Raw genomic sequence first — 115,343 nt, forward strand, 5'->3', positions numbered from 1 at the left:
GCCCTGTATACCAAGCTGCAGGCGGACAGCACGTCCACCTGGAGTAAGATTCAGAGTGACTCGACCTACCTCGACGATCGCATCGCCACCAACATCTCAGACATTGCAGCCATCAACACCGAGTCCGATGCGGATTCTACTGCCATCTGGAACAAGGTGCAGGCGGACTCTGTGTATTTAGAAGGCAGAATTGAAAGTCAGGTTGATAGTGACTCAACCTATTTGAAAGGTCTGATCGATGCAAACACCTCTAACATATCTGGATTGGGTGCACTAGCCAACCTAGATGAAGTAAACTCCTCTCAAATAACGAATGACGCTATCGTCAACGATGATATAAATTCTGGAGCCGCTATAGCCGGCACAAAAATTTCTCCAAATTTTGGAAGCCAGACTATTACTACAACCGGGGCGTTAAATGCTGATGGGGTAGTAGATTTAGGAACATCAGGCAATACAACGACGGCTCACGGAGCTTTAACGGTAACTGAGGCAACAACTCTAAATGGATCTACAACTATTGGTGATAATGTTGCACTGGATAATCTAATAATCAATTCGGAGATTCAAGGAGATTTGGTTTTCGAGGGAAGTGTAGTCGATGGAAACACTATGACTCTTTCTCCTGGTGCTGCGAATGGCTCAAACTTTACAGTAACGTTACCTCAAGCAAACACAACACTGATTGGAGACAATGTTGCACAAACATTGACTAATAAGACACTGACTAGTCCAACAATCAACACTGCCACTATTGAGGGAGGAACCATTGGTAACACCACAGCGGCAACAATAGCAAACGTAGATTTCCTTAGACTTGATGGAAACACGCTCTCATCAACATCTGGCAATCTTGCAGTAAATGCAACCGCTATAACGGACATTGATGGAACAGGAGTTACAATTGATGCTTCTTCGAGTACTGTCGCGATCAATGCGGCAGCTGGAGCTATTAACATTGGTAACGCCGCGAATGCACAGCCAATAAACATTGGCACAGGTGCAGCTGCAAGAACAATAACACTGGGAAATAATACTGTTAATTCGGGTACAACCATGAGAGGTAGTGCAACGAGTACAACATCCACTTCGGCGACAGTTGATGGTGCATTAGCAATCGGTAATTTTAGTTCCACGGTATCAACAAGCGGTTCTACCGTAACCATTGCCAACAGATCTTTTATGACGATTAATGATACGCATTCGGGTGCTACAACATTTTCCATCGGAAACGGAAATACTCCAGGTCAAATGCTTGTGTTGGTAATTGGGACATACACTGGGGGTATTACACTAAATGATTCTGGAAATGTAAATATTGCAGGGAACTGGACACCAGATTCCACTGGAGATACCATTTCATTGATTTGGACTGGATCGAATTGGGTTCAATTACATAGATCCAATAACTAAGATGAAGAAAATATATATTATATCGATCCTTCTTCTTACTTGGAATCTCTCACAAGCTCAGCAACTTTATGTGCCTTCCAATGGACTCATCCATATATCTGAAGGTGCTAACCTTGAAGTTGGTGGTGATCTTGATAATAATGGAGTTATTCAAAATAGAGGAACGCTTTCCCTTTATGGAGATTGGTTGACCAATGCTAACTTCAATGGGCTGACAGGGCGGCTACAATTTTTAGGAGGTTCCAGTCAAATGGTTAGTCCTCCACAACTAACAGTAAGTGAATTAGTTATTAATCAAGGTGGGGTAGTGAATTTTCCTGGCAATCAATACATTATTCTTGACAGGCTAGAATTTCAGCTCGGGAATATAAAACCTGGAGATGACACCCGCTTTGTGCTTGAACCAAACGCACGAGTAGAAGGTGGGTCTAATTTTTCCTACTTTGATGGTACACTGATTGCAAAAGGTAGTGGTGAAAAAACCTTTCCAATAGGATCAGATGGATTATACGCTCCGGTAACTTTGCTTAGCGTATTTGGATTGAACACCGAAATCGCAGCAAGTTTTCAAAAAGGAAATTCACTTGACCCAATTCCTGGAGATAGCTTACTAGGAGTTTCGCATCGTGGATTATGGGAGTTGGAATTATTAAACGGAGCAACTGACCCAACACAAATTGAATTAGAATTCACTGAAGAAGATTTAAGTGACTTTAGAATAAGAAACAACATTCGTCATCGTGTTAATTCTCCGGTAATTGCCTATGCAACCAACCCTGAGGGCATTTATCATTCGCTTGGTGTTAAAACTATTAATGACTCTGATTCACTTACCTATGGAACGATTGTTAGTGAAATCCCTTTGCAGCCAAGTCTCGGTCAGAAGATTTACTTAGCGATGGGATTAGCTCCGAGAATACCTAATGAAGGGCTTTACTTTATCCCTGAAGCTTTTTCACCTCAAGCAAGCGATCTTAAAAATCAATCTTTTAAAATATTTGGACAACATATTTCAGAGGAAGGATTTGACCTACAGATCTATAATCGGTACGGTGTGGTGGTTTATACAGCAACTACGTTTGCAGAAGCTAATCAAAATGGCTGGAATGGTGTCAACCAACGAACTGGAGCAGATGAACCAGCAGGAGTTTATTATTATACAATTAGATTTCAATTTAATACTGGGCTGCCTGTGCAGCAGAAAGGAGCTTTCTATCTAGTAAAATGAAAAAAACAATCGTCATATTGCTTCTTATTATTTGCTCCAGAACGATGGGGCAGGATGCGCAGTTTTCTCAATACTATGCTGCTTCACTCTATCTCAACCCTGCATTTAGTGGGATTTATAATGATCCATCAATCCACATGAATCACAAGCGTCAACTGCAAAGTGTGGATATAGTGAATGAGTTGACACAGGTCTCATTTATTTTCCCAATTAAGCCAAAAGGAAGCTTAGAGCAATCTTTAGGAGGGGTCGGGATTATGGCATTCAATGAAAAAAGTGGATTTCAGGGGGTTTATCAGCGAAACTCAGTTTTTCTGAACTACGCTCATAATCTTAAGTTTGGATTACTTACATCATATCTAATTTCTATTGGAGTACAGGCAGGATATGAGATGCGTAAGTTAAACTTTAGCAATCTTACATGGGGATCACAGTACAATGCCTTTTATGGTTTCGATGATTCTTTGCCCATTCCTGTTACAGAATTTGATGAACAACAGCAAAACGCTGTAGTCAATGCGGGAATTATGTACTACTATAATCCTGAGAGGAATTATTTGCTCCATAAGTACAGTGCTTTTGTTGGCGTGTCTGCCACCAACTTAAATAGGCCAAATACTTCCTTTACTATTAATTCTGAAAATAATCCTCCAATACTTTTCAAGTATAATGGTGGGATTGAATTCAAATTCAAAAAGCTTTTTGTAACACCAAGTCTTTTGTATTTATACATTCGCCAAAACCAACAATTTAATGCCGGATTAAACATGGCTTATGTTCCTAATGCAGATCGCTACCGTGCCAGAGGCTCTCAGCTTTTATTTGGTGCCTGGTACAGACTTAGGGATTCGTTCATATTTATGGGTGGAGTAAAAGTGAATTCACTCACCGTCCGTGTCAGTTACGATATGAATAGCACCTTATTTGTTCCTCAGAAGGGTGTGGATCTGGCCCAAAATTCTTTCGAGATATCCATTCAATACTCTTTATCAAAAAATCTTGGATCCAGAAAAATTTCTAACCCACTCTTCTAATTCTTCGGATAAATAATCAACCTTGTTCCAGGCTCAAGTGTTGTACTAGATAATCCATTTTGTTCCATAATTAGCTCTTCCGGAACATTGAATTTCTTGGATACAATTTGAAGATTATCTCCAGCCTGAACTGTATAAATAAAATCACTTCCACTTTTAATATCAGCAGGCACAACCAAATTATAGTCAGGTTCTATGACTCCCTCTTTTTTAAGTCTGATTGGTTGGTAGGTCGAAAGATCGCTACTCCCTAAACCGTTCAAGCTCCTGATTCGATCAGATGCCACACCCATGCTCGCTGAAAGCTTCGAAACAGTAGCTCCGGGTCTTATTAAATAGAAATTACCGAATGATTCTTTTCGCTTTCCGATTAACCTTACATCAATCCTTCTATTTAGCTGTCTTCCATATGGATTATTGTTATCTGCAATCGGCTTTTCTGATCCATGCCAGATTACAGATATTTTGGATTGATCAATTCCATTTTTTATCAAATAATCTCTTGCTGAATAGCCTCGATCTTTACTCAAGACTAAGTTGAATTCAGCGGCACCTGTATCATCCGTATGTGATTCAATTTCTATCTTCTCGCCACTCTTTCTAAATGCAACTATTACCTCATCCAGCAGAATTTTAACCTCTGGCCTTAATTCCGAAGAGCTTACATCAAAAAATGCTCGCGTAGCATTGGTGAATATACCAGCTGCTTTTTCCCTTCTTCCGTCTACATTAAAATTCTCTAAAACTACAGATTCTGCATCAGTGCCTTTCTTGAATGTTAAGTCATACTTTGCCGGTGAAACTTTAAATTCAAACTCTCCGACCGAGTTGGTATATCCTTCTATTACGGTTTTGGTATTGTCGAATTCAATAAGTGTGATTGAATAGGATGAAAGTGGTGTGCCAGAGCTAGCTCCTACAAGCTTTCCTGTGATAGTAATTTCATCATATCCATCAATTTTGCTTATTGGCAAAGCAATCTTGATTTCATCTAATTCCTCAGAAGCTAATATGTCTTCGGCACCTAAAAGTTTTCTACTGCCTGTATCTTCGTCCATATTTATACCTGATGCGAGTGCTATAATATCTACAGGAGCTTCATCAACATCTTTCGAATCAATTGCGATATTTTCGGTTAGAATTCTGTCGTTATTGAATCTGAATTTCTTAATCCTTTCAAGTAATTGATTTTCGCTAGCTGTCAACGACCCTCTGGCTCTTGCATCGTTTTCGGGAAGAACATATCTGTCGTTGCGCTTAGCTAGGCCTTTATCTAGAATAATTCGATTTATAAACGCCTTTCGATCTTGGGATAAATTATTATAGTAAGTAAATGCATTGTTTATAAAGGATTGCTCACTCGGCTTAATCTGTTCACTAGAGACCATTTTTGCTAAGGCCGCTATATGTACTTTTTCCTTGCCTGTAACTTCATTTAACTTCTGTTGGTCACTTAATTTTACAGATCTATCAGAGTACTCATTGACCAGATAATCAAGTGCGATTACATTGTCAATCACTCGTTTCTTACTTTCACTTAGGGCCTCATATTGACTGATATCACTGTTTGTCAGTCGCGCACTTGGGTCTGCCCCTTCAACTGATTGACCTGAAGCAGTTACAATCGTTGGAGTTGTGTCAAAGAAGATAGGTTTTGCTTCACTCAAATAAGAGTCATAGGCTGTCTTTACAAATCTCTGAACCGCTCCCTTTTGTAACTCGCTAAGCTCCGGCTTCAATTGAAGAAGTTTGTTAACTGTTTCTTCTGGTGTGTCACTTAAAGCAGCCTGAAGTTCAGATTGTGAGAATGTAGTTTCAGTTAAGTATATGCTTGAGTTGGCTAGATTAGATATTTGCTTCAACAGCAGCTTATCTAGTCTGCTTTGATCCTTCGAATTTTTATTTTTGAATACCTCTAAATCTGAGTTGCTAACGTTCTGGTCAAAGTTTGTGAGGTCAGATAGCATGAATGTTTCAGCTATGGATTTAAGTTTTGCCTTATCCTCCTCATTTAAAGTTTCATAGAAATCTCGATCTTCTTTTAACAAGCGATATTTTTCCTCATTACTTAAGCCAATCAATCGTTCTCTGATTGCCGTACTCACGTCTTCAGTAGCATCTTGATTGTCTCGCATAAATACTTTTTCATTCATATCCAGTGATATGCTTCCAAGATTTCTTTTTTCCTTTAAATATTTAATCGCTATACCATCCAGACTCTTTTGCTCCTTGGCATCAAAGGAATTGTAGGTTGGAGTTGCAGGCTTAAATGTCTGTGCATTTTTAAGTCGATCTGAAATAAGGATATCAATCTTTTCACGCTCGTCGGTACTCACTCCGCTATAAAAATTGAAAACATCATCCTCAAGATTCACACTATTGCCCATGCCTTGCTGCTCCAGATAGGTTGATACGATGTTATCAACTTTTCTTCTTTTGTCGGAGCTTAGCTGCTGATAGTAATAATCATCCTCTGTACGGATGGATCGAATCATATTACTAGTCATTTTTCGAACTCTTGCGTTTACAATTTTATCTATCCGCTCTTTATCATCTTCACTGAGCGAATTATAAACTGCTAATTGTCTTTCTGTGAGAATTAAATCAACTTCTGAAACAGAAGATGACAACATTCTTGATATAATCTGATTGATGATTTCGGTTTCGCTACTGTCAAAATTATAATCATCGGTAAACAGTGAGTTTCTTCCAGCAATTGTGCCTTCGTTAGAAACTTCTGAAATGATGTCACTTTTGGAGCGTACATTAAAACCGTAAATATCAAATTTACCCGGTCCTTCTTCTCGGTTTGACGATAGGAAGCCCTTTGTTTTTCCCATAAAGAAGAAGATGTCATCTTTATATGAATTGAATGGAATACCCGCGTTATATATTTCTGCGGTTTCAAACTTAGTGCCACGTGCAATGTAGATATCAAAGCCTCCAAATCCTCGATGACCATTTGACGCAAAGAACAGCACTCGTTCGTTTTGATCATAGAACGGTGATACTTCGTTGAAAGGTGTGTTGATTTGATCTCCAAGATGGATTGGAGGGCCCCAATTTTCATTGCCGGCATTTATACTCATATACAAGTCCAGTTGACCAAGTCCTCCATCTCGATTTGAGGCATAAAATAAAGTATCACCTCCTGGAGTTAGATTTGGATGCTTCGAATTGAAGCCATATTCATTAATGTTGAAGTTTAAAGCTTTTGGTTCGCTCCATCTTCCTCCTATTAGCTCAGACAAATAAATATGGCATACATCTCCCAGGTCTTCATCACAATTGGTATAGTAAAATTTGTCTCGTTCTCGATTAAATGAACCGGAACCATCTCCATACTTTGTATTGATAACTTTCTCAAATCTATCCCCTTGTTCTAATTCTTTCCAGACGCCGTTCTCCTGCGTAAACCTGAAAAGATCGGCAAATGACTCCCCAAATTGGTTATCTACTAAACTTCCCTTTCCACTACTTCTTGCGCTAGTGAGACATACAATGTCATCCGTTCCAACACTAAATGCTGCATAGTCATTGTATTCTGAATTTAAAGGCGCTGCCAACGGTCCAAATTTGTGATCTGGATGAACTAGTGTTATTTGATTTAAAGCCAACTGGCAACCGTCAATCTCAATTTTTGCTTGCTTATAATAGTATCTGTAAGTTTCAGACTCATGTAATTCATTCGCTACCAAAAACTTTCTGAAATCCTTGAAATTGGAGAGAGCTTGATCATATCGCCCCTTCAATTTTTGCATCATGGCGTAATAAAAGCCCGCAAGCGGAAACCTAATATCTTGCTTAGATCCGATGGCTTCATAATGATACTCAGCACTTTCATAGTCTTGAATCAACCGATAACACTCTGCCAATTGATACTGTGCTTTAATATTTGTCGGGTTTTCCGTCAATGCTTCCTTATAGTATCTAATCGCATTGATGTATTGGTCATTTTTAAAGTGCTCATCACCCATGGTTATAAGCCCACGCACCATATTATTGTTGACCTGTGCTGACGCAACCAGCGTTAAAAGAAATCCGAGCAGTATTAATGACTTCCTCATAACTTCAAAATTTTTATTATCCATTTCCTGTTAAAATAAATGCACCCCAAACACCTGGATCGCTATATTTTTCTCTCAATTTTAGTTGAGCATGTTTAAGCGATTCCATCACTCTGTTAGTTTCATTAAGCTTTTGATAAAACAAGATCATCAATTCGCTTGATATTTTATCATCAATCTTTGATAGACTTGTTATTATATTTCTTGCTCCAGCTACAATAAATGCACGCTGAAGGCCATAGATTCCATCACTGTTTTCAACATCTTCAGACCCAAACTCGCACGAAGGCAAAACAACCAATTGAGTTTTACTCAAGTCCAGATTTAATGCTTCATAGGTTGTTAATATTCCATCATTTTCCGGTATGGTTTGAATGCCCTTCATATACCGTGAAAATGTCTCAGAAGCACCCGCTAAGTAAATTCCTGCCCTAAAAAGTGGATTATCGATTGGCGTGTGATTTGCTATAAAATTATATTGATCATTAAAAAAAGCATGAGAATCAATGTGAAGAACGGTTGGGTTGTATGCAGACCTGATTTTAAACTCGTTAGCGTCCTCTCTTAAGTGAGATCTTACATGCCAATCTTCACTTAGCACACCTTCAATACCCTTTATTTCATTCTCAGATTCTGGCATACTTACCAAATTCAATCTATTATCACTTTCCTCTTGATTGTACAAAGGATTACCAAATAGGTAGGATTTTCTATTGAAAATTTCCACTTCAGGTCTAAATAAGTCTTTAGATGCGGTCAAATATGAAACGTAATATTTGTCAATGAGATTACCTCCATTGGGTGTATTCAATGCATTAGGATTGATTTTGTAAAATATTCCATCGGGAATAACTCTTACTGTATTAACGTTATTCAATTTTTGATCGATTGGCCTCCAGAATAAATCATAAGTTTCAGTTTGATCCTTACTTTCAAAAATTGAATTGACAAGTCGTGCTGAATGTTGAACTTCAGTTTCAGAATCTGCTCCTAGAAATACATAACTTGGTTCATTTTGTCCATATTGAAAAATAATGGCCAAATAGCGTGTATAGTCTGTGAACCCAAAAAGTGTTTCAATTGATTGTGTCAATGATTTAAACTCTCTAATGCGAATCAATTTTATAACGGCCTCTCCAGGTTTAACATAATCCTGAACATTCCTCCAATCCTTATCAACTTTATGTAGTGACTCTGAGAAGTTTGCTAGCTTTTCTTCCAGCTCCTTTTCTAGTCGGATTACTTTGGATTCTTCATACTCCAAATTGACATTTTGTTGCGCTAGTTCCTGAGCACCCATCTGATAATAACTTGCCAATAGGCGTTTATCTGATTGCCATTTTTTAAACTTTGCTTTTAGGTCAAGGTCGTCGCTTTCGTTTACATGTCCCTGAATATTCTCTGACGGATTAAAAAGAAAGCCTTTCGTTTTTATTTGGAAATCAAAAATCTTTTTAAGCAATTCAGGTTGTTTCTCCAATAGTTGGGAGGCCACATAATTATACCGATCGATATTGGCTTTTATTTTTTCATAGAATATTTCACGCTCCCGCTCACTCATGATTGGAAAAAGAGTTCCGATTTGCCCTATTTGAATCTCTATTGACTTTCTAAAGAAACTCTCTGCCTCTCCATTATTTCCAACAGCCAGGCTATGCATTCCCATATACTCTAAAGCACCAGCATATCCGGGATGATTAACCCCTAAAACTCTTTCTCTTATATCGACTGCCTCTCTATAATAGCGCTCGGCTTCTTGTTCTCTACCTATTGAGCTGAATAGAACACCAACGTTTATTAGTGTCGTTGCATAGTTTGGGTGATTTTTTCCATAAATCTTTTCATCAATCCCCAAAACTTCCATGTAATACTTTTCAGCTTGCTCATTATTACCGAGTTGCCTTTCCACACGAGCGAGGTTGTTTAGCGTATTGGCATAATATGGATGAGCAACTCCAAATTTTGCTTTATAGGTTGCTAGTGCATCCACAAATAAGTCCCGAGCTCCTTCAATATCTCCTGAAGCAAGTGCTAAGGTTCCCAGATTGTTTTTAGCAGTTGCGTAAAAAGGATGATCAGTTCCAACATTTTCTTCGCTTTCACTAATAACCTCTTGAAACATTTGGCTTGCCTTCCTTACCTGACCCAACCTATGATACATGATACCCAGGTCATTGAGTGTTTCTATTATAAGGATATCAGCTTCATCTGGAATACTTCGCTTCAACCGAAGGACTTCTAGTAATGTCTTTTCAGCTTCACCAAAGCGCCCCATTCTTTCATAAAAGATGGCCAGGTGCTCCAATGACTCAGCTCTTTCAACTGCGTATTGCGCACCCAACGATTCATAAATAGTGGAGCTTAGATTAATGAATTTCTCACCTTCAACCGGATCCCCAGTCAGAATCAAAATTCTTCCTTTATGCATACATATTTCTGCAAAGTCGGGTGAAAGATCATTTCCGCTGGCTACTAATTGATCGTAGCAATTATTATAAATACTCAAGGCTAGCGTGTAAGATCCAGCTTCTTCGTATAGTAGCGCCAGCTTAGCTCTTGCTATCCAATAGTCAGTTTTTGACCCAGGTAGTTCGCTTAGAATATTTAATGATTTCTGAATGTAGTTTCTAGCTAAATCAAACTCTACTTGCTCTATATACAGGATGCCCATGTTAAGAAGTGCCATGGCATAATCCTTCTGATTGGGAATCCCAGCTTCCTCATGATATAAAATAGATAAGTTCAGATTTCTCTCAGCTTCAAATGCATCGAGCAGATTTAGATTCAGATATCCGAGATTATTGTAAATTTTAGCTCGCTGATGATAGGTAAGATCATCCTCATAATTTTTAATAATGCTATTAAAATTATTAGCGGCTTGTTCCCAATGATTTTGTTCTAAATTTTCTTCAGCTTGGGCAATAAGATTATTAATGTTCTGCGCAACGCAAACATTAATAACCAATGAAAAAATAATACAGGCGGGTACGATTCTCATGGTGGCGATTAATCTCATTGCTAACCTAATCATTTAATCAGCAAATGATAAAAACGGAATTGAAGTAAAGAAAGATTTTTTTGCAGTTAAAAAGGATTCAGCAACCAGCGCATTAAATTTTCGATAAATACCTTTCTTTGCGACACATAAAACATGCACATGATCGGAAAACTCAAGGTTTTTAATTCCCTCACTCGACAGAAAGAAGAATTCGTTCCACTAAACCCTAAGCACGTGGGCATGTATGTGTGCGGTCCAACGGTTTATAGCAACGTTCATCTTGGAAATGTGCGAACTTTCTTGAGCTTCGATGTGGTGAATAGATACCTAAGATTTCTTGGGTATAAAGTGCGATATGTGCGGAACATCACTGATGTTGGTCATCTATCGGATACAGGTGAAGACAAGATTTCTAAAAAAGCCAAGCTTGACAAACTTGAGCCAATGGAAATTGTGCAGATGTATGCTAATGATTTCCATGATGTGATGCACCTTTTCAATGCGATCCCGCCAGACATTGAGCCATCAGCTATTGGTCACTTGATGGAGCAAATTGATATGACTAAGAAGCTTATTGAAAATGGCTTTGCTTATGTATCTAACGGATCTGTCTATTTCGATGTAGAGAAGTACCATCAGGAAAACGACAACTCCTATGGTATTCTAAGTGGAAGAAAAATAGAGGACCTGCTGAGCGAAACACGCGATCTTGATGGTGGAAGTGATAAAAGGAGTCCGCTCGATTTTGCCTTGTGGAAAAAAGCTTCGCCTGAACATATTATGCGGTGGAAAACTGAATGGAGTGATGGATTCCCAGGATGGCATCTGGAATGCTCCGTTATGAGCACAAAATATTTAGGTGAAGAATTCGATATTCACGGAGGTGGCATGGACTTGAAATTCCCGCACCATGAATGTGAGATTGCACAAAATGCCGGTACACATGGACATAGAGGTGCTAAGTATTGGTTACATACCAATATGCTCACTGTGAATGGCCAGAAAATGAGTAAGTCACTTGGCAATTCTTTTCTGCCCAGAGAGCTCATGACCGGAGACCATGAATTATTGTATCGTGGTTATAGCCCGATGACGATCCGCTTCTTCATGATGCAATCACATTATGCAAGCACATTGGACTTTTCCAATGATGCACTTGAGGCTGCTCGAAAAGGATACGTCCGATTGGCAAATGGCATGCGGCTGTTGCATGAAATGGAGTGGACCAATGACAATGGGGAGTTAAATGAAAAGCAGGTAGAGCAAATCAGCAAGATGCTGGATAACCTCTACTATGCCATGAATGACGACTTCAATACAGCTTTGACTATAGGTCATCTATTCAATTTGGTTAAGAAGATCAACTCATTGCACACAGGACAATTGAAGTTTGATGAGATTGGCGAGAAACTATTCAAACGAATGAAAGAGACTTTCCTTGGATTTGCTGAAGATGTTCTTGGGCTGAAGGTCGAGACTGATGTAGATTATAAAAGTCTGATCAACACAATTTTGACAGAATACAAAGATGCGAAGTACAACAAAGACTTTGAGCGAGTAGATAAGCTACGAGCTGAGCTGAAAGCCGAAGGTATTGTGGTGAAAGATATGAAAGAGAAGATCGAGTGGGCATTTGAGGAGTGAGTTGATTTGATTCATTCAAATTGGAGATTGATTAGTCATCATCAATTGGCCCTTCTCTACTAGAAAACAATTATATAAAGAATTGAAGCGAACAAAACTATAATTAAGACTGCAAGAGTAGCTTGTCTCTTTTGTACTCTTTTCTGTCTTTTATGAAATTTCTCCAAGAACGCTTTCTTCTTTTCAGGATTGTATTCTCTTGTCTTTTCTTCAACTCTTTTTCTTATATAGAGTAAATTATTGTCTTCATAAATTTTTTTCAATGACTTTTTACTGCCTTTGAGGAGAAACCTGTTATGCCTGTAAGACTTGACCATAAAGTCCATTACACCAAATCCACCCATACTACCTATTTATTAAAATTTAATCTTTGAATCACTACACTTTCAATTCAAAAAGATCACTGAATCTTCAGATACCCTTCGCCCGCTCCCAATATCCATCCATTTCTTCCAATGTCATTTCGCCTAAACTCTTCCCGTCCTTCTTAGATTCTGACTCCAGGTACTGAAACCGCTTGATGAACTTCTTGTTGGTGCGTTCTAAAGCTTCCTCTGGGTTGATATCGACGAAGCGTGCATAGTTGATCAATGAGAACAATAAATCACCAAACTCTTCAGCTTGTTTTTCTTTTTCACTTTCAGCCTCAAACTCCTCCATCTCTTCCTGCACCTTTTCCCACACCTGATCCTGATTATCCCAATCAAAGCCGACGCCTCGTGCTTTCTCCTGTATACGCATAGCCTTCACCAGCGCCGGCAAAGACTTTGGCACGCCTCCCAACACCGATTGATTACCTTTTTCTTTTAGCTTAATTTTTTCCCAATTGGCTTTAACCGTTTCTTCATCTTCTGCATTCACATCTCCATAGATATGTGGGTGGCGTCTAATCAGTTTTTCACAGACTGAATTCAGTACATCAGCTATGTCAAATGATTTCTTCTCATCACCTATCCTCGCATAAAAAACCATGTGAAGCATCAGATCACCTAGCTCTTTTTTCACCTCCTCCAGATCATTTTCAATGATTGCATCTGAAAGCTCATAGGTTTCTTCAATGGTCAGGTGCCTGAGTGTTTCCATCGTCTGCTTTTTGTCCCAGGGACAGTTTTCGCGAAGCTCATCCATGATGGTGAGCAATCGATCAAAAGCTTCCAGTTTAGATTTACGATTTGGATCTTGGGCTGCGAGTGGTTTTTTTGACATACAAATGGAATTGAAAACAGGTCTTCTTTGTTGACCATCTACAGTCGCAAATTGGCTAATTTTGCACCAAAATCTGAATGAATGCAGGTAGTATTATTAGGAATCGGAATATTCGCATTGTTTTTTGTGGGCTTATCTATCCGCATTTTACTAAAAAAAGATGGAGAATTTAAGGGGACATGTGCCTCTCAGAACCCTTACCTCAATAAAGAAGGTGCGTCTTGTGGATTTTGTGGAAAAACCGTGAAGCCGGGAGAAGACTGTGGAAATCCGGATTCTGAAGTAAACAAGGTACTTGCGAAATTCTGATCGACTCACTTTACGCTAATACTTTTTACTTATATCTACATCTCTATATTTGCGCACCGCTTAAAACACTAGAACGCTTTGACACTAATAAAATCAATATCCGGCCTGCGTGGAACGATAGGAGGTAAAGCCGGAGATAATCTATCGCCCCTGGATGTCGTCAAATTTGCTGCAGGCTATGGTGCCTGGCTTAAGGACGCACACAAGAAACCCAAAGTAATCATTGGAAGAGATGCCCGACCATCAGGTGTATCCTTCACACAGCTGGTTGCCAACACGCTAGTAAATCAAGGAATTGATGTGGTCGACTTGGGACTGAGTACAACACCTACCGTGGAAATGGCTGTACTGGCTGAGAAGGCCCAGGGAGGAATCATCCTAACTGCCAGTCACAATCCTGCTGGCTGGAATGCGCTAAAGCTTCTCAACAATAAAGGAGAATTTATTTCGGCAGAGGAAGGCAAAAAAGTCCTTGATTACTCCGAATCAAAAGATATAGAATTTGCTCAAACACAAAAATTTGGTAAGCTAACGACTAATGATTTTTACATAGATCATCACATTGAGCAAATTTTAAAACACCCCTTAGTCGATGTGGAAGCTATAAGAGATGCCGGATTCAAAGTGGTAGTGGATGCAGTTAATAGTACTGGTGGAGTTTCCATCGTGCCATTGCTAAGACAAATGGGTGTTGAAGTAAAAGAACTTTTTTGTGAGCCTACAGGGAATTTCCCGCATAATCCTGAACCACTTCCAGAGAATCTTCAACAGATCAGCAGCGAACTGGAGAATGGGAATTATGACTTAGGAGTAGTCGTAGATCCCGACGTGGATCGACTGGCGCTAATTTGTGAAAATGGTGAGCCCTTTGGTGAAGAATACACCCTTGTGGCTGTTGCTGACTATGTGCTTTCAAAGAAAAAGGGTAATACTGTTTCTAACTTGTCTTCTACCCGAGCACTTCGAGATATTACCGAAAAGCATGGTTGCGAATACAGCGCCTCTGCTGTAGGTGAAGTACATGTTGTAGCAAAAATGAAGGAAACCAACGCCGTAATTGGAGGTGAAGGTAATGGAGGTGTAATTGTTCCTGACTTGCATTACGGACGTGATGCTCTGGCTGGGGTAGCGCTGTTTCTTACACATCTAGCCAAATTTGGGAAAAGTACTTCTATGCTTCGGGCGACCTATCCAAACTATCACATTTCGAAGAATAAAATTGAGCTCACTCCGGATATTAATGTCGACGGAGTGCTTGAAGCAATCAAGGAAAAATATAAGGGACAGCCCATCAATGTGGTTGACGGAGTGAAAATTGAATTTGATAAAGAGTGGGTGCAATTGCGAAAGTCGAATACTGAGCCGATAATTCGTATTTTTGCAGAGTCTGAAAGTCAGAGTACAGCTGAGCATTTGGCTAAAAAACTGATGATGGACATCAAGGAAGTGATTTCCGGCTAAACCTCTAGTTATGAAAGTGTATTTTGATAATGCTGCTACTACAGCAATTGACATGGATGTGTTTGAGGCAATGAAGCCTTATATGCTCGAACATTTTGGCAATCCATCAAGCATCCATTCACATGGAAGACAAGTGCGAACTGCCATTGAACGATCTCGGAAAAAAGTTGCGGATTTATTGAATGCAGCACCTGCAGAAATATTCTTCACATCCGGTGGGACAGAAGCTGACAATACCGCCATTAGGTGCACAGTCAGCGAGAAAGGGATCAAGCACATTATCTCCAGCAAAATTGAGCACCATGCAGTGCTACATACCGTAGAGGCTCTTGAAAAAAAAGGAATCAAGGTTAGCTATGTGAATCTCAATGAGAATGGTCAGGTCGATTACGATCATTTAGAAAACCTCCTAAAAAATACTCCAAACACACTCGTCACACTGATGCACGCCAACAACGAAATTGGCAACCTGTTAAATATTGACCGAGTAGGTGAAATGTGCAAAGAACATGATGCATGTTTTCATTCGGATACAGTTCAGAGCATGGCTCATTATACACATAACATGCAAAACCTAAACCTTGATTTTGCTGTTGGTTCTGCTCATAAATTCCACGGCCCAAAAGGAATCGGTTTCCTATATATCAATCACGAAAACAAAATCCATCCATTCATACATGGTGGAGCGCAAGAGCGAAACATGCGCGGTGGAACGGAGAATGTGTATGGAATTGTAGGTTTGGCAAAAGCCATGGAGATCGCCTATGGCAACATGGAAGGTCACAGAAAGCACATAGAGGCATTAAAAACAAGAATGATTGAAAAATTAAAAGCTACAATCGACGGTGTAGCTTTCAATGGTGTCTCAGATGAGCTGGATAAGAGTCTATACACTGTACTCAATGTTTGTCTTCCGCCCAATGATGACAATGACATGCTTCTTTTCAATCTTGATATTGAAGGAGTATCCGCTTCTGGTGGAAGTGCTTGCAGCAGTGGATCAAGCATTGGCTCACATGTCTTGGCCGAGCTAAATAGAGATCAAAATCGTGGTGCAATTCGCTTTTCTTTTAGTAAATACAATACATTAGAGGAAGTGGATTATGCGGTTGAGAAGCTATCAAAGCTTTATCAGCCTGAGACTGCATGAAATTAAGACCAATATTCCATTCGTTTCAAACTTCGGATTTGATTCATATCATTCCGAGATTAATTGTGGCTATTATTTTGGCACAGACATTACCATTCAAATTCAGTGGTGCTGAAGAAAGTGTTTGGATTTTCGAACAAATAGGATGGGAACCATGGGGACGTTATCTCATTGCAAGTATTGAGACCGTTTCCACACTTTTATTATTGACCAACTTTTACATCTTTGGAGCAATCATATCTCTGAGCTTAATCAGTGCAGCTAATTTTCTTCACTTTACCAAGCTTGGTTTTATTGTTAATAATGATGGAGGCACACTTTTCGTGCTTAGTATCATTGTAATCTTTTGCTCTCTCTGGATTGTGCTATATTGGAACATGCAGCGTGTAGAGCAGAAAGTCTCCAACTTTGATTTTGAGTGGGATCAAGACGATGAAGATGAGTTTCTTTCCGATTAAATCAAGGCCATAAACGAATAAACCAACAATGTTATTACGGATATGGTAATAGCAATTGAAAGCAATGCTATTTTCAGATTTTTAATTTGTTGCTCTTTGTAATACTCAAGATATTTTCTGCTCAGTTCAAGTTTCTCTCCTTTTGATAAATACGTTTTGGTATCAATTTTAGAGTTTTTGCCAATTGGCATTTTAAGAAGTTCATTGTCTTTTAGCCTCTTCCTTTTGATCAAACTTCTAAGAAATTTGATCCTTTGATTCATATCAGCAATATGGCCGGCACCTCCCATCATAATGAATCCATGATGTTTAATTCTCAACCATCTCTTTCAAGCACTCCACCCACTTATCTTCCGCATTTAAGCTTGGTACCAAATCCCATTGCTCCCCACCAGCTTTAATAAAATCTTCCTGGTAAGTCTCTCCTACCTCTACGGTCGTTTCCAGACAATCAGCAATAAAAGAAGGAGAGAATGCAAGCACCTTCTTGTGCTCTTTCTCTGCCAACTCTTCTAGAACTACATCAGTGTATGGTTTGATCCAGGGTGTTTTACCTAAGCGTGATTGGAAACTCACTGAGTATTGGTCTTGCTTAAGCCCGAGCTTTTCAGCAAGTAGCCGAGTAGTGGCATAGCATTGTGCTCGATAGCAATAGCGATTTTTATCTGTCAATGTATCACAGCAGCTTCCAAACTGACAAGTGTCTTCGATCGCCCCTTTGGTAATCTGACGTTCAGGAATGCCATGATAGCTAAACAGAAAATGATCATACTCCACGACTGACATCAACTTCTTGGCGTTGTCTACAATGGTGTCTAAAAACAACTCCTCCTCAAAAAACTGTGAGGTGAATTTAATATCAGGGATGACTTGCCAGTCCTTTACGATCTCCATTACCTTATCCTGCACAGACCCTGTACTTGCAGAGGCATATTGAGGAAATAGAGGAATTACATGAATAGATGTACAATTCTTCAATGCACTCAAGCCCTCCTCAAGCGACGGATTTTGATAGCGCATAGAGAGTTCTATTTGATACCTATCAGCTATTATCTCACGAAGTTTATCTCGTACTTCAAATCCATAATACTTTAGCGGCGAGCCTTTGTCATCAAACAATCGTTCATATTCTTTGGCTGACTTAGGTGCCCTTAAAGGTGCTATGATGAAATTGATAAGCATCCAGCGATTTAAATATGGTATGTCAATAACCCGCTTATCCATCAAAAACTCCCGTAAGTATTTCCTTACATCAGATACTGCTGTAGAGTCTGGAGTACCCAGATTTACTAATAAGACTCCCTTCTTTTTTGTCATTTGATTAGAAGATATTAGCCTCCCATATAACAATACCATACGCAAAAAAGCGTAGGAATCTGAAGAGGGAAAACCAAAGATATTTTTTAAATGAGTAATGCACCGATCCTACGAGCATTGCAATACCTGAAAATGGTAAAGGTGTCAAAGCAGCCACTACGACCAAAAAACCTCCATAGTTGTTAAGATGCTTTTCAAATTTGCCAAACACCCGATATTTCATAACACGGTAAAACCGCGTATTTTTTAGATATGCTCCTATGCCAAAACCAATAATCCCGGCTACATATGATATCGCGGAGAGAGCTGTCACATTGTTGATATATGCCATCAGTAATTCATTTCTGAGTGACCATATCATGAAAAACTCTGGTGGTATTATCCCGAAAATCACTTCAGATGCCAGGAAGATGAAATAGACTACAGTTGGTTGATCATACACAGGTCCAAGTACAGTTTCGAGGCTAAAATCGTAGTTTTTTCTGAGGTAAATGAACCCTATGACAATAACAGCCAGCCACAAAAATCCCCGTAAGAGGTTTTTAATCAGAAACCTCCGACGATCAGGCAGTTCATTTTGGTTTTTGTTTGGCATTGTTCAGGCTAAACTGGAATTGCAAAGCTATTGTTCCGCTTGCTTAGGTTCTGGTTCTTTTTTTTGTTTCGATTTTGAAAAAGATACGCGCCAATAGGGATCTTCCAATTCTGTATATCTGCCATAAAACTGGGTAAGCATAATCTTAACGGCATAATTGAGTCGATTCTGTGCATCCTGAAAGTAATCGATCCGATTTTTTGGGTGGTAAATAAAAAATTTGATCACTGGAAATGCACAGGTTCTAAAATCTCCTAAAATTTTCTTTACATCGGCTTTTTCCTTTTCCAAGGCTTTCATGGCCTTACCACAGCAGTCCCCAACACCTTTGATAAGTGGAACATAGATTGAATTGACTTCATCTTTCTTCTCTTCCAATTCGGCACATGCCTCTTCGCAGAACGCCCGCAATATTCGAAGCGAAGGAATACTCATACTGGCATCAGTAAAAACATCTGGCTGCCACAGAATTTCCCGGAAAGTGAAAATGGAGGGAAGCAATTCTGTATCGTAAGAATCGTCTTCCTTAAGAGCCAACATCGTTTCCGTGTTTATGGAAACTACTTTCACGTCGCCAGCACATAGGGCGTATGACCAACCTGCCTCTTTGGTATTGACCATTTTTAAAAAATTCCATATTTCGTTCAGTGCTATCTTCATCACGATCTCTTAGGGATCACAAAATAATCATTCGACATCATATACTGCAATATCCCTCATTTTGCCACTCAATTTTATATCTTCATCCCGTGGAAAAAAGATGGGTATATAAAGACGAACCAGACCAGAAAATTGTTGAAAAACTGAGCAAAGAAATCAACATAAACGAATATCTATCCAAAATATTAGTCCAGCGTGGAATTAACTCATTTGATAGGGCCAAGGACTTTTTCAGACCTTCACTTTCTCGCCTCCATGATCCGTTTTTGATGCTGAATATGGATCGTGCAGTCAATCGCTTGACTGATGCCGTATTTAATAAAGAAAAAATTCTGATCTATGGTGATTACGATGTAGATGGAACAACCTCAGTAAGTCTGATCTATTTGTTTTTGAAACAGTTCTCTGATCAACTTGAATTCTATATTCCGGATCGTTATACGGAAGGGTATGGAATTTCAAAGAAAGGAGTAAATCATGCGATAGAAAACAAGTTTGGTTTGATCATAGCTCTTGACTGTGGAATTAGAGCTATTGACAGAGCTAAACAAGCCAAAGATGCCGATATTGACTTGATCATCTGTGATCACCACCTCCCTGGAGAGATACTCCCCGATGCATTTGCATTATTAGATCCAAAACAAAAAGATTGTAATTATCCTTTCAAGGAGCTTTCAGGTTGTGGTGTTGGATTCAAACTTTTAGAGGGTTTTTGCCAGCAGAATACGATAGAAAAAGAGAAACTATATGAACTGCTAGATTTGGTTGCTGTAAGCATTGGATGTGATATTGTCCCAATTGTTGATGAAAATAGGATTCTGGCGCACTACGGATTAAAAAAACTAAATCAAGCGCCCTCTGCAGGTTTAAGATCCTTGATCGAGATCAGCGGGAAGAAATATCAATTTTCAATCACGGATGTAGTTTTCTCTATTGGCCCACGAATCAATGCTGCAGGAAGGCTTACTCACGCCAAAGAATCCGTTCATCTCTTGATTGGAGATTCAACACAGACCGACGCATTTGCAGACAATCTAAACGATCGCAACAAAGAGCGGCGTGAGTTCGACCAGACGATTACAGCTGAAGCCCTTGAGATGATAGCAGCTATGGAACCTGATCGTAAATCAACTGTGCTTTTTAAGAACAGTTGGCACAAAGGTGTCATTGGAATTGTAGCTTCCAGATGTATCGAACATTACCATAGGCCTACCATTATTCTTACTGAATCAAAAGGCATGGCAACAGGGTCTGCACGATCTGTAGATGGTTTTGACGTTCATGAAGCCATTTCCGAATGCGCTGATTTACTACAACAATTTGGTGGACATACACATGCTGCGGGTCTTACGCTTCCATTAGACAATGTTGAGGCGTTCATTAAAAAATTCGAGGAGGTAGTTGGTTCTCGTATCATGCCAGATCAATTGATTCCAAAGGTGGAAATTGATACTGAATTACCTCTTTTGGCGATCAATTTCAAGACATACAATGTCATGAATCAGATGGCGCCTTTCGGACCTCAAAATATGTCGCCCGTCTTTGGCACAAAAAATGTAATTGTGGACACTTTACCAAAGGTGATCAAAGACAAACATCTAAAAGGATTTGTACATGCTGAAAACAGTACCCGGCTTTTTGAGTTTATTGGATTTGGATTTGGAGATAAATTGGATCAAATCAAAATAGGAGAACCTTTTCACATTGCCTATCACCTGGAAGAAAATAATTATTTAGGAAATAAGTCACTCATTCTTAATCTTAAGGATGTAAAATTTGATGCATAACTTGCACTTCTTTTATGGAATTACGCGCAGAACATCTCATTAAAAAATACAAAAAAAGGAAAGTTGTAAACGACATTTCTGTCACTGTTAAGACGGGAGAAATTGTCGGTTTGCTTGGTCCAAATGGCGCAGGTAAAACCACCTCTTTTTATATGATTGTAGGCCTTATAAAGCCCAATGAAGGCCATATTTATCTTGATAAGGAAGACATCACTGAGCTACCAATGTATCAGCGCGCCAAGCGAGGCATTGGCTATCTGGCTCAGGAAGCATCCGTATTTAGAAAGCTAAGTGTTGAGGACAATATTTTGGCAGTTCTGGAAATGACCAAACTCAGCAAGCAAGAGCAAAAAGAAAAATGTGAAAGCCTTTTGGAAGAATTCAGCCTGACACATGTGCGAAAGAACCTTGGCCAGGTTTTGTCTGGAGGTGAAAGGAGAAGAACAGAAATAGCACGAGCACTCGCGGTAGATCCAAACTTTGTGTTACTGGATGAGCCATTTGCAGGTGTTGATCCGATTGCGGTAGAAGAAATTCAAACCATCGTAGCTCAGTTAAAAAATAAAAATATCGGTATTCTCATTACCGATCACAATGTAAATGAGACACTCTCTATTACAGACAGGGCATACTTGATGTTCGAAGGAAGATTACTGAAAGCAGGTACAGCTGAAGAACTTGCCAATGATGAACAAGTAAGAAAAGTATATCTTGGTAAACACTTCGAGCTAAAACGGAAAATATAGTCAATGGAAATCCTCAATTCCATATTGTCTTGGGTGATGAAGAAGCGAATTCATCAGATTGAATTATTCATGAAGTATCCTCATGAGGTTCAAAATGAATTGCTCGAAGAAATGGTGAAAAAGGCTTCAAAGACCCACTATGGTAAGCAATATGGATTTGGCACCATCGAAAACTATGAGCACTTCAAGAACAAAGTGCCCATTGTCAACTATGAAGATCTGTTTCCCTATATCGAACGCTTGATGAAAGGTGAGCAGAATGTGCTTTGGCACTCAGAAGTAAGATGGTTTGCAAAGTCTTCTGGCACAACTAACTCAAGAAGCAAATTCATTCCTGTCTCTCAAGAAGCTTTAGACGATTGCCATTACAAGGGTGGCAAAGATTTGCTGAGCATTTATTTCAACAATTACCCTGAGGCAAAGATGTTTACGGGAAAGGGTCTTGTAATTGGGGGAAGTCATCAAATCAATCAGTTTGACGAGAATTCAAATTCATACTATGGCGATGTATCAGCAGTATTGCTGAAAAACCTTCCATGGTGGGCTCAGATGGTACGAACTCCAAGTTTGGATATTGCACTTATGGATGAGTGGGAGGAGAAGATAGATAAAATGGTGGAGATCACTTCTGGTGAAAATGTCACGAATATTTCAGGTGTACCAACCTGGATGATTATTCTCATAGAGAAGATGTTGGAACGAAATAATGCTAATAACATCCTGGAAATATGGCCAAACCTAGAAGTGTTTTTTCACGGGGCAGTTTCATTCACACCTTATGAAGAATTGTTCAAAAAACTAATTCCATCTTCCTCTATGCGCTATATGGAGACATATAATGCATCTGAGGGATTTTTTGGAATCACAGATAAGACCGATAGCAAGGAAATGCTGCTCATGCTGGATTATGGGATCTTCTATGAATTTATTCCTTTTAATGAGCTGGACAGCGACAATCCTAAAGTACTGACACTTGACGAAGTGGAAGTAGGTAAAAATTACGCAATTGTAATAACGACCAATGCAGGACTTTGGCGTTATAAAATAGGTGACACGGTCACGTTTACAAGCATTAACCCTTATCGAATCAAAATTTCTGGACGAACAAAACATTTCATTAACGCATTTGGGGAGGAGTTAATTATTGATAATGCGGAGGTTGCAATTGCCGAAGCATGCAAAAAGACGAGCGCCGCAATCGACAATTTTACAGCTGGGCCGATGTATCTTGGCGATGGTAATAAAGGAGGACACGAGTGGATCATTGAATTTACTGATGAGCCTAATGATCTTGAGAGATTTACTAAGCTTCTGGATGAAAAACTCCGAGAAATTAATTCTGATTATGACGCGAAACGATATAAGGATATTGCCCTGCAACAGCCGATCATTCATGTGGTTCCACAAAACACATTTTACAATTGGATGAAGTCACGAGGCAAACTAGGTGGCCAGCATAAGGTTCCGAGACTTTCGAATAATAGAGAGTACTTAGATCAATTACTAGATTTCAAGAGAAATTAATGATAATGTTCTTAGCGGCGTTCATTACCAAAACCTCATTTAGTACCTTTACGTAAGTCATTCTCGGTTTGAACAATTTGAAAAAATAAATAGTTAAACCCTTTTTATGCGAAACCTATTTCTCATTCGATTTCTAGCCCTTGTCCTTTGTTCTGCAATGGTCTGCGAAGTTGCGTCAATTGTTGAAGGTGCAGACGTAATTTCAGCGGAAGCGGACTCGGAAATGGAGCATGAAGAGAGCAAAGAGAAGGAAAAAGAAAAAACTACAAGCGCTCATGAATCCATCTTGCTAGCCGAAAATTCTATTATCAATCAAAGCTCTTTAGCCGTACATCGAGATAGATCCTGGAATAACCCATTCATTGATTTTCAAACACCTCCTCCAAAGTTGTCCTGAGTATTTCTTTTGTTTTTAATTTTTTACTCAACTCAACTTTTTTTAATTCATGGACTCAAATAAAATTGGTCTGTTTAGCAATTTCAAATCAGACCTGTCTGCCAGTTTGGTAGTATTTTTAGTAGCTGTACCCCTTTGCTTAGGCATTGCCCTGGCTTCTGGTGCACCTCTTTTTGCTGGAATTATTTCCGGTATTATCGGTGGTATTCTAGTAGGATTAATAAGTGGTTCTACGGTAGGTGTAAGTGGCCCAGCCGCTGGATTAGCCGTTATTGTACTTGCCGGGATCCAGAGCTTAGAATCATTCCCAGTTTTTCTGGCCGCTGTAGTAGTGAGCGGAATTATTCAAATTATTCTGGGCTTTGCTCGCGCCGGAATCATCGGCTATTATTTTCCTTCTTCAGTGATCAAAGGCATGCTGTCTGCGATTGGTATTATCATTTTTCTAAAGCAAATACCACACGCTGTTGGGTATGATGCAGATCCTGAGGGTGATTTGGAGTTTTTTCAACCAGACGGTGAAAATACCTTCTCCGAACTATTTACTATGCTTGATTATATTCAGGAAGGGGCACTCATCATTTTTGTTGTCTCAATGATAATTCTCATTTTGTGGGAAGCTCCATTCATGAAAAGAATCAAGTTATTCCAGGTAGTACAAGGCCCATTAATTGTGGTTGCTGCTGGGATAATTATTAATGTGCTATTCAAAGGATCGTCTTTATATATTGATCAAACTCACATGGTAAATCTTCCAGTAGCCGCAACCTTCGGTGAGTTCATCAATCAGTTTACCTTCTTCGATCCTTCAGCCATGCTTAGAAAGGATGTGTTGATTCTTGGGGGAACAATTGCTGTTGTAGGATCTTTGGAGACACTTTTATGTGTAGAGGCAACGGACAAACTTGATCCTCATAAAAGGATTACACCAACCAATAGAGAACTTATTGCTCAAGGTACAGGTAACATTTTTTCTGGAATGATTGGTGGTTTACCAATTACCCAGGTAATTGTACGAAGTTCAGCTAATATTCAATCTGGTGGGCGCACTAAGTTATCTGCCGTCTTCCACGGTGTATTGTTACTCATTTCTGCCATTCTTATTCCGAATGTGCTAAATATGATCCCACTCTCAAGTTTGGCAGCTATTCTTATTGTGGTAGGATATAAGCTTGCCAAACCATCTTTATTCAAAAAGATGTTTGCCGCTGGCAAGTCTGAGTTTATCCCATATATGGTCACTATTCTTGGCATCATATTTACAGACTTGCTGATCGGTATACTTCTTGGCCTTACTGTGGGGATCTTCCAAATCCTTTATAACAACTTTAGGAAGCCATATGTAGTGGAGACACGCAATGAAAATGGTACAACCAAACTAAAATTGGAGCTCTCTGAGAATTTGACTTTCCTTAATAAAGCCAGCATCATAGAAACTATTTCTCATATTCCGGACGATACAGATATTACAATTGATGCAACACGTTCACATTTTATTCATCCTGATATTATTGAAATTTTAGAGGACTTTAAACAAAATGCGGAGTACCGACAAATCAAATTAGAGATCATTGGGCTGGATAAGGAACATGATAATCCAATGAAAGAGCTTAAAAAAGTTGCTAAAGAAATTTAATCTAAAGGCCTTCATTTTGAAGGCCTTTTTTTTAATCTGTATGATCGATATAGTGCTTCCACTTCTCTAAAACAGAAGTGAAATCTGCCGGTAGGTCTGAATCAACAAATACTTTCTTTTTGGTAATGGGATGAACAAACCCCAACGTTTTTGCATGTAATGCTTGTCGAGGAATTAGTTTAAAACAGTTTTGAACAAATTGCTTGTATTTAGTAAAAACAGTCCCTTTAACAATTTCACTTCCTCCATACGTTACATCATTAAATAGTGGATGTCCTACAAACCGCATGTGCGCACGTATTTGATGTGTTCTTCCTGTTTCCAGATTACACTTAACCAAAGACACATATCTTAAGTCTTCCAATACCTCGTAATGTGTTATGGCATGTTTTCCAAAATCTCCATCAGGAAATGCCATTGTTATTCTTCTGTCCTTGAGACTTCTGCCCACATTGACATTGATTGTGCCGTTTTCCTCTTCTGGTACTCCCCACACTAAAGCATAATAGGTACGCTCAATTGAGTGATCGAAAAACTGTTTAGCCAGCCCTTTCATCGCTTGTTCTGTTTTAGCTATGACCAGCAAACCAGAAGTATCCTTATCTATTCTGTGCACAAGGCCGGGGCGTCCATCGTTACCCTTCATTTCTGGTAAATTTTGAAAGTGAAAAGCAAGTGCATTAACCAAGGTACCAGACCAATTTTGATACGCCGGATGCACGACCATTCCCGCAGGTTTATTCACTACCAAAAGGTGTTCATCTTCCAGCACTATGTTCAACGGAATATCTTCAGGTACCAGCTCCTCATCTTTGGGCGGTTCTGGCAGCATGACTGAAATCTCGTCTTCTGGATGTACCTTATAGTTTGGCTTCACGTCGTTTCCATTCACCTTTACGAATCCATCTTTGATCCCCGCCTGCACCTTATTCCGAGTTACATTGGGAAGGCGATCCATCAAAAACTTATCTATACGCAGCAATTCCTGACCAGCATCTACAATAATGTGATGATGTTCGTATAAGTCCTCCTCATTTTCATTAGGTTCATCGCTCATGGCTGTAAATTTAAGCGATGACAAGCCTTCCAACACCACTCCAGGAAATATCACACCCCTTACTAGAGGAAAAAAAAATAAAACTCTTTATCAAAAGAGATGATTTGATCCATCAAGAAATCATGGGGAATAAATGGAGAAAGCTCAAATACAATTTGTTGGCTCTGAAAGAAAAGAATTACACTGCTTTGATTACGATGGGTGGTGCATATAGTAATCACATTGCAGCAACAGCTGCTGCTGCAAAAGAAAATAATCTAGAGGCCATCGGAATTATTCGTGGCGAAGAACTTAACATTTCAAGCAATCATACTTTACAAATAGCCCATGCGAAAGGCATGAAACTCGAATTCGTGGACAGATCCACTTTCAGAACCTGGCGCGACCATCCGGAGGAATTAATAGCAAAATATCCCCATCACTATTTTTTGCCAGAAGGTGGTACAAATGAATTGGCTATTAGAGGCTGTGAAGAAATTATTGAGGAAATTGATCAAGAATTTGATGTCTTTATAACACCAATTGGTACTGGTGGTACATTCGCAGGCTTGCTAAAAGCAACTCAAAACCATCAAAAGATTATAGGAATAAGTAGTTTGAAAGGGGAATTTATCCACCAGGAAGTTCAAACTCTTCTTATAAAACATCAAATAAATAAGACGAATTATCAGCTAATTGATAATTATCATTTTGGCGGATATGGAAAAACAGATACTGTATTGATCGATTTTATCAATTGGTTTAAAGAAAAATTCGACGTATCGCTAGACCCGATTTATACGGGAAAGGCATTTTTCGCCGTTTGGGATATGATTAAAAGCAATAAATTCGAAAATAATCTTAAAATAGTGATATTACATACCGGTGGACTGCAGGGTATTGAAGGCTTTAATCGAAAAAATGAAAATATTATTCAATAAGACTTAATTTTAAAACAATTTGTCAGCGGTGAAAAAATTTGTGTTCATAGTAATCTCCGCATCTTTATTTGCATCCTGCAACATAGGTGAGTTGGAGTTTGATAATCTAGAGGTGACGCCTATATCGGGCGTGTTTAGTTTTCCATTGGGAGAAGCTACATATGTTATGCGTGATCTGGTGGGAAATCAAACAGGTGACTCGTTGAGCTTTCAGGAAGACAGTACATCATTATTCACACTGCTTTACTACGACACCATTAGTTATAGTGCTCCTAATGATATCGTTCAAATTGATGATATTAACTACAGTGGCTCCGTCAGTAACATTCCGATAGCTGTTGGCCCCGGAACTGTCAATCTCATAGAATCCTTTCAAACTAATTATGATCCCCAGAAAAGCGAGGAGTTGGATTCCATCTTTTATGAATCTGGTGATTTATCTATTACCACCACCTCAACAATAGCGGGAGATTTGAGCTATACGTTTACTCTAACAAATACAACAAATATTAATACCGGAATACCCATTTCACTTACGGGCAATATTTCTGGAGGTGGGACTGATATGCAGACAAGATCACTCATTGGCCACAAAACGGTTCTTGTCGACCCAAGTGGAAGCAATGTGTTTTCAATTGATCTTAACGCAGTGGTTACATTAAATGCCGCACAATCATTGACTGGCACTGAGACATTATCTTTTGACCTCACCTATGGCAACCAAACTTTTGGATTGATCTACGGTAAGTTTGGAAGAGACACTATCCAAGTAGGTAATCAATCCATTGAAATTGACTTCTTCACACAATCTGAAAGGTCTGGAATTACATTTGGCAATCCGAGTATCTCGTTTGATTTCAGAAATACATTTGGAGTGCCTATTGGTGTCGATTTTGCTGGATTATATGGGGATGACGGTGCTGGTGGGAACCAGGTCTTCCTAACTGGGAGCATTATTAATGATGATCCAGTCATTGAAGGATCAGGCCTTGATACTCCAACTCCTACCACACCAGGTGAAACCGCCCAAACCATTATAGAAATAAACAGGGGGAATTCTAATTTGGTAAATCTGCTCTCCCAGTCGCCAGAGCGATTGGTTTTTGACGTATCCGGAATATCCAATCCTGAAAGTCTTACAGAAGCCAATTATCTGCAACCAACCAGCTCCATTACAGCATTTGTTACTCTAGAGGTACCTATGGAGGTTCAGCTTGAAGATTATGAAGAATCTGGTTCTTTTGGATTAGGAGATGGTCTTGACTTGAGTAATGTTGATTCGGCATTTATTCGTCTGGTGACCAATAACGAGCTACCATTTAACGGTACAATAAATCTGGAAGTGCAAGACGCTGATAGTGTTGCACTTTTTCCAATATCAGATACTAGTGACCCTCAGTTTGATCAAGAACAGTTGGATAGATTTACCAATATCCCTGTCATCAAAGCTCCTTTAATTAATGTGAATGGAGAAGTTACCGATCCAAGCGGCGCAACAGAAGATATTTCGCTGACTCAAGCAGAAGTAGACCTTCTGGCTGGTGCATCACATGTAATTATTACTATGGTATTGAATACCCCTGTCAGTCAAACTTCAAGAGATATCTACGTTAAGATACTTGCGGACTATACATTAAGTTTAAAGGTGGGTATTGGTGGTAAGTTCAATTTGGAACTATAGATGAGGAAAATCACTACCACCATATTAATCCTAACCTCCTTAGCCTGTTTCTCCCAAACAAGCTTATCATTTCAACATTTAGGAAATGCTACTTTCCAAAACAACCTTATCAATCCTTCTTTGATTCCGAAGGGTAGATTTTTTCTAGGACTACCGGTATTATCAGGAGTTCACTTTAATGTGAACAACAAGTTCAATTACAATGAAGGGTTCACCGTAGAAAGCACTAGAACATTGATTGATGTTCCTAAAATAATTGGAAATCTGCAACGTCAGAACATGCTGACTACTAAAGTTGAAGTAAACCTTCTTCATCTTGGTTACAAGTTAAAATCTGGTGCGTTATTAAGCTTTGTTGCAAATGAGCGTGTTGAAGCAGACTTTCTTTATCCTAAGGAAATGGTGGAGTATGTTTTCACTAAAGGGAATAGTCAGTTCTTGAACAAGGATGTAAAGATTTCGAAGATTGGCTTGCGTGCCACACACTTTAGAGAGTTTGGACTTGGAATAGCAGCTCCGATCAACGATCAACTCACTGTCGGCCTGAGGGGTAAATTTCTTGTTGGTTTTGCAAACGCAAGCTTACCTGGAGGTACCAGTGCTGTGCTTAAAACAAATGGTGAGGCATTTCAAATAGACGCTGAGTGGAAAAAGGCTATTCTTAGAACTTCAGGCTTTGATATCTATGATGATACCGAAGGAGACTTAGGCTCTCACTTGGTCATGAATGGAAACACTGGGTTTGCAATCGATATTGGCGGAACTTATAAGCTCAATAGGTATTATACCATAACAGGCTCGGTGGTAGATTTAGGGTTTATCAACTGGAAAGAAAATATTAAAAATTATTCATTAGCAGACACTAGCTTTAACTACAGCGGAGTGAATCTAGAAGACTTGGATGATATCGAGCAAACCTTAGAAGATTCGTTATTCAGCAAATTTGAAACTACAGATACTTTTGATCCTTACAAAAGTTGGTTGCCAGTAACCGCCTATGGAAGCTGGATTTATCATTACAGCCCGAAAACGGATTTTTATGTGTCGGCTGGTACTCGACTGGTACAACGTCACATTAAAATGATGTACGGTGCTGGGATAACACAAAAGTTTGGTAAAGCCTTCACTGGTTCAATCAGTGTCACAAAGCTGCCTCAGCAATTTTTCAATGTAGGTGCTGCATTTGTGGTAAAGGGAGGTCCGGTACAAATGTATATGGCAGCAGATCAAGTCATTAATTTTTCTGTGCCTGATGCTAAGGCAATTGATTTTAGATTTGGGATGAGTTTTGCTTTTGGAAACCGACCAGAAAAAGAAGTAGAAAGCGGACTTTCAAGAGCACCAATTAATGGTGCGAGAGGAATTGATACGAATGTTTTCTTAGGTAAGAAAGTAAAAACTAAAAAGCGTGATGGTATCTACTCCATCATCAAGCGTCAAAAACGTAGAGAGCTTAAAAATAAGCGTACAAAAAGAGACGGAGATGTCGATAAGAAAAGCCTTAATGGCAGAAGCGGCAAGAAAAATACTGGAGCCGAATAGCCGGTGCTAAAATAACTGCCTGAACGTATCGCCGAGCTTGGAAAACGAGTGAACCTTAATCTTAAATTGATTCAAATCTTTTGCTTTTAAATTATGTTTTGAGATATATATTTCTTTGAATCCTAGTTTTTCTGCTTCATTGATCCGGGTCTCAATTCGATTTATGGGACGTATCTCTCCGCCCAATCCAACTTCCGCAGCAAAGCATACGTCTTCTCCAATTGGAGCATCTTCGAAAGATGAGAAGATTGCAGAGCAGATGGCCAGATCTAAAGCAGTATCCTGCACTTTTAATCCTCCAGCTATATTTAGAAAGACATCCTGAGTGCTTAGGCGAATCCCTAATCTTTTTTCCATTACTGCTAAAAGCATCGTCAGCCTCTTATAGTCATAGCCCGTAGTACTTCGTTGAGGGTTGCCATAGCTTGTTGGGCTTACAAGCGCTTGAGATTCCAGAATTAATGGTCTGTTTCCTTCGAGGGTTGCCCCTAGGGCTATACCACTTAATCCAGGATCTCTGGGAGAAATAAGGATTTCCGACGGATTAGTTACCTCTCTTAGACCATCAGCATTCATTTCAAACATGCCAAGTTCGGAAGTCGAACCAAATCGATTTTTGATGGTTCTTAAAATTCGATAGGAAAGATGTCTGTCTCCCTCAAATTGCAAAACTGTGTCCACCATGTGTTCAAGTACCTTAGGTCCGGCTATCGCTCCATCCTTATTCACATGACCAATAAGGAATACAGGGATTCCTTTTTGCTTCGCAAACTTCATGAGCTGTCCCGTGCACTCTTTGACCTGTGAAATTGAGCCGATTGCAGCTTCAATTCTATCTGAGTGAAGCGTCTGAATGGAATCGATAATTAGGATGTCTGGAGCTAGGCTCTCAGCTTGCTTTATGACTTGCGATAGACTGGTTTCTGCGTATAGAAAACAATGCTCGGCGGTAGTGCCAATTCGTTCGGCTCGCATTTTAATTTGTTCAGCACTTTCTTCTCCAGAAACATAAAGTGTTTTTTGAGGAAGCCGGATGGCCATCTGAAGCATGATCGTAGACTTTCCAATACCTGGCTCTCCACCCACAAGCACCAATGAACCATCAACAATCCCCCCACCCAAAACTCGATCTAATTCCTGAATTCCGGTCCTCAATCGTTCCTTGGTTGCTATGCCTCCAGCATCATTAATATTGATTGGTTTCGTTTTTTCCACTGTAAAATCAACTGCCGATACTGTTGATTTTGATACGACTTCTTCAACATAAGTATTCCACTCGTCACATGAAGGGCATTTACCAACCCACTTGGCTGATTCCGAACCACAAGATTGACAATAGAATACGCTTTTTGTTTTCGCCATATTTAGATGAGGATAAAGGCTAAGATATAAACTGTCTCATATATTTTTACGGCATGCAAAAAGATCAGAAAGTTTTCGACCTAATAAAGGCTGAAGAAAAGAGACAGATAGAAGGAATAGAGCTGATAGCCTCAGAAAATATTGTGTCACCGCAAGTTCTAGAAGCAGCCGGTAGTGTCCTTACAAATAAGTATGCTGAAGGTCTTCCAGGCAAGAGATATTATGGCGGTTGCGAAGTGGTGGATGAAATAGAAGATTTAGCTCGTGAAAGAGCAAAGGAACTATTTGGTGCTACTTGGGCCAACGTTCAACCTCACTCAGGAGCGCAAGCAAATGCAGCGGTAATGCTGGCTTGCTTAAATGCTGGTGACGAAATTTTGGGTTTTGACTTATCTCACGGAGGCCACCTTACACATGGATCAGGTGTCAACTTTTCAGGAAAACTTTATAAGCCTAACTTTTACGGTGTAGAAAAGGAAACGGGTCTTATTGACTATGATCAACTTGAAAAAGTTGCCAGGGAAAAAAATCCAAAAATGATTATTTGTGGTGCTTCAGCTTACAGTCGGGACTGGGACTATGAGCGGTTCAGAGCCATATCAGACGAGGTTGGAGCTTTACTTCTTGCTGATGTATCTCATCCATCCGGACTTATTGCACGCGGCTTTTTGAATGATCCCCTTGAGTATTGTCACATAGTCACCACAACTACACACAAGACTTTAAGAGGCCCGCGAGGAGGAATGATTCTCGTGAGAGATGATATAGATAATCCTTGGGGATTAACTACACCTAAAGGAGTCATCAAAAAGCTGAGTTCATTGCTTGATTCCGGAGTGTTTCCAGGAACACAGGGTGGTCCATTAGAACATATTATTGCTGCAAAGGCTATTGCTTTTGGTGAAGCCCTCACCGATGATTACATGAACTACATGGTTCAGGTAAAAAAGAATGCGGCTGTCATGGCTGAAGCATTTGTTAATAAGGGATACCATGTAATTTCAGGTGGGACTGATAATCACTTGATGTTAATTGACCTTAGGACAAAGGACATTACAGGGAAGGAGGCTGAAAATTCTTTGATCAAAGCTGACATTACGGTAAACAAAAACATGGTTCCTTTCGATGACAAGAGTCCATTTGTCACATCAGGAATGAGAATAGGTACTCCTGCTATTACAACACGAGGAATGGTTGAAGCAGATATGATCAAGATTGTAGATTTAATTGATGCTGTTATCACCAATAAGGATGACGAAGGTAAAATAGCAGAGGTGAAGTCCGAGGTAAATAACTGGATGTCAGAGTTCCCATTATTTAAGGGGTAATTAAATGCCATTAGATCAGATATCAGATGAAAAAGAGATGTCCTTCTTGGATCATCTGGAAGAGTTAAGATGGCACATCATCCGCTCTCTGATCGCTATTATTGTGTTGGCTATCGCAGCGTTTGTAGCTAAAGATTTTGTAATTGGCACAGTCATTCTTGGTCCATCACGAACAGATTTCTGGACCTATCAAAAGCTATGTGAACTTGCTGATTTAATTGGCACGCCAGCACTTTGCATAGATACCTTGTCGTTTGAATTGGTAAGTAGAAAAATGAGCAGCCAATTCATGACACACGTTTCTGTTTCATTTTTCGCAGGCCTTATTGTTGGGTTCCCGTATCTTTTCTGGGAGATTTGGCGCTTTATTAAACCTGGTTTACGCCCACAGGAAAGAAGAGCATCAAGAGGTGCTACTTTTTCAGTAACCGTCCTCTTTGCTATGGGTGTTCTTTTTGGCTATTTCCTGATAGCTCCTATTTCCGTGCGATTTTTTTCAACGTACCAGGTTGACCCATCACTGCAAAATTTATTTGACCTTTCATCCTACATCAACACTGTCACAATGATAGTTTTTGGATGTGGTGTGTTGTTTCAGCTGCCTGTTATTGTTTACTTCCTTACAAAAGCTGGCATTGTGAGTTCATCATTGATGAAGGCCTATAGAAAACATGCAATCATAGTAATTTTGGTGTTAGGTGCAGTATTTACTCCACCTGATCCATTCAGTCAGATATTAATTGCTTTGCCATTAATGATTCTTTATCAAATGAGTATCTTAATAGCCAAACGAATAGAACGAAGAGAAGCCAAACAAAATAAATAACTCCATGAAAATAGCAATAGGTGGCGATCACGCCGGTTTTCAGTACAAGGAACGACTTGTCAGACACCTTGAAGATCAAGGCCATACTATCGAAGATTTTGGTCCTAGTACAGATGGTTCTGTAGATTATCCTGATCATGTTCACCCACTTGCCTCCTCCATTGCTTCAGAGGACTGTGATTTAGGAATTCTTATATGTGGCAGCGGAAATGGAGTGGCAATGACTGCCAACAAACATGAAAACGTAAGAGCTGCTCTCTGTTGGAATGCGGAGTTGGCATCACTTGCAAGGCAACACAATAATGCTAATGTAATATGTCTTGCTGCCAGATTTTTAGCTTACGAATATGCTGAAACTCTTGTCGATACTTTCGTGGAAACTACATTTGAAGGAGGTAGACATGAAAGAAGAGTCAATAAAATCAATTGCTAATCTTCTCATAACGATTGCTTCCGATTTTCCGATATCCTGATTCGATTTTAGGAAATCGCTCAATTATTTTCGGCATCATACCAATGTCATCTATTATAAGTGTCGGGTCTGAATTTTGAAAGAGTTTGAACAGATCTCCGGCAGGTCCATAATAATCCAATCCTTTAAAGGCGCGCCTTGTTAAATGATCATTGAAACAAGGTGTATTGATGCTCACCTGCTGATAGTATTTCAAATTGCTCCCCAATACCATTGCTCCCTCAGTTGCTTCCTCCACATCTCTTACCTCAAGAGATTTTGTAAACCTTTGATAGGAAAAAGCAGTGTAGATCAGTGTGCCAAGTATGAGTAATCCTGGCATGATAAACTGAAAAATTCTTCTCTTAATTAAAATGAAATAGTGTACCCAGAAATAGGCGATTACTGGCACCATAAAAACCAATTCGAAAAGGGACTTCTCATTGGAAATGAAGAATGTAGCCACTCCGCCAAAAAACATCAACCAGATCACTTGTTGAATCTTTTGTTGGAAGTTTGTTAGACGGGCAGAGCCTAAGGTCTTTAAAACAGCAAGTATAAGTATTACAATGAAGCCCGCTGAAATAAAAGTAAACTCAATCAAAGATAATGGTGAGACGCTCTGCATTAGTAAGTTTTGGATAAGGTAACTATCTATAAATAACCATAGATCTCCCCGCCAATAGAAATAAAGTGCACACATAGAAAACACCAGCAAGAAACCAAAGAGATAAAGTGCCAATCTTCTGGTTGCAGCGGTAGAAAACAGTATAAGTGCAAAGAGAAAAACTAAAAAGAACACAATGGACGGCAGGTAAATCATGGTTGCTAGTCCTACATAAATTCCTGAGTTTAGAAAAAGCTCATCAGTGACCTGGTTATCAATTCGGCGCAATACATTTCTAAGCGCTAATAATATAAATGTGAGACTAAGCAATTGTGGTGAAAGAGTCATATAATCTGGCACAGACACCATTAAAATCATATACAGGAATGCTGGCAAATAGCTGTTCTCATTATAAGCTTTATTCTTCAAGAGCAGTTGATTGAAAATTCCTGCCTGAAAAATGATGACCAACGAGCTGAATCCATAATGGATAAATGCGCTTCTTCCAAAAATCATGGCCAGGTACTTATATACGAAAACAGCAATTGGTCCTGTATAGTCAAACGCTTCACTATACATCGTAAAACCCTGATTCAACCATTCACCCAACAGTAACCATTTCAACTCATAGTAAGAAGTGTATTCTATGAAGATGCTTTGGGCAATGCGGATTATTACCATCAGAATAAATATGATGGCTAATCTGTACGGGTCGTTTATTCTAAAAAATCGTAACAATTAATGTTGATTCGAAATGATTAGCTCGAAATTAGAATATTTGGTTAAACCCCTTACGGATTATCTTCGGATATTTGCAGATATGGAAAGTAAACGGCAAATAAAATACGGGAAGCAATTACAAAAGGACCTAGCAGGAATCTTCCAAAGAGATCCCGTTCACTATTTCGGTTCTTCGTTGGGAACAATTACCGGCGTGTCCGTGTCGCCAGATCTTGGCCTTGCTCGCATCCATCTGAGTATTTTCCCTATTAATAAAGCTGAGGAGGTCTTTGAACATCTTAACAATATTAAGAGTGAGATTCGCTTGAAGCTTGGTAAAAAGATTGGCAGCAAGGTTCGCATCATTCCGGAGCTTGCCTTTTTTCATGATGATACAGAAGAAAAGGCATCCAAAATTGATACGCTCATCAATAAACTAAATATTCCATCAGAGGAAGAATGAATTTTCCTTTTTTCATAGCGCGTAAGTATTTTCTATCGGGAAAAAAGAAAAACTTCATCAACGTTATTTCCATCATCTCGATGGTTGTTGTAGCTATAGGCACGATGTGCTTAATCATTGCCCTATCAGTGTTTAATGGTCTTGAAGGACTTCTTCGATCCATGTACGGTCATTTCGATCCTGACATAATTATTACTCCAACAACGGGTAAATCCTTTGAATTTGATTCAACGATTGTGCATAAAATTAGACAGATAGATGGTGTGCTAGGTGTATCCGAAGTGATAGAGGACAATGTTTTGGTCCAATACAAAGAGTCTCAAAGACTTGTTCGCATGAAGGGTGTCAGTAGAGATTTTGATGAGTATAGCGGAATTAGAAATGTAATGGTTTCCGGTCGTTTCCCTCTGGTCCGCGATAGCATTGGATACGCGTTGATCGGACGTGGAGTTCAATACGATTTATCGATGAGTCTTAAAAATGATTTTTATACGCTCCAGATGTACTACCCAAAAGATATAGCGCCAGGAGTAGTTAATCCTACACGCATGTACAATCTACTGAATATTATTCCCGGTGGTGTTTTTGCCATAGAGAAATACTATGATGACAATTATGTTTTTGTCCCTGTAGAATTTGCCAAAGACCTTCTTAGCTATGAAAATAGACTATCTTCTTTTGACATCTATCTTTTAGATGATGCTAATCGTTTGAAGGTAAAAGAAAATCTCCAATCTAATCTAGGCAACAGTTTTAAAGTCCGCTTAGGCGAAGAGTTGCACAGTGATCTGTATAAAGTGTTGAAAGTAGAAAAACTCTTCGTCTTTCTAATTTTAGTTGCCATCATTGGTATTGCGTCGATAAATATCTTTTTTTCACTTACCATGTTGGTTATCGAAAAGAAAAAAGACATCTCAGTACTCTTTGCACAAGGTGCGTCTACAAAATTAATTCGTAATATTTTTCTTTATGAAGGCTGCATTGTGGCATTTACTGGAGCAACTATTGGCCTTGTGTTAGGCGTCAGTTTGAGTCTGTTGCAAGAGCATTTTGGATTTGTGGGGATGGGGATGGATTCTGCGATTGTCAACAGTTATCCTGTTGAAATTGTATTCAGCGATGTTTTATTCACGGTTATAGCAATAATAATCATCACTTTATTGGCATCGATCAAGCCCGCAATAAAAGCTGGAAAGTCATTCTCGACACATACTTTACAATAAGACATCAAACTCTTCACATTTTCTTGCCCTGTAGGAGTCATATTTTTACTATTTTCGAAGTTTATCTGATTTCAAAAATCTGTGAAAGTATCTCCTGAACAACCGTTTGAACTTATCTACTCACTATACGATCATGAGTACCTTGGATATCTCATCGAATCTTTTGTGGTGCAGCTGAATGATAAAGGAGAACTTAGCTATTCACATCAAAACATTTCTTCTAAAAACGCCGAAGAATTTAGTTCAGGGTTAGACGACAATGATTACAAGATCATCAAGCTCATGGATCAAATTCAGCAAGATCAGGTTGCTCATCATTTTCAGAAAAAAAAGCAAAAACCTGAAGAGTTCTTCCTGAAAACTTTTGACGAACAAACTGGAGATAAGGCACTACAGGGAGAGATTGAAGCTTACATTGAAAGAAGAAGATCACAGATTCTGGCGCTAATTCATGGGAAACGATTATTCGAAATGGGGAAAGATGGAGAGCCCGCCTGGAAGGAGATTGCTGTAGTAGATGAGAAAGCTACAGTTCTTTTTCATTTCAGAAAAAATGAAGACAACACACACTATTTCCCTACCATCAAGCTCAAAGGGGAAAAAGTAGAATTCCTAAATAATGGAAGTTATCTGCTTTGCCGCGAGCCTGCCTGGCTAATTGCCAATGATCAGCTTTTCACTTTTCAAAAATCTGTTAGTGGTGGTAAGTTGAAGCCATTTCTAAAGAAGAAATTTATCCTCATCCCTAAGGATATTGAGGAGACCTACTATCAGAAATTTGTCGGACCACTCATCTCTGAGTTTGATGTATATGCCAAAGGATTCGATATCGTCACTCATAAACCAAAGCCGACACCTAAGATCACGGTTAGTGAGCTGCAGACCAGTCGGGCGACCACTCTATTTGATGACGGTGGTAATGCGCCGGAGGTAGAGAATGACAAGCTTCTGTTGGAACTTTCTTTTGATTATGGTAAGCACAATTTCAATGCTGACAAGCTGAGTAAAGTGAGCGTCTCACTAGAGAAAGAAGATGATAGCTACATCTTTCATCGGATCAGCAGAGATCACGAAGGTGAAAAGGGAATCATACAACAGCTGGTGACCAATGGCTTGCAATTGAGAAATTCTCGAGTCACATTGCCAAAAACAGCAGCTTTTGATTGGATTGGTCGCAACAGTGGTTTGTTGGAAGATTTCATTATCAAACAAAACCAGCAGGGAAAGAAATTCTTTGTCGGAGAATCAACAATTGATTTAGAAGTAAGCGAAGGTGTAGACTGGTTTGACCTAAAAGCTAAAATCCGTTTTGGTGACTTTGAAGTCCCATTTGAAGAAATCAGAAAGTGCATCTTGAAAGGGAAAACAGAGGTTATGCTGCCAAATGGGGAGATTGGTGTTATCCCGGAATCATGGATCACTCGCTACAAAGATCTCTTTGCTTTTTCCTCCCAGACTGACGATGGCATTACACTTAATAAAATTCACGTATCCCTTGTCCAAGAGCTAAAAGACGGTGACTTGGCGAAAGTGACAATGGACAGAAAGTTGGAAAAACTTCTTTCATTTGAAAAAATGGAAGACCATCAAGTTCCGAGTTCTTTTAAAGGTGATCTGCGGCCTTATCAACTTGCTGGTTACAATTGGCTCAGATTTCTGGAAGACTACAACTTTGGTGGTTGCCTTGCTGATGATATGGGATTAGGTAAGACCATACAAGCGCTTGCGCTTTTGCAACATCAGAAAAACGAAAATCCTGGAAACACCAGCTTGCTCATCATGCCAACATCTTTGCTTTACAACTGGGAGATGGAGGCCAAAAAATTTACACCCGCTTTAAAAATTCTGAACTATACGGGTATCAATAGAATAAAAGATCACTCTCAATTCGCTAAATACGATATCGTAATTACAAGCTATGGTACCACTCGGGTTGATTCAGAAATTCTTGCAGACTACTACTTCAATTATATCATTCTTGATGAATCACAGGCGATAAAGAACCCTGATTCTCTCATATCAAAGAAAGTACGTGAGCTTAAATCCCGACGCAAGCTGATACTAACGGGTACACCAATTGAGAACAGTACACTTGACCTGTGGTCGCAAATGAGTTTTCTCAACCCAGGCTTACTTGGCAATGAATCTTATTTCAAAAAAGCCTATTTAAAGCCTATAGAGAAACAGAAAGATGAATTTAAGACAAGAAAGCTCAACGCTTTAATTAAGCCATTCTTACTAAGAAGGGAAAAAAGCCAGGTCGCTGATGACCTCCCCGAAAAAGTGATCAACATTAGATATTGTGAAATGTCAGATGAGCAACGTGAAGTATATGAAAAAGAGAAAAATGCCTTCCGAAGCAAAATCATGGATGTCATTGAAACGGATGGAGTAGCTAAGTCTCACATGATTTTGTTGCAAGGTTTGACACAGTTAAGACAGATTGCAAATCATCCGAAAATGGTAGATCCAGAATACGGAGATGGCTCCGGTAAGTTGGAAGCAGTGACTTATATGATTGAGAATTCGATTTCCAAAGGCCATAAAGTGCTTATTTTTAGCCAATTTGTGAAGCACCTGAAAATAGTCTCAGACTACCTGAAAGATCAAAAATTACCTTTTGCCTATTTAGATGGCTCTACCAAAGACAGACAACATCAGGTTGAACGCTTTCAAAACGATCCTGAGGTTTCCATATTCTTGATCTCGTTAAAAGCAGGTGGGACAGGATTAAACCTCACAAAGGCAGAATATGTATTCTTGCTTGATCCTTGGTGGAATCCAGCTGTCGAAGCTCAAGCCATTGATCGAGCACATAGAATTGGCCAAACCAAAAAGGTGTTCGCATACAAATTTGTAAGCAAGGACACAATAGAAGAAAAAATCATCAAACTGCAAGAACATAAGCAGCAGTTAGCATCAGATTTAATCTCAGTAGAAGAAAGTTTTGTAAAAAGCCTCTCTCCAAGCGACATTCAAGATCTGTTTGACTAATTTTTATAGTTCAAATAAGGGTTGGATTTTATCCATGTTGTTAGATGAGTGTAATTCATTACATAAGAGACTTTCCAATGAGAAATCCGATAATAAGTCTGATTGCCTTCATCTTAGTTATAAATACGTGCTTATGTTCCACCGCTTCAGGGCAAAAGGAATTTGGGTTCAAGATGCCGCCGAAAATGAAGCGAATCGAAATCCCTTTTGAGCAACACAATAACCTGATAGTAATACCCATAACCATAAACAGGTTTCTGACACTCAAGTTTATTCTCGACACTGGTGTAGAAAATGCTATTCTCACTGAAAAGCTATATGCCGATATTCTTGACTTGAATTATATCAGAGAAATAACCATTGATGGTCCAGGGCTAATTGATTCTGTCGAAGCTCTTATTGCGAACCAGGTGACCTTTGGTTTGCCGGGTGGCATCATTGGGCAAAACATGAATGTGCTGGTTCTAAAAGAGGATTACCTCCAGCTTTCTGAGAACATCGGTGAAAACGTATATGGGATCATTGGCTATGACATCTTTTCGCGCTTTGTAGTAGAGATCAATTATGACAATAACATACTTACCCTTCACGACCCGGAAAGGTACAAACCAGTTAAAAGAAGAGTTGCACTCCCGCTAGAAATAAGAGGTTCTAAACCATTCATGAACGCCACTATCATGCAAGGAAGTGAAACCGCTTCTCTTGATATCATGGTCGATACCGGAGCCAGCCATGCAGCACTGATCGACTATAAATATTTGAATGGAATTTCATTACCCGAAAAAACAATAGAAACACGTTTGGGAAGAGGAATTGCAGGAGACATCCCAGGGTATTTAGGACGGATTGATCATGTGAGAATTGATAATTTTGATTTTACCGAAATGCTGGTGTCTGCGCCGTTTGATGGTGCGTACAATAAAGTAATCAAAAGAGGAGCGCGAGTGGGCACCTTTGGGGGCGAGTTGCTCAATAGGTTCAATGTCACCTTTGACTATCAAAACAATATAGTCTATTTGACAGAAGGAAATCGATATAGTGAATCATTTGAATATGATATGAGTGGCTTGTCGTTAAATGCCGTGGGCCCTGATCTTGATACATTGAAGGTAGTTAGTGTTCAGAAAGACGGACCAGCTTTTGAGTCCAATATCCGCACGGGTGACATCATTCATTCCATCAATGGTAAAAGTTTAAGATATCATAGTTTATCAGATATTTATAAAATTCTTCAAAGTCGCGATGGTCGGTTGATCAAAGTGAAGATCTACCGTGATGGGAAAAAGGAAATGATCAAATTCCGACTAAAGAAGATTATCTGATAACTCTACGAAAAAAATAGCGCAAAAAAAGGGATGACTTGCGCCACCCCTTTCTATCTAGGTGATTAGGAAATTAATCTTTTACGATTACCCGAAAGCTTACCACATTGTCTTGCGGACTTTCACGATCATAGAATCTTAAGATATACACCCCTTCTTCAAAATCTGCTACATCTATTCTCAACTGCCCGTTGAAACCATTTCTCAAGTCTTCAGACCATTTCGTCTTACCTAAAAGGTCAACGAGCTGAGCTGTTATATCACCAGATTTTAAATGACGGTATCTAATGTTTAGATAATCACTTGATGGATTTGGATAAATTTCAAGATCTTTGAAGTACTCCAATATTATACCCAGGACAGCTTCAATGGTAACTTCAACCCCGTCCTCCGTTGCAAATGCTTGAAGCCTAAAGTCTGTATCGCTTACTCCAGCTTCACCTACCTCAAACTGTACAAAGGATGACTCATCTAAAGGAATACCTGGGTATTCCACAAAGAATCTGTAAATACCCTGCGGAAGGAATCCGAACTGGAATTCACCATTATCATCAGTTTCACCATATGCGATAAGTTCAAACTCATCATCATCCTGACCAGTACGTCCGCCAGAACGTTTTCTACGAAGACCACATTTCCTTTTCGATGCACGTCTTCTTGCATCAATACGCCCACCATCATCACCAAAATCTTCTTCGATGAGGACATCCAATAAACCTTCTCCATCTGCTGCAGTTAATTCGGGAGGCACTTCAGTCATTGTTATATCTATGACATCATCGCTCCTAAAGAATAGCGTATCAGCTTCAGTCCATTCAAATACATTTCCAAAGTAAGTAGGTATGTACAGTCCCAAATCAGACTCCACCAATATGATATAGTTGCCAAGCACCACATCAGGGAACGTGAAAGTAGATGAATTCACATTTTCTAATGTCTCCAAAACACTAAATCCTGTTGCCGTTCGGGTGGTCTCCAGCATGAACCCGTTCAGCGGAGCAGATAAAGGATCTCCATTAGCGTCAGTAACTGATACTTGCATATCAGCTATGGCGAGTACATCTTGGGGATCCAAATCTATTGTGAGACCAGGGACAAGTGGGTTAGTTACCTCGGTTCGGAAGGTGCCCATGTTGTCATAGTCTATCGCTAGAATCACACTTGTAGCATTATTGACTATGAAGTCAGCACTTGAATTGATTTGGACATCATTTCTAAACCACGTATATACATTGCTACTACCACCTGTCGATATAGACAATGAATAATCATTGGTGTATCTAACCTCAATTGGAGCGCCTGCAGATTCATTGAATTGAACACTTGCCTGATTGGAGTAATCGACACTTGAAATAGCTGCTACAGGCTCTAAATCATCAAATTCAAGATTGTTAGTACTCACATTTAGGCTGGTAATAGCAGTGCCAGAATAATCCATTAATCCGGTAATTTGATTGTCAGACGCGTTCATTTCCAACATATTGGAAAGACCACCATTTGCAAGTGCATTTCCAGTAAATGGATTAGGCATATTTCCAGCTGCACCCGTTCCACTGATATCAACAACTTCTACTCTGGTTCTGCTAATGTCCAGCGTAACCCCATCCCAATTTCTCAGTCTTGCTGACGGCCAGTTTAGTCCCTGAGGAGCTATGGCATTAAATATTTGAACCAATGCAAGGGAGTCAGCTTCTGTTTCAAGATCAATAGCTGTTTTTACCTGAGTGGTGTTTGAGTTGGCAGATACTTGTGATTGAGAATTTACCAACCTTACTCGGTAATAATACTGAGTTGCGAAATCAAGATTACTTACCACAATACCTGTAGCAGTTGTCTGTAAGCCTTGGAAGCCAGGGACGAATGTTGAGAAATCTGCTACATCAGACACATCAATCTGATAGGTCAGCACGTCTAAGCCTTGACTCCATCTGGCGGTGAAGCCTGTAGAAGTGACGTCTACTGGAGCGATAGTAACGACACTCTGACTGATGATTAGCTCATCGAGTGTAGCGTCAGAACCTATATTTCCAACGTCATCTGTGGCGGTAACAATTACATCATAAGTTCCATCTGAAAGAGCGGCAATTGCACCCGCTACCAGTGTCCAAGTTCCATCTCCGTTATTCGTACCGCTGTAGCTCACTCCATCTACCTCCACATCTAGTGTAGCACTTGGATCATCTATTGATCCAGTAAGCTGCGGACTTGTGATAGAGGTCGCGTACACATCCACAGTAACTACAGGATTCTCAGTATCGATGTTGAAAACGTCAGTTGCGTCATAAACACCCATTAAATTTCCTGCCAGATCTCGCGCATCTGTTACTTGAACATCCACGTTGGAAAGCAGCTCATTTGCATCAGCGACGCTATAAGAAGCAGTAAAATTGAGGTTGTCATCCCATCCTCCTACACTAAAGGTCAGTGTGTTGGCTGGATCTTCTACAGGGAATGAAATGGTTGGATCAATGCCTGTATCCATCGCTTCATCGAAGGTAATTGTCACGTTAAACTGTGTGTCTCCATCAGTAATTGTATTTATATCAGGAGAATGGTTCACAACATTTGGTGGAGCCACATCTGCGCTGGATTGAATCGTAAATGTATTACCATCAATAAACCCTCCATCAATTTTATTCTTTGGTTCAACAATTCCAAAGCTCTCAACAAGATCCGTCATTAAAGCAATATTGAAAGAGTTCCCAATAGTGGCAGCAGCATCAACATCAACCAATACGTAGAAATAGTGAGTGTCTCCATTAAGAATATCTCCGCTCAATGTAAATAATACAGTATCAGCGATGAACTCTCCAATCTCCGTTGCATTAACAAACCCAGCGTTTAAAGGGTCAGCTTCATCAACGTTAACACTCTCGTGTATTTTCCATCCTGCTGCACTGAAATCTGCAGAGGTGGCATCACCACTAATTCCGAACTGGAATCCTTGTTTGGTTAGGTTTCCACCCGAGGCGGTCACACTAAACTTATAGACTAAATTGTCATTACTCGCTGTATCAATAGATATCCCGGGAACATCAATTGTGGTCAAAGTTGCATCTGGTACAGTAGGTGCGCTTAGGGTAGGCCCTTCTACCCAATCAGTATTGGCGTCCATACTCACAAGGTTGGCACCGTTTGTTCCTCCGGTTTCATCAGTAACAGTTGTGCTTCCAGTACCATCAGACAAAGGATAATATGCGACAAGACCTGCCTCATTACCCAATAACTCATTGTTCATATTGTTCTGAATATCAGTTTGTGATCGAGCATGATCCCATAACCTTATTTCATCGAGCTGACCATCCCATTGATTACCATTATCTGGTCTTCTACCAATGGTAAGTCCATTACCATCAATCACGGTATTTAAAGTGGCTGTTGTCGTAGCCTCAAGATTACCGTCTAAGTATAGATTAATGTTAGTCCCATCGTAAGTAACAGCGGCATGATACCATTGATCTTGAACCAGATTTGTGATCCCTCCTAGATCATTGGCAAATCCGAAGAAATACAGTCTTCCAGGTGCATTTAAGGTAGTTATTAACCCGAACATCTGATCGTTTGCACTGGTGCCATACTGAACGATTCCATGATCTGTATCCGAAGAGAGATCCACATTTGACTTAAACCAAAATTCAAGTGTTCTTGGAGCAGCACCGACAGGGAACCCTGTAGGTGATGTAACTTGCGCATGATCATTTATTCCATCAAAATCAAGGGCGAAATTTGAAATTGCTCCTCCTGTTGTTGTAAATCCGTTTGGATTATCTACATCAGAGTTGATGTTATACATTTCATAATTTGGCGGGCCATTTACCTCTACTACAGCTACTTCATAATCGGTACCTGCTGAAAGTCCATTAATAACTGTACTATCATTGTATCCATTGTAAACCACAAACCAGCCTCCATCTATATCATCTCCTAATCCATAATCTCCAGGATTTCCATAAATATTGTCAGATGGTGATGGGAATGGGTTTCCAGTACCGTCATGAACAACTACAAGCCTTCTTTGACCATCCCCGTTTGTCCAGCTCACATCTGCAGTGGTATCAGTAACGTTTGTAATAGCAAGATTTGTAGCCTGAGTAGCTGGTGCCGCGAATGAATGGCTGAAAATACCTGATGCTATATAATTGGATGTGCCTCCGCTTAAGGCAAAATCATTTAGCGTTCCATCTAAGGCGTTTGAAGATTGATCTATTTCTGTTGTGATTGCTGAATTATTTCCGCCTGCTACTCCTTGATCAAATCCGTAACGAAGTACAAGGTTTGCCTGGTTAGGATGACCACTAAGGTCGGATGCATATACATAATCGAAAATTTCCTGACCGTTTAATGCCACATTCCATATTCGCACTTCATCCATCGAGCCGTTGAAAAATTCTTGTACAGCAAAACTTACCGAACCTAGGTGCAATGGATCAGCTGTAACGTTCATTGTTCCACTCAAAGGAACTTGGTTGTCAAGTATTCCATCAACATACAAGCTCAGAGTGCTTCCATCGTAAGTCATTGCAAAATGATGCCATTCATTTTCCAGGTCTGTTGGAGTCAACGTAGACTGTATTGATTCCCATTGACTTCCTACAAAAACCTGCGCTTCGAAGCGACTATAATCAGCTGGTATCCACCCTAGCAGATAGTTATCGTTTTTACGAACCGCATTTTGAATTGATCCTGTGTTGCCATCAATTCTCAACCATGCCGAAACGGTTACCTCGGTGGTAATATCCAACGTCGGATTATCAGGCACTTCGATATAATCATCTGTTCCGTCAAAGTTTAGCGCATTTTGAGGTGCCGAGATTGCAGGTGAAAGTGCCGGGCCAACAACCCAGTCCGTATTTTCATCCATGCTGGTTAGGTTGCCGTCATTCCCATTACCTGTTGCATCTGTAGCAATTGTTGATGGTGATCCATCATCAAACGGGTAATAAGCAACCAGTCCTGATTCACTACCAAATAATTTACTGTCATGATGATCAAATATTTCTGAATCAGATCGTTGATAATCCCAGAATCTAACTTCATCAATGCTACCTGTAAATGCACCAACAAATTCATCATATCCAATCCGCACCTCATCGGTGGTCTCATCAATTGGCAGTAATACGTTCACATCAAGGACTGGAGACCCATCCACGTATATTTTGCCATTAGATCCATTTTGTGATACTGCCACATGATGCCACTGATCGTCATCTATTCCAGCAGCTACAGACAATGAAGTTCCTCCATTTTGGAAGCCACCTGAACTATAGTACTGTAGGTATAATGTTCCTCCTATTTTGAAGAATGAATACCCAGTGGTTCCTGCAATTTGGCCGACTATATTTTGTTGCCCTGTAGAAGGTGTTTTGATCCAGGCTTCAATGGTCCAGTCGGAATCAAGGTCAAATTGTGGCGCATCGGGCACAGCCACGTATTGTGCAGATCCGTCAAATTCAAGTGCGAGGTTAGAGGCAGCTGATGTTGTAACATCTACTATTGTTGGGATGTGTTGACGATTTCCAATTAAATCTTCAAGAACGAAATACACATCATAATCAGTGCCTGGATTTAGTGAACCTCCGATTCTTGTAATCGCAGATTCGCTTAATGCCGAAGCAAATGTTATTGCGCCAGTGCCATTCACAACATCATCTGAGGTAGGTGTTGGTGTTCCGTCAGCATATACTGCCACACCTAGCAATCCAGTTTCATTTGCGTTGCTATTGATTTGGAAATCATTTTCTGTTATATCATCGACAAATGGGTAGCCAGAAGTAAACAACGGTGCGAAAATGTCATTGTCAAAAGCTGTAGAGCTTACATAGTTTGCATCACCATTAAGTGCCCCATCATTTCCTCCGATTGCGTCAATTGCTGCTGCCGAGTCTTGATCAAACTCAAATGCAAGAATCAGGTTCGGATCGGATGCTATCGATGAGTCTGCATTGGTGTAGATCTCTTCAGCAGAGCGGTCGATATCCCAAACCCTTACTTGCTCGATCAACCCGTTGAAATAGTGTTGCACACCATTTCTGCTTCCTATACTGAAATTAGCAGCACTAACAGTTGATGACGTTAGATTGTCTTGAACAATAAGGTTTGGATATTTTTCGCCGTCGATAAACAATCCAATACCTGCTGCAGTCCCGGATCCATCGTGCGTCACTGCAACGTGGTGCCACTGTCCATCATTTATCGAACTTCCATCCGCATTAACGGCAAGTTGGTCAGAGCCAGATGTATTGTTTAGTGACATTCTAAATAAACTGTCTTGAAGGAAAATCCTATATCCTGTGCCGCCCCCAGCATCTTCCTGCTGTCCGGCTATGGTCTGCAAACCTGTACCAGTGGTTTGAATCCATGCCTCAATTGTGAATGGGTCAAATTGATCAAAATTGACAGCAGATATATTGCCTGAATTAGTAAAGTCTCCAGTGCCATCTAAAGCAAGGGCATTTTGTAGTTGTGCTGGAGTTAATGCATCAGATGGAATCCAATTCGGTGTAGCATTCGATCCTGCCGCACCGCTCCATGTTCCATCATTAGAGCCTTTTAAGTCAGGTAGTGATGTGCCACTAGATTCATTGAACTGATAGTAAGCGACCAGGTCGGTTTCTGATCCTGGATCTAACTCATTATATAAATTATCATTTATTTCCGTTTCGCTTCTTGCCACCTGCCATACTCGAACCTCATCCATTTGCCCGTCGTAATGCCATTGAGTTGCAGTATGGACTCGACCGATTCCATATCCAGCACCCCATCCAGAACTCGTTCCGCTCACAGAAAGCGTTTGCTCTACACCATTGATAAAAATTCTATTAGTTGCACCGTCCCAGGTTGCAGCTACATGCGTCCAGGTATTTGCTGGTATAGAATCGTTGGTCAATGAGTGACCTGTTGGATCGGTAGACGCCACGCGCCAGTTTAACAGGCCTATTTGACCTGCATCATTAATTGTCAACGCTAAATCTCCTATTGCGCCACTACCACTCTCCATATTTTTGAAAATACCAGAGCCCATTGGTGCTAAGTTGTTACCTACCAAGTCTGAGTAAACCCATGCTTCTACCGTAAATGATCCTGTATATGGTCCTCCATATACATTTTGTCCAATATCCACGTAATCGTCGGTTCCGTCAAAGTCCAATGCATTTTGTACGGGTGGTGGAAGAGATAAAGCACCAGATCCAACCCAATCTGTAGCATCATCCATGTTGAATAACATGCCGTCATTGTTAGAGAATACATCAAGGAGGGTATTGGATCCAAGGCCATCATCAAACTTGTAGTATGCGATCATCTCTGAGTAATTAGGATGCAAACTGATATCAGTTGTGTTTGCAAAAGCTGTGATATCTCCAGCCGATAATTCAGCATTCCATATCCTTAGTTCATCAACTTGTCCCTGATATGGACTTGTGATATCATTCCGTATACCTATGAACATGTCACTTGTATGCTGTATGGTGCCACTTAGGTTATCGTTGGCCACAGAATTGGTAAGTAATACACCATCAAGATAGAAACTTACGCCAGCGGCGGTATTGCTACCATCATATGTTACCACTAAGTGACTCCATTGTGCAAGTGGTATGGTTTCTACTGTGGATACCACTAGTTCATTGCTCGCTCCGCCATCGTTGAATAATTGTAATGATGGAATTTGAGAATTAATGGTAATGCGATATCCTCTGGTGGGGCCGCTTGATACTTTTGATACTAGCGTCATGGTTCCTGAAGCCGGTGCGTTCACCCACGCTTCAATAGAAAATGCATCATCAAATTCTAGGTTGAGAGTTTCAGTATGTGAAACACGGACATAATCATTTGTGCCATCAAAATCTAATGCTGTGCCAGCGTCCGTATCTCCTAAAACAGGATAAGTACTTGGAGGATTCAATACTGCAGTTGATACTTCACCCGAAGGAACATTATAAGCAAACACCGAGTCTGCCACAGTGCTTGTATTTATTAAGCCTGAAAGCCTTTCCCAACCATTGACAGCTGAAGTATCTGAGGCATCTTTTCTATAAACAATTCTTCTATTGGCATCGATTCCGCCATTGTAGTCCATGCGGATGTCTACTTTCTGTCCGCCTGGTGCAAATACTCCAAAATATTTGCCTTGATCCAAGTCATCAAATCCACTGGCTTGTACTTGATTAGGTGCTCCTTCGACTAGATAGCCATGAATACCTCCGGTTGCATCATCAAAATAGATATTAATATCTTCACCAAATTGAGCAGTATTAAGCACTCCAGGAGTTCCTGCGTAAGAATAAAGGCTTCCTGATCCTCGAGGTGCTCCAGAAATGACAGGTGTAGCACCAGTAATGGTTCCATCGCTATCTCCGGCTATGTTAGTCGCTGTTGAGGCATTGTTCTCATCAAATCTAAAGTATGCTTGTAAGTGATTGAGACTGTCAAAATCTGCATCCATCTTTCCAATCATATGGTCTCGGATGTTGTTCTGGGTGAGTGGGATATCCCAGATTCTGACTTCATCTATGTCTCCTACAAAGTTTCTGGTTGTGAATTCATTTTGATCCCAACTACCTATAAAAACATTTCGTGTACTTGTATTTGGCTGAGTTTCGGGATTCGTGTGCACCAGCAGACCATTCACATATACTCGTGCGTTTGTTCCATCATAAGTTAAAGCGACATGCGTCCACTCATCAGATGGGATTGTACCACAATTAGCTTGAGCACCTCCACCAATTTCGTAACGTAAGGTTGAGGCATCGAGCCATAAAACCATTTCGTTGTTGAATTTTGAAACAATTCCCTGTGGGGAAGCAGATCCATCTGGATTGATCCAAGTCTCTACAGTAAAGTCTCCAGAAAAATCAATCGAAGGACTGTGTGGAACGGTGATATAATCCGCTGCTCCATCAAAACTCATAGCATGTCCAGCATCCACTGGCGTAGGATATGGATTTTGATCTATGGCGGTTGTAAACTGTCCGCTGCCCATCTGTCCATAGGCATAAATCTGATCGTCATCTACATCGGTGCCCAATACGCCGCTTATGCTTGTCCAGGCAGGATCGGTTCCATCTGCTCGGTACAGTATTCTACGATCCGGTGAAACAGCGAAGATGCTATCGTTTACATCATAAGTTTGACCAGGAGCAAAAACTCCAAAGTACTCCGCATCATCAATGTTGTCAAAGCCAGCTACCGTATTTACAGATGGTGTCTGATTGATTCTGTAAATGTGTAATGGGAGGTTTGGAACTCCTAAATTCTGAACTCTAAAACTGCCTAAATCTCTTCCAGATCCGGCCGTGTAGATGTATTCATAAAAGCTATCGTCTCCAAGGTGAGCACCAGAAAGCGTGTATGAGGAGCCTCCGTTTATTATTCCATTATGGATTCCTTTGAAATCCTGTAGGTTCAATGCGTCAACACTATCATCCATGCGATAGTATGCAAGAAGATTGGCAAAATCTGGATGTGCATTGGTTACTTTTCTTGCCAGGTATTGGCGCATTCCATCTTCGCTCACCGCACTGTCCCATATTTTTACTTCATCTATTTCTCCTTCAAAGAACAGTTCTCCACCATGTGTACTTGATCCAATTCTGACACTGTCTCCAATTGAATTTAAAGGTCCTGTGATCGGAGCACTACTATCTACTAGTTCGCCATTAACATATAGGTTTACAGGATCTCCAGAATTCCATGAAAGCGCCACATGCACCCATTCTCCAGTATTGAAGTTATTCGCATCATAGGTCACTTCCTGAACAGTGCTCCCATTGTCTATTCGTCCTTTCAATTCGGAAAACGGCGAACCATCGGAGCCGAATAGGTATAAACTAAACGAATTGGTTCCAGCAGCTCCATAAGATCCCTTACCTACAATAGTAGCGTATTGATTTCCTGGTCCATTTGGTATGTCATTTGGTTTGATCCATGCTTCAACAGTGATGGCATTTAAGCTTGTAACATCGATTGTTGGAAGTTCTACAAAGTCATCAATTCCGTCAAAGGTTAGCGCTTCTCCGGCACCTTCGGCATTCCCATAGTCGAGAAGTGCTGTGGCTGTAGCAGAAGGTTCGCCAGACCCAAGGGTTGGCGATGTTAGAATTGCAACGTAATCAGCTCCTGGAATCAGAGGTGAAGAAAAAGTAAATGCATTTGATGTGACTGTAGTATCTCCAACAAGTATTTGTGGATTATTTCCAACACACAAAGTGTCTGCTCGATAAATACGAATCAAATCACCATCGGCAGCAGTTACGGTTCCGCTGAGTTCTGTTAATGAAGCCAATGTTATTATCGGAATGTCGATAGCATCATGTTCTGAACTAGCTGTATGCTCAATTGCTGTTGCGTTGCAATACATGATATTCCCTATGAACTCATTGTTTTGCGTTCCAGCGCCTTGTGTATAAATGCCAATGTTATTATTTGCAATTATATTTTGATCGGCAACTGGCTCTGCTCCAATCTTGTTCGCATTTGATCCAGCAGAAAGTCGAATGCCGTGATTTGTATTGGCAATGTTATTTCCCTGATAATCTACCCCAATGTAGTTTGCTTCAATGATGGTACTATCCGATCCACCTGTGCCACCAAGCCAGATTCCGTATTGTGAATTTCCAATAATGTTTGGCCTTCCCTGCGCACCAATGATTCCCCGATCTGCATCGAAATACAAGATTCCCTGGGTAAATCCATATATGTTAAGTCCATAAATCTCCACATTATTTCCTTGAACCTGAAGTCCCGTGCCTGAACCTTGACCATCCAATTGCACCATTTGATTTACATCAGTAAAATTAAATCCGTCTTGAGTGAACCCATCGATGATGGTTCCATCTGCGGTTATGGTTGGCAAAGGTGTTGCTCTTGTGATCACCCACGGAGCTGCAGATTGAATGTCAAAGACAATGGTTGTTCCAGGATTGGCATTGGCATAGTTGATAGCTTCTCGTAAAGAGCCTGTTCCTGTGTCATTGGTATTTGTAACTATACTTCCGGGTGCAATCTCAGCTACTGAAAACTCAGACGTACCATCAGAGATATTGGTAGCCGTAGCAACAACTTCCTCACCTGCAGTGAGTGCCAATGACCCGATACCCCATACTCCACCGGAAACCATGGTGGAGTCCAAAAATGTTTGTCCTTGTCCTGCTGCATCGGTCAGATAAAGATCAATTATATCTCCATTTGTCCCGGAACCTGAAATACTGTCAAAACTCACAATTGGATCGATGACTGGTGGAATTATTCCATTATGAGCTCCACTATTCAATGTGATGCCTGCTCCATTATTGAAAATTGAATTTCTTTGAATTTGATTGCCATTATTTCCGGAACCTTCAATTAGAATAGCATTGGTTGTGTTTTCTCCAATGTAATTAGCGTCACCTGAATTGTTTGCTGATCCAATAATATTGTTGTCAGAGTTCAGGTTATTTATCATGTGGATTCCATTGGTATTGGGAAACGGTGTGCTGGCATCTGAGGCCAGACCGATAGCATTCCCTCTTACAATGTTGCCACTTGAGTTATTAAATCGGATACCAGTAGTGTGTCCGGAAATTACATTTCCTTCGATGAGAGCACCATTCCCTGGAGTCATGTTTATTCCATTTCCTGCCCCAAAGGCCGTTGTCTCCAGGGGATCCAAACCAAGTAAATTCCCTTGAATTATGGTTGAATCAGCATTTGAAATACTAATCTCAGCGGTGGTATTATTTGAAATGACATTCATCTCATCAGAGCTTAATCCTCCAATTTGAACTCTATCTCCGTTTGTCCCCAGGCTGATTCCATTTTGGTTACCCATGCCTGCAGTGGTTCCATCCGGCATAATACCGATGTAGTTAGACTGCACTGTACCTCCTCCCACATAGGTTAGGATGAAAACACCGGCTGAACTATTTCCAGTAATAATGTTTCCTTTATCTGGTGCGCCAATAATATATCCATCAGCCGTAGTGCCTACCGCATTAAATCGAATCCCTTGCGCTGTAAAGTCTCTAATATGCAGTCCATACACTTCAAAAAGATTAGCAGTGAAATTCAATCCTATGGTCTGAGATCCTCCTCCGATAATTTGAGGGATATCACCGGCAGCAATGTTCCATCCTGGCTGAGTGGTCCCATCGATGATGGTTCCTTGAGCTGTAATATCAGGTAAATCTGATGCTAGGTTTATTTCCCATGGAGCACTGCTTGGGATATTAAAGTAAATAGCTTTTCCTGGGGAAACATTGACTGAATCAATAGCGGCTCTTAGTGAGCCCGCCCCAGTGTCATTTTCATTTGTAACTGCTACAAAATTTGGTACAAATGGCGAAGCAAATTCTGAAGTACCATTGATATCTTCTACATAGGCCGTGTAATGCTGACCACTTACAAAAATACCTAAAACAACTGCTTCACCAGATGCAACAGTACCGAATCCAACTTGGGTCAACCCTTGATCGTTGCTACAGCCATCCTGCGAAAGCCATAAAGTAACGCTACTTCCATCACCAGATGTTGAAGAAACGATGGCTGAAGTAGCCGTTATATTATCAATAAGTGGCTGATCGATAAGTGGTGCTGATCCATAGCCAATTCCTCCCCCCTGATTACAGCTGAAAATGTTTGCTCCCAATGCTGTATTTGAAGATAAGTTAGAGTTGAAGAAAATACCATCACCTATGTTCTCAGAAATGATGTTCTGATTGATGTCTCCAATATTGATGTTGGCTGGAGCTGATTCAATTTGAATTCCATTTTGACCATTGCCCAAAGCTGACGAGCCGTCGGACTGGACTCCAATGTAATTTCCATTAATATTTATGTCATTTCCGGCTTGTACTCTGATACCATCACCCGTATTCCCCGAAATAATGTTTAGATCTCCTGGAGATGGCCCACCTATAGAAACATCAGCAGCACTTCCTCCTATACTTATTCCCCCCAAACCGTTAGCAATAGCTGCGTCAGCATTGGCATTAGTACCAATATAGTTTCCACTTATTACAATTGTCGTTCCATTGAAAATATTGATTCCGTATCTGGAAGCACCGGAACCTGATATTACATTTCCTTCTCCGGTAAAAAAGTCACCTCCAATAGTAAGGTTGTCGCTGGTACCTGCTGTGGCAATGCCATGATTACCAACGGCTGAGGTGTCAGATCCAACTGACGTTCCAATCCAGTTACCCTGAATAAATACGCTATCGGCTCCTTGAATATATATTCCATTACCGCCAGTTCCGTGGATGATGTTACCTTTTCCGGATGCTCCAATTTGAGCGTTACCTGCTGACGCAGAAGCAAGATTGATTGTTCCATTGAGCGACGATCCTAAGAATCCTGTCAAGATCAAGCCGTATACTTCAGCTTGATCCGCATCTATGTTGATTCCATGCGCATTGCTTCCAATTCCAGAACCATTGATCTGAACCATAGCGGTGGTATCACCAAAAGTCCAGCCTGGCTGAGTGGTCCCATCAATGATAATATCATTTGCAGTGATCTGAGGAAGAGCTGTCGCCAGACCGATGACCCAAGGGCCACCTCCAGGAATATCGAACGTGATGGCAGTGCCGGGATTGGCATTTGCAAAAGCAATGGCATCACGAAGAGATCCGGCACCTGAGTCATTACTATTAGTAACAACGCTGGCAGGTATAGAATCTGACAATGAAAATTCTGATGTACTCAGTGTTGCATTGACTGCAGTTTCATCATCTTCGACAATGGCCACATAGTATTTACCCAACTGGAAAGACCCATTGACTGTCCAGGTACCACCGCTAACTACGTCTATTGAATCCGCTACTAGCAAACGCCCTTGGTCAATATTACACGAATCGGCTTCATAGATGAAAATGTTGGAGTTGTCCTCTGCTGTAGTTGTCCCAGAAATATATGATGGAGAAACTAAGTTTATTATCGGAGCATCAATATCCGGAGTTGAGGTGAAACTTATACCTCCTTTTTCATTGCAGTCGAATTCATTCCCATGTATGGCTACATCATTCATTTGAGTGCCCAACTTCTCTATGCCGTAATCGCCATTATGGCCTATTAGGTTTGCTTCATTGGCACCAACACCTCCAATTACAGAGTTGGAAAGACCACTGATATAAATCCCTGAATTAATATTCTTCTGAGGTGTTATTTCATCACCTGCTAGTCCAATGACATTGTCTTGAATGGTGAATCCCCTGGTATCTGCATTGATGTAAATTCCTATACCTACGGAACCAGAATTTTGATCTGCAAATACCCCATTTCCTGAAATCAGGTTCCCAATTATTGAGTTACCAGCACTTGCACCATCCACCAAGTTCAATACGATTCCATTTGCGTGGTTTCCAAAGGTATTGTCACTGGTTACCGTAACTCCATCTCCAGAGAGGATCATGTCTCCAACTCCATTGATGTCTAGTCCAATAATATTAGAGTTGATGTCTAGATTGGTTTGGTCACCATTGATTGCAATTCCATCACTACCATTGGCTGAAATTGTATTCCCGGAGATTGTGATATTGGTACCATTTGTAATTCGAATTCCATCATTGGCGTTTCCAAGTGTATCAAGTCCGTCCGATGTTAATCCAATTAGGTTGTTGGAAACTGTAAGTGTGGAACTTCCATTGCCTAGATAAAGACCGTCCGTTCCATTGTTAGAAATGATATTTCCATCAACTAGGACATTGCTGGCCGAATTCGCAAAAAGAATTCCGTACCCACCATTTCCCAGCGGAGTAGAACCATTTTCACCGACACCAATATAATTGTTTAAGATGCTTCCAGTTGGTGAATTTCCAATGTTGATACCATCGGCATTGGTATCGGTATTATTTCCTGAGATGACATTCCTTTCACCGGGACCAACGCCTCCAATGGCAAAAGTGACCGCCCCACCTACATCAATTCCACCAGCTTCATTATTTATAGAGGCATTTCCTGTAGAGTCCGTTCCAATAAGATTTCCTTTTATGGACAGATTTGTTCCGGTGATATTGGTGGTGATTCCATATCTACCATTTCCAGCGCCAGCTATTAGGTTCCCTTCCCCTATTAACGAGTTACCTCCAATGGTCAAGTCATCGACAGTTCCAGTAGCAGAAATTCCATGATGGTTATTTCCGGATGGAGTCGTACCATTTAGTGTCCCAATCCAGTTTCCTTGTATAACTGTGGAATCTGAATTGGTTATGTAAATTCCAGTAGTACCACCGGCATGAATAATATTACCCATACCAGGAGCGCCAATATTTACATTGTCAGCTCCGTCTCCTGTTAATTCAATGGCTGCATGCGACTCTAATCCACTGAATCCGGTGATGATTAAACCGTAAATTTCAACGTCTGGTGCTTCGTTGATATTGAAGCCGCTAGAATTGGACCCAATTCCGGATCCATCGATTGAGACCATATTGTTTACATCCCCAAATATCCAGCCTGGCTGTGAAGCTCCATCTATAATAGTGCCTGCGCCGGTGATATCGGGAAGAGTGGTGGTTACACTAATTGTATGAGGTCCTGCTCCCGGAATGTTGAATGTGATGGTAGTTGGTGAATTCGCGTTGGCATAGTTAATCGCCTCTCGTAATGAACCTGGACCAGCATCGTTTGTATTGGATACTACCCCATCTTGAACTATTGTTGAAGCTGTGAACGTCGGTCCGTACTGAAGAGTCCCATCATTGGTATTTACACTTCCATCTAAAACGTTTAGCCCTGATCCTTCATCCATTGAAAAGTAGGCAATAAGGTTAGCTTCATTGCCTTGAGGTTGACTAAATCGATCGGAGTAATCAATCTTTTCGAAACTCCAGATTCTTAGTTCGTCTATTTGTCCATCAAAGTTGAATGATGCCCCTGAATTGAGCGTGCCAATCTCTAATGGAGAACTGGTATTTTCCATTGCTGTATATGATCCCGAGCTACTCGGGTTATTCGCGTATTCAACTCCGTTTATAAAAAGCCTTATCCCCGAAGCAAGTCCATTTCCATTATAGGAGAATGCTACATGATACCACTCACCTGTTTGAAATGTAAAACCGGTGGTTTCTCCAAATAAGAATGCTGACGCTGAATTATCGGCCAGGGTTATTGATAATTGTCCGGATCCGCTTGTTACCATGTGCCACTCATTAGTTCCCGATCGTTTAGAAACAATTCCTTGAGAATTAACCTGATCAAGGTTTATCCATGCTTCTACTGCAAAGGGTGAATCCGTAGTGCCATTGCCAAATGAAAGACTATCATCATCAGCGATACTTACTCGATCATCGATTCCATCAAAAGTGAGTGCATCTCCTGCAAATGCAATTGTGGTTCCGAATTCGGTAGCCGAATAGCTGGTTGAGTCTTCATTTCCATTGGTTGGGATAATACGGTAGTAAAATCGCTGATCAGTACCGGCATTGTCTACAAAAGACTGAGTATTAGCTGGCAATCCATTTCCAACCACCAATGGAGAACCGAAAGCAGAACTTATATCACGTTCTACGTTGTATCCTGTCTCATCTGTTGCATTATCCATCCACTCCAATGTTATAGCTGTGGCTGAAGTAGCATAAGCAATCAGGTTAGTTGGAGCAAGGGGCGGAGTTGCCGTGGTTACATCAAAAAATGAGTTGTTATTCTGAACATTGGGTGATCCTTCGTCATCTTGTGCTACAAGATACACATCATAATCAGTGCCTGAGGTAAGGCCCGAAGCATTTAGTACGAAGTTTGTTGATGCTGTCGTTACGAGAATATTATCTGCATCCAATTCACCCGAACCTCCGAATCCAGTACCTCCCCGAACATCGTCTACTGAGGGTGCTGAAGCACCATCAGGTACTACCACATAGAAATAGGTACCGGGTTCATTCAATTGCACCGTAATGTCAAAACCAGTTGTACCAATATTATCAACAAGCGGGAAGCCAGCTAAAAATATCGGAGGAAATACGTCATTGTCGAAAGCAGCAGAAGTCACCCAGTTGGATGCAGCAAAATTTAAAGTAAATGGACCATTTAAAGTTCCATTATTCCCATTTATAGTTAGATCTGGAAGATTGCCATAGCTACCGTTATCTCCATTAGCCACTCCCTGATTAAAGTCATAGGAAGCAACTAACCCAGACCCTGCCGATAGCGTCGAATAGGCATCTGCGTTGATCTGTTCTTGATTTCTTACATTGTCCCAAACACGCACCTCATCAATCGAACCATCAAAGAAATCTCCATCTACCACTCCAGTATTAAAAGATGAACCAATTCTATTGAATGCCATATCCCCATGATATGTTGAAGTAATACCTTGGCCGTCTAGCTGCCCGTCTACATAAATTAATACTTCATTTGACCCCTGATCATGCGTGACCGCAATGTGATGCCATGTACCGTCATTGACTGATTGTACTGACCGTACGGTATCAAAATCTGTATTCGTTCCTGTCCAATGCAGGTACCAAACCTCACCGCCATTGATACCAAAAGATCCCCGTATGTTATTGTCAACATCTCCGATGACAGATAGTGCCGCGTTCCCCGTATATCCGGATGCAGCATCAGCAGATACTGTGTTCACCCAGGCCTCAAATGTAAGCCCGGTTGAAAGTGTGTTTCTTGCCATCGAAACATTGTCATCAAAACTGTCAAAGTTTAAAGCATTGTTTTGCAGAGGAGCGCCAGGCGTATAGCCAATAGAACCAGCGGCAATAGTTCCATCTTGACTGCCGTTTCCCGTTGCATCGTCATTGAGATTATTTTCGAATTGAAGATAAACCTGCAAGCCAGTTTCATCGCCAGCCAGTTTAGCATCATAATCCCCATTTATTGCAATTCCTGTCCGTGCGACATTCCAAATTCTAACTTCATCAATGTATATATCATCTCCTTCAAAGGCATCTGCTCTTCTACCAATCCTAGTAGGCCCTGTATTTGCAAACCCTGCTGGTTCGGCAACAGTTGCCACAGGAGTTGAAACTCCATCAATAAAAATTTGTCCCTCTGATCCGGAAGCTGCAGGATCGTAGACCAAAGCAACATGATGCCAGGTCGCTGGGGTAATAGCACCGGGAGCTGATGAAACACTAGCGAATGAAGCTGTTCCATTACCCAGTAACAAATTTACACTTCCGTCAGCAACTACGTACGCATCTAGTGGAGATGGAAAATTAGAATTGGTTTGATTGACAAGGGGTGCTCCTGATGTAATTACAGGGAAATAAACCCATTGTTCCACGGTGAATCCTGGGCCTGTTGTAAGATCATATGTAACATTCACCTCGTTCCCTACTCCTGACAAATCAAGGGCTTGATTTTGAGCATGGGAGGTAAAAGATATTGTGAGAATCAGAAGTGCTAAGGCGAGCTTTCCAATGGCGCGTTGAAGCATGATATTGACTTTAGGTGGTAGTATACTTATTGGTGGCCAATTTAGCCGGTTTAGAAATACCATAAAATACCATAAATCAGGTATTTAGACATTTCTTCCTATTACTAAAATAAATGGAAACGCTTCATTTATTTTTTATCAAATAGTTATTTCGATCAACAATATTCCTTCAGCCATGAATGGCTCTTTATTAGGTATTGAGATACACTATCTTTAACTTCTATAAGGTAAGCCAATTTTTGAATGTCCGAAAGGCTTGCTTTCTTAGTATTAAAATCACTACCATGAAACTTCTGCAAACAGCTTTATTATTAGCAATTTGTACCTCCGCTTTCTCCCAATATGCTTTCGAAAATAAAAAAGCCGAAAAGCTCTATTATAAGCTCGATGATGCATATCTGGACTATGACTATAACACAATTCTTGACGAAGAAGAGACCATCAGGGAGCTCTTTTTGAATAAAGAAGATACCGTTGCTGCCAATATGTATTCATATTTGGCTGAAGCTTACGATTATGAGCTTTCAGATTATCAAACTGCTTTAGATTTCTACAATCTTGAGTTGGGGCTAAGGAAAAAAATAGATCCCGAGAAGGATAACAAAGATCTACTTTATAACATGGCTACTCTCCAGACAGAGCTTGGCTATTACAATGAAGCAGAACAATTCCTAAAAACCATTCGTGCCTCCGACGCAAAATCTTATGGTAAAGAGAGTGCAGAATATTTCGATTCATCCAAAGCTTTAATCGAGCTTTACCTTCAGACGGAGCAAGTAAAAAAAGGATTGGAAGTGACACAACAAATCCAAAAAGAAGTCGCGAAAAATAGCATAGAAGAAGGAGTGTCTTATAAGTGGACGGGTGACGTTTATGCCATAGAAGGTTCTTTCAAAAAAGCCGAAAAGAACCTCGCCAAAGGAATTAGAACATTTGAAGATAATGGCCTAGAAGCTACTTTCGAATATGCCTCTACTTTGAATAGCCTTGGTGTCCTTTATATGGAGAAAGGCAAGCTGCCAGAAGCGGAAGAAATATTTCAGGATGCACTAGATATCTTAAATAGGATGCAAGGCGAAAATGAGGATGCCATAGCAGGTGTTCAGAACAATCTGGCTCTCGTTTACTTCAACCTTGGTGACTATGAACGCACCAAAGAACTTCAAAGGAGCATATTAGCTCAAGACAAGGAGTATTATGGTGAAAACTCATTTACTTATGGCCTGAGCCTTCTAAATCTAGGGCTTACGCTTCTTTACAACAACGAATATGTAGAATCAGAACAGCTTCACTTAGAAGCATTGGAGGTTTTTGAAGCGAGTGCTGGCAAAGAAAGCATTGACTATGGTCGAGTACAGAACAATCTTTCACTTCTAAATACCAAGAGAGGAAATATTGATCAAGCAATTGACTATGGTCAGAAAGCCATTGAAACTTATGAGAGCTCACTAGGAGAAGATCATCCTGAAACAGCTTTTCCATATTTTAACTTGGCCAATGCATACCTTGGGTACGAGGAAATTGACAAGGCACTTCCACTTGCAAATCAAGCGTATGACATTCGCAAAAAGTCACTAGGTGAAAAACACCCGTACTTCGCGCGAAGCACAAATCAGCTTGCCATCATCAATTGGAAGCAAGGAAATACAGAAGAAGCATTGGGTTATTATAAGGAGACCTTTAACAACTACTTCAATCAAATCAATACCTTTTTTCCTGTCTTGACAGAAGAAGAAAAAGCCACATTTTATTATACAAAACTCAAGCCTGGCTTTGAGCAATATGTTTCGTTCATTGAAGAAAACTCACGTGAAGACAAGGAGCTAATCGGCGAAATCTATAATTACCAGCTCTCCTTAAAGGGACTTATCATGTATGCCACTTCCAAAGTGCGTGAAAGCATTCTTTCAAGTGGTGACGAGGCGCTAATTGAGAAGTATGAAACCTGGGTTAGTCAAAAAGAGCAACTAGCCAAGCTATTCAGCGTGACAGACATCTCTCTTAAGGAGAGAAATAAGAAAATCGATTCACTTACCAACATTTCGAACACGCTAGAAGAAGAGTTGAGTAAGGAATCTAAAGTATTTGGAAAAAACTTTGCCAACAGAAATCTAACCTGGCAGGATGTTCAAAAGACATTAAAACCAGGAGAAGCAGCTATCGAGATAGTTAGATATCGTGATTTTTCGACTGACTCAGCCGGGGTTTTTACCGATGAAGTGCATTATGCTGCTTTGATCGTGAAAGCCGATACTGAAGATTTTCCAGAGATGGTAATTATGCGTAATGGCGCCCAGATGGAGACCAAGTATCTGGCGAATTATAGAAACGCTATTAGGTATAAAATTGCTGAAAACTACAGTTATCGACTTTTCTGGAGACCAATTGCCAATCGCCTGGGCGATGTGAAGAAAATCTACTTTGCACCAGATGGTGTCTATAATCAGATCAGCATTTATACCCTGAGAAATCCTCAGACAAGAGAATATCTCATCAATGAGCTGGACCTTTCCATTGTGACCAACACCAAAGACTTAATTGCAGAATCAGAAGTAAATAATGGCTCTGGTAGCATCTTTTTTGGCTATCCTAACTACAACATGGGTTCTGATGAAAATGTAAAAGAGAAGGAAAGTGGAGGTAGAGGTATGAGAAGTGGCGCATCTGGCACATTAGAACGAGGTGCAACCATCCCGCGTGGAATCCGAGGGAATCTCGTCCGCTACATGCGTTCGTTTAATGGTTTAGGGATGCTTCCAGGAACTAAAAAAGAGGTGCAATTAATCGACAGCTTATACGCAAGTAAATCGAGGCAAGCAGAGGTCTACCTGCTTGAAGAAGCTGTGGAAAACAAGATAAAAGAGATCAAAAATCCGAGTACTCTGCATATAGCAACTCACGGATTTTTCCTGGAACTTGACCCTGACGATGCCACTACAGATAAGTATGTTGAGAATCCACTTCTGAGATCTGGACTTGTGCTAGCAGGAGCCAATAGTTTTATTAGAACTGGTGAGCTGGATGAAAGGCAAGGTACGGATGACGGAATTTTGACGGCCTTTGAAGCCATGAATCTAAATCTGGACGAAACAGATATCGTGGTACTATCAGCTTGCGAAACAGGGCTCGGAGAAATCAAGAATGGTGAAGGAGTTTACGGATTGCAGAGAGCATTCCAGATTGCAGGTGCAGATGCTATCATTATGTCAATGTGGACGGTAGATGATGCCGCAACTCAAGAACTAATGACAAACTTTTATGAAGAGTGGCTTACTCATGGTGATAAGCGAAGAGCATTTAACACTGCACAAAAACGTCTAAAAGAAAAATATGACAGACCTTATTATTGGGGTGCGTTTATCATGGTTGGACAATAGCAATTTCAAACAAGAATACAATTAAGGGAAAGTTATCGCTTTCCCTTTTTCTTTTCCCATTTCTGAAGGTCCAGCACCAGAATACCTCTCCCTTTACCCGCCGGATCTTCTACGTGAGCATATTGAAATGCCATATATCTGCCATCATCACTTATCACACCATTTGAGGCCTTATATTCAGGATTGTCGTTGAAAAAAGTAATTCGCTCCACATCGCCTGATTCGTCCAGTTTCAACTTATATAGATCCAGGGTAAGAAATTCTTTCATCCCTTTATACTTGGGTCTGTGTCTGTTGCTTTCAATCAGTATACTCAACCCATCGGGGAAAGTGCCTTCCGCTTCATCGTAGGTTTTTTCACTTTGTGAATAGTTAATAAAGGCCTTTTTATCCATGTCATATCCTAGTACCTCTGCCTGAAATCCAAAGGTTCCTCCAAAGGCATAAAAAATTAGTTCGTTCTCATTTTGCGGTCTGAAGTTTTGCGTTTCTAAATCCCACCCTTTGGCTGGAGATGGCAGATCAGCAGATTGAAAGAGTGGCTTCCAATTTTTCAATTTTGGCTTGCTATTTTCGTATTCAATTTCTCCGGCATAAATCGTCGATCCAAGTGCCCAAGCAATATTCATTTTGGTTCGGGAAACTGCAGGTCCTTCCTTACAATGGACTCCAAGTGGAGTTGGGGGTGATTTCAAATCCTTACTGAGTACCCAAAGTTCTGTATTTCGTGCGTCCCGGCTCTTCCAAGGGTCATTTGAATCGAAGTTTTTTGCTCCGGATAGTAAAATATCTCCATTTGATAAATACAGCGCGCGCACGAATCCTTCATGGAAAAAGTGGTGTGTCATCGGACGAATCTTTCCTGACTTTACCTCCACTTCAAACACATCACCAAAGGTTTTTTCTATGAATAGCACGCGCTCACCATTATGTGACCAATCTGCACGCTGACCAAAATGCGTAACCTGGCTAATATAATCAGGTAAATCCTCCATAGGAGATTTGCCATCTTGGGCAAAAGAAGAAGTAGAAAGAGTAACTAAAGAGAGTAAAAGAAGGTATAAATGCTTCATATAGTTAAGGTGATTTAACTCAAAGATAAATGAAACTATTCTGCACATTGACGCTACTAATAATTACGTTCGGATGTTCTGAAAAAGTGGAGCCTTCCCGTAGGGATTTAAACTCCGCCATTGAGCTATTTAATGAAGCTTATGTCACTGCTGACACTTCCGCATTGGCCCGTATGATAACCGATAATTATGTTCATACTAATAATACATGGAAGTCATTTGGGAAAGAAAAGTGGCTCTCCTATATGTCGGCGCGAAGAAAAAATATCGCTGCTGGAATTCTCGAAGTTCGCACATATTTAATGGATGAATATGCTGTGGAACAATTTGAAAACTCAGCAATCGTCACCGCCAGAATCAAAAGCTCTGGTATTGAAAATGGCGTTGAGTTCACCAAGCAATTCCGCATTACTACCCTTTGGATATACGATGGGAGTCGCTGGCTAAGAGCTGGCTTTCATGATACAGTAATCGATTAGTCTTTCTCAATTAGGAGCAATGATTGATCCTTCAGGCATATCAAACAAACGCTCTTCTGGAGCAGCAGCTGACAATTGAATATTATCAAACATGGCCTCACTTCTTACCTCTCCAACTCTAACTCCATCATACTCATACCATTGAAGTACTGTAGGTAGTACAAGACCATTAAACTCGCTCCACTGGTCATATTTTACCAGCCTGTACTTATCGCTTGGTTCACCACTTCTGTATGTTACGGTATACATCAACCATTCCATCTTATTTGAATTCTCATCGTACCAAATAATGTAGTTGTCGTCTGGCGCATCTCCGATATTTTCACCATAAGAGATTTTAATCCCGCTATACATTTTACCATCCAACTCTCTGGCCTCTACATCTTCATAGTACGCACCCGGATCCCCAACGACAAATGGCATGGCATAGAAGTAGAAATACAAATTGTGATAGAATCTTGCTCTGCTTGCATCCACAGAGTCAGGCGCTATCCAAACATTCTGACCATCAAAGCCAATCGTCTGCTTTGGTGATTCTAATCTAATTTTCCTATTCTGAAGATTTGTAACCGTTGATTCATCTCCTTTTAAATAGGTAAGTGATTTCATCCTTGACCACTGCTCATAGCCACCATGCGCATCAAGCACTTTGGTCAGCGATTCTGAATGATGTTCAGGTTTTTGATAAACAGGTACTTGTTCTTCAGTAGTTTCATTTTGGGTTGCTGGCTGGCAAGCGATACTAAATGCAAATATTGCCAAAAAGGTGAGATGCTTCATTTTAATAAAATTTTCTACGAAAGTATTCTAGAATCACATAGATCATAACTAGCATACAAGCTAATCGTTTGAAACGTAAGGAAGAATACAAATAGAATTTTGAGCACTAGATTTGCGACTTATTTATCTCACGAATGAAAAAAAATCCTCACTCACTTTACACTTTTCTTCTTCTAATTCTAAGCTTGTCGCTAATATATTCATGCAAATCTGATGATACGCTGCTGCCTGATGGAGAAGTTTTAGTTATCTCTGGCGACAATCAAGTAGGCGTAAAAGGAGAATATTTGCCTGAGCCTATTGTCATTAAAGTTGCCTCTCGATTCAGAGCAGAAAACCTCATCGTAGAAAACGGTCAAGAAGGTGCTGGTTTTCTGGTAACCGATAATTTTAGTCTAGATATAGGTGCAAATGTTTTGGATGGAAATTATGAAGCCAGAATTTACTTATCGTTGGGCTGTGATTTAGGTAATCAAACTTTTGAGGTGATCATCCGCGAAAGTTCTTGTTTTGCCAATCCCGATTGTCCGATACTAGCATCAGTACAAATCAATGCATCTGCCTCCGAGCCCAATACAGAATGGAGTAGAATTTGTAATGTCTCAGGTTTAAGTACGATGATTAATAGGAACGGAACGATCTACTCTGTTTCTCAGCCTTTCTTTGGACGTGAATCTGAATTAATTATGTCCACTGATTTCATCAACTGGACTACCCTTACCACGTTCACCAATCAGTTAATCGACATAAATATTTTGAGTGATGGAACTTTTGTTGCGCTCACCAATGGTGACTTAATGACTAGCAGCGATGGAATAAACTGGCAAAATAAAAGCGAAGGTCTTCCCTTTTCTGAAGAATTTCAGCAGCCTGGCCAATTGCTTGCCGAGGATTCGGTTCTTTTTGTAGGCTTCCATGAAAATGCTTTCTCTCAATGGTATCGATCAAGAGACTTAGGTGAGAATTGGGAACAACTTCAAACGCCATTAGAGAATTATCCGATTGTCAGAAGTGTCAATGGAAATCTGTATGGACAGTCCAATACATTTTCTGATGAAATTCTTCAGTCAACTGATTTTGGTAATAACTGGGAGTCGATCGATTATACGGGTACCATTACGGGCAGCATCCAGAGCATTCTTCCCGATGAAGATAATAATCTGCTAATTGTGTCTCACCAAACTGAAATTGTATCAGGCCCAAACCAACCAGGATTTGCCAGAATTAGCAGCAAACTCCATCTGCTAAATACCACCACGCTCAATCTCTCCGAGATCGACTTTAATGATGAGGAAGAATCATACATTTCTCAAATAGCCAATTATAATGGTAATATCTATGTTTTAAGTGGTGGTAATATATATATATCCATTGATGGAACATGGCAGAAGATAGAAGGTCCAGTTCTCAATCTTCCAAGTATCGAAGGTCTTACTTTTGCCTCTTCGCTTGACTATTTATTTGTTAATGGTTTAGGTGAATATCTCATCTCAGGACGCACATATACCTACTCCAACTTTATTGATTAAGAATCTCAAACTAAAATTAATTACGTCTTAACGAAACATTAAAACTACAATTAAGGTATAAGATATTTATTATTACTACATTTAAGGTAAATATGTAAAATCATGGGAAAACATCAACTGGGTGAATTCGAAGAAGTGGTGATGCTTACCGTAGCAATTCTCACCGATGACGCTTACGGATTTGCCATCATTGAAGAGATGGAAAGTCGCCTCAATAGAAAAGTCAGTATTGGCGCTTTACAAACAGTGCTTCGAAGACTTGAAAAGAAAGGATACCTCTCTTCAGAGCTTGGAGAAGCTACAAGTGTACGGGGCGGAAAACGAAAACGGTTCTTTCATCTGACCTCAGCAGGTAAAAACATCCTTCAAGAAACTAAAGAACAGCGCCTTGGCCTGTGGAATGCGGTTCCTGAGTTTGTGGTGAAATTCAGTCACTAAATGAACGAAAAACAAACAATATCTCCTCCAAGATGGGCCCTTAGGTTTTTCCGATGGTTTTGCGACCCGGAATGTGCCGAAGATATTGAAGGTGACCTTCTGGAGCGGTTCGAAAAAAGGACTAACGAAAATAAATCAGCCAAGTGGCTCTTCTCTCTGGACGTAATGAAGCTTTTTCGCCCGGGTATCATAAGGCCCTTCACTGACAGTCAAAAACTAAATAACTACGGCATGATCTCTAACTACTACAAAGTGAGTATGCGTAACATACTCCGTAACAAGACATTCTCTTTTCTCAACATTTCAGGACTTAGTGTTGGTATTGCTAGTTGCATTCTAATCCTTATTTATGTCAACAATGAGCTCTCATATGACACTTACAACAGCAACTACGAAAACACCTATCGGGTGATTCACTACTATGGACAACAAGGAGAAGCACCCGACTATGCTACTCTTCCAACTAAAGAATATCAAGTTTGGGGTAATGCGCCTGTAGCCCCTTCCATGCAGGAATACTTTCCGGAGGTGCATAAGGTCTTTCGATTTACAAGTGATGCTCCATGGTTATTTTCTTACAATGGAATCACCTATTCCGAGTCAAATATTTTATTTGCTGATTCAACAGCATTTGAAGTTTTTGACTGGAAAGTTTTAGCTGGCAACCCCGAAACAGCATTAGTTCGCCCAAACACAGTGGTGCTGACCAAAGCACTAGCTGTAAAGTATTTCGGTGAGGAAAATCCCATTGGTAAATCGATCCTCATGGATAACCAGGAACCTTACGAAGTGACCGCAGTAGTTGAGATCCCAACAAACTCACACTTCTTTTTCAATGGGCTTATTTCAATGAGCACATTTCGAAACTCTAGACCTTCCATTTTTAATGCTTGGGGATACGTCGATTTCTATACATATTTCACAATGAAGCCCGGTGCTAGTATCGACCAATTAAAGGAGAAGGTTCCGGCCTTTCTAGAGGCCAACTTCCCTAATGACTTCAATTACCATATTGATTTTGAGCCCCTTTCTGAAGCGTACTTACACTCGGATGCCGGGAGGCAGCCTGGGCCAGTAGGTAGCATGGGAAACATCTACATTTTCACTTCGGTAGCCATTTTCATCTTATTAATTGCTTGTATCAATTTCATGAATCTTTCTACTGCCCGGTCGGTAGAGCGAGCTAAGGAAGTTGCCATCAGAAAAACGATAGGTTCACAGCGAAGATCATTGATCTATCAGTTTTTAGTCGAAGCCATTCTTGTGACATTCATTGCTTCAATCTTGGCGACAATACTTGTGTTTTTTGGTCACTCATTGCTAGAACTCATTTCTGCCAAGGCTCTTCCAATAGACTGGCTATTCACTTTTCAGAATGCACTTGTAGCAATTATTGGCATATTAATTATCGGTGTTGTAGCAGGAAGTTATCCTGCTTTTGTTCTTTCTACTTTCAGACCCATCACGGTTCTCAAAGGTTCATTTAAGACATCCTCCAGAGGCATCTGGTTGAGAAAGTCCTTAGTCGTGATCCAGTTTGCTTTATCGATTATCCTTTTGGCAGGAGCTACTGTAGTTTCTTCTCAACTGGATTTTCTGCAAAAGTATGACTTGGGGTTTGACTCAGAGCAGGTTTTAGTAATCGACTTTGGCTATGATGGTGAGGTGCAACGAAAGCGGGAGTACATAAAGCAGCAGTTTTTAAATCATGGCGATGTAGAGATGGTTTCGGTTTCTCGGGCTACACCTGGAGATTTCTTTCCCAATGCCGGAACCGGAGTGGCTGATCCTATTTCCGGCGAAATCACCTATCAAGGACCAGCAATCTACGAAGTGGATGAGGACTTCATACCCACCTACAAAATGAATATGGTAGCAGGAAGAAACTTCTCAGATGACTTTCCCTTGGATTCCGCCAATGCATTGATTCTTAATGAATCTGCAGCAAGACTTTTTGGCTATCCTAACCCTCAAGATATTATTGGTCAGTCATTCGAACAATGGGGAAGAGAAGGCAAGATTGTGGGGGTTGTGGAAGACTTTAACTATGTTTCATTACACGAAGAAGTTGAGCCACTTTCTATCCGATTTGGTACACAGTTTAATGTATCTGTAATCTCACTTAAGCTTAAGAGTGTAGACTATTCAAAAACACTTTCTGAATTGGAAAGGATATGGAATAACGCAGTACCTCACAGACCATTTGACACACGATTTGCTGATCAAAATTTCGACGCACAATATGATGCGGACGAGCGGTTTGGGATGATCTTCTCCGTCTTTTCAACCTTGGCCATATTTGTTGCCTGCCTTGGTCTATTCGGTTTAACAATCTATAGTACTGCTCAACGCAACAAAGAAATAGGTGTAAGAAAAGTGCTTGGTGCATCTACCAGCCGCATCATTACATTACTTTCCAAAGACTTCCTGGCACTCTTCGTTATCGCGTTGATTATTGCTATTCCTCTTTCCTGGTACGTGATGAACAGCTGGCTAGACGGATTTGCCTATCGCATTTCTCTCGGTGTTGAGGTGTTTGTGATTTCCGCTCTTGTTACGCTGGTGGTCGCTTTCATTACCATGAGCTTCAAGACTGTAAATGCTGCACTTGCAAATCCAGTAGACTCATTGAGAGATGAATAGAAACTCCAAAAATATTTACTTAGTTACAATCAGCTGACTAGCTAATCCAGAAATTTAATAACAAGCATTCATTGCATAACTATAAAAATAGTAATAAGACTATTTTTATAGTTATGTTTGTGTTATGTTCAAAAACAATCTAAAAGTTGCCATCAGAAGCCTGATGAAACGTAAACTGTTTACACTTATCAATTCATTAGGTCTTTCTGTCGGCCTCACCAGCTGCATTCTCATTACATTATTTGTAATCAATCAGTATTCGTACGATAAGTTTTTTTCGAATGCCGATCAAATATATCGGATGGTTGAACATCGGATATCACCAGAAGGGGTAGAGATTAATAGTCACGTTCCATATTCATTTGTAGGAACTGTTTTAAATGACTATCCTGAGATAGAGAGTGCTACCGCAATTGCTGGTCCATTTCCCAACCAACGAATTTCATTATTGGATAATGAAGGCCTAAAGGTAAACTTTTTAGAAAGTGGTGTATTGCTTGCAGACAGCAATTTTTTCAAGGTATTCAGCTTTAAAATGATCACCGGTAATGGCGAATCCGCTTTAAAAAGACCCAATAGCATCGTGCTGACAGAAAGTACAGCATTGAAATTTTTTGGATCACTAGATTTGGTTGGTAAACCAATTACTGTTTCTGGAAGAAGTTCAATCGTGACCGGCGTTTGTCAAGACCCTCCTGTCAACTCTCACTTCAAATTCTCCTACCTTGTTTCTTCTACTTCAGTACGATGGTTTAGCCAGGATCAATTTAACCTGCGATATGCTAAATGCTACTTTAAACTACATTTTAATGCAGACTCAGAAAAGCTAGAGGCTAAGTTTCCAGAAATGGTTGATACTTACTTGGCCAGCGAAATAGAACGGGTTAATAACGTCACGTGGAAGGAATATCAACAAGCCGGAAATGGCTACAACTATTTTCTTCGGCCACTAACTTCAATACACCTGGACTCAGAAATAGATGGCGGTATGAAAGCAAGGGGTAACCCAACCATGCTCAAGGTACTTGTCGCTGTTGCATTCCTAATCTTCTTAATCGCATGTATCAATTTTATGAATTTATCTACTGCCCGATCCTTGGAGCGCGTACGTGAAGTTGGGATCAGAAAAGTACTGGGGTCAGCTAAATATCAATTAATTTTTAAGTTTCTCATCGAATCATTCATAATAAGTTTTGTTGGAGTATTGTTAGCCGTTGTTAGTGCCTTATTGCTGATTCCGACATTTAATTCCCTCTTTCACTCAGCTATCGTCTTTCCATTCACAATCAGCGCTTTCATCATCTTGTTGAGTGCAACAATTATTATTGGCTTATTGGCTGGATTATATCCTGCTTTTGTGCTTTCTTGCTTCAAACCTGTAAATGCCCTGAAAGGATATTTTTTTACCAAAAAAGGCAGCTGGACAAAAAAAGGATTAGTAGGGTTCCAGTTTTGGATTTCTATTCTCCTAGTTATTTGTACACTTATCTTCCAGAAACAAATTGATTTTCTCGAAAACAAAAATCTTGGGTTTGACAAAGATCAATTATTGGTGATTGAAGGTACTTTTCATATGGATGCAAATTATACTCGTCCTTTTCTGGAAGAGGCTAGTACAATTCCTGGAGTAAAAGGAACCGCTGGTACTCTTTGGGTTCAGGGCTTTCAGGGAACCTGGTTTGATAAGTACACAATAGGCAGTGTACCTACTACACATTCCCTGAGAAGGGTAATTATTGGCGATCAAGTGGCTGAGCTGATGGATTTCGAACTAGTCGATGGTTCATTCTTTTCAAAACAATCCAATGACGAACAATCTGTGTTACTCAATCAAGCCGCTGTTGATGCATTTGGAATGGAAGATCCAGTTGGTGAAACGATCAGCATGCTTGAGCACGACGAGGGAGCACTCGAAAAAGTTCCTTTTAAGGTAAAAGGCGTGATTCGAAATTTCAATTATCAATCATTGCATAATAAGATAGAACCTCTGGTGCTTCTAAGTAATGAAGCATTTGCAGGCCGCATGTCATATATTCTAATAAAGCTGGAAGGGCAAAATATCAAGCAAACTATTGAGATACTTGAAGAAAAATGGGGAGATCTGATTCCCGATCGATCGTTTACTTTTCGATTTATGGACGATACACTTGAAGCTAACTATCGAAACGAGAAAACCATTGTTACCATCTTTTCAATATTTTCAGGCATCAGTATTTTTATCGCTGGAATAGGGCTTCTTGCTCTTTCAGCATTCACTATAAGTCTACGGACGAAAGAAATCGGAATCCGGAAGGTTATCGGAGCAAGTGTCACCAGTATCTTACTATTATTGTCAAAAGACTTTGTTAAAATCATAGCCCTGGCATTTCTGTTCGCAATTCCGGTGGCATGGTTTGCGATGGAATATTGGCTACAGGATTTTGCTTATCGGATCAATATCTCTGCTGATTCTTTTATCATATCAGGAGGTATCGGCCTAGTTATTAGCTGGGTAACAATAAGCTCTCAAGCCATAAAAGCGGCATTAACCAATCCGATTGATTCGTTGAAGGATGACTAAATCATAATCTTTCTATCTCATATCTATAATCAGCCTGGAGATCTTCATGAAGGCTTGATAAAGCTTTTTCAATCCGTTTGATCTCTCGATGGTATAGGTTATTAATTGTATTGTGACGTTTGATGGCTATGCCTGAGTCTTTAATATGCTGACAGAAATATAATCGTACTTCTACTTCAGTTTGCTTTTGGCCTGAGTATCGGAGTGACTTATTAAGCGAGCGTACTATTTTCTGCAAACCCTTTTTGGCATAATAGAGATGACTCATATTGATATCATCCATCAAATCATCAATATCTTCTTTTAATAGTTTGATATATGAAGATTCGTCTCCAGCCTCAAAGAGCAAATAGGTCAGCAGTTCTTTATTATCTTTTTTAAATCGCCCCAGTCTCAAACATATAGTAAGCAACTCATCTGGGTTTCGCTGTTTCAATTCCCCTTTAATATCTGCCAATGATGCTGCCTTCATTAGTTAAAGTTACACCTTGACTTGGGATAATAATTTTACTACAAATAGGAATTAATAACCAAATTTCTTTTTCTTCGTAAACACTACAAATAGGAATTAATTATGAGCATGATGCTCAACCCAACTATTGAGAACACGGATTTGACTAATAGATTGGGGTGGTAGACGCTCATCTTATAACTTTTATAAAAATGAAGAAATTTCAATTAGGTGAATTCGAAGAAATCGTAATGCTCACTGTAGCCATTCTTTACGATGATGCATATGGAGTTTCCATCAAAAAAGAAATTGAGAATAGACTGAAACGGAATGTGAGTGTCGGCGCGTTACAGTCAGCTCTTAAGCGCTTGGAAGATAAAGACTATCTAGCATCACTTGACAAAGATGCTACACAAGAGAGAGCTGGGCGACCAAAACGATATTATAAAATTACATCACTTGGAAAGCAGGCTATGCAGTATACTAAAGAGACTCGAAACTCACTGTGGGAGGCTATTCCATCAGTTTCTCTCGATGTAAAATTTGCTAAAATCTAGCATGCAAAGCCCTCCTAAACTTTTCCTTCGCTTCTTTCGGTGGTTTTGCCATCCACTATTGGCTAAACCCATCGAAGGTGATCTCATGGAGCTTTATGAAGAGCGAGTGCTGGAGTTTGGAAAGAGAAAAGCAGATTTAAAATTTATCAAAGATGTGCTCCTCCTGTTTAGGAAAGATATTATCAAACCATCAGATGGCACTTATAGAATTAACACGTACGGTATGTTCAAAAATTATTTCAAAGTAGGGATCAGAAATATCCTGAAATACAAAATGTTCTCCTTTATCAATGTATTTGGACTCGCAGTAGCTATGTCCGTTTGTATGTTGATCATCCTGATGCTTGCCGATCAAAGGAGCTTTGACAGGTTTCATTCTGAAAACGATAGGATCTACCGTGTTTTGGGAACACCCGTGATCGGCAGCTGGCCCTACGCCACGATACCTATGCCATTAGCTGAAACTTTGAAAGAAGAATACCCCATCGTAGAGGACGCTATTTATTTACGCAGAGGTATCGGAGGAGATGCCTCTTTCAACCAAAAAACAGTTGAACTTAAAGGATATTTTACAACCAGTTCTTTTTTTGAAATATTCAGCTTTCCACTAATCGAGGGAGATAAATCAAGTGCTCTATCATCCCCAAACTCCATTGTAATTAGCAAGGAAAAGGCTTATCAATTATTCAATGATAAGAATCCAATCGGAAAACAAATAAAATTCGAAGACAGAGGACTGCACATATTGGACATTGAATCTGGAAAACCTTCGGTGGATTGGGGTACTTATACAGTAACTGGAGTCATAGACCTAAGTTCTTATAAAACACATTTGACGTTTGACGCATTGGTTTCTTCCACCACTTTACAACAGCTATATACAGACAGTCTAATCGCTAACGTATCTGAAAACTGGGAATATTATTGGGCAGCTTACACATACCTTAAAGTAAAAGAGGGAACCACTCAAAATCAATTGGAAATCGCGTTAACTGATTTGTCAAATCGTAAATATTCCGACTCAGAAGAACTTGCCGATTATCAATTTTCCAGTCAGAATCTTTCAAAGATTACGCCTGGAATTCCCGTGAATAATGAACCTTCATTCCGTCTGCCTGAAATCGCCTATTACATTCTGTCAATTCTGGCGCTTGTCATTATGATAATGGCGTGTTTAAACTATACGAATCTTTCCATTGCACGGTCTCTCACTCGAATGAAGGAAATTGGTGTCCGGAAAGTAAACGGGGCAACGCGAAAAAATCTAATTTTTCAATTTCTTACTGAATCCGTTATTACTGTCCTCATTGCGCTGGTGGTGGCTTATGTGGTTCTTTACTTTACAAAAGAGGCATTTATGAGCCTCTGGTTCAATAAATATTTCAATTTTGAGCTAAGCACCTCACTCTCTGTCATCTTCAAGTTTCTTGTTTTTGCCCTAGCTATTGGTTTAGTCGCAGGGACATACCCTGCACTGTTTCTTTCAAAAAAGAATCCTATAAATGCGCTTAAAAACACCAACATTTCCAAAGGCAAATGGGGGCTTCAAAAAGTGCTAAATGTCTCTCAATTTGTAGTATCTCTTATTTTCATTGTCACTTCAATGGTGATCTATAATCAGTTTAAACACTATACCGAATTTGAATATGGATTCAATTCAGAAAACATCATAAACATTCCGCTTCAAAGCAACGATTATGATTTAGTTGTTAATGAATTTAGTCAGGTTTCGGGTGTGACCAGCATCTCAGCAGTTGATTACATCCCTGCAACCGGGATCTCGAATGTCATCGAACTGGCTTCATCAAAAGAAGATGATGAGCCGTTTGTACTCCTCAACTTTTATGTGGATGAACACTTTATTGACAATCTCAATCTTAAACTTCTACATGGACAACCGATCACTTCATCTCGGGAAGATGGAAAATATATCGTGATTAATGAATCCGCTGTAGAAAAACTAGGCTATGAAAACCCGCAATCTGCCATTGGTCAAATTTGGGAACTTGAAAATGGTGAGTCCTCTGTTCAAATCATTGGAGTAGTAGAAAACTTTAGAGCAACACTATTGATCAATGGACACGAAATAAGACCGATGGCCTTGAGTAATAGTAAGAGCAACTTGAACTATCTAAATGTTAGAATTGCAGAAGGTAACCCGCTAAAAACTGTTGCAGATTTGGAGGCTCGGTGGAAGCAGTTGGATCCCATTCATGAATTTAAATACGACTTCTATGATCAGGAATTGGCAAATACGAATCTTGCCATTTTTGATGTGGTCACTATCGTAGGATACATTTCATTTCTCGCGATCTTAATTGCATGTCTAGGTTTACTGGGGATGGCAACATACGTTACCGAACGTAAGACAAAAGAGGTAGGTATAAGAAAGGTGTTGGGTGCTGAGGATTTTAAAATAGTCCTGATTCTCTCCAAATCCTTTTTAAAACTGCTAATTATCTCAATATTAATTGCCGCTCCACTTAGCTATTTCGTCAATAGTTTGTGGCTTAACGACCTTCCAAATCGAGTCGAGTTAGGATTTGGAACTGTAATTATTGGTTCACTACTGATGCTTGGACTCGGACTTTTAACCATCGGTTCGCAAACATTGAGAGCGGCTAGACAAAATCCTGTAGAGACATTAAAAGATGAATAGCAATCCTCCCAAACTTTTCCTTCGCCTTCTTCGCTGGTTTTGTCATCCAAGATTGATTAAGCCAATTGAAGGTGATCTCATGGAGCTCTATGAAGAGCGAGTGCAGGAGCTTGGGAAACGAAAAGCAGATATAAAATTTATGAAAGATGTACTTCTCTTATTTAGAAAAGACCTCATTAAGCCAAGCGATGGCACTAACAAAATTAACACCTACGGTATGTTCAAAAATCATCTTAAAATCTCATTCAGAAACCTTCTGAAGCAAAAAGGATACACTGCAATCAATGTTTTCGGCCTGACCGTAAGCATGGCAATCACGATGCTAATTATACTCTTCATCATTGATCAGGATAGTCAGGATGAACACAATCCAAATGCCACCAACACCTATCGTGCTATTACGGTAGTTCATGATGTTGCAGAGGATAAAGATCGTTCATTCGGTACTTCTCCTTATGAGTTCAACCAACTGATCCCTCTCCATGTAGAGTCTGTAAAAGAATCTACTCAAATCGCAAAAGCCTCAGGGTTACTGGTGATTGATGATGACGAATTTCAATTTAGTGGCTTATACGTATCCCCAAACTTCTTAAGCTTCTTCCATTTCGATTTATTGCAAGGCAATAATATCAATGCGCTTAATAATGAGAATAACCTGATCCTTTCTAAGGAAATGGCAGTCAAGATATTTGGAGAAAGTTCCCCACTTGGGAAGGTAATTACTCTCGAAAAATTAGGTGATTTCATCATTTCTGGAGTGATCGATAGAAGTAAATACAAAACTCATCTCACCTATGATGCAATAATTCCAATAAGTGCATTTTCTAATAAGACTGAGAACAAAAGCTTATTAGCTGATTGGGAAGAAGGATCTAAAGTGTTTTATAATTATTTCAGATTAAAAGAAGGTGCCTCAGTTCAAATCCTGGACGCTTATTTTTCCAATCTGGATTTTAAGATGTCAGATGATAAAAAGGATCTCTTTCGATTTGAAACTCAACGCCTCGATCAGATAAACCTCGGATCATTAATTCGCAACGAAATTGGAACAACTACACCGAACTTTGTTGCCTATTTCTTCGGAGTACTTGGCTTGGTGTTGATTCTTTCTGCAAGCTTCAATTACATGAATATGGCCATTGCTAGAGGTTTAAAGCGCGCCAAAGAGGTCGGTGTTAGAAAAGTTTTAGGTGCTGGAAGAAGACAGGTAATTGCGCAGTTTTTGGTCGAAGCTCAACTGGTGATCTTTATTTCACTGATCTGTGCTTTTCTTTTGTTACAAATGTTAGTTCCGATCTTCAATGATCTAAAGATTCTACGTGATATTGACGGTGCTATTACCATGAATTTCAATAGCAATTTTTATGTCTATTTCTCATTTATTGCCTTTTCAATAATTGTAGGGATTGTCTCCGGAGTTTACCCGGCATTGTACCTTTCTTCTTTCAAATCACTTTCAGTTTTAAAAGGATCGAATGGTTCCGGAAGATCACCATCGTTTCTGCTTAGAAAAGTGCTTGTATTCTTTCAATACGCCTTCTCGGTGATATTCATCATAACCACAATCATCCTGTATCAGCAAGCAAAAGTTTTTGATACTACAGACTATGGATTTGAACATGCCAATATCATCAATGTGCCAATGAGGAAGAATATCCCATATGAAACATTCCGAAATGAATTGATGAAAAAATCAGCAATCGCTGGTGTTTCTGCCGTATCAAACCTTCCGGTTCTTTCGTTTTTTGAGGACATTGAATTAACTAGCAGATCTTCTACACAAGAGAATATTAAATCTTCCATCTTTTCTATCGACGCTCACGCCATTGATAATTTGGGTATTGAAATCCTTGCAGGAAACAACTTTTCAGCTAGCTCACAAAATGAAAAGGAGAATGTCATTATTAACGAAAAAGGAATGGATGCCTTAGGATTTGCTAGCCCAATGGATGCTTTGAATGCAACTATTGAATTGCACACATCTGATAAGGATACACGAGAGGAAATAACAGTAAAGAAGAAGATCATTGGAGTAGTTAAAGATTTCAACTACCAATTTGTATTCGTTGAAAGTGGTCCTCTCATCATGCAATATGACCCGGAATCATTGACCACCATTAACATTAAAGTAGCCGGAATCTCTCCAAAGAAGGGAGCCGAAATAATAGAATCCGTTTGGAATGAATTCGATAATAATCATGCAATGCACTACGAGACTTATGCATATGGAATGGAAGATATCAATTCTGAATTTTCTGAGTTGGTGAATATTGTAGGCATTGTTGGGTTCATTGCGATTCTCATCGCCTGCCTCGGCCAGTTTAGCATGGTGGTTCATCACGTAGAGCTCAAAACAAAAGAAATTGGAATCAGAAAAGTTTTAGGTTCCGGTATCAACAGTTTAATGATTGGTTTATCTAAAGGGTTTATTTGGGTGATAGTAATTGCAGTCGTTTTGTCTACTCCACTGGCTGTCTTAATCAATATTGCGTGGACAAGTAAAGTGTATAATGCGCCTGAAGTCTCTTTTATCAATATTTCTGTTGGGGTCGGGATTATCCTGACCATGGCATTGGGCACCATCTACATTTTTATTAGCAGAGCCGTCAAGGCGAATCCGGTAGAGTCTCTAAAATGTGAATAATATCCCTCCTTAGTTATTTCTTTTACAACTTAAATAGAAATCATTCGTATATTTGTTTTACAAATTCAATAATAATGGGTAGAACAAATTTTTTAGGCGAATTCGAGGAGTTGATCCTTACCTTGGTCTTAATCTTGGGTGATGAGGCATATGGCAATACCATCGTAAGAGCCATTAAGGAACATCAAAATCGTGAAGTGAATCTAAGTTCAGCTCACATTACACTTTATCGACTGGAAGAAAAAGGTTTTTTAGAATCTTACTTGGGAGGTGCAACTAAGGCTAGAGGTGGTAGAAAAAAGAGGTACTTCAAAATCACAAATGCTGGCAAAGCGTTGCTTCAGGAAATGAAAGATTCCAGAACCAATCTCTGGAAGCTAACTCCTCAACTAAACTTTAGCTCATGAGCCCAAAGCGACCTCCCCGATTGTTTGTCAACTTTTTTAAGTGGTACTGCAAGCCATCCTTACAGGAAACAATCCTTGGAGACATGGAAGAGCAGTTTGACGAAGACTTGGAACAATATGGAGCAAGTAAAGCCAAACGCAGATTTGGCTGGACAGTACTACGCTTTTTTAGAAAGGATATTATAAGGTCACTATTTAATGGGCAAAAACTCAACTATCTAGGAATGTTCAAACACAACCTTCTTATCACATACAGAGGTTTTAAACGACATAAAAGCACATTTCTTATTAATTTGATAGGTCTTTCCACAGGCCTGGCTTGCGTACTTTTCATCTACCTGTGGGTCACTGATGAAATTCGGAAAGATAAATTTCATGAAGATAATTCACACATCTATCAGGTATATTCAAACCACCACGATGCAAGCGGCACATTTACCTGGAAAGGCGTTCCAGGTCTTCTTGCCGATGAAATTAAAGCCAAAGTCTCAGAGGTTAAGCATGTGGTTGCTGCCACCGATGCTCATGAGTATACTCTAAGTACAGACAATGATGCCTATAAGGTGAATGGTAAATTCGCTAATGAGTACTTCTTTGATGTTTTTTCATTTCCTATTACCCATGGAGATGCGAAAAACGCACTTGTTGATCCATCAAGCATTGTAATAACTGAATCGCTTGCTGAGCGTCTCTTTAGCACTAGCGATGCGGTAGGGAAAACGTTGGAGTTTCACTTTTGGCAGTTCAAGAAAACACTTACAGTTACTGCTGTAATCGAGGATTTGACTACAGCAACGTCTGATCAATTTGACTTCATCATGTCATGGACATATTACCACGAGGTGTTAGTATCTTATAAACAGTGGGGAAATTATTATGCGAGAGTGATAGTAGAACTAAATGATCCCTCTAACAAAAAGCAAGCTGAGCAAAAGATAGATGCCATTTTTAAAGAAAATCTAGAGGGAACACGAACAGACTTGTTTCTTACTAATTATTCAGATCAGTATCTATTCAATAAATATGAAAATGGGGAGCAGACAGGAGGAAGAATTGAATATGTAAAGCTCTTCTCCGCGGTGGCGTTGTTCATTCTAATCATTGCCTGCATCAACTTCATCAATCTCTCGACCGCAAAAGCCTCACAGAAAACGAAAGAAATAGGCGTGAAAAAATCGTTAGGAGCTTCACGAAATTCATTAGTCGCACAATATTTTACTGAGACAACTTGCTTGTCTTTGCTCGGGCTTTTTGTAGCATATGCCCTAGTCTATCTCCTCCTGCCACAGTTCAACTATCTATCTGAAAAAGAACTTTCACTAAACATTGATGGAAACATGATCTTTAGTTCATTGGTTATTATTCTAATTGTTGGAATTATTGCCGGAAGCTATCCGTCGTTTTATCTGTCGGGTATGAATATCCTAAAATCGCTAAAACCCAGTCTCTCCATCGCTTCCAGGCATAGCTGGGGTAGACGCGCACTAGTGATCGTGCAATTTTCCATCTCCATCGTACTTATAGTAGCAACTATTCTTATTCAGCAGCAGATGAGATATGTTCAAACCAAAAACCTTGGCTATGACCGAGACAACATCGTCTATTTTGAGAGAGAAGGTAAGTTGCTTGAAAACCATGATGCGTTCATAAGTGAGCTACAAGATTTATCCGGTGTTGAAAAAACTGCGGCGTCAGGTTTTATGGTCGGTGGTGGAAACTCTACCGGTGGTGTAAGTTGGGAAGGTAAAACCGAGGAAGAGCAAGTTCAGTTTTGGGAAACAAAAGCAGGTTATGGCCTCATCGATCTATTGGGAATAGAACTTGTTGAAGGACGGGCTTTTGATCCTTCCTTTGGTACAGACTCTACTAGTATAATTTTCAATGAAACAGCTATTGCAGCGATGGGCATGGAAGATCCAATTGGAAAGACTATTCATCACTACAGCGGAGATAAAAAAATCATCGGTGTGGTAAAGGATTTCAATCTCATTTCACTCCATACAAAAGTGGAACCGGCACTATTCTTATTTAACCCTGAACAAACGCACTTCATTATGGTCAAAATTGAGTCTGGAAAGGAGCTGGAAACGATTGAAAAAATGGAAAGTTTATATGATGAGTTTAACACTAACTATCCATTCAACCCCAGGTTTGTAGATCAGGATTATCAAGCACTTTATAGCTCCGAAGAAAGAGTTGCCAGTCTATCAGGCTATTTTGCTGGACTGGCAATTATGATTTCGTGTTTGGGATTATTTGGTTTGGCTTCATTCACTACAGAAAGACGCACAAAAGAAATTGGAATAAGAAAAGTAATGGGCTCTGGTGTCTGGAACATAGTCCTCCTACTCACAAAGGATTTTACCAAAATGGTAGGTATTGCAATAGTCATAGGTATTCCTCTAAGTTATTATTTGGGTGCGAAATGGTTGGAAAATTATGCATATAGCATAGCGTTGGAATGGTGGTTGTTCATCGGAGCTGGAATTATTGCTTTGCTTATCGCTTGGATTACAGTAGGAACACAAACCATTAAAGCCGCCACCGTCAATCCAGTTGAGTCATTGAAAGATGAGTGATCACTTAAGAAAAGTTCTTTTCAAAGAACTTACAAAAATGAGTGATCTCACATTTTTCACACTTAGGTGATCTCGCGATACATGTGTATCTGCCATGCAAAATCAACCAATGATGTGCGCGTGAGATGTATTCTTCAGGAATGTGTCTCACAAGTTGTTTTTCGACTTCCAGCGGCGTTTTCGCTGTTTGAGTAACCAGGCCTAGTCGCTTTGAGACTCGAAAAACATGCGTATCTACAGCCATAGCGGGTTGGTTGTAAAGCACTGAGACAATTACATTGGCGGTCTTTCGTCCCACACCTTGGAGTGAGGTCAACTCTTTAATTGTAGTCGGAATCTCCGAATTGAATTCTTCAACTAATCTTTTGCTAAGCGCCATCAAGTGCTTCGTCTTATTGTTCGGATAAGACACACTTCGGATGTAAGGAAACAATTCTTCGAAGTGACTGGCCGCCATATGTTCAGGAGTTGGAAAATCCTCAAATAATGCAGGCGTAACTTTGTTGATCCTCGCATCTGTACATTGTGCACTAAGCACTACAGCCACAAGTAGCTCAAACGGATTGGAATACTGTAGTTCGGTTTCCGGTTGTGGATAAGACTCTGAAAAGTATCCTACGAACGCTTCAAATCGCTCCTTCTTGGTCATTGCCTAAAATTAGGCAGACTCAAGATTTTTAGAAGCATAAAGAATTCTTGAAACAACATCGCCTGGTGCTTTTAACTTAAAAGCTTCTAAGGCAGACTTTGCTTCTTCCAATTCTTCCAATCTTGATCGGAGTTCCATGTCAGCACTCAGCGATTCTCTCATCTCTAATCGCTCGTCCTCATTTATCTCGTCGTAAAGAAATCTTAATAAGTCATTTTCTGTAAAGGTTTTTGTCATACGCGTTTTGGGTTTGCTCAAATTTCTTTCTCAAGTTTATCAAGGCATACCTCATTCTTCCTAGTGCCGTATTGATACTCACATCCGTGGCATCAGCGATCTCCTGAAAACTCATCTTCATGTAGTGCCGCATAACTAGCACCTCACGCTGTGAGTCAGGCAAATCTTTAATAAAAGCCTTAAGAAGGTTATAGGTATCTTGTTTGATGTGTTCTTCTTCAATAGACGACTCTGAGAAATCTAGCGTATTAAACACGCTACTTCCATCCTCCATCACGATCAACGGGTATCGCTTGGCTTTTCTGAAGTGGTCTATGGACAGATTATGAGCGATTCTGAGAATCCATGGAAGAAATTTTCCTTCCTCATTATATCTGCCGGATTTGATGGTACGAATTGCTTTAATGAAAACCTCTTGCATAAGATCTTCGGCAGTGTACCTGTCTTTGACGATTAAATAAATGGTTGTAAAAACCCTGTCCTTATGACGATTGAGGAGTTCCTCAAAAGCCTCTTCGTTTCCTCCAATATAGAGGGATAGCAATTCGCTATCGTTCAAACTTGTCTTATTCATGTAATTCACCTGTTTGTTAACGTAGAGGTCTATATCATATTGTATCGTTTGGGGTTTGAAATAATTTAGCGGACAAGAATATAAAAATTCAACAACTAGGAAAAGTAAGCTTCTTATTTTTGCAGCGCACCGAACCGAATTCCTTTGTTAGTGTTTCATAGACAGGTGAACCCCCAAAATGGTTGGAAAAATTGACAAACTAGACCCTAAAGAATACATCATCATTAAAGGTGCGAGAGTGAATAACCTCAAAAACCTGGATGTCGCGATACCGCGTGATCAGCTGGTAGTCATTACCGGTCTGTCTGGTTCTGGCAAATCTTCGCTGGCATTTGATACGCTTTTTGCCGAGGGTCAAAGAAAATATGTGGAGAGTTTGAGCTCCTACGCCCGTCAGTTTCTTGGGCGCATGGAAAAGCCTGAGGTGGACTATATCAAAGGAGTTGCGCCAGCAATCGCAATTGAACAAAAAGTATCTTCAAGAAATCCAAGGTCTACTGTTGGAACAACCACTGAGATTTACGATTATCTCAAACTACTTTTCGCAAGGATTGGAAAAACAATCTCTCCTGTTTCTGGTAAAGAAGTGAAAAAAGATACCGTTACGGATGTCGTTGATTATATTCTTTCGCATGAGGAAGGAGCAAAGCTCATGATCACAACCCCCCTCAAGCATAAGGAAAAACGATCGTTATCCAAAGAGCTTGAAATCCTGATGAGCAAAGGATACACGCGAATCATGATTGGTGCAGAAGTAGCATTCATTGAAGACATTCTCAAGTCAAAAGAAAAGCCAAAAGAAACCGTTGAAATCCTGATTGATCGAGCTGCAGTACAAAACGATGAGGCCACCCAGTTCAGGTTATCCGACTCTGTGCAAACTGCATTTTTTGAGGGAGAAGGGGATTGCTTTGTGACCATCGTAGGCAAAGGCAAAAAGAAATTTTCTGACCGATTTGAACTAGATAATATTCTATTTGAAGAGCCTAGTGTAAACTTCTTTAGCTTCAACAACCCATATGGGGCCTGTCGCCGATGTGAAGGCTTTGGAAGAGTCCTTGGAATAGATCCTGACTTGGTAATCCCGGATCGAAACCTATCTGTTTATGAAGGTGCTATTGCTCCTTGGAAAGGAGAAACCATGAAAAAATGGGCAGAACCTTTGCTTAGAGACGGCATTCGATTTGAGTTCCCCATCCACCGGCCGATAGCAGAGCTGACGCAAAAAGAATACGATTTGCTTTGGACTGGAAACGAATACTTTGAAGGATTAAATGCCTTCTTTTCTCACCTTGAATCCAAACTTCATAAGATTCAATACCGTGTGATGCTCTCTCGCTACAGAGGTAAGACAACTTGTCCGGACTGTCGAGGAACCAAGCTAAGAAAAGATGCGAGTTATGTGAAAATCGTTGATCATTCCATTACAGATTTGGTCTTGATGCCAGTTAAGAAACTGAAGCCATTCTTTAAATCGATCAAGCTGGATAAACATGACGAAAAAGTAGCTAAACGAATCTTAGAAGAAATCAAAAACCGCCTGACATATCTAGAGCAGGTAGGTCTAGGATACTTGACATTGAATCGTTTAACAAGCACGCTCTCTGGTGGCGAATTTCAGCGAATTAAACTGGCCACTTCACTCGGTAGTGCACTGGTTGGGTCTATGTACATTTTGGATGAGCCCAGCATTGGCCTCCACCCGAGAGATACTGATCGACTGATTGATGTATTAAAAACGCTCCGAGATGTTGGAAATACGGTTATCGTAGTTGAGCATGAGGAGAAGGTGATGGAAGCGGCAGACCAAATCATTGACATTGGACCAGACGCAGGCGTATTTGGAGGAGAACTTGTCTTTCAGGGTAAAACCTCAGAAATGAATGGTGATACCAATTCCTACACTTCCAAATACCTTCAGGGCATGGAAACTATCCCGGTCCCAGAGCGAAGAAGACCTTGGAGAACTTCGGTACTAATAGAAGGTGCCCGAGAAAATAATCTTAAGAATATTGATGTTGAAGTGCCTCTTGGGGTGCTGACAGTTGTTACGGGTGTAAGTGGTTCCGGTAAGTCTACACTTGTTCGTAAAATCATTCATCCGGCCATCGGCAAGCAGCTTGGACTAATCGGCGAAGCTTCCGGAAAGTTTATTAATCTAACTGGGAATTATAAGAAAATTACACAGGTTGAATTCGTAGATCAAAACCCCATCGGGAAAAGTTCGCGTTCCAACCCCGTGACATATGTGAAAGCCTATGATGCAATCCGTCAGCTCTTCTCGGATCAGCCATTTTCTAAAACCAACAATTTTAAACCTGCCCATTTTTCTTTCAATGTTGATGGTGGAAGATGTGAAGTTTGCGAAGGGGAAGGAACTGTGAAGATTGAAATGCAATTCATGGCAGACATTCACTTAACGTGCGAAAACTGTGGAGGTGAGCGCTTCAAAAAAGAAATACTTGAAGTCAAGTACAATGACAAAAACATTGCGGAAGTCCTAGGCCTTTCCGTGCAGGAAGCCATCGAATTCTTTGAAGGGAATAACACAATTATTAATAAACTTCAACCGCTTTTTGATGTAGGTCTTGGCTATGTGAAACTTGGACAAGGATCTAACTCTTTAAGTGGTGGAGAAGCACAGCGTGTGAAGCTAGCTAGCTTCTTATCAAAGGGAAGCAAAAGCAACAATACGGATCACATCCTTTTCATTTTTGATGAGCCAACCACAGGTCTTCATTTTCATGACATCAAGAAGCTACTTGATGCGATTAATGCATTAGTAGATGCTGGTAATTCAGTAGTGATCATTGAGCACAATACAGAGGTAATCAAGAACGCCGACTGGATCATAGATCTCGGGCCGGAAGGTGGGGAAGAAGGTGGAACAGTTTGTTTTGCAGGGTTGCCTGAAGATATGATCAAATTGAAAGACAACTACACTGCACAATACCTAAAGGAGAAACTGTAGAATTAACTTCACTCAATTCAAGTATTTTCTCATTCGATGGTTAATGCTTCCAACATTTGGGGTATCGTTAGGATTACCCTCTATAATTCCTGATAAAAATCCTATCGCCTTTTCTTCAAAACCAAGCGCCTTGGCTACTTTTTCACTGAATTTAATTTCACTCAGCAAAACCTTGCCATCAATCTTCATGAGCTTCACCGTATAGATGAGTATATCAACTTTATCATCAAAACTCAGATTCTTAATGAGGTTCTCTGTTTTATCCGCGCTCTTGAGAAGCTCTTTGAGCTCTTTTAATGATAAGCCTTCGAGATCAGCTAGGTGACGAATAAATTCTTTTTCAGAGCTATCAAAGTCGCCATCTGCCTGCGCTATCCCGACTAGCGCTCTGAATTTTACAACATCTTTCATGTATCAAAGAGATTTTAATTCTACAAGATGATGAGAAACTATTTATTATCATCGATATCCACATCACTAATTGATGAGTCGTAGGCCTCTATCGATTAATCTCGTTGTCTATTGTTTTAGTTGTCAAAATACGCTCCCAACTTTCTCATATTCACGTCATTCACCTCCACGTCATATTTAACCTGGCCTGCTTCAATTAATATCACTCGATCACACGATTCTGCAATATTTTGAAGGTTATGACTAGAGACAATGACGCATCTACCTTTTTCTTTTTGTGCGCGGATTAGCTTTCTCAACTTCGCTTGAGATGTAGGGTCTAAGTGCGCAAATGGCTCATCCATAATCATATATTTTGGATCTCCGGCGAGTATCGATAAAACACCAATTCTCACTTTAGTACCTGTAGATAAATCGCGGATGTATTTCTTGTTTTCAGTAATGTCCTTGTTAGAAAAATCAGAATAGTTTGCAAGAAGTTCTTCTACATCAAACTGAGATTTTTTCATCTTCAAAATGAATGTTAAATATTCTTTAGGCTTCAAAAATTCAATTAGAAAAGATTCATCTATAAAGGCGTTGAGGTGATTTTGCCAATCCGCCGAAATATTCACGTGAACATCTTCGACAGCTACGAAACCTGAATCAGGTTTTAGCAGATCCAATACAGACTTAAAAAATGTAGTCTTGCCAGCTCCATTATTTCCCACAATACCCACACATTCTCCTGGATGGATTTCCAAATCTTCAATGCTAAGTGCAGAGATACCATTAAAAGATTTAGTAAGATTTTGAATTTTGATCATGACTTAAAGCTTTGAGATAAATGATATTTTTTTGAATGATATTTTTTTGCGATCAGATCGGTGATAGGATTAAATAACATTAAGCCAACTATGCCCATAAGTCCCAACAGATATATCGCGTTTTCTCCAATTACCGCCTGACCTATCCCATAAATAAATAATGGTAATAAGGTCACGAGAAAACTGCTTACAAAAATCGGCCCTGTCATCATCCCACTATAATTCATGAATGAATTCTCCGTTAAAACAATTTTCGTCCTATTTAAGGTAGATCGGTAAAGAACTAATGGGATGGTTACACCTACATTGTAAAGGAATAACACAAATAAACTGGTCCAACTTAATCCGTTTATCATTGTAGGAATAGAGGCAAAAAGCAATCCAACAACACAAGTGCCCGCATAAAACAGGTACCTTGTTTTTATGAAATTACTTGGTGAAATATTAGTTATTAGAAAGTCAAAGTAACTCCCTTCCCATCCCAATGAATACACCCCGTGTTGAATGATGAAAAACCCAGTAGTAATGAAAAAAATTAGTGTGGTCATCATCCATTCCGTTTTGCCATCGACCAAAAATGGAAGGAATAATACACTAATCAAGCCTAGCAATAAATTGCTTCTTGTCCGTTTGTTTCTAACGAGTAATGCCCATTCCAGTTGAAATACTGGATTCTTGAAGCTTAATACAGGCAGTGATTCTAAAAGTCCTGACTTCCCTTGTTCTTCGTGAACTTCTCTTTTTTCAATTGAACTCTTGACCATATGGTAAGCAAGAAGAGCACTTATTGCTAGCATCACACAAGCAATCAATGGATTAATTAAACTATGTCCAATATGTAGTGACGGCAAAAGCCATTGAATAAGCACGGTGAGAAATAGAGCTATGACTATGAAGGTTTTTATTTTGCTATTGGCAAATTGAGAGATGAGCCCAACAAAGTGATTGCTTAACCACCATGCGCCAACAGTAATCATCGCTGTAGTGCCCAGCCACTCATTTGCTTTAAAGGCAACGATGAACATGGTAATCGCCAAAACAAATGGCATGATGCCGAATAGGGATGTGAACAAATATTGGCTTGCAATCTGCTTCGAAGCACTATTCCAAAGCACATAGTACTTCAGCTTGGGCAAAGGCCTTCTATATACCAGCCGTATCAGCAAATCCAAAAAGAGATAGAGCATCAAAAAAAGGTGATAGTTTATCTCTCGTTGAAAAAAGAATTCACTTGTAGAACCTGCATAAAACTCCAGCTGATCATAGGTGAGTGCAATTGAGCTACCAAACAAAATTGCTATTATGATAAATGCAAGCACTTCACCATCGAAGGAGGTACTTCTAACAACTGATTGATAATGATGTCTTAGATAGAATAAATTCATTCAGGATAGGTTTTGGAGCGATAATGCTTCTCGGTTAGTATCATTGCACTCTTAAAACTTACAAAGGACATGAGAAAAAATATTGTGGCTGGAAATTGGAAGATGAATTGCACGCTACCAGAAGGTAAAAAACTAGCTTCAGAAGTAATCCATATGGTAGAAGATGAGGTGAAAAATGATGCGCAAGTAATCTTGATACCTCCTTTTATTCACCTCACAGGTATTCACAGCCTAATAGGTTCTTCCAATAAAGTTTTACTAGGCGCACAAAATTGTCATCAGAGTCAAAGTGGTGCCTTTACAGGTGAGGTGTCAGCGGCGATGTTGGTTTCTTCCGGCGCTACACATGTTATATTGGGTCATAGCGAACGGCGTGAATATTTCGGCGAGACCGACGAGTTATTGGCAGAAAAAATAAAATTTACTCTCGAGAACAACCTCACACCAATATTTTGCTGTGGAGAAAAACTGGAAGTCCGCGAAGCAAATGATCATGAAAGACTAGTCAGCCTACAGGTGGAAAAGGCATTGTTCAACCTTTCTTCCGAAGACATTATAAAAGTGGTGATTGCCTATGAACCCGTTTGGGCCATCGGAACAGGCGTAACAGCATCAGCAGAGCAGGCACAGGAGATGCATGCCTTCATTAGAAACCATATTGCCTTAAAATATGATCAAGAGGTAGCTGCGGAAATCTCCATCCTTTATGGAGGAAGTGTGAAACCAGAGAATGCAAAAGAAATTTTTTCTCAGCCAGATGTTGATGGAGGTTTAATAGGCGGGGCAAGCCTTAAGTCCCGTGACTTTACCAACATTGTAAAAGCTTTTGATTAATGGAATTCATTACCATCAAGGTCACCTGCTCTACAGAACTTATTGATGTATTGATCGCTGAGCTCTTTGAGGCAAAGTTTGATTCTTTTCAGGAGTTGGATGATGGCTTTGAGGGGAGTTGTGAACAGTCCCAATTTGATGAAAAACAGGTAAAAGAAATTTTCAACAATTACTCAAATGTCTCATTTCTAATTAAGGAACAAGAAAAAATAAACTGGAATGAGGAATGGGAGAAAAATTACAATCCCATCATAGTGGGGAACAAATGTATTGTCAGGGCCTCCTTTCATGATCCGCAACCTCAGTTTGAGTATGAGATTATCGTGACTCCCAAAATGTCTTTTGGCACCGGTCATCATGCCACCACATATCAGGTGCTGGACTACCAAATGACGATCGATCATACAGAGAAAAAAGTATTGGATGTAGGCACGGGCACAGGCATCTTGGCCATCATGGCTCATAAGCGAGGCGCATCGACCCTTGCAGCTACAGATATAGATCAATGGTGCATAGAAAATAGTGAAGAGAATTTTGCGTTGAATGAAGTGAAAGACGTGAGGTTAGTTCTGGGACAAATTTCAGAAGTCGATCAATCAGATTTTGACATCATCATAGCCAACATCAATAAAAATGTACTAATTGATCAGATAGGCGAATATGCTAAGCGATTAGTAGATGGTGGCCAGCTTATACTCAGTGGGTTTTATGAAGATGATATCGAAGATCTGGAGGCTGAATCGGCAAAACATGGGTTGAAAAAGATAAAATCTACAACCCGCAATAAATGGGCAATGCTCGTACTAGATAAACTCTCCGTCTAAAACAATCGTCTTATTGACAGTACAGTGAGGACTTATAAATATCTTTAACACTCTATGCGCTCGCTTTTAGTTTCAGTTTTAGCGCTTGTGCTGATTGTAAACACTGCACATGCACAGCGATTTTCCAATGACAAAACGGAATTTCGAGGACAAGCTATTGCTAAGCTGAAATCCATTGGGACTGAATCAGCCAATAAGATAGCTTTTGATTTTCAGAATGCTTGGGATGGCAAATTCACAGCAGATCAACAAGATAGAGCTCATAAGATCGCGTTGACAATGCAAAAGAAAGGATACAAGTTTTATCCATATTTCTATCATTACTTCACATATCTGGCTTATTCAGTAGCTCAGGAAAACCTTCAAAGAGATCAGCTGAATAAAGTTCTGGAGATCAACGAGCAAGTAGTTCAAACACTCAGCAAGTCCGAATACAAGGAATTTCTCTTTGGCCTTAATATATATTTTGCCAGACGCTACCTGAGTCTAAGCAAAAATTTAGCAGTTCAAGCAGCAGAAGGCTCATATGAATTTAAGCTATTAGATGAGTACATCGACCTGGAGCCTGAAGAAATGGCTACTAAAGAAGCCGTTCCAGATGATTCTGTGGTTTTAATCTCAGAAGACGAGATGCCAGTAATTCTAGATGAGCCAGCAGATGACTCATGGGGAAATAGTAATGACTCATGGGGCAACAATGATAGTTGGGGTAATTCCGACGATTCTTGGGACACCAGTAATGATTCGTGGGGAGATAACAATTCATCCGAAGATTCATGGGGAAGCAACGACTCCTGGGGGAACAACAATGATGCGTGGGGCAATGAGTCCGAGCCAGTCGTTGAAAAACCCAAAGCAGTGCGCCCAAGCTACACACCTTCAGTAACTGATTACCTTACTTTAAAGCAATATCAATATGTGCATCCTGAATTGGAAGGACCAGTAATAGAAATAACAGATGCACGCACCATCCTTTCCACACCATATGACTCTATAAAAATTAAAAGCGTAAAAGGAACTTTTCTTTTAAAGAGCAGAACGTTAGTAGGATCACAAGGCTCGTTAGATTGGCCTGGTCAAAATGTAAAATTTCGTGGTGCTGTTGTTCAGCTAAAAGAGTTCCACATAAAAAAAGATCGCTCCGATTTTTGGACGCCTAATGCCTCGTTACAATTCGATCAACTCACTGGCGCAGGTAAAATTGATGGCGTCTTTGAATTTAAAAGTACTGCCAGGCCCGCACGGTCACGCAATAAATACCCAATATTCACATCAAATAAAGCAGATGTTACTGTCAAGCTAAACGACGACAAACTGAGCTATACCGGGGGCATCCAATTACAAGGAAACAGATTGTTTGGCAAATCCGTTTCACGCGAAAATGGTACCTTAAAAATTCTTGACGGTAGAGGAAATACTGTTGTATTGAAATCAAAAGAATTTATTCTGGGTGATTCGCTTGTTTCAATGAACAACGGCACAATATCAATACTTCATGGCAGCGACTCGATTACTCATGAATCCGTCCGTGCCAAATTCGACATGACAACAAGGAAGTTGATGGTTCTTAGAAACAGTGGATTGACATCTTATACATCCTCCTACTTTGACGTCTCCATGAATGTAGATTTGGTCACTTGGAACATGGAAGCAGATTCTATTTCAATGGAAATAATGAATGGAAAGGATTTGCTACCAGCCACATTTGAGTCAGAAGATTTCTTCGACTTGATTAGATACAGAAAAATAGGCAGGTTCTTAGACTTTCATCCAATCAATGCATTCGTCTTTTATGCGCGTAAATATGACCTGGAAGATTTTTATATAGGAGAACTTGCTGTAGAATATGACATAAATGAGAAACATGCACAAGGAGCCGCAAAACTTCTTTCTCAATATGGTTTTGCAAGTTACAATCGGGACACTGGGCATTTAAAATTGCTTCCAAAAGCATTCCTTTATTATGATGCCTCGGCAGAAGCTGTTGATTTCGACAATTTAATGGTTCCATCAAAAATAAAGAATGGCGCTAATGCCTACATCCAACTTGATAGTGGTAAACTTAACATCAGAGGTGTGTCCAGATTTTATCTTACTACAGATTTTAAAATATATGGAGAACCCCAAGACAGTACCTTGACTCTTCTTAAAGGACGCAATCTTGAATTTGATGGCATGATTCACGCTGGAGATTTTCAATACAAAGGGTTTGGCCACCAATTTGATTATGAAGAGTTTATTGTGAATATGCCTCAGATTGATTCAATGCGATTGACTGTTCCGTTGAAAGATTCGACCAATACTGATGCTGGGCTACAAACAACGACCCTACAAAACGAACTAACAGAAACTTCAGGCACCCTACATATCAATAGTAGCAACAACAAATCAGGAAGAGTTGAAAACAGAAGGTATCCATACTTTAATTCCGATAGTGAAGCCATTGTGTATTTTGACGGAAAGGAAGTTTTAAATGGTGCTTACGACAAATCTGTAAAGTTCATAATCCCACCATTTGAAGTAGATAGCCTGGAACGAAAAGATGGTGAAAGCATAAGTTTCGAAGGAACATTTAATTCCGGCGGGATCTTCCCAACTTTTCCCGAGACACTTCACATTCAGGAAGATCGATCATTAGGTTTTAAACACCAAATACCGGCCGAAGGATATAACCTATACGGTACAGAAGCTAAAACTTATGAAGAAATAAGACTTAGCAATAAAGGGATGCGAGGTTATGGCCAAATTGACTTCCTGACCACTACTATCTATTCAGACGACTTTATCTATTATCCAGATTCCGTAACTACTGATGGTACAGGTGGGGTAATCTCCCCCGGAACATATAAGGGAGCGAGCTATCCAGAAGCCGTCATTGGCACCTATGATATGTATTGGCTTCCAAGAAAGGACAGTATGTATTTGAGGACAGTAGGAGAACCTTTCAAGTTTTACAATGCAACGGCAGAATTAACTGGAGAAGCTAACATTACAACAAAAGGTGTTTTTGGTGGAGGAACCATGCTCACCCGCGGTTCAAAAGCCATATCTTCAGAACTAAGCTTTAAAGAGCTAGAGTATGGAGCAAGACATGCTCAATTTGAAGTTTTGACCGATGATTCTGAAAAACCAGCTATGGCAGGAGACGATATTCGATTGGACTTTGATCTTACAAATAACACAGCCACCATCCGACCTGAACGTATAGGAGTGGCAGCCATCTCTTTTCCGTATGCACAAATGAAGACGTCAATCACCGAGGCTGTTTGGGATCTGGAAGATTCGGTTGTAACAATGACAAAACCGGATAACATCCCGATTGAAGACTCATATTTCTTCACTACTAGAGACGATTTAGATTCATTAGCATTCAATGCTGAAAAAGCTATTTATGATATAAATACACAACAACTCAATGTCCAGGGGATACCATTCATTACCGTTGCTGATTCGAAGATTATTCCGGAAGGTCATGAAACAACTATCCTGGCCAATTCTGTACTTCAGAAATTCGACAATGCTGAGATAATCATCGACACCTTAAACGGGTATCACTACCTGGATCGAGCATCCATTCGGATCATTTCAAGAAATAAGTTTGAAGGAAACGCATTTTACCAACAGATTGTAGGTGTAGACACGTTCGATATACGCTTCGACAGCTTTGAGTTGCAAGAAGTGCCGGTAGGTGAGCCAGATCGTAGAGGCAACTATGAGACCAGACTGATGACCGTTTCAGGTGGGGAAGTTATGGAAAGTCAAAATGTGGTAATCTCTCCTGGCTTTTTCTATAAAGGTTCTGTAACCATGTTTGCCTCAAAACCAGCATTGGAGCTTGATGGATATGTAAAACTAGATCTATCTGATCCGACTTATAATTATTGGGTGCAATTCAATAGAAAAGAAGGCGAAAGAGATGTTTCACTACCATTCGATAACGCGCTCCTGGAAAGTGGGGAAGTAGTTCGTGCTGGCATCCATCTGGATGTTAGGGATGAACTTTACACCACATTTGTAGAGCCCAAAGCCAACGGTTCTGATCTCGACTTTTTCGTTGCTAGCGGAAACCTAACCTATACAGACTCTATCCAAACCTATCGCATTGAAAATCAGGCAAAAACAAATGGCAGCTCATATCAAGGGCATACCATGATGTATATGGATAGTTCAAAGGCTGTCATTTTTGAGGGGAAAGCTCAATTTATTAGTCCACTGAACGCGCAAATAAAAGTTGGTGCATCGGTACTTGGGGTCGGAAATAAAGAATCCAACGAATACACTGCAGATGCTATGATTGCTTTAGATTTTCCGGATGCTCCTTCCGGCTCGTTCGAGATAATGGCATCTGACCTCATTGAGATTATCGAGCGTATAGGCCCTCCGCCCGCGAATGACATTTCTTTAGAAATGCTTTACAAACTTGCTAACCTAACAAGTGATGCAACTGCGAAGCAGTACGAACAATCGAGCCTGAAAGACTACACTCCACTGGTGTCCGTAACACGCGAATTAGAAAGACAGTTGTTGATTTCCCGCGTTAAAATGCAATGGAATAATGATCAGAAAGCATGGCACAATACAACCAAACTGGCCATCTCAAATATTTATCAAAACGACCTCAACGCGAAACTTGACGGATTCTTGGAAATCAAAAAAGATGAGTCGGGTGCCGAAGTTGTCAACCTTTTCATTCAAGCTGCACCTGGCATTTGGTATTACATTGGATACACATTTAACCAACTGGTCCTGTATTCTTCAAATACAGAGTTTAATGAGCTGATAAAGTCAAAGTCCAATGTGGAAAGTTCGAAACCTGGCGAAATGATTATCGCAGTGGGAACAGAAACCGAGACCTTGACTTTCATCAACGATTTTAGGTTGAACTATTTTGGTATCAAAGAACCATATAACCTCATTTCCCCTGACGATGCCAACGTGGAGGATGAAAACTTCGACACTGTTGAAGAGGACGATGACGATGGGTTTGGGTTTGAATAACCACCTTTTAGCACTAATGTATGGCAGAGCAACTCTTCCTGAATTAAGTTTGCCAAAAAAATACCTCATGAGCGCGATTTCCTACATTGAAGAACACAAAGAACAATTCCTGTCAGAGCTATTGGACTTACTTCGTATCCCATCCGTAAGCGCAGATTCCAAATTTGCAGGAGATGTAAGACAAGCTGCCGAATTCCTTAAAAATCGGTTTGAAGAACTAGACACTCATGTAGAAATCTGTGAAACAGCAGGTTACCCGATTGTATACGCTGAGCACATCAAGGATCCAAGCCTCCCCACAGTACTTGTATACGGACATTACGATGTGCAACCAGCTGATCCATATGAGCTTTGGGATTCACCTCCATTCGAGCCTGTTGTGAAGAATGAAAAAATCTTTGCCCGAGGCTCTGCTGATGATAAAGGTCAGGTATACATGCATGTCAAAGCATACGAAGCACTTATCAAAACTGATAGCCTTCCATGCAATGTGAAATTCATGATCGAGGGTGAGGAAGAAGTTGGCTCAGAAAACCTCGAAATATTCGTTCGTGGCAATATGGAAAAATTGGCTGCTGATGTAATCCTTATATCAGATACCGCAATTCTTAGCAACGATACACCATCCATTACTGTTGGCCTTAGAGGTCTTAGCTATCTGGAAATAGAAGTTACCGGCCCTAATCGTGACCTGCACTCTGGAACATATGGTGGTGCTGTCGGAAATCCAATCAATACGCTTTGCCAAATGATTGCTTCTCTCCAAAATGAAAAGGGCGAGATCACAATTCCAGGATTTTATGACAAAGTAGAAATTCTATCTGCTGAGTACAGAAAGAAAATGAACCAGGCGCCATTCAATTTAGACGATTATAAAAAGCATCTGAATATTGACGCTGTAAAAGGTGAAGAAGGATACACCACCATTGAGCGTTCTGGCATTCGTCCTACGCTTGATGTCAATGGAATTTGGGGAGGATATATTGGAGAAGGAGCAAAAACCGTGTTGCCTTCAAAAGCTTATGCTAAAATCTCCATGAGATTGGTTCCTAATCAAAGCAGCAAAGAAATTACTGAACTATTCACCACGCATTTTCAGAACATTGCCCCGGATCATGTAAAAGTGAAAGTAACACCACATCACGGAGGAGAGCCATCTGTAATTCCAACAAATTCGATTGGATATAAAGCCGCTGCAAAAGCAATGGAGAAGACTTGGGGTAAAGAACCAATTCCTACCAGAGAAGGTGGTAGTATCCCAATCGTTGCATTATTCCAGGATGTATTAGGTCTGGATTCTATTTTAATGGGTTTTGGTCTCAATGAAGACGCGATTCATTCACCAAACGAGAGCTACGGACTGTTCAACTATTATAGAGGAATTGAAACGATTTCACATTTCTATCAGTTTTTCACTGATATGTCAAAATCATAATCGATGAAGAAGGCCCTTTTTCTTTCATATCTCATACTGTTTGCCACATCTGCTTTCAGCCAGATTCTCAAGCCCATTAGCTGGGAGGTAAGTTTATCAGATAATTCTCCAGAAGTCGGTGATGAAATTGAAGTTCGCTTTAAGGCTAAAATCGAAAAAGACTGGTATCTCTATTCATCAGATTTTGATCCTGATTTAGGTCCGATGGTCACAGAGTTTGAGTTTATATCAAGCGATACTTATCAACTTCTTGGAGAAATTCAACCCATCAACCCACTGAGAAGATATGATTCTGTAGTTTGGGAAGGCGAATACAGCTACTTCAAGAAAGAAGGCTTGTTCATTCAAAAAGTAAAAATTTTAAAAGAAGACTTTAAGATTTCAGGAAACTACCTATACCAGGTTTGCTCTGATGTTGACGGTAAGTGCATCCCTTTTGATAATGAGTTTTCTCTGCCAAGCAAAACCAAAGATTTAAAAAAAAAGACCGAATTAGATCAAGAAGGAAGTAGCCTCTGGTCCATCCTACTTACTGCTTTTTTGGCTGGATTAGTCGCTCTTCTCACTCCATGTGTCTATCCAATGATACCTATTACGGTATCCATTTTTCTTAAGCAAAGCAAAAGCAAAAGAGAAGGGATCACTAAAGCTTTGATATATGGACTATCTATTATCGTTTTCTTTAGCCTGCTCGGGTTTCTGATCTCCTTTATCTGGGGCTTTACGGCGCTAAATGAACTAAGCACTCATTGGCTTTTCAACCTGATTATTTTCTCCGTTTTCATCGTTTTTGCACTTTCTTTCTTTGGCCTGTTCGAAATGACACTTCCTTCAGGATTGGTCAATAAAATTGATAAACAAGCAGATAGAGGTGGCTTCATTGGTATCTTCTTTATGGCCATCACTTTGGTCCTTGTTAGCTTTTCCTGCACCTTTCCAATTGTAGGAACAGCTCTGATAAACACACTTAGTGGAGGAAGCATTTTGGAAGGCACCATGGCCATGTTTGGGTTTTCATTAGCATTTGCAATTCCGTTCACAGGTTTCGCCATATTCCCAGCCTGGCTCAAATCAATTCCTGAATCTGGAGGCTGGTTAAACTCAGTAAAAGTCGTTTTGGGCTTTTTAGAACTCGCGCTCGCTCTCAAGTTCTTAAGTGTTGCCGATCTGGCATATCATTGGGAACTTCTCGATCGTGAGGTTTTCATTGCATTATGGATTGCGATTTTCGGTCTCCTTGGTTTATACCTCATCGGTAAGTTGAAGCTTAAAAGTGATTCTGATTCTGATAAAATTTCTGTAGCACGGTTAATTCTGGCAGTTGCTACGTTCTCATTCGTTATATCGCTGCTTCCTGGATTGTGGGGAGCTCCGCTAAAGTCTCTTTCAGGATTTCTACCTCCAATGTCCACACATAATTTTAACCTTTTGCAAGAAGAAGCTGGTGGAAATACGTGTGAAGATCCTAAATACAATGATATCCTCCACTGGCCTCATGGGCTAAATGGCTACTTCGAATACAAGCAAGCGCTAGCATGTGCAAAAGAGCAAGGTAAACCTGTTTTTATAGACTTCACAGGACATGGCTGTGTCAATTGCAGAGAAATGGAACAGCGCGTATGGTCAGATCCAGAGGTACTAAAGAGGCTAAGTAAGGATTTCGTCTTAGTCGCTCTATATGTGGACGATCGCACTAAGTTACCAGAAAGCGACTGGTACCAATCTACCTACGATGGCAAGACCAAAAAGACAATAGGGCAGCAAAATGCCGATTTTCAGATCACCCAATTCAATAACAATGCACAGCCATTTTATGTCATAATAAATGCGGAGGAGGAAATGTTGATTGCTCCAAAAGCCTATGATCTGGACATTTCGGTGTTTGTTGATTTTCTTGATAAAGCCTTGGAAAACCATCTAAATGACGCAGCTTTGTAGCGTCATCAAGCTAACTACATGAGAAAAACGAGACTTTGGCTGTTAATAACTGGCCTCATAATCGCACTCATTTCTGCGTTCTATTTTCAAACACCACTGGCTGGAGAAGAGGATACTATTGCGGAGATTGAACTTGACTCAAGCTTATTCTATATCCCCACACTTTATTACGGTTATCCAATCGATTCATTTGAAATCAGTGAGGGAAAAGTGAAATGGAATCAAAACCTTTCTGAAATTCTTTCCAAATTCAACATCTCTTTTCAAGACATTCATACGTTGGCCAAAAATGCCAAAGGAGTATACGACGTGAGGAAATTGAAAGCAGGTTCCAGATATTCCATAATTCATGACCGAGACTCACTAAAGACAGCACGTCAGTTCATTTTTGAGCCTTCCCCAACGGAGTTTGTCGTCTACAATTTGGTCGACTCCATTTATGCGGAACATCAAAACAAACCTATTACAGTAACAGAAAGAAGATTGGCCGCAGAAATTAACTCATCACTTTACAATGCCATCTTAGATCAAGGAGCTTCTCCAATGTTGGTAAATCAGCTTGTGGATGTGTTTGCATGGCAGGTTGATTTTTTTAGGATTGCTAAAGGTGACAAATTCAAACTAATCTTTGAGGAAGAAACCGTTGATGGGGAAATTGTAGGAATCAAAAGCATAAAGGGTGCATATTTTGAACATTGGGGGAAACCATATTATGCTATAGCGTACCCAACTGTCGAAAAAGTAGATTTTTTTGATGAAGTAGGAAATAGTTTGAGAAAAACTCTCCTCAGAGCACCACTTAATTACTCGAGAATAAGCTCGAGGTATTCACCTAAGCGATTCCATCCGGTACAAAAAAGATATAAGGCACATCTAGGTACAGACTATGCTGCGCCTACGGGAACACCAATACGTACAGTCGGAGATGGATTGGTTTTAGAAGCACGGTATCATGGTGGTAATGGAAACTACGTGAAAATAAAACACAACAGTAACTACACTACTCAGTATCTTCATATGTCAAAGATTGCCAGAGGCATTCGTCCTGGAGTTACTGTAAAGCAAGGGCAAACCATCGGTTTTGTTGGAAGCACCGGACTTGCGAATGGGCCCCATTTATGCTTTCGCTTTTGGAAAAATGGTCGACAAGTAGATGCCCTAAAGGTAGACTTACCTTCTTCAAGCGGAATTGATTCTACTCAAATTGCTCAATTTAAAGTTTTTAGTGATTCCGTAAGGGCTGCATTGGATGCTATTGAAGTGATAGAACTGGAGCCATTATTGGCAAAAATTTCCCTAGAATCTGAGGAAACCTCTAATCCATAATTGGTGACAATAACTAATACTCTAACCGAAACGGTAAAGTATTCTTTAGTTTTTGCATTTATTTGAGTTATTTTGGACTAAATCATCCAAAACACTAATGCGAAAAACTTATTTGGTTGCCATTTTTTCGCTCGCCTTTGTTACTGCCACCCAAGCTCAGGTCTCTAATGACACTTTGGTATTGGTTTATGGCAAAATGCTGAAAGCACAGGATTCCACACCTGTTGTAGGAAATATCCTATACGAAAAATTGCCTTATTACGACGATATGGGCATGGCTTCTACTAAAACAGATGGATCCTTCGAAATACAGCTGATTCAAGGTGAGAAGTATAATTTTTCAGTTACTAAAAGTGGCTTTAACAAGTATTCTGATGAAATAGAAGTCAAAGGAAACCAAGAATATACGATTTATATCGAGGAAGATATTATTGAGTTGCGAAAGCTCGAAAATCTCATATTTGCGCGTGGTAGCGATCAAATCTCGCCTAGCTCCTACTCTGAGCTCAATGAATTGGCTATTTGGTTAAATGAAAATCCTTCCATCATAATTCAACTCGAAGGTCATACAGATTTCGCTGGAAATCCGGATGCCAATATGAGGCTTTCCGAAGCACGAGTAGTTGCTGTCCAAGAATACCTCATTGACCAAAAAGTGAAGAAAAGCAGGATATTCACCAAAGCATTTGGTGGAACACAGCCAGTGACACAGGACCGAACTGATGAGGCCAAAACCCTCAACAGAAGAGTAGAAGTAAGAGTTATTCGCCGTTAATTAAATACCCATGAAAAATATCTACCTTATCGTATTTAGCTTGCTGGCAATATTTGCTACCCAAGCGCAGGAAACTGTAGCCTGGGGAACTCAGGTGATAGATGTTTCTTCTGAATTCTCTCCATATGAGTTTTCGGCAATACAAACGCTTCATAGGCCAAACGTGCTACCAAATGGTGGTGAAAATCCCAATTCCTGGAGACCAAAAAGTACTGACAAGGAAGAATTTATCATGGTCTCTTTCAATACACCTATAAAAGCAAAACAGGTAGCAATTGCTGAATCCGAAAATCCCGGAGCAGTAAAAGCTGTCTATGGATATGATGCTGACTACAATGAATACTTATTGTTTGAGTTGACAGCTCGTGACCTGCCCATTGAGTCAAGGCTATTGAATTTATTCTTTGAAACAACACCGTACGCAGTGCAAGCAATAAGGGTAGTTTTGAATTGCAGTGTTTCCGACGGTTACAATGCAATTGATGCCATTGGAATTTCAGCCTCTAATATTCCCATCAATGTTTTATTAAATCTTGCCACAGGTGTGAATAGCTCCGTAGAAGCAGAAAAGCTAAGTACAAACGTAAATAGTGACTATGTAGAGCATAGTCCCATCATTTCACCAGATGGCAAGAAATTATACTTTTCACGTCAGTTTCATCCAGACAATGTGGGTGGTGTGAATGATGCAGAAGATATTTGGGTTTCTGAGTTAGATGAAGAAACTGGAGAATGGCTCCCAGCTAAAAATCTTGGCCCCCCATTAAATACTAAAGGTCCAAACTTCATTAGTTCCATGAGTATTGTCGATGGCAAGGAAGTATTGATATTAGGCAATAGATATGGTAAAAAAGGAAGAATGTATACAGGAGTTTCCATGTCAACGAAAGAAGGTGACACATTCGCAGACCCCACTTCAATCGAAATTGAGAATGAATATAACTACTCTCCAAATGCAGATTTCTTTTTAGCTCCTGGAGGAAAGGCCATGATTATGTCGGCTGAAAGAGACGACACTTATGGCTCAAGAGATCTTTACGTTTCTTTCAAGAAAAATGATGGAACCTGGACTGAACCCTTAAACCTGGGGAATGACATTAACTCAATCGGTGAGGATGAGTCTCCATTCATGGCGGAGGATGGTCGTACGCTATATTTCTCTTCTGATGGCTATACAGGATATGGTGGATCTGACATTTATGTTTCTTTCAAATTAGATAATACCTGGAAACGGTGGTCAGAGCCAGAAAATTTAGGCCCTGGAATAAATAAGGAAGGAAACGACGAGTACTTTAGTATTCCTGCGACTGGACAGAATCTGTATTTCACTCGTGGTGAAAAAGGCGAAGACACAGATATATTCACATTTAAAGTTGAAGATTTGTTCTCTGACCAAGTGCAGTCGCCTCTTGTATCTTCTGTAGAACACTTAGTTCCTAAAGACATTATTGCGACTGTATCTGGCACCGTTCTAGATGCTAAAACAGAAGAACCTGTCAACGGAGCAACAGTGTTAATCGAACGTCTCCCTGATGGTCTTGACATTGGACATGCCGCTACTGACGAAACAGGAACATTTAATTTTACTGTTCAAGGAGGGTGGCAATACGGGCTGGTGGGAGAAGCTAATGGTTACATTTCAGAGACGGAACGCCTCGACTTTATTAAACTTAAAAAATCAGATACCGTCGAGAAGTTTATTCGGATTTTTCCAATCCAAAAAGGCGAAACAATCGAATTGAAGAATATTTTCTTCGACTTCAACAAATCCAATATCAAAACAGCTTCTTATCCTGAACTCAATAGGGTGCTTGATTATTTAAAGGATGGAACTATCGAGAAAATTTCAATTGCAGGACATACTGATAGTGTTGGAGACCCAAATTATAACATGACACTTTCTGGTAAGAGAGCAAAAGCAGTAATGGACTATTTCATTAAGAATGGAGTTAGCAGAGATCGACTTTCTTTCAAAGCCTATGGAGAGACTCAACCAAAAGTATCGAATGATACGCCTGAAAATAGACAGAAAAATCGTAGAGTTGAATTCGTTATTGAATGATATAACCAAAATGAAACACTAAGAAGTCAGCTTTCGGGCTGACTTTTTTTATTTTTATCCGATGAATACAGCTACTCAATCAAATATTAGAGATCTTTTTGAGCGCGTAAAAGTGCACTCGATCTCACTTAGAACCTCCACATTGAAGCAGCGTAAAGAGCTGCTAAACAAACTCGAGGATTGGATCATGAATCACCGCAAAGAGATTCATGAAGCTGTTTATAAAGACCTTCAAAAGCCCAATCAGGAAACCGACATTACAGAAGTCTTTGTAGTCCTTTCCGAAATAAGAAAGACACGAAAAAATCTAAAAAGCTGGATGATGTCAAAGCCGGTTGCAACCAGCACAACCTATCTCGGTACGAGCGCAGAAATTTTTTATGAACCTAAAGGCGCTTGTCTTATTATTGCTCCTTGGAATTATCCTTTTCAGCTCGCAGTTGGGCCTTTAGTTTCAGCTATCGCAGCGGGAAATACCGCTATTATCAAACCATCAGAATTTTCTGAAAACACTTCAGAATTGATTCAGAAAATGTGTCTGGAAATCTTCAGACCAGAAGAGGTTTCGGTTGTTTTGGGAGCAGTGAATGAGTCACAGGAATTGCTTGCCCTTCCCTTTGACCACATCTTTTTTACCGGCAGTCCGCAAGTGGGAAAAATCGTGATGGAAGCCGCCGCAAAGCATTTATCTTCAATCACACTAGAGCTTGGCGGTAAATCACCAACGATTGTTGACGAAAGTGCAAATATCAAAGATGCCGCTAAAAAAATCGCCTGGGGGAAATGGTTGAACGCAGGCCAGGTATGTATCGCTCCAGATTATTTATTTGTTCATGAAGATGTCAAAGAAAAACTCATTGAAGAGTTGGTGGTTCAATCTGAAAAAATCTACGGATCCAAAGAAACATATGGCGGCATTATTAGCCGACACCATCACAACCGAATTAACGACCTTATGGCAGACGCTATCGATAAAGGTGCCGATATTGAATTCGGAGGCAAATCAGATAGAGACAATCTCCGATTCACACCAACACTGCTTTCCAATGTAGCAAAAAATAGCCGAGTTATGGAAGAAGAAATTTTTGGACCAATACTTCCGCTCTTAGCCTATCATGACATTAAGGAAGTAATTGACTTTATCAATGAAAAGCCAAAGCCTTTAGCTCTATATGTTTTTTCGAAAAAGAATTCTGTGATTGAAAAAGTGAAAAAAGAAACCAGCGCCGGGATGATGACTATCAACGATGTTGTCTTACAATTTGCTCATCCAAACCTGCCAATCGGTGGAGTTAATAACAGTGGAATTGGTAAGGCTCATGGACATACCGGTTTCATAGCCTTTTCCAATGAAAAAGCGATTGTAAAACAGCGCAGAGGATTGACAATGGCAAAGACAGTTTATCCACCATATTCAAGCTTCAAAAAATTTATGATTGATTTCATGGTTAAGTATTTTTGAGGAGTGAAAAAATTATATTTTATCCCCTTATTAGTCTTTGTAGCATGTGTCTCTCCTGTAGATGAAAACAAGGCTAATCGTCCATCTGAATGGCATGGCAACTGGAATGCAGAATGGGAAACTCCTCCCGAATCATACCCTGAAGTACAAGATATGGAGTTTTACATGACCGGCCTTTTTGCTTTTACAGAAGATAGTTTAACTAAGACTGTAAATGGATATCCAGGATGTATCTTCGCCATTGACACATTATCCCATACTCAATCATGGCATGTTTCTGGTGACACACTTTTTTTAATGAATGGTCCGGAATCTACGGGAATGACATATCTGGTAGCTGCCAAGTCATCTGAACGAATAAGACTTCAATTAATGGAAGACATTTTCGTTACCTTAAGTAGGTAATTATCATTTCATTAAAATGCATTACGTTTTATAAAGTTGCATTTCTTTCTCTGTAATTTGGTAGTAAAATAATTCTGTTATGAAGAAGTTTCTAATCATCCTGGGAGTTGTATTTTCGTTGCTAATCACAGCAATAATTGTATTACCGATAATATTCAAAGACGATATTCGAAAAGCTTTGGATGATACAATGTCTGACAACCTGAATGCAAAAGTCTATTATGATATTGACGCATTTAGTCTTTCACTCATCAAGAATTTTCCTGATATCACTGTAAGCATAAGTGACTTTGGAGTAATTGGTGTAAATGAATTCGAAAACGACACACTTGCATCTATAGGCACTTTCCTAGTTACGGTTGACATCATGTCTGTCATCAATGGCGATCAAATCATCGTGGAAGAAATACTTTTGGATAAGCCAGAGATACTCGTTCTAGTGTTACCTGATGGAAAAGCAAACTATGATATTGCTAAGGAAAGCTCAGAGCCAGAAACTCAAAACAAGAAAGAAGAAACTGTTGTGGAGGAAGAAGAAACTTCAACGTCAAATGGAGAATCTGTTAGCGTCGGAATTAAAAAGTGGAGCATTAAGGATGGAAAGGTGCTTTATAAAGACCAATCCATGAATTTTTTCACCTCAATTGTAGGTCTAAATCATGAGGGTTCTGGCGACTTTACATTAGATGTATTTGATCTAAAAACTAAAACAACGATAGATGCAGCATCTATGGGATTTGAAGGAATAGAATATGTTTCCAACAAAAGTCTTGCCCTGGATATTATCTTAAACATGAATCTTGCTGAAATGAAGTTCACATTTAAGGAGAATCGAATAGCTGTAAATAATTTTGCAATGCAGGCCGATGGATATGTAAGCATGCCAGGCGACGACATTGACATGGATATCACTTTTGGTGGAAAGGATATCAGTCTAAGGAGTATACTATCATTAATTCCCGGTGTCTACCAAGATTACCTTGATGGTGTAGAGGCTGGGGGCCAAATCGGTTTTGATGGCTATGTGAGAGGTACGTTCAATGAAACTTCCATGCCTAAAGTCGCTGCTAACTTAGTCGTTGACAATGGCCGGATTTCATATGCGGATTTCAACATTCCGATGGAAAACATCAATATTATCACCAGCTTTGACTATCCATCAGCAGATTTAAGGGAAACCAGCTTTAATGTGGACAAATTTTCAATGCTTGTGGATGGCGAGTCTGTAGAGGCATATCTCAAGTTTAAGAATCTCGAAAATTACCAATGGGATTTAGGGTTTGAAGGAAACGCAGACTTGGAGAAAATCACTAAAATTGTACCGTTAGATGGGATAACTCTCTTGGGGAGAATCAACGCAAAACTGAATACTGCTGGTCAAATGTCTGATGTAGAAGCTGAAAGGTTTGATAAACTACCAACTACAGGAAGCTTAACAATCAATAATTTCCTATTCAAAAGCGATGATCTTCCTCAAGGATTCCGTATTAGCAAAGCTAATTTATCATTCAATCCTTCAGTAATTAACCTAACAGAATTTACAGCCCAATCGGGCAACTCTGACTTTAGCATGGATGGTAAGGTTTCTAACTATTTGGCCTATGCACTCTCAGAAAATGAACTATTGACTGGTCAACTTAATTTCAATTCTTCTTTAATAGACATCAATGAGCTCATGCCTGAAGAGAGTATGGAAGAAGAAGTAGCTGAACCAATTAGCAATCAAGGTGAAAGTGATAATTCGGAGCAGAATACTGAAGAAGCCCCGATGGGAGTTGTCAAAATTCCAGAAAATATTGATTTCACTCTCGCCTCATCAATCAGTAAGATTGCTTATTCCAATCTCTCAATAAATGATTTTAAAGGTAAAATTCTCATTAAAGACGGTGCCATTATTCTAGACAAGAATAGCTTTAAAATGCTCGACGGAACGTTTGAACTGACCGGGTCTTATGTCACTAAAGATCTTGAAAAACCTACGTACGATCTAGGATTCAAAATTAAAGACCTTTCGATAGGGAGTGCTTTTAGCGCGTTTGAGACCATACAAAGTTATGCCCCTATTGCCAAGCAAGTAACTGGTAAGTTTTCCAGTGATTTTAAAGTAAATGGACTACTTGGTGAAGACATGATGCCAATCATGGATGCAATTGATTTAACTGGTTTGGTAAACATTGCCGAAGCTGCATTGGAAAAAGGTGACTTCTTGCAAAAGCTGTCATCAGTTGCATCATTGAAACCCGGAGCGCAGGCACAGTCCAACAAAAATATTACACTGAAAGATGTCCTGGTAATTACTTCCATAAAAAACGGTCGAATGTTCGTAGAGCCATTTGAGCTTGAAGTGAACGGACAAAAAGCTGTAGTAGGAGGAAACAATGGATTAGATGGAAGCCTTGATTATTCTATGCAATTAAAGGACATTTCAACGGGACAGATTGGGAGTGCATTAAACAGCGCACTAAGTTCTTTTACTGGTGGAAAAAAATTGGTAGCAGAAAAGATCAATTTGAATCTTGGAATTGGTGGTACCTATGACGATCCCAAAGTAAAATTATTAGGTACAAGTAATGCATCTAGTGGGAGTTCAGGTGGCACAGCTGTGGATTTCAAAAAACAGCTAACAGAAAAAGTAGACGAGCAGAAAGAAAAGGCGGCGGCCGAGATCGCGAAGCAAAAAGCAGAAGCGGAGGCAAAAACAAAAGCAGAATTAGAAAAAAGGAAAGCTGAACAACGACAAAAAATCATTTCTCAAGCTCAAGCTCAAGCAGATGAAATAAGAGCTCAGGGCAAAGCAAGCGCTGAAAAAGTTAAAAAAGAAGGATATGCAGCTGCCGATAAATTAGTTGAAGATGCCGGATCTAATCCAATTAAAAAGAGAGTAGCTCAGGAAGCCGCTAAGAAATTGAGAGCAGAAGCCGATAGAAAAGCTGCTGAGTTAGAATCGGAAGCCAATAAAAAGGCAGATAAAATAGTGTCGGAGGCTCAAGCAAGAGCGGAAAAAATATAGACTAGTAGTCGTTTACCATCTTTGCAATACCTGCATGCGATGAGCGTCTAGCTTCAAGAAGCTGTAGAGCAGTATTGTAAATGCCCAAAGAGACGAGCCACCATAACTAAAGAATGGTAATGGTATCCCTATCACTGGAAATAGCCCAATAGTCATCGCAATATTCACAGTAAAGTGAAAGAAAATAATGCCGACAACACTATAGCCAAAAATTCGAGAAAATGTTGACTTCTGCCTCTCTGCCAAGTATATAAGCCTGAGTAAAAGTGTTGTGAATAAGCCTAAAATAAGCAGACTTCCTATCCAGCCATGTTCCTCGCCTATCGTACAAAAAATGAAATCAGTAGTTTGCTCGGGTACAAAATCAAATTTAGTCTGGGTACCCTCAAGAAATCCTTTTCCTCCAAACCCTCCGGAGCCTATCGCAATCTTTGACTGAGTTACATTCCATCCTGCACCTAAAGGATCAATGTTAGGATTGACCATTGACAGCACACGTTTCTGCTGATGAGGCTTGAGTACATCAGTCAAGATAAAATCCACGCTTCGAACAATTGAGGTTACTACTATCGCTCCAGCTATTATATACACTAACCTTTTAGGGGTTCGAGCATTTAAACCAAGCGCCAGAAGTGTAACCACTGCAATACCTGCTAATAGTACCGTTTGACTTACCAACAGTGTAAGAATAAAGGCAACAAACACGGACAGTGCGACCACCAGAAGTAATGGAGGCATTCCTTCTCGAAACATGGGCACCACCAAGGCAGCAAAGACCAATGCTGTACCTGTATCGCCTTGCAAAACAGTCAGTCCCATCGGTAGCAGTATTATAGCAAAAGCTACCCCCAATGTGTTTAGGTCAGACAATCTTCTTGTCGCATGGTCTAGATATTTAGCCAGAGCAAATGCCGTCGCAAACTTAGCAAACTCAGAAGGCTGCAATCCAAATCCACCAACACCAAGCCAGGATTTTGAGCCGGCTACTTCTTTTCCACCAATTAGAATAAACAGTAGCATGGCCATTACAATACCATAAATGATATAGGCAAACGAGTCGAAAAACTTGTAATCAAAGAAGAAAATGGTGAACGCAATTAACACTGAAGTTCCAATCCAGATAAGTTGCTTTCCTGCGCTTGTGCTAAAATCAAAAAGACTTTGATTGATTTCGGGATCATATTCTGCAGCATAGATATTTAGCCAGCCTGCGATCACAAGCGCCCCATAAAGCAAGACTGATAGCCAGTCAATTTTCTGCGATAGTTGGTCTTGGCGCATTTTTAGGTAAATATCTTTCTTCTAAAACATAATCTTCAAGCCACCAGCGAGAAACCTTTCCAAGTACGTATTTCTCTGCTAGCAAACTTGCCACAGATACCGCTGCCCTTCCACCTTGTCCTGCATTTTCCACATAGGCTGCAATTGAAATCTGAGGGTCATCTAAGGGAGCAAATCCCATAAACCCTGAATGATCCTCGCCGTGTGGATTTTGTACAGTACTCGTTTTCCCAGCTAGCTTTAATGAATCAAGATAGCCACGAATTCCGGATCCTCCATTAACAACTTGCTCCATCCCTTTTAATACAGGTCCAAATAATTTCTGATCAAACGGCAATATTTCTTTTTTAATATTAGGATTCGGCCAACCTTCAATCTTATCCACAACGTGTGGTGTAATGAAGTATCCACGATTAGCAAGGATGGCTCCAAGGTTGGCCATTTGCAGTGGTGTAACTAAAAGCTCTCCCTGGCCAATGCTTAGCGAAGCAATATTTGAATATTTCCATCGCTTGGCTCCATACACTCTATCGTACCATTCCAGACTAGGAACATTCCCTGTAATTTCATTGGGTAGATCTACTCCCAACCTTCTTCCCAAACCAAAGTTCATCACGTATTCTCTCCATTTCTCGAGACCTATCCGTGAATCAATATATGGACTCTCATCTAAACCCTGCTGAACCATTCGTCGCATAATCAAATAGAAGTAATTATTCGATGACTTAGTGATCGCTTTAACCATATTATAAGGACCTGGTGGGGCTAAGTCACCAATATTGCTTCCATCAGTAATAATAATCTCATCCGCTCTGACCACTTCTTCGTGCATAGCAATTACCCCTTGAATCGTCTTAAACATTGAGCCTGGTGGGTATCGAGCTTGCAATGGTCGGTTTAAAAATGGCTTATTTTCATCTTTGTTTAGCTCAGGAAAATTCTTGCTAAGGTTTTTACCACTTAATAATTGTGGATCATAGGACGGTGCTGAAACAAGGGCTAATATTCTCCCTGTTTTAGGTTCAATCGCTACTACGCTACCTACTTTTCCAGCCATCAATTTTTCAGCATACTGTTGCAACTCCAAATCGATAGTCAAGTGAATATTTTCTCCCGATTGTGGTAAGGTATCATACTCACCATCGCGATAGTCATCCTTTATTATTCCTTGGACATTCACCACTTTGTAGGAAGCACCGCGTCTTCCTCGGAGGTGGTCTTCGTAGGATTTTTCTATCCCACCGATACCTATATAATCGCCAGAGCGATAATAGTTGGTTGTATCTCTATTGAGAAAGCTACTACTTACTTCACCCACATAGCCAACTACATTCGCAAGCGATTGCGTATTATAAGATCTTATTGTTCTTGGTAGCACATAAAATCCCGGATAGTTAATTAGTTGATCCTGCAGCTTGGCAAAAAGATCATCAGATATTTGCTCGAGGAATTTAGAAGCCAGAATAGATGAGTATCCTTTTGCCTTTCTCAATCTATCCTCAAGCTCCATTTGCTCGATCCCAAGCAATTTGCAAAAAGCGGTTGTATCTGCAATTTCAGCCTCCTTCGGAACGATCATTAAATCATAAACAGGAGAGTTATATATAACCAAGCTATCCTTGCTATCATATACAAGACCTCTAAATGGGTATTGTACAATTTTTTGGACTACATTATTCTCCGCTGCTACTTTGTAATCTTCATCAATAATCTGGATATAGAAAAGTCGAACAGCAAATACTATTACTGTCAAAAGAATGAGCCCACGAATCAGTAAACTCCTCCCTCTCATACTCGTCTTCTATTTGGAGTTATAATGAAATTAATAGCAAATATGATGATGGTACTGAAAATGGAACTGAAGAATACCTTGCTGAGTACTATTGAAAATAAATGGAAACCTCCATTTTCAATTACAAAAATTGAAAGATGGTGAACGAAGACTAAGGGAAAAACAAAATATAAAAACCCTGACTTTTTTAAACTTGCCACATTCAGATTTGTGATTTCTTGTGTATCATCATTCACAACATTCAACCAGAAGCCTCTTATAAAGAGTAAAAAAACGGAGGCTGAGGCATGTATACCAGGTGTATTTGTAAATACATCAACTAGTAAACCCGTGAAAAAGCCAATCACCATCAAATATGATCTACTTAGTGTTCGTGGCAGCAGTATCAAAAAGCCAACATAGAAAAAGCCAAAAGCACGGTCAAAAAGGGTAATACGATGAACAAGCGGAAGCTGCACCAGCAAAAGCAGGATCAGGTTTAGAATCTGTTCTTTTATGCTAATTCTGGTCATTGTATTGCTATCGAGTCTTTCTCTGGTTTGAGTAAATCTTTTATAACAAAAACATGGTACAAGCTTGTAAAGTCTGTGGCTAACTTCACCTTCGCTTCATAGAAGGTCATATGTTCCTCAAGATTCAGTTCATCCACTGTGCCAACAAGTATATTTTCAGGGAATACCGAATTGAAGCCGGACGTCACAATTGAATCTCCTTTTTTAAGTCTAATGTGACGTGGAATGTATTTCAAGCTCGCTCTGTCATAGGCTTCCTGATCCCATTGAATGGTACATTTTGTGTCGGTCCTCAATACTTTGGAAGAAACCAAAAGTTTTGGGTGAAGGAGTGAATAAATTGTGGCGAAACTATTAGTAACGGATTTCACTTGACCAACCACTCCAAAAGAAGATATTACACCCATCCCAACTTCAACACTATCCATTCTTCCAGCGGATATAGTAATAAAGTTGGCACTTCTATCGAATGTATTGTTGATCACTCGAGCTCCTACCACCTGGTATTGATTAATTGTATCTAAATAGGAAGATCTTTCAGAACGCAGCATTCTCAGCTCTTGCTGTAGTCGTTCATTTTCTAGCATCAATTGTTCATTTACTTCCGTCAGTTGAAAGTATTCACCAATGTTATTGGATGTTTGGGTAAGTGAGGCTGCAGCCTCATTGCTTGAGTTTAGAAACGAGGCGTTATACCGGTTGTTGAAGTTGATCAGAAGCCACGCACTCAGGATTTCCAAGCCAATAAAAACGGCTATTTCTCGCTGCTGATAAAGGAAATCTAAAAGCCTTTGCATTCACTTTTTAGGTCATCAATACCGCTTTATATTGATTCAAATTCTTTAAGGCAGCACCTGTACCTCTTACCACTGCTCTCAAAGGATCCTCGGCAATATGAATAGGAAGTTTCGTCTTCATTGCTAAACGTTTATCTAGTCCACGAAGCATTGCTCCTCCTCCAGTCAGGTAAATTCCATTGTCATAGATATCTGCAGAAAGTTCAGGAGGTGAAATCTCAAGTGCTTTTAACACAGCTTCTTCAATTTTAGAAACTGATTTATCAATCGCGAATGCGATTTCAGAATACGAAATCTTAATTACTTTAGGAATTCCAGTCATCAGATCTCTTCCTCTGATTTCATAATCATCTGGTGCGTCTTCATCCAGTTCGGTCAACGCCGAACCAACTTCGATTTTTACTTTTTCTGCCGTTCGCTCACCAATAAGAAGATTATGTTGCCTACGCATGTAATCAAGAATATCTTTATTGAAAGAGTCCCCAGCTACTCTTATGGATTGATCACATACAATTCCACTTAAAGCGATCACTGCAATCTCTGTAGTCCCTCCTCCAATATCTACTACCATGCTGCCAATAGGTTGATCTATATCTATTCCTATTCCTATTGCTGCTGCAATTGGTTCATGAATCATGTAAACTTCTTTTGCTCCAGCATGCTCTGCAGAGTCACGAACAGCTCTTTTTTCTACTTCAGTGATACCGGAAGGAATACAAATTATCATTCTGTGAGATGCGGGTAAAAAACTTTTTTTCCCTTTATCCATCATTTTGATCATCCCGCGAATCATGTGCTCCGCAGCATGAAAGTCCGCAATCACACCATCCTTCAGCGGACGAATGGTTTTAATATTTTCGTGTGTTTTCTCGTGCATCTGCATCGCCTCTCTGCCGATAGCCAGCACTTTATTCGTGTTTTTGTCAATAGCAATAATTGATGGTTCGTCCACAACCACTTTATCTTTGCTGATAATAAGTGTATTAGCGGTACCTAAATCGATAGCTATGTCGCTCTGGAAAAAATCAAAAAGACCCATGAATGCTCACTCAGAATTTGAGCACGAATTTAGGTTCGTTTTTGCATAAAAACTAAAGCATCAACAATTAGTGATAAAAGTTTCATTTTTAAGAAGTTGTGCGCTCTTGTTTCGCTTTCAAAATGCGCATTTTTCCACGTAGCTCATTGATGGTCTCTTTTGAAAGCTCCATGTAGATCCGGAAACTATCATTTGCAATCAGCTTCTCAGCAATTAGCATCTCAAACGCTTTGTTTTGAGCAGCTTGTACACGCTTCACACGCTTCATGCCCTCTGCAATTGTGTCCAATCGGGAAATGCCATTTTTGATGTTCATGAGATCTTCATAAAACTCATCAATCTTATCTTTCTTTTTCTGAGCTTGCCATTTCGTCAGAGATAAGATTCCGCTCCAAAGAGCTATGATTATAGATAAGATTACGCCACCAAGCTCGGCATATCTTTCAATAAAACTTGGCTCTTCTCTTTCAAGAAAGATTCGAGCTCCTTCATGAAGCGGGATATTGAGCTTGGCTTGATCAAAATCTTCCTTCATTCCGCCAAAAAGTAAAGGATCTATAGATGTGAAAATTTGTCGATTTCTCAACATCGTTTTTGTAAAGTCATTTACAGCTACCTCGCCCATTCCAGATCTCACCATCATGACAAGATCAACAGAAAGTGTAACCACAGATTGTTCAGTAAAACTCCAATAAGAATTTTCTGGGATAATGAATGGAGAAAGACGTGGGTACTTTAAAGTGATTCCTTGAACAGAGGAAGCTTCACTCAAATTTTTAGCATCATCAAATGAAAATAAATTGAAGCCTTCATAATCTTGAAAGTGTTGCTTGGTGAAAAGATTTGTAAGTTCTACAACTACTCCCGCTTCAGCCATATTAAAAGTTACGTTGATTTGAGATGCATCAAGACCATAGTATTCCCACAAGTCCATCATTAAATTATAGGTAGGAGAATTCACTCTTCCTATGTAAACCGGCCCACCATACATTAACGATGCAAACGAGCTGCCATCCACTTCACTTTTGTATAAAATATGAAGCACTTCAGAGTAAACAGAAAAGGCCGAACTAAGACCATCTTGATAGTTGACATAATTTTCTACTAATGCTATATCTACCTTGTCAAGTAGCAAACTGTCAAGATTTGCATTGGTA

The 115,343-nt window shown here is 40.0% G+C and carries 73 protein-coding genes (1 of these 73 running past the window's edge); 46 read left to right on the plus strand and 27 right to left on the minus strand.

All coding sequences use genetic code 11. The annotated features are described in order from the left end of the window. The 3 genes from ABJG98_RS10150 to ABJG98_RS10160 form a co-directional block, all read left to right on the plus strand. Window positions 1-1,413 (plus strand): hypothetical protein (locus ABJG98_RS10150; RefSeq protein WP_348279400.1); only part of this gene is annotated, 1,413 nt, incomplete at its 5' end. Between the two features lies 1 nt (window position 1,414). Further along, window positions 1,415-2,641: a gliding motility-associated C-terminal domain-containing protein gene (locus ABJG98_RS10155; RefSeq protein ID WP_348279401.1), complete on the plus strand. Its 1,227-nt coding sequence runs from the start codon at window positions 1,415-1,417 to the stop codon at window positions 2,639-2,641. Further along, complete coding sequence (locus tag ABJG98_RS10160) at window positions 2,638-3,675, plus strand: PorP/SprF family type IX secretion system membrane protein (RefSeq protein WP_348279402.1); 1,038 nt, start codon at window positions 2,638-2,640, stop codon at window positions 3,673-3,675. Before ABJG98_RS10155 ends, ABJG98_RS10160 begins: the two co-directional genes overlap by 4 nt. Here the strand turns inward: ABJG98_RS10160 and ABJG98_RS10165 are convergent. Continuing rightward, on the minus strand, window positions 3,672-7,742 hold the full coding sequence (locus ABJG98_RS10165; protein WP_348279403.1) for an OmpA family protein: 4,071 nt from the start codon (window positions 7,740-7,742) through the stop codon (window positions 3,672-3,674). The genes ABJG98_RS10160 and ABJG98_RS10165 overlap by 4 nt on opposite strands. Window positions 7,743-7,758: 16 nt before the next feature. Further along, window positions 7,759-10,758: a CHAT domain-containing tetratricopeptide repeat protein gene (locus ABJG98_RS10170; protein ID WP_348279404.1), complete on the minus strand. Its 3,000-nt coding sequence runs from the start codon at window positions 10,756-10,758 to the stop codon at window positions 7,759-7,761. A 141-nt stretch (window positions 10,759-10,899) separates the two neighbouring features. Here ABJG98_RS10170 and cysS point away from each other — a divergent pair, with 141 nt between their 5' ends. After that, window positions 10,900-12,384, plus strand: coding sequence for a cysteine--tRNA ligase (cysS, locus tag ABJG98_RS10175; RefSeq protein ID WP_348279405.1), 1,485 nt, complete (start codon window positions 10,900-10,902; stop codon window positions 12,382-12,384). Window positions 12,385-12,443: 59 nt separating this feature from the next. On the opposite strand, the gene ABJG98_RS10180 is transcribed toward cysS, so the two are convergent. Both ABJG98_RS10180 and mazG read right to left on the minus strand, forming a co-directional pair. Further along, entirely contained in the window at window positions 12,444-12,728 is a 285-nt protein-coding gene (locus tag ABJG98_RS10180; RefSeq protein WP_348279406.1) for a hypothetical protein, read from the minus strand. 67 nt (window positions 12,729-12,795) lie between these two features. Further along, a complete protein-coding gene (mazG, locus tag ABJG98_RS10185; RefSeq protein ID WP_348279407.1) occupies window positions 12,796-13,590 on the minus strand; it encodes a nucleoside triphosphate pyrophosphohydrolase in 795 nt (264 codons plus the stop codon). A gap of 81 nt (window positions 13,591-13,671) precedes the next feature. On the opposite strand from mazG, the gene ABJG98_RS10190 reads away from it, so the two are divergent. The 4 genes from ABJG98_RS10190 to ABJG98_RS10205 all read left to right on the plus strand — a co-directional run bounded on the left by ABJG98_RS10190 (window position 13,672) and on the right by ABJG98_RS10205 (window position 16,968). Beyond that, window positions 13,672-13,899, plus strand: coding sequence for a hypothetical protein (locus ABJG98_RS10190; protein ID WP_348279408.1), 228 nt, complete (start codon window positions 13,672-13,674; stop codon window positions 13,897-13,899). 78 nt (window positions 13,900-13,977) lie between these two features. After that, window positions 13,978-15,360 (plus strand): phosphoglucosamine mutase, encoded by a 1,383-nt coding sequence (gene glmM, locus ABJG98_RS10195; protein ID WP_348279409.1) that lies wholly within the window; start codon window positions 13,978-13,980, stop codon window positions 15,358-15,360. A gap of 10 nt (window positions 15,361-15,370) precedes the next feature. Next, window positions 15,371-16,510 (plus strand): cysteine desulfurase family protein, encoded by a 1,140-nt coding sequence (locus ABJG98_RS10200; protein ID WP_348279410.1) that lies wholly within the window; start codon window positions 15,371-15,373, stop codon window positions 16,508-16,510. Beyond that, entirely contained in the window at window positions 16,507-16,968 is a 462-nt protein-coding gene (locus tag ABJG98_RS10205) for a DoxX family protein (RefSeq protein WP_348279411.1), read from the plus strand. Before ABJG98_RS10200 ends, ABJG98_RS10205 begins: the two co-directional genes overlap by 4 nt. On the opposite strand, the gene ABJG98_RS10210 is transcribed toward ABJG98_RS10205, so the two are convergent. The 4 genes from ABJG98_RS10210 to ABJG98_RS10225 are packed head-to-tail and all read right to left on the minus strand — an operon-like array spanning window position 16,965 to window position 19,540. Further along, entirely contained in the window at window positions 16,965-17,288 is a 324-nt protein-coding gene (locus tag ABJG98_RS10210) for a hypothetical protein (RefSeq protein WP_348279412.1), read from the minus strand. The two genes, ABJG98_RS10205 and ABJG98_RS10210, sit on opposite strands and share 4 nt — an antisense overlap. Continuing rightward, a complete protein-coding gene (hemH, locus tag ABJG98_RS10215) occupies window positions 17,278-18,285 on the minus strand; it encodes a ferrochelatase (RefSeq protein ID WP_348279413.1) in 1,008 nt (335 codons plus the stop codon). Before hemH ends, ABJG98_RS10210 begins: the two co-directional genes overlap by 11 nt. A gap of 4 nt (window positions 18,286-18,289) precedes the next feature. Next, complete coding sequence (locus ABJG98_RS10220; protein ID WP_348279414.1) at window positions 18,290-18,880, minus strand: VTT domain-containing protein; 591 nt, start codon at window positions 18,878-18,880, stop codon at window positions 18,290-18,292. A gap of 27 nt (window positions 18,881-18,907) precedes the next feature. Further along, window positions 18,908-19,540, minus strand: coding sequence for a hypothetical protein (locus ABJG98_RS10225; protein WP_348279415.1), 633 nt, complete (start codon window positions 19,538-19,540; stop codon window positions 18,908-18,910). 89 nt (window positions 19,541-19,629) lie between these two features. On the opposite strand from ABJG98_RS10225, the gene recJ reads away from it, so the two are divergent. The 5 genes from recJ (at window position 19,630) to ABJG98_RS10250 (ending at window position 25,630) form a co-directional block, all read left to right on the plus strand. Beyond that, window positions 19,630-21,327 carry a single-stranded-DNA-specific exonuclease RecJ gene (recJ, locus tag ABJG98_RS10230; RefSeq protein ID WP_348279416.1) on the plus strand — a complete coding sequence of 566 codons (1,698 nt, stop codon included), beginning with the start codon at window positions 19,630-19,632 and terminating at the stop codon, window positions 21,325-21,327. A gap of 14 nt (window positions 21,328-21,341) precedes the next feature. Next, a complete protein-coding gene (gene lptB / locus ABJG98_RS10235; protein WP_348279417.1) occupies window positions 21,342-22,073 on the plus strand; it encodes an LPS export ABC transporter ATP-binding protein in 732 nt (243 codons plus the stop codon). 3 nt (window positions 22,074-22,076) lie between these two features. Next, window positions 22,077-23,597: a GH3 auxin-responsive promoter family protein gene (locus tag ABJG98_RS10240; protein WP_348279418.1), complete on the plus strand. Its 1,521-nt coding sequence runs from the start codon at window positions 22,077-22,079 to the stop codon at window positions 23,595-23,597. A 106-nt stretch (window positions 23,598-23,703) separates the two neighbouring features. Continuing rightward, window positions 23,704-23,994 (plus strand): hypothetical protein, encoded by a 291-nt coding sequence (locus tag ABJG98_RS10245; protein ID WP_348279419.1) that lies wholly within the window; start codon window positions 23,704-23,706, stop codon window positions 23,992-23,994. A gap of 49 nt (window positions 23,995-24,043) precedes the next feature. Next, a complete protein-coding gene (locus ABJG98_RS10250) occupies window positions 24,044-25,630 on the plus strand; it encodes a SulP family inorganic anion transporter (RefSeq protein ID WP_348279420.1) in 1,587 nt (528 codons plus the stop codon). Window positions 25,631-25,661: 31 nt separating this feature from the next. Here the strand turns inward: ABJG98_RS10250 and ABJG98_RS10255 are convergent, their stop codons facing one another. Beyond that, window positions 25,662-26,687 (minus strand): RluA family pseudouridine synthase, encoded by a 1,026-nt coding sequence (locus ABJG98_RS10255; RefSeq protein WP_348279421.1) that lies wholly within the window; start codon window positions 26,685-26,687, stop codon window positions 25,662-25,664. 17 nt (window positions 26,688-26,704) lie between these two features. Here ABJG98_RS10255 and ABJG98_RS10260 point away from each other — a divergent pair, with 17 nt between their 5' ends. Genes ABJG98_RS10260 through ABJG98_RS10270 form a run of 3 tightly spaced genes read left to right on the plus strand, consistent with a single transcriptional unit; the run spans window position 26,705 to window position 30,830 of the window. Then, complete coding sequence (locus tag ABJG98_RS10260; protein WP_348279422.1) at window positions 26,705-27,607, plus strand: pyridoxal-phosphate dependent enzyme; 903 nt, start codon at window positions 26,705-26,707, stop codon at window positions 27,605-27,607. 28 nt (window positions 27,608-27,635) lie between these two features. Continuing rightward, window positions 27,636-29,288 carry a hypothetical protein gene (locus ABJG98_RS10265; RefSeq protein ID WP_348279423.1) on the plus strand — a complete coding sequence of 551 codons (1,653 nt, stop codon included), beginning with the start codon at window positions 27,636-27,638 and terminating at the stop codon, window positions 29,286-29,288. Beyond that, on the plus strand, window positions 29,289-30,830 hold the full coding sequence (locus ABJG98_RS10270) for a DUF5723 family protein (RefSeq protein ID WP_348279424.1): 1,542 nt from the start codon (window positions 29,289-29,291) through the stop codon (window positions 30,828-30,830). It abuts the gene before it with no gap. A gap of 6 nt (window positions 30,831-30,836) precedes the next feature. Here ABJG98_RS10270 and radA read toward each other — a convergent pair whose 3' ends face one another. Next, a complete protein-coding gene (gene radA, locus ABJG98_RS10275) occupies window positions 30,837-32,192 on the minus strand; it encodes a DNA repair protein RadA (protein ID WP_348279425.1) in 1,356 nt (451 codons plus the stop codon). 53 nt (window positions 32,193-32,245) lie between these two features. Here radA and glyA point away from each other — a divergent pair, with 53 nt between their 5' ends. Genes glyA through rpiB form a run of 3 tightly spaced genes read left to right on the plus strand, consistent with a single transcriptional unit; the run spans window position 32,246 to window position 34,779 of the window. After that, window positions 32,246-33,520, plus strand: coding sequence for a serine hydroxymethyltransferase (gene glyA, locus ABJG98_RS10280; protein WP_348279426.1), 1,275 nt, complete (start codon window positions 32,246-32,248; stop codon window positions 33,518-33,520). A 4-nt stretch (window positions 33,521-33,524) separates the two neighbouring features. Then, window positions 33,525-34,346: a twin-arginine translocase subunit TatC gene (tatC, locus tag ABJG98_RS10285; RefSeq protein ID WP_348279427.1), complete on the plus strand. Its 822-nt coding sequence runs from the start codon at window positions 33,525-33,527 to the stop codon at window positions 34,344-34,346. 4 nt (window positions 34,347-34,350) lie between these two features. Continuing rightward, window positions 34,351-34,779: a ribose 5-phosphate isomerase B gene (gene rpiB, locus ABJG98_RS10290; protein WP_348279428.1), complete on the plus strand. Its 429-nt coding sequence runs from the start codon at window positions 34,351-34,353 to the stop codon at window positions 34,777-34,779. Here rpiB and ABJG98_RS10295 read toward each other — a convergent pair. Next, window positions 34,769-36,085 (minus strand): hypothetical protein, encoded by a 1,317-nt coding sequence (locus ABJG98_RS10295; protein WP_348279429.1) that lies wholly within the window; start codon window positions 36,083-36,085, stop codon window positions 34,769-34,771. The genes rpiB and ABJG98_RS10295 overlap by 11 nt on opposite strands. 73 nt (window positions 36,086-36,158) lie before the next feature. On the opposite strand from ABJG98_RS10295, the gene ABJG98_RS10300 reads away from it, so the two are divergent. The 4 genes from ABJG98_RS10300 to ABJG98_RS10315 all read left to right on the plus strand — a co-directional run bounded on the left by ABJG98_RS10300 (window position 36,159) and on the right by ABJG98_RS10315 (window position 42,126). After that, window positions 36,159-36,587 carry a ribosome-binding factor A gene (locus tag ABJG98_RS10300; protein WP_348279430.1) on the plus strand — a complete coding sequence of 143 codons (429 nt, stop codon included), beginning with the start codon at window positions 36,159-36,161 and terminating at the stop codon, window positions 36,585-36,587. Next, the gene (locus ABJG98_RS10305; RefSeq protein ID WP_348279431.1) at window positions 36,584-37,810 is read left to right on the plus strand and encodes an FtsX-like permease family protein; all 1,227 of its coding nucleotides are present in this window, start codon (window positions 36,584-36,586) and stop codon (window positions 37,808-37,810) included. The genes ABJG98_RS10300 and ABJG98_RS10305 overlap by 4 nt, the downstream gene beginning before the upstream one ends. Window positions 37,811-37,891: 81 nt before the next feature. Next, window positions 37,892-40,804, plus strand: a complete 2,913-nt coding sequence (locus ABJG98_RS10310; RefSeq protein WP_348279432.1) for a DEAD/DEAH box helicase — start codon at window positions 37,892-37,894, stop codon at window positions 40,802-40,804. 77 nt (window positions 40,805-40,881) lie between these two features. Continuing rightward, on the plus strand, window positions 40,882-42,126 hold the full coding sequence (locus tag ABJG98_RS10315; protein WP_348279433.1) for an aspartyl protease family protein: 1,245 nt from the start codon (window positions 40,882-40,884) through the stop codon (window positions 42,124-42,126). Window positions 42,127-42,199: 73 nt separating this feature from the next. On the opposite strand, the gene ABJG98_RS10320 is transcribed toward ABJG98_RS10315, so the two are convergent. Then, the gene (locus tag ABJG98_RS10320; protein WP_348279434.1) at window positions 42,200-60,487 is read right to left on the minus strand and encodes a LamG-like jellyroll fold domain-containing protein; all 18,288 of its coding nucleotides are present in this window, start codon (window positions 60,485-60,487) and stop codon (window positions 42,200-42,202) included. Between the two features lie 284 nt (window positions 60,488-60,771). On the opposite strand from ABJG98_RS10320, the gene ABJG98_RS10325 reads away from it, so the two are divergent. Next, on the plus strand, window positions 60,772-63,864 hold the full coding sequence (locus ABJG98_RS10325; RefSeq protein ID WP_348279435.1) for a CHAT domain-containing tetratricopeptide repeat protein: 3,093 nt from the start codon (window positions 60,772-60,774) through the stop codon (window positions 63,862-63,864). Window positions 63,865-63,896: 32 nt separating this feature from the next. Here ABJG98_RS10325 and ABJG98_RS10330 read toward each other — a convergent pair whose 3' ends face one another. Beyond that, complete coding sequence (locus tag ABJG98_RS10330) at window positions 63,897-64,937, minus strand: hypothetical protein (RefSeq protein ID WP_348279436.1); 1,041 nt, start codon at window positions 64,935-64,937, stop codon at window positions 63,897-63,899. Between the two features lie 29 nt (window positions 64,938-64,966). On the opposite strand from ABJG98_RS10330, the gene ABJG98_RS10335 reads away from it, so the two are divergent. Beyond that, on the plus strand, window positions 64,967-65,416 hold the full coding sequence (locus ABJG98_RS10335) for a nuclear transport factor 2 family protein (protein WP_348279437.1): 450 nt from the start codon (window positions 64,967-64,969) through the stop codon (window positions 65,414-65,416). 6 nt (window positions 65,417-65,422) lie between these two features. Here the strand turns inward: ABJG98_RS10335 and ABJG98_RS10340 are convergent, their stop codons facing one another. After that, complete coding sequence (locus tag ABJG98_RS10340; protein ID WP_348279438.1) at window positions 65,423-66,196, minus strand: DUF6503 family protein; 774 nt, start codon at window positions 66,194-66,196, stop codon at window positions 65,423-65,425. Between the two features lie 134 nt (window positions 66,197-66,330). On the opposite strand from ABJG98_RS10340, the gene ABJG98_RS10345 reads away from it, so the two are divergent. The 4 genes from ABJG98_RS10345 (at window position 66,331) to ABJG98_RS10360 (ending at window position 73,366) form a co-directional block, all read left to right on the plus strand. After that, on the plus strand, window positions 66,331-67,725 hold the full coding sequence (locus tag ABJG98_RS10345) for a hypothetical protein (RefSeq protein WP_348279439.1): 1,395 nt from the start codon (window positions 66,331-66,333) through the stop codon (window positions 67,723-67,725). Window positions 67,726-67,827: 102 nt separating this feature from the next. After that, complete coding sequence (locus tag ABJG98_RS10350; RefSeq protein WP_348279440.1) at window positions 67,828-68,163, plus strand: helix-turn-helix transcriptional regulator; 336 nt, start codon at window positions 67,828-67,830, stop codon at window positions 68,161-68,163. After that, window positions 68,164-70,806 (plus strand): ABC transporter permease, encoded by a 2,643-nt coding sequence (locus ABJG98_RS10355; protein ID WP_348279441.1) that lies wholly within the window; start codon window positions 68,164-68,166, stop codon window positions 70,804-70,806. It begins immediately after the preceding gene. A gap of 163 nt (window positions 70,807-70,969) precedes the next feature. Continuing rightward, complete coding sequence (locus ABJG98_RS10360; protein WP_348279442.1) at window positions 70,970-73,366, plus strand: ABC transporter permease; 2,397 nt, start codon at window positions 70,970-70,972, stop codon at window positions 73,364-73,366. A gap of 1 nt (window position 73,367) precedes the next feature. On the opposite strand, the gene ABJG98_RS10365 is transcribed toward ABJG98_RS10360, so the two are convergent. After that, window positions 73,368-73,838, minus strand: a complete 471-nt coding sequence (locus ABJG98_RS10365) for a hypothetical protein (protein ID WP_348279443.1) — start codon at window positions 73,836-73,838, stop codon at window positions 73,368-73,370. Window positions 73,839-74,029: 191 nt separating this feature from the next. Between ABJG98_RS10365 and ABJG98_RS10370 the strand changes: the two genes are divergently transcribed. The 5 genes from ABJG98_RS10370 (at window position 74,030) to ABJG98_RS10390 (ending at window position 82,663) form a co-directional block, all read left to right on the plus strand. Next, complete coding sequence (locus ABJG98_RS10370; RefSeq protein ID WP_348279444.1) at window positions 74,030-74,374, plus strand: helix-turn-helix transcriptional regulator; 345 nt, start codon at window positions 74,030-74,032, stop codon at window positions 74,372-74,374. 1 nt (window position 74,375) lies between these two features. Continuing rightward, window positions 74,376-77,033: an ABC transporter permease gene (locus tag ABJG98_RS10375; RefSeq protein ID WP_348279445.1), complete on the plus strand. Its 2,658-nt coding sequence runs from the start codon at window positions 74,376-74,378 to the stop codon at window positions 77,031-77,033. Beyond that, entirely contained in the window at window positions 77,026-79,677 is a 2,652-nt protein-coding gene (locus tag ABJG98_RS10380; RefSeq protein ID WP_348279446.1) for an ABC transporter permease, read from the plus strand. Before ABJG98_RS10375 ends, ABJG98_RS10380 begins: the two co-directional genes overlap by 8 nt. A gap of 74 nt (window positions 79,678-79,751) precedes the next feature. Next, the gene (locus ABJG98_RS10385) at window positions 79,752-80,084 is read left to right on the plus strand and encodes a PadR family transcriptional regulator (protein ID WP_348279447.1); all 333 of its coding nucleotides are present in this window, start codon (window positions 79,752-79,754) and stop codon (window positions 80,082-80,084) included. Beyond that, complete coding sequence (locus tag ABJG98_RS10390) at window positions 80,081-82,663, plus strand: ABC transporter permease (RefSeq protein ID WP_348279448.1); 2,583 nt, start codon at window positions 80,081-80,083, stop codon at window positions 82,661-82,663. The genes ABJG98_RS10385 and ABJG98_RS10390 overlap by 4 nt, the downstream gene beginning before the upstream one ends. Window positions 82,664-82,667: 4 nt before the next feature. Here the strand turns inward: ABJG98_RS10390 and nth are convergent, their stop codons facing one another. The 3 genes from nth to ABJG98_RS10405 are packed head-to-tail and all read right to left on the minus strand — an operon-like array spanning window position 82,668 to window position 84,123. Next, complete coding sequence (gene nth / locus ABJG98_RS10395; RefSeq protein WP_348279449.1) at window positions 82,668-83,312, minus strand: endonuclease III; 645 nt, start codon at window positions 83,310-83,312, stop codon at window positions 82,668-82,670. Between the two features lie 9 nt (window positions 83,313-83,321). Further along, window positions 83,322-83,549, minus strand: a complete 228-nt coding sequence (locus tag ABJG98_RS10400) for a hypothetical protein (RefSeq protein WP_348279450.1) — start codon at window positions 83,547-83,549, stop codon at window positions 83,322-83,324. Next, on the minus strand, window positions 83,524-84,123 hold the full coding sequence (locus ABJG98_RS10405; protein ID WP_348279451.1) for a sigma-70 family RNA polymerase sigma factor: 600 nt from the start codon (window positions 84,121-84,123) through the stop codon (window positions 83,524-83,526). Before ABJG98_RS10405 ends, ABJG98_RS10400 begins: the two co-directional genes overlap by 26 nt. A 178-nt stretch (window positions 84,124-84,301) precedes the next feature. On the opposite strand from ABJG98_RS10405, the gene uvrA reads away from it, so the two are divergent. Beyond that, complete coding sequence (gene uvrA, locus ABJG98_RS10410; protein WP_348279452.1) at window positions 84,302-87,094, plus strand: excinuclease ABC subunit UvrA; 2,793 nt, start codon at window positions 84,302-84,304, stop codon at window positions 87,092-87,094. 12 nt (window positions 87,095-87,106) lie between these two features. Here the strand turns inward: uvrA and ABJG98_RS10415 are convergent, their stop codons facing one another. From ABJG98_RS10415 to ABJG98_RS10425, 3 genes are all read right to left on the minus strand, one after another. Then, window positions 87,107-87,505 carry a hypothetical protein gene (locus ABJG98_RS10415; RefSeq protein ID WP_348279453.1) on the minus strand — a complete coding sequence of 133 codons (399 nt, stop codon included), beginning with the start codon at window positions 87,503-87,505 and terminating at the stop codon, window positions 87,107-87,109. 116 nt (window positions 87,506-87,621) lie between these two features. Next, on the minus strand, window positions 87,622-88,311 hold the full coding sequence (locus ABJG98_RS10420) for an ATP-binding cassette domain-containing protein (protein WP_348279454.1): 690 nt from the start codon (window positions 88,309-88,311) through the stop codon (window positions 87,622-87,624). Continuing rightward, complete coding sequence (locus ABJG98_RS10425; protein WP_348279455.1) at window positions 88,308-89,696, minus strand: DUF5687 family protein; 1,389 nt, start codon at window positions 89,694-89,696, stop codon at window positions 88,308-88,310. The genes ABJG98_RS10420 and ABJG98_RS10425 overlap by 4 nt, the downstream gene beginning before the upstream one ends. A 69-nt stretch (window positions 89,697-89,765) precedes the next feature. Between ABJG98_RS10425 and tpiA the strand changes: the two genes are divergently transcribed. The 11 genes from tpiA (at window position 89,766) to ABJG98_RS10480 (ending at window position 108,765) form a co-directional block, all read left to right on the plus strand. Then, window positions 89,766-90,530, plus strand: coding sequence for a triose-phosphate isomerase (gene tpiA / locus ABJG98_RS10430; protein ID WP_348279456.1), 765 nt, complete (start codon window positions 89,766-89,768; stop codon window positions 90,528-90,530). Next, on the plus strand, window positions 90,530-91,354 hold the full coding sequence (gene prmA, locus ABJG98_RS10435; protein ID WP_348279457.1) for a 50S ribosomal protein L11 methyltransferase: 825 nt from the start codon (window positions 90,530-90,532) through the stop codon (window positions 91,352-91,354). Before tpiA ends, prmA begins: the two co-directional genes overlap by 1 nt. A 54-nt stretch (window positions 91,355-91,408) precedes the next feature. Next, complete coding sequence (locus ABJG98_RS10440; RefSeq protein WP_348279458.1) at window positions 91,409-96,352, plus strand: hypothetical protein; 4,944 nt, start codon at window positions 91,409-91,411, stop codon at window positions 96,350-96,352. A gap of 67 nt (window positions 96,353-96,419) precedes the next feature. Continuing rightward, the gene (locus ABJG98_RS10445; protein ID WP_348279459.1) at window positions 96,420-97,787 is read left to right on the plus strand and encodes a dipeptidase; all 1,368 of its coding nucleotides are present in this window, start codon (window positions 96,420-96,422) and stop codon (window positions 97,785-97,787) included. A gap of 3 nt (window positions 97,788-97,790) precedes the next feature. Beyond that, window positions 97,791-99,725 carry a thioredoxin family protein gene (locus ABJG98_RS10450; protein ID WP_348279460.1) on the plus strand — a complete coding sequence of 645 codons (1,935 nt, stop codon included), beginning with the start codon at window positions 97,791-97,793 and terminating at the stop codon, window positions 99,723-99,725. A gap of 18 nt (window positions 99,726-99,743) precedes the next feature. Continuing rightward, window positions 99,744-101,051 (plus strand): peptidoglycan DD-metalloendopeptidase family protein, encoded by a 1,308-nt coding sequence (locus tag ABJG98_RS10455; RefSeq protein ID WP_348279461.1) that lies wholly within the window; start codon window positions 99,744-99,746, stop codon window positions 101,049-101,051. Between the two features lie 97 nt (window positions 101,052-101,148). Continuing rightward, complete coding sequence (locus tag ABJG98_RS10460) at window positions 101,149-101,826, plus strand: OmpA family protein (RefSeq protein WP_348279462.1); 678 nt, start codon at window positions 101,149-101,151, stop codon at window positions 101,824-101,826. Window positions 101,827-101,836: 10 nt separating this feature from the next. Then, entirely contained in the window at window positions 101,837-103,888 is a 2,052-nt protein-coding gene (locus tag ABJG98_RS10465; RefSeq protein WP_348279463.1) for an OmpA family protein, read from the plus strand. Window positions 103,889-103,949: 61 nt separating this feature from the next. Continuing rightward, window positions 103,950-105,350 (plus strand): aldehyde dehydrogenase family protein, encoded by a 1,401-nt coding sequence (locus ABJG98_RS10470; protein ID WP_348279464.1) that lies wholly within the window; start codon window positions 103,950-103,952, stop codon window positions 105,348-105,350. 3 nt (window positions 105,351-105,353) lie between these two features. Further along, window positions 105,354-105,755, plus strand: coding sequence for a hypothetical protein (locus ABJG98_RS10475; protein WP_348279465.1), 402 nt, complete (start codon window positions 105,354-105,356; stop codon window positions 105,753-105,755). 79 nt (window positions 105,756-105,834) lie between these two features. Next, window positions 105,835-108,765, plus strand: coding sequence for an AsmA-like C-terminal region-containing protein (locus tag ABJG98_RS10480; RefSeq protein WP_348279466.1), 2,931 nt, complete (start codon window positions 105,835-105,837; stop codon window positions 108,763-108,765). 12 nt (window positions 108,766-108,777) lie between these two features. Here ABJG98_RS10480 and rodA read toward each other — a convergent pair whose 3' ends face one another. The 6 genes from rodA to ABJG98_RS10510 all read right to left on the minus strand — a co-directional run. After that, the gene (gene rodA / locus ABJG98_RS10485; RefSeq protein WP_348279467.1) at window positions 108,778-110,046 is read right to left on the minus strand and encodes a rod shape-determining protein RodA; all 1,269 of its coding nucleotides are present in this window, start codon (window positions 110,044-110,046) and stop codon (window positions 108,778-108,780) included. Beyond that, window positions 110,015-111,838: a penicillin-binding transpeptidase domain-containing protein gene (locus ABJG98_RS10490; RefSeq protein WP_348279468.1), complete on the minus strand. Its 1,824-nt coding sequence runs from the start codon at window positions 111,836-111,838 to the stop codon at window positions 110,015-110,017. The genes rodA and ABJG98_RS10490 overlap by 32 nt, the downstream gene beginning before the upstream one ends. Further along, a complete protein-coding gene (locus tag ABJG98_RS10495; protein WP_348279469.1) occupies window positions 111,835-112,350 on the minus strand; it encodes a hypothetical protein in 516 nt (171 codons plus the stop codon). Before ABJG98_RS10495 ends, ABJG98_RS10490 begins: the two co-directional genes overlap by 4 nt. Continuing rightward, entirely contained in the window at window positions 112,347-113,147 is an 801-nt protein-coding gene (gene mreC / locus ABJG98_RS10500) for a rod shape-determining protein MreC (RefSeq protein ID WP_348279470.1), read from the minus strand. The genes ABJG98_RS10495 and mreC overlap by 4 nt, the downstream gene beginning before the upstream one ends. Before the next feature lie 7 nt (window positions 113,148-113,154). Further along, the gene (locus ABJG98_RS10505) at window positions 113,155-114,186 is read right to left on the minus strand and encodes a rod shape-determining protein (protein ID WP_348279471.1); all 1,032 of its coding nucleotides are present in this window, start codon (window positions 114,184-114,186) and stop codon (window positions 113,155-113,157) included. An 88-nt stretch (window positions 114,187-114,274) separates the two neighbouring features. Further along, window positions 114,275-115,343, minus strand: the 3' portion of a protein-coding gene (locus ABJG98_RS10510; RefSeq protein ID WP_348279472.1) for a TAXI family TRAP transporter solute-binding subunit. Its footprint extends 179 nt past the window's final position; the window shows 1,069 of its 1,248 coding nt (coding positions 180-1,248); the start codon falls outside the window, past its right edge; the stop codon is at window positions 114,275-114,277.

Source organism: Ekhidna sp., assembly GCF_039960695.1.
In the GTDB taxonomy this organism is placed as follows: domain Bacteria; phylum Bacteroidota; class Bacteroidia; order Cytophagales; family Cyclobacteriaceae; genus Ekhidna.

Excerpts from the sequence above, each read along its gene's own strand:
- ABJG98_RS10365 (WP_348279443.1), bottom strand. The coding sequence starts at position 73,838 with ATGAAGGCAGCATCATTGGCAGATATTAAAGGGGAATTGAAACAGCGA.
- ABJG98_RS10320 (WP_348279434.1), bottom strand. The coding sequence starts at position 60,487 with ATGCTTCAACGCGCCATTGGAAAGCTCGCCTTAGCACTTCTGATTCTC.
- cysS (WP_348279405.1), top strand. The coding sequence starts at position 10,900 with ATGATCGGAAAACTCAAGGTTTTTAATTCCCTCACTCGACAGAAAGAA.
- ABJG98_RS10340 (WP_348279438.1), bottom strand. The coding sequence starts at position 66,196 with ATGAAGCATCTCACCTTTTTGGCAATATTTGCATTTAGTATCGCTTGC.
- ABJG98_RS10165 (WP_348279403.1), bottom strand. The coding sequence starts at position 7,742 with ATGAGGAAGTCATTAATACTGCTCGGATTTCTTTTAACGCTGGTTGCG.
- ABJG98_RS10240 (WP_348279418.1), top strand. The coding sequence starts at position 22,077 with ATGGAAATCCTCAATTCCATATTGTCTTGGGTGATGAAGAAGCGAATT.
- ABJG98_RS10255 (WP_348279421.1), bottom strand. The coding sequence starts at position 26,687 with ATGAGCGATGAACCTAATGAAAATGAGGAGGACTTATACGAACATCAT.
- ABJG98_RS10495 (WP_348279469.1), bottom strand. The coding sequence starts at position 112,350 with ATGACCAGAATTAGCATAAAAGAACAGATTCTAAACCTGATCCTGCTT.
- prmA (WP_348279457.1), top strand. The coding sequence starts at position 90,530 with ATGGAATTCATTACCATCAAGGTCACCTGCTCTACAGAACTTATTGAT.
- ABJG98_RS10330 (WP_348279436.1), bottom strand. The coding sequence starts at position 64,937 with ATGAAGCATTTATACCTTCTTTTACTCTCTTTAGTTACTCTTTCTACT.
- ABJG98_RS10445 (WP_348279459.1), top strand. The coding sequence starts at position 96,420 with ATGAGCGCGATTTCCTACATTGAAGAACACAAAGAACAATTCCTGTCA.
- glyA (WP_348279426.1), top strand. The coding sequence starts at position 32,246 with ATGCAAAAAGATCAGAAAGTTTTCGACCTAATAAAGGCTGAAGAAAAG.
- ABJG98_RS10470 (WP_348279464.1), top strand. The coding sequence starts at position 103,950 with ATGAATACAGCTACTCAATCAAATATTAGAGATCTTTTTGAGCGCGTA.
- ABJG98_RS10390 (WP_348279448.1), top strand. The coding sequence starts at position 80,081 with ATGAGCCCAAAGCGACCTCCCCGATTGTTTGTCAACTTTTTTAAGTGG.
- ABJG98_RS10270 (WP_348279424.1), top strand. The coding sequence starts at position 29,289 with ATGAGGAAAATCACTACCACCATATTAATCCTAACCTCCTTAGCCTGT.
- ABJG98_RS10350 (WP_348279440.1), top strand. The coding sequence starts at position 67,828 with ATGGGAAAACATCAACTGGGTGAATTCGAAGAAGTGGTGATGCTTACC.
- hemH (WP_348279413.1), bottom strand. The coding sequence starts at position 18,285 with ATGACAAAAAAGAAGGGAGTCTTATTAGTAAATCTGGGTACTCCAGAC.
- ABJG98_RS10490 (WP_348279468.1), bottom strand. The coding sequence starts at position 111,838 with ATGAGAGGGAGGAGTTTACTGATTCGTGGGCTCATTCTTTTGACAGTA.
- ABJG98_RS10420 (WP_348279454.1), bottom strand. The coding sequence starts at position 88,311 with ATGATCAAAATTCAAAATCTTACTAAATCTTTTAATGGTATCTCTGCA.
- ABJG98_RS10305 (WP_348279431.1), top strand. The coding sequence starts at position 36,584 with ATGAATTTTCCTTTTTTCATAGCGCGTAAGTATTTTCTATCGGGAAAA.
- ABJG98_RS10455 (WP_348279461.1), top strand. The coding sequence starts at position 99,744 with ATGAGAAAAACGAGACTTTGGCTGTTAATAACTGGCCTCATAATCGCA.
- ABJG98_RS10260 (WP_348279422.1), top strand. The coding sequence starts at position 26,705 with ATGACAAGCCTTCCAACACCACTCCAGGAAATATCACACCCCTTACTA.
- ABJG98_RS10505 (WP_348279471.1), bottom strand. The coding sequence starts at position 114,186 with ATGGGTCTTTTTGATTTTTTCCAGAGCGACATAGCTATCGATTTAGGT.
- tatC (WP_348279427.1), top strand. The coding sequence starts at position 33,525 with ATGCCATTAGATCAGATATCAGATGAAAAAGAGATGTCCTTCTTGGAT.
- ABJG98_RS10450 (WP_348279460.1), top strand. The coding sequence starts at position 97,791 with ATGAAGAAGGCCCTTTTTCTTTCATATCTCATACTGTTTGCCACATCT.
- ABJG98_RS10345 (WP_348279439.1), top strand. The coding sequence starts at position 66,331 with ATGAAAAAAAATCCTCACTCACTTTACACTTTTCTTCTTCTAATTCTA.
- ABJG98_RS10200 (WP_348279410.1), top strand. The coding sequence starts at position 15,371 with ATGAAAGTGTATTTTGATAATGCTGCTACTACAGCAATTGACATGGAT.
- ABJG98_RS10335 (WP_348279437.1), top strand. The coding sequence starts at position 64,967 with ATGAAACTATTCTGCACATTGACGCTACTAATAATTACGTTCGGATGT.
- ABJG98_RS10425 (WP_348279455.1), bottom strand. The coding sequence starts at position 89,696 with ATGAATTTATTCTATCTAAGACATCATTATCAATCAGTTGTTAGAAGT.
- ABJG98_RS10370 (WP_348279444.1), top strand. The coding sequence starts at position 74,030 with ATGAAGAAATTTCAATTAGGTGAATTCGAAGAAATCGTAATGCTCACT.
- uvrA (WP_348279452.1), top strand. The coding sequence starts at position 84,302 with ATGGTTGGAAAAATTGACAAACTAGACCCTAAAGAATACATCATCATT.
- ABJG98_RS10300 (WP_348279430.1), top strand. The coding sequence starts at position 36,159 with ATGATTAGCTCGAAATTAGAATATTTGGTTAAACCCCTTACGGATTAT.
- ABJG98_RS10170 (WP_348279404.1), bottom strand. The coding sequence starts at position 10,758 with ATGAGATTAATCGCCACCATGAGAATCGTACCCGCCTGTATTATTTTT.
- ABJG98_RS10295 (WP_348279429.1), bottom strand. The coding sequence starts at position 36,085 with ATGGTAATAATCCGCATTGCCCAAAGCATCTTCATAGAATACACTTCT.
- nth (WP_348279449.1), bottom strand. The coding sequence starts at position 83,312 with ATGACCAAGAAGGAGCGATTTGAAGCGTTCGTAGGATACTTTTCAGAG.
- ABJG98_RS10375 (WP_348279445.1), top strand. The coding sequence starts at position 74,376 with ATGCAAAGCCCTCCTAAACTTTTCCTTCGCTTCTTTCGGTGGTTTTGC.
- ABJG98_RS10225 (WP_348279415.1), bottom strand. The coding sequence starts at position 19,540 with ATGAAGATAGCACTGAACGAAATATGGAATTTTTTAAAAATGGTCAAT.
- ABJG98_RS10400 (WP_348279450.1), bottom strand. The coding sequence starts at position 83,549 with ATGACAAAAACCTTTACAGAAAATGACTTATTAAGATTTCTTTACGAC.
- ABJG98_RS10315 (WP_348279433.1), top strand. The coding sequence starts at position 40,882 with ATGAGAAATCCGATAATAAGTCTGATTGCCTTCATCTTAGTTATAAAT.
- ABJG98_RS10180 (WP_348279406.1), bottom strand. The coding sequence starts at position 12,728 with ATGGGTGGATTTGGTGTAATGGACTTTATGGTCAAGTCTTACAGGCAT.
- mreC (WP_348279470.1), bottom strand. The coding sequence starts at position 113,147 with ATGCAAAGGCTTTTAGATTTCCTTTATCAGCAGCGAGAAATAGCCGTT.
- ABJG98_RS10465 (WP_348279463.1), top strand. The coding sequence starts at position 101,837 with ATGAAAAATATCTACCTTATCGTATTTAGCTTGCTGGCAATATTTGCT.
- ABJG98_RS10385 (WP_348279447.1), top strand. The coding sequence starts at position 79,752 with ATGGGTAGAACAAATTTTTTAGGCGAATTCGAGGAGTTGATCCTTACC.
- lptB (WP_348279417.1), top strand. The coding sequence starts at position 21,342 with ATGGAATTACGCGCAGAACATCTCATTAAAAAATACAAAAAAAGGAAA.
- ABJG98_RS10355 (WP_348279441.1), top strand. The coding sequence starts at position 68,164 with ATGAACGAAAAACAAACAATATCTCCTCCAAGATGGGCCCTTAGGTTT.
- ABJG98_RS10190 (WP_348279408.1), top strand. The coding sequence starts at position 13,672 with ATGCAGGTAGTATTATTAGGAATCGGAATATTCGCATTGTTTTTTGTG.
- ABJG98_RS10460 (WP_348279462.1), top strand. The coding sequence starts at position 101,149 with ATGCGAAAAACTTATTTGGTTGCCATTTTTTCGCTCGCCTTTGTTACT.
- ABJG98_RS10155 (WP_348279401.1), top strand. The coding sequence starts at position 1,415 with ATGAAGAAAATATATATTATATCGATCCTTCTTCTTACTTGGAATCTC.
- rodA (WP_348279467.1), bottom strand. The coding sequence starts at position 110,046 with ATGCGCCAAGACCAACTATCGCAGAAAATTGACTGGCTATCAGTCTTG.
- tpiA (WP_348279456.1), top strand. The coding sequence starts at position 89,766 with ATGAGAAAAAATATTGTGGCTGGAAATTGGAAGATGAATTGCACGCTA.
- ABJG98_RS10220 (WP_348279414.1), bottom strand. The coding sequence starts at position 18,880 with ATGCCAAACAAAAACCAAAATGAACTGCCTGATCGTCGGAGGTTTCTG.
- ABJG98_RS10245 (WP_348279419.1), top strand. The coding sequence starts at position 23,704 with ATGCGAAACCTATTTCTCATTCGATTTCTAGCCCTTGTCCTTTGTTCT.
- radA (WP_348279425.1), bottom strand. The coding sequence starts at position 32,192 with ATGGCGAAAACAAAAAGCGTATTCTATTGTCAATCTTGTGGTTCGGAA.
- ABJG98_RS10360 (WP_348279442.1), top strand. The coding sequence starts at position 70,970 with ATGAAACGTAAACTGTTTACACTTATCAATTCATTAGGTCTTTCTGTC.
- ABJG98_RS10480 (WP_348279466.1), top strand. The coding sequence starts at position 105,835 with ATGAAGAAGTTTCTAATCATCCTGGGAGTTGTATTTTCGTTGCTAATC.
- rpiB (WP_348279428.1), top strand. The coding sequence starts at position 34,351 with ATGAAAATAGCAATAGGTGGCGATCACGCCGGTTTTCAGTACAAGGAA.
- ABJG98_RS10160 (WP_348279402.1), top strand. The coding sequence starts at position 2,638 with ATGAAAAAAACAATCGTCATATTGCTTCTTATTATTTGCTCCAGAACG.
- ABJG98_RS10205 (WP_348279411.1), top strand. The coding sequence starts at position 16,507 with ATGAAATTAAGACCAATATTCCATTCGTTTCAAACTTCGGATTTGATT.
- ABJG98_RS10440 (WP_348279458.1), top strand. The coding sequence starts at position 91,409 with ATGCGCTCGCTTTTAGTTTCAGTTTTAGCGCTTGTGCTGATTGTAAAC.
- ABJG98_RS10415 (WP_348279453.1), bottom strand. The coding sequence starts at position 87,505 with ATGAAAGATGTTGTAAAATTCAGAGCGCTAGTCGGGATAGCGCAGGCA.
- ABJG98_RS10380 (WP_348279446.1), top strand. The coding sequence starts at position 77,026 with ATGAATAGCAATCCTCCCAAACTTTTCCTTCGCCTTCTTCGCTGGTTT.
- ABJG98_RS10325 (WP_348279435.1), top strand. The coding sequence starts at position 60,772 with ATGAAACTTCTGCAAACAGCTTTATTATTAGCAATTTGTACCTCCGCT.
- ABJG98_RS10250 (WP_348279420.1), top strand. The coding sequence starts at position 24,044 with ATGGACTCAAATAAAATTGGTCTGTTTAGCAATTTCAAATCAGACCTG.
- ABJG98_RS10405 (WP_348279451.1), bottom strand. The coding sequence starts at position 84,123 with ATGAATAAGACAAGTTTGAACGATAGCGAATTGCTATCCCTCTATATT.
- mazG (WP_348279407.1), bottom strand. The coding sequence starts at position 13,590 with ATGTCAAAAAAACCACTCGCAGCCCAAGATCCAAATCGTAAATCTAAA.